The organism is Bradyrhizobium sp. CCBAU 45389, from assembly GCF_028128625.1.
Lineage (GTDB): Bacteria > Pseudomonadota > Alphaproteobacteria > Rhizobiales > Xanthobacteraceae > Bradyrhizobium > Bradyrhizobium liaoningense_B.
Genome location: NZ_LBIY01000087.1, coordinates 112311 through 210114 on the forward strand (window position 1 = coordinate 112311; position 97804 = coordinate 210114).

Annotated in this window: 92 protein-coding genes and 1 other RNA gene (1 of these 93 running past the window's edge); 33 read left to right on the plus strand and 60 right to left on the minus strand. The window is 65.5% G+C overall.

The window, feature by feature from the left end:
• Both XH79_RS17420 and XH79_RS17425 read right to left on the minus strand, forming a co-directional pair.
• A protein-coding gene (locus XH79_RS17420; RefSeq protein WP_271582399.1) for a YciI family protein crosses the window boundary here: on the minus strand, window positions 1–216 show its 5' portion. It extends 189 nt beyond the left edge of the window; only the first 216 of its 405 coding nucleotides appear in the window; its start codon is at window positions 214–216; the stop codon falls past the left edge of the window.
• Between the two features lie 118 nt (window positions 217–334).
• Entirely contained in the window at window positions 335–700 is a 366-nt protein-coding gene (locus XH79_RS17425) for a nuclear transport factor 2 family protein (protein ID WP_271582400.1), read from the minus strand.
• A gap of 314 nt (window positions 701–1014) precedes the next feature.
• Between XH79_RS17425 and XH79_RS17430 the strand changes: the two genes are divergently transcribed.
• The 5 genes from XH79_RS17430 to XH79_RS17450 all read left to right on the plus strand — a co-directional run bounded on the left by XH79_RS17430 (window position 1015) and on the right by XH79_RS17450 (window position 5657).
• Entirely contained in the window at window positions 1015–2679 is a 1665-nt protein-coding gene (locus XH79_RS17430) for a methyl-accepting chemotaxis protein (protein WP_271582401.1), read from the plus strand.
• A 226-nt stretch (window positions 2680–2905) separates the two neighbouring features.
• On the plus strand, window positions 2906–3694 hold the full coding sequence (locus XH79_RS17435; protein WP_271582402.1) for an SDR family NAD(P)-dependent oxidoreductase: 789 nt from the start codon (window positions 2906–2908) through the stop codon (window positions 3692–3694).
• A 129-nt stretch (window positions 3695–3823) separates the two neighbouring features.
• Entirely contained in the window at window positions 3824–4261 is a 438-nt protein-coding gene (locus tag XH79_RS17440) for a hypothetical protein (protein ID WP_271582403.1), read from the plus strand.
• A gap of 266 nt (window positions 4262–4527) precedes the next feature.
• Window positions 4528–4878, plus strand: coding sequence for a hypothetical protein (locus tag XH79_RS17445; protein ID WP_271582404.1), 351 nt, complete (start codon window positions 4528–4530; stop codon window positions 4876–4878).
• A 428-nt stretch (window positions 4879–5306) separates the two neighbouring features.
• Window positions 5307–5657 carry a hypothetical protein gene (locus XH79_RS17450; RefSeq protein WP_271582405.1) on the plus strand — a complete coding sequence of 117 codons (351 nt, stop codon included), beginning with the start codon at window positions 5307–5309 and terminating at the stop codon, window positions 5655–5657.
• Between the two features lie 104 nt (window positions 5658–5761).
• On the opposite strand, the gene XH79_RS17455 is transcribed toward XH79_RS17450, so the two are convergent.
• From XH79_RS17455 to XH79_RS17470, 4 genes are all read right to left on the minus strand, one after another.
• Window positions 5762–6175: a VOC family protein gene (locus XH79_RS17455; protein ID WP_212344993.1), complete on the minus strand. Its 414-nt coding sequence runs from the start codon at window positions 6173–6175 to the stop codon at window positions 5762–5764.
• Window positions 6176–6209: 34 nt separating this feature from the next.
• Complete coding sequence (locus tag XH79_RS17460) at window positions 6210–6749, minus strand: SRPBCC family protein (protein ID WP_212344991.1); 540 nt, start codon at window positions 6747–6749, stop codon at window positions 6210–6212.
• 187 nt (window positions 6750–6936) lie between these two features.
• On the minus strand, window positions 6937–8223 hold the full coding sequence (locus tag XH79_RS17465) for an RNA polymerase sigma factor (RefSeq protein ID WP_271582406.1): 1287 nt from the start codon (window positions 8221–8223) through the stop codon (window positions 6937–6939).
• Entirely contained in the window at window positions 8220–8588 is a 369-nt protein-coding gene (locus tag XH79_RS17470; RefSeq protein ID WP_271582407.1) for a YciI family protein, read from the minus strand. The genes XH79_RS17465 and XH79_RS17470 overlap by 4 nt, the downstream gene beginning before the upstream one ends.
• Before the next feature lie 144 nt (window positions 8589–8732).
• Between XH79_RS17470 and XH79_RS17475 the strand changes: the two genes are divergently transcribed.
• Complete coding sequence (locus XH79_RS17475) at window positions 8733–9698, plus strand: 2-hydroxyacid dehydrogenase (RefSeq protein WP_271582408.1); 966 nt, start codon at window positions 8733–8735, stop codon at window positions 9696–9698.
• Between the two features lie 555 nt (window positions 9699–10253).
• Here the strand turns inward: XH79_RS17475 and XH79_RS17480 are convergent.
• A complete protein-coding gene (locus tag XH79_RS17480) occupies window positions 10254–10940 on the minus strand; it encodes a TetR/AcrR family transcriptional regulator (protein WP_271582409.1) in 687 nt (228 codons plus the stop codon).
• A 105-nt stretch (window positions 10941–11045) separates the two neighbouring features.
• On the opposite strand from XH79_RS17480, the gene XH79_RS17485 reads away from it, so the two are divergent.
• The gene (locus XH79_RS17485) at window positions 11046–11690 is read left to right on the plus strand and encodes a glutathione binding-like protein (protein WP_271582410.1); all 645 of its coding nucleotides are present in this window, start codon (window positions 11046–11048) and stop codon (window positions 11688–11690) included.
• Window positions 11691–11767: 77 nt separating this feature from the next.
• Here XH79_RS17485 and XH79_RS17490 read toward each other — a convergent pair whose 3' ends face one another.
• The 11 genes from XH79_RS17490 to XH79_RS17540 form a co-directional block, all read right to left on the minus strand.
• The gene (locus XH79_RS17490; RefSeq protein WP_271582411.1) at window positions 11768–12535 is read right to left on the minus strand and encodes a substrate-binding periplasmic protein; all 768 of its coding nucleotides are present in this window, start codon (window positions 12533–12535) and stop codon (window positions 11768–11770) included.
• 35 nt (window positions 12536–12570) lie between these two features.
• Window positions 12571–12981, minus strand: coding sequence for a c-type cytochrome (locus tag XH79_RS17495; protein ID WP_271582412.1), 411 nt, complete (start codon window positions 12979–12981; stop codon window positions 12571–12573).
• A gap of 18 nt (window positions 12982–12999) precedes the next feature.
• Window positions 13000–14718 carry a pyrroloquinoline quinone-dependent dehydrogenase gene (locus tag XH79_RS17500; RefSeq protein ID WP_212344979.1) on the minus strand — a complete coding sequence of 573 codons (1719 nt, stop codon included), beginning with the start codon at window positions 14716–14718 and terminating at the stop codon, window positions 13000–13002.
• A 296-nt stretch (window positions 14719–15014) separates the two neighbouring features.
• Window positions 15015–16319: a TRAP transporter large permease gene (locus tag XH79_RS17505; protein ID WP_212344976.1), complete on the minus strand. Its 1305-nt coding sequence runs from the start codon at window positions 16317–16319 to the stop codon at window positions 15015–15017.
• 31 nt (window positions 16320–16350) lie between these two features.
• The gene (locus tag XH79_RS17510; protein WP_212344973.1) at window positions 16351–16944 is read right to left on the minus strand and encodes a TRAP transporter small permease subunit; all 594 of its coding nucleotides are present in this window, start codon (window positions 16942–16944) and stop codon (window positions 16351–16353) included.
• A gap of 10 nt (window positions 16945–16954) precedes the next feature.
• Window positions 16955–17956, minus strand: a complete 1002-nt coding sequence (locus XH79_RS17515) for a TRAP transporter substrate-binding protein (protein ID WP_212344970.1) — start codon at window positions 17954–17956, stop codon at window positions 16955–16957.
• A gap of 33 nt (window positions 17957–17989) precedes the next feature.
• Complete coding sequence (locus XH79_RS17520; RefSeq protein WP_212344967.1) at window positions 17990–19648, minus strand: hydantoinase B/oxoprolinase family protein; 1659 nt, start codon at window positions 19646–19648, stop codon at window positions 17990–17992.
• 2 nt (window positions 19649–19650) lie between these two features.
• Complete coding sequence (locus XH79_RS17525) at window positions 19651–21735, minus strand: hydantoinase/oxoprolinase family protein (RefSeq protein ID WP_271582413.1); 2085 nt, start codon at window positions 21733–21735, stop codon at window positions 19651–19653.
• A 141-nt stretch (window positions 21736–21876) separates the two neighbouring features.
• Window positions 21877–22683, minus strand: coding sequence for an NAD-dependent protein deacetylase (locus XH79_RS17530; protein ID WP_271582414.1), 807 nt, complete (start codon window positions 22681–22683; stop codon window positions 21877–21879).
• Window positions 22684–22744: 61 nt separating this feature from the next.
• Window positions 22745–23581 carry an SDR family oxidoreductase gene (locus XH79_RS17535; RefSeq protein ID WP_271582415.1) on the minus strand — a complete coding sequence of 279 codons (837 nt, stop codon included), beginning with the start codon at window positions 23579–23581 and terminating at the stop codon, window positions 22745–22747.
• Window positions 23582–23654: 73 nt separating this feature from the next.
• A complete protein-coding gene (locus tag XH79_RS17540) occupies window positions 23655–24974 on the minus strand; it encodes a solute carrier family 23 protein (protein ID WP_271582416.1) in 1320 nt (439 codons plus the stop codon).
• A 125-nt stretch (window positions 24975–25099) separates the two neighbouring features.
• Here XH79_RS17540 and XH79_RS17545 point away from each other — a divergent pair, with 125 nt between their 5' ends.
• Window positions 25100–26428, plus strand: a complete 1329-nt coding sequence (locus tag XH79_RS17545; protein WP_271582417.1) for a dicarboxylate/amino acid:cation symporter — start codon at window positions 25100–25102, stop codon at window positions 26426–26428.
• Window positions 26429–26567: 139 nt separating this feature from the next.
• Here the strand turns inward: XH79_RS17545 and XH79_RS17550 are convergent, their stop codons facing one another.
• From XH79_RS17550 to XH79_RS17595, 10 genes are all read right to left on the minus strand, one after another.
• The gene (locus XH79_RS17550; protein ID WP_271582418.1) at window positions 26568–28184 is read right to left on the minus strand and encodes an ABC-F family ATP-binding cassette domain-containing protein; all 1617 of its coding nucleotides are present in this window, start codon (window positions 28182–28184) and stop codon (window positions 26568–26570) included.
• Between the two features lie 172 nt (window positions 28185–28356).
• Window positions 28357–28704, minus strand: coding sequence for a RidA family protein (locus XH79_RS17555; protein ID WP_271582419.1), 348 nt, complete (start codon window positions 28702–28704; stop codon window positions 28357–28359).
• A 12-nt stretch (window positions 28705–28716) separates the two neighbouring features.
• Window positions 28717–29838 carry an NAD(P)/FAD-dependent oxidoreductase gene (locus tag XH79_RS17560; RefSeq protein ID WP_271582420.1) on the minus strand — a complete coding sequence of 374 codons (1122 nt, stop codon included), beginning with the start codon at window positions 29836–29838 and terminating at the stop codon, window positions 28717–28719.
• On the minus strand, window positions 29835–31253 hold the full coding sequence (locus XH79_RS17565) for an FAD/NAD(P)-dependent oxidoreductase (protein ID WP_271582421.1): 1419 nt from the start codon (window positions 31251–31253) through the stop codon (window positions 29835–29837). Before XH79_RS17565 ends, XH79_RS17560 begins: the two co-directional genes overlap by 4 nt.
• Window positions 31250–31546: a (2Fe-2S)-binding protein gene (locus XH79_RS17570; RefSeq protein WP_018641635.1), complete on the minus strand. Its 297-nt coding sequence runs from the start codon at window positions 31544–31546 to the stop codon at window positions 31250–31252. The genes XH79_RS17565 and XH79_RS17570 overlap by 4 nt, the downstream gene beginning before the upstream one ends.
• 27 nt (window positions 31547–31573) lie before the next feature.
• Entirely contained in the window at window positions 31574–32770 is a 1197-nt protein-coding gene (locus XH79_RS17575) for an NAD(P)/FAD-dependent oxidoreductase (RefSeq protein WP_271582422.1), read from the minus strand.
• A gap of 8 nt (window positions 32771–32778) precedes the next feature.
• Entirely contained in the window at window positions 32779–33585 is an 807-nt protein-coding gene (locus XH79_RS17580) for an ABC transporter permease (RefSeq protein WP_100234899.1), read from the minus strand.
• Entirely contained in the window at window positions 33582–34457 is an 876-nt protein-coding gene (locus tag XH79_RS17585) for an ABC transporter permease (RefSeq protein ID WP_271582423.1), read from the minus strand. Before XH79_RS17585 ends, XH79_RS17580 begins: the two co-directional genes overlap by 4 nt.
• Window positions 34454–35494: an ABC transporter ATP-binding protein gene (locus XH79_RS17590; RefSeq protein ID WP_271582424.1), complete on the minus strand. Its 1041-nt coding sequence runs from the start codon at window positions 35492–35494 to the stop codon at window positions 34454–34456. Before XH79_RS17590 ends, XH79_RS17585 begins: the two co-directional genes overlap by 4 nt.
• A 23-nt stretch (window positions 35495–35517) precedes the next feature.
• Window positions 35518–36552, minus strand: a complete 1035-nt coding sequence (locus XH79_RS17595) for an ABC transporter substrate-binding protein (protein ID WP_271582425.1) — start codon at window positions 36550–36552, stop codon at window positions 35518–35520.
• A gap of 275 nt (window positions 36553–36827) precedes the next feature.
• On the opposite strand from XH79_RS17595, the gene XH79_RS17600 reads away from it, so the two are divergent.
• Window positions 36828–37739: a LysR substrate-binding domain-containing protein gene (locus XH79_RS17600; protein WP_271582426.1), complete on the plus strand. Its 912-nt coding sequence runs from the start codon at window positions 36828–36830 to the stop codon at window positions 37737–37739.
• A gap of 180 nt (window positions 37740–37919) precedes the next feature.
• On the opposite strand, the gene XH79_RS17605 is transcribed toward XH79_RS17600, so the two are convergent.
• The 9 genes from XH79_RS17605 to XH79_RS17645 are packed head-to-tail and all read right to left on the minus strand — an operon-like array spanning window position 37920 to window position 46732.
• Entirely contained in the window at window positions 37920–39293 is a 1374-nt protein-coding gene (locus XH79_RS17605; protein WP_271582427.1) for an amidohydrolase family protein, read from the minus strand.
• A complete protein-coding gene (locus XH79_RS17610; protein ID WP_212344934.1) occupies window positions 39290–40873 on the minus strand; it encodes an ABC transporter substrate-binding protein in 1584 nt (527 codons plus the stop codon). The genes XH79_RS17605 and XH79_RS17610 overlap by 4 nt, the downstream gene beginning before the upstream one ends.
• A 41-nt stretch (window positions 40874–40914) precedes the next feature.
• Window positions 40915–41571 (minus strand): aspartate/glutamate racemase family protein, encoded by a 657-nt coding sequence (locus tag XH79_RS17615; protein ID WP_271582428.1) that lies wholly within the window; start codon window positions 41569–41571, stop codon window positions 40915–40917.
• A gap of 8 nt (window positions 41572–41579) precedes the next feature.
• Window positions 41580–42464 (minus strand): polysaccharide deacetylase family protein, encoded by an 885-nt coding sequence (locus tag XH79_RS17620; protein WP_271582429.1) that lies wholly within the window; start codon window positions 42462–42464, stop codon window positions 41580–41582.
• Window positions 42451–43266, minus strand: a complete 816-nt coding sequence (locus XH79_RS17625) for an ABC transporter substrate-binding protein (protein ID WP_271582430.1) — start codon at window positions 43264–43266, stop codon at window positions 42451–42453. Before XH79_RS17625 ends, XH79_RS17620 begins: the two co-directional genes overlap by 14 nt.
• 16 nt (window positions 43267–43282) lie before the next feature.
• Complete coding sequence (locus XH79_RS17630; protein ID WP_271582431.1) at window positions 43283–44047, minus strand: amino acid ABC transporter ATP-binding protein; 765 nt, start codon at window positions 44045–44047, stop codon at window positions 43283–43285.
• The gene (locus XH79_RS17635) at window positions 44044–44901 is read right to left on the minus strand and encodes an amino acid ABC transporter permease (RefSeq protein ID WP_211413757.1); all 858 of its coding nucleotides are present in this window, start codon (window positions 44899–44901) and stop codon (window positions 44044–44046) included. Before XH79_RS17635 ends, XH79_RS17630 begins: the two co-directional genes overlap by 4 nt.
• Window positions 44898–45725, minus strand: a complete 828-nt coding sequence (locus XH79_RS17640) for an ABC transporter substrate-binding protein (RefSeq protein ID WP_271582432.1) — start codon at window positions 45723–45725, stop codon at window positions 44898–44900. The genes XH79_RS17635 and XH79_RS17640 overlap by 4 nt, the downstream gene beginning before the upstream one ends.
• Before the next feature lie 50 nt (window positions 45726–45775).
• A complete protein-coding gene (locus tag XH79_RS17645; protein WP_212344921.1) occupies window positions 45776–46732 on the minus strand; it encodes an N-carbamoyl-D-amino-acid hydrolase in 957 nt (318 codons plus the stop codon).
• Window positions 46733–46883: 151 nt separating this feature from the next.
• Between XH79_RS17645 and XH79_RS17650 the strand changes: the two genes are divergently transcribed.
• The 3 genes from XH79_RS17650 to XH79_RS17660 all read left to right on the plus strand — a co-directional run bounded on the left by XH79_RS17650 (window position 46884) and on the right by XH79_RS17660 (window position 48844).
• Window positions 46884–47810 (plus strand): LysR family transcriptional regulator, encoded by a 927-nt coding sequence (locus XH79_RS17650; protein ID WP_212344918.1) that lies wholly within the window; start codon window positions 46884–46886, stop codon window positions 47808–47810.
• Between the two features lie 29 nt (window positions 47811–47839).
• The gene (locus XH79_RS17655) at window positions 47840–48553 is read left to right on the plus strand and encodes a type 1 glutamine amidotransferase (protein ID WP_271582433.1); all 714 of its coding nucleotides are present in this window, start codon (window positions 47840–47842) and stop codon (window positions 48551–48553) included.
• Window positions 48554–48667: 114 nt separating this feature from the next.
• Complete coding sequence (locus tag XH79_RS17660; protein ID WP_271582434.1) at window positions 48668–48844, plus strand: hypothetical protein; 177 nt, start codon at window positions 48668–48670, stop codon at window positions 48842–48844.
• Between the two features lie 4 nt (window positions 48845–48848).
• On the opposite strand, the gene XH79_RS17665 is transcribed toward XH79_RS17660, so the two are convergent.
• The 8 genes from XH79_RS17665 to XH79_RS17700 all read right to left on the minus strand — a co-directional run bounded on the left by XH79_RS17665 (window position 48849) and on the right by XH79_RS17700 (window position 55054).
• Window positions 48849–49316: a nuclear transport factor 2 family protein gene (locus XH79_RS17665; RefSeq protein WP_212344890.1), complete on the minus strand. Its 468-nt coding sequence runs from the start codon at window positions 49314–49316 to the stop codon at window positions 48849–48851.
• A gap of 78 nt (window positions 49317–49394) precedes the next feature.
• On the minus strand, window positions 49395–49844 hold the full coding sequence (ybgC, locus tag XH79_RS17670) for a tol-pal system-associated acyl-CoA thioesterase (RefSeq protein ID WP_271582435.1): 450 nt from the start codon (window positions 49842–49844) through the stop codon (window positions 49395–49397).
• Window positions 49845–49911: 67 nt separating this feature from the next.
• The gene (locus XH79_RS17675) at window positions 49912–50832 is read right to left on the minus strand and encodes a metallophosphoesterase (RefSeq protein WP_271582436.1); all 921 of its coding nucleotides are present in this window, start codon (window positions 50830–50832) and stop codon (window positions 49912–49914) included.
• Between the two features lie 105 nt (window positions 50833–50937).
• The gene (locus XH79_RS17680) at window positions 50938–51807 is read right to left on the minus strand and encodes a DUF6869 domain-containing protein (RefSeq protein ID WP_271582437.1); all 870 of its coding nucleotides are present in this window, start codon (window positions 51805–51807) and stop codon (window positions 50938–50940) included.
• A 93-nt stretch (window positions 51808–51900) separates the two neighbouring features.
• Window positions 51901–52932 carry a Holliday junction branch migration DNA helicase RuvB gene (ruvB, locus tag XH79_RS17685; RefSeq protein ID WP_207233021.1) on the minus strand — a complete coding sequence of 344 codons (1032 nt, stop codon included), beginning with the start codon at window positions 52930–52932 and terminating at the stop codon, window positions 51901–51903.
• Window positions 52933–52952: 20 nt separating this feature from the next.
• Entirely contained in the window at window positions 52953–53570 is a 618-nt protein-coding gene (gene ruvA, locus XH79_RS17690) for a Holliday junction branch migration protein RuvA (protein ID WP_212344874.1), read from the minus strand.
• Window positions 53567–54094, minus strand: a complete 528-nt coding sequence (gene ruvC, locus XH79_RS17695; protein ID WP_271582439.1) for a crossover junction endodeoxyribonuclease RuvC — start codon at window positions 54092–54094, stop codon at window positions 53567–53569. Before ruvC ends, ruvA begins: the two co-directional genes overlap by 4 nt.
• A gap of 213 nt (window positions 54095–54307) precedes the next feature.
• Complete coding sequence (locus XH79_RS17700) at window positions 54308–55054, minus strand: YebC/PmpR family DNA-binding transcriptional regulator (RefSeq protein ID WP_018646706.1); 747 nt, start codon at window positions 55052–55054, stop codon at window positions 54308–54310.
• Window positions 55055–55272: 218 nt separating this feature from the next.
• On the opposite strand from XH79_RS17700, the gene XH79_RS17705 reads away from it, so the two are divergent.
• Window positions 55273–57021 carry a methyl-accepting chemotaxis protein gene (locus XH79_RS17705; RefSeq protein WP_271582440.1) on the plus strand — a complete coding sequence of 583 codons (1749 nt, stop codon included), beginning with the start codon at window positions 55273–55275 and terminating at the stop codon, window positions 57019–57021.
• 119 nt (window positions 57022–57140) lie between these two features.
• Window positions 57141–58565: a methyl-accepting chemotaxis protein gene (locus XH79_RS17710; protein WP_271582441.1), complete on the plus strand. Its 1425-nt coding sequence runs from the start codon at window positions 57141–57143 to the stop codon at window positions 58563–58565.
• A gap of 338 nt (window positions 58566–58903) precedes the next feature.
• Here XH79_RS17710 and XH79_RS17715 read toward each other — a convergent pair whose 3' ends face one another.
• Window positions 58904–59107, minus strand: a complete 204-nt coding sequence (locus tag XH79_RS17715) for a hypothetical protein (RefSeq protein WP_271582442.1) — start codon at window positions 59105–59107, stop codon at window positions 58904–58906.
• Window positions 59108–59333: 226 nt separating this feature from the next.
• Here XH79_RS17715 and XH79_RS17720 point away from each other — a divergent pair, with 226 nt between their 5' ends.
• The 3 genes from XH79_RS17720 to XH79_RS17730 are packed head-to-tail and all read left to right on the plus strand — an operon-like array spanning window position 59334 to window position 63312.
• Window positions 59334–59798 carry a (2Fe-2S)-binding protein gene (locus XH79_RS17720; protein WP_212344866.1) on the plus strand — a complete coding sequence of 155 codons (465 nt, stop codon included), beginning with the start codon at window positions 59334–59336 and terminating at the stop codon, window positions 59796–59798.
• An 8-nt stretch (window positions 59799–59806) separates the two neighbouring features.
• Window positions 59807–61972 carry a xanthine dehydrogenase family protein molybdopterin-binding subunit gene (locus XH79_RS17725; protein ID WP_271582443.1) on the plus strand — a complete coding sequence of 722 codons (2166 nt, stop codon included), beginning with the start codon at window positions 59807–59809 and terminating at the stop codon, window positions 61970–61972.
• Complete coding sequence (locus tag XH79_RS17730) at window positions 61969–63312, plus strand: c-type cytochrome (RefSeq protein WP_271582444.1); 1344 nt, start codon at window positions 61969–61971, stop codon at window positions 63310–63312. Before XH79_RS17725 ends, XH79_RS17730 begins: the two co-directional genes overlap by 4 nt.
• A 413-nt stretch (window positions 63313–63725) precedes the next feature.
• On the opposite strand, the gene XH79_RS17735 is transcribed toward XH79_RS17730, so the two are convergent.
• The 5 genes from XH79_RS17735 to XH79_RS17755 form a co-directional block, all read right to left on the minus strand.
• A complete protein-coding gene (locus tag XH79_RS17735; RefSeq protein WP_271582445.1) occupies window positions 63726–64550 on the minus strand; it encodes a TIGR00282 family metallophosphoesterase in 825 nt (274 codons plus the stop codon).
• A complete protein-coding gene (locus XH79_RS17740; RefSeq protein WP_271582446.1) occupies window positions 64528–65124 on the minus strand; it encodes a 5-formyltetrahydrofolate cyclo-ligase in 597 nt (198 codons plus the stop codon). Before XH79_RS17740 ends, XH79_RS17735 begins: the two co-directional genes overlap by 23 nt.
• A 196-nt stretch (window positions 65125–65320) precedes the next feature.
• A non-coding RNA gene (ssrS, locus tag XH79_RS17745) (6S RNA) lies at window positions 65321–65481 on the minus strand.
• A gap of 275 nt (window positions 65482–65756) precedes the next feature.
• Entirely contained in the window at window positions 65757–66140 is a 384-nt protein-coding gene (locus XH79_RS17750; RefSeq protein ID WP_061025095.1) for a cell division protein ZapA, read from the minus strand.
• Window positions 66137–66457 carry a DUF4164 domain-containing protein gene (locus XH79_RS17755; RefSeq protein ID WP_020608063.1) on the minus strand — a complete coding sequence of 107 codons (321 nt, stop codon included), beginning with the start codon at window positions 66455–66457 and terminating at the stop codon, window positions 66137–66139. The genes XH79_RS17750 and XH79_RS17755 overlap by 4 nt, the downstream gene beginning before the upstream one ends.
• Before the next feature lie 370 nt (window positions 66458–66827).
• Between XH79_RS17755 and tkt the strand changes: the two genes are divergently transcribed.
• The 8 genes from tkt (at window position 66828) to XH79_RS17795 (ending at window position 76414) form a co-directional block, all read left to right on the plus strand.
• A complete protein-coding gene (gene tkt / locus XH79_RS17760) occupies window positions 66828–68813 on the plus strand; it encodes a transketolase (RefSeq protein ID WP_271582447.1) in 1986 nt (661 codons plus the stop codon).
• 147 nt (window positions 68814–68960) lie between these two features.
• Complete coding sequence (gene gap, locus XH79_RS17765) at window positions 68961–69968, plus strand: type I glyceraldehyde-3-phosphate dehydrogenase (RefSeq protein WP_212344850.1); 1008 nt, start codon at window positions 68961–68963, stop codon at window positions 69966–69968.
• A 144-nt stretch (window positions 69969–70112) separates the two neighbouring features.
• Entirely contained in the window at window positions 70113–71309 is a 1197-nt protein-coding gene (locus XH79_RS17770) for a phosphoglycerate kinase (protein WP_271582448.1), read from the plus strand.
• 52 nt (window positions 71310–71361) lie between these two features.
• A complete protein-coding gene (fba, locus tag XH79_RS17775; RefSeq protein ID WP_212344844.1) occupies window positions 71362–72429 on the plus strand; it encodes a class II fructose-bisphosphate aldolase in 1068 nt (355 codons plus the stop codon).
• A gap of 298 nt (window positions 72430–72727) precedes the next feature.
• Complete coding sequence (locus XH79_RS17780; protein WP_271582449.1) at window positions 72728–73753, plus strand: class I fructose-bisphosphate aldolase; 1026 nt, start codon at window positions 72728–72730, stop codon at window positions 73751–73753.
• 3 nt (window positions 73754–73756) lie between these two features.
• Window positions 73757–74446 carry a thiamine phosphate synthase gene (locus XH79_RS17785; RefSeq protein ID WP_271582450.1) on the plus strand — a complete coding sequence of 230 codons (690 nt, stop codon included), beginning with the start codon at window positions 73757–73759 and terminating at the stop codon, window positions 74444–74446.
• 8 nt (window positions 74447–74454) lie between these two features.
• Window positions 74455–75537 (plus strand): tetratricopeptide repeat protein, encoded by a 1083-nt coding sequence (locus XH79_RS17790; RefSeq protein ID WP_271582451.1) that lies wholly within the window; start codon window positions 74455–74457, stop codon window positions 75535–75537.
• Window positions 75538–75622: 85 nt separating this feature from the next.
• On the plus strand, window positions 75623–76414 hold the full coding sequence (locus XH79_RS17795) for an inositol monophosphatase family protein (protein ID WP_212344818.1): 792 nt from the start codon (window positions 75623–75625) through the stop codon (window positions 76412–76414).
• Window positions 76415–76851: 437 nt separating this feature from the next.
• Here the strand turns inward: XH79_RS17795 and XH79_RS17800 are convergent, their stop codons facing one another.
• The 4 genes from XH79_RS17800 to XH79_RS17815 all read right to left on the minus strand — a co-directional run bounded on the left by XH79_RS17800 (window position 76852) and on the right by XH79_RS17815 (window position 83706).
• The gene (locus XH79_RS17800; protein WP_212344802.1) at window positions 76852–77979 is read right to left on the minus strand and encodes an AAA family ATPase; all 1128 of its coding nucleotides are present in this window, start codon (window positions 77977–77979) and stop codon (window positions 76852–76854) included.
• A gap of 122 nt (window positions 77980–78101) precedes the next feature.
• A complete protein-coding gene (locus XH79_RS17805) occupies window positions 78102–81263 on the minus strand; it encodes a multidrug efflux RND transporter permease subunit (protein ID WP_271582452.1) in 3162 nt (1053 codons plus the stop codon).
• 6 nt (window positions 81264–81269) lie between these two features.
• Window positions 81270–82463: an efflux RND transporter periplasmic adaptor subunit gene (locus XH79_RS17810; RefSeq protein ID WP_212344792.1), complete on the minus strand. Its 1194-nt coding sequence runs from the start codon at window positions 82461–82463 to the stop codon at window positions 81270–81272.
• Between the two features lie 229 nt (window positions 82464–82692).
• Window positions 82693–83706 (minus strand): SAM-dependent methyltransferase, encoded by a 1014-nt coding sequence (locus XH79_RS17815; RefSeq protein WP_271582453.1) that lies wholly within the window; start codon window positions 83704–83706, stop codon window positions 82693–82695.
• Between the two features lie 247 nt (window positions 83707–83953).
• Here XH79_RS17815 and XH79_RS17820 point away from each other — a divergent pair, with 247 nt between their 5' ends.
• The 4 genes from XH79_RS17820 to XH79_RS17835 all read left to right on the plus strand — a co-directional run bounded on the left by XH79_RS17820 (window position 83954) and on the right by XH79_RS17835 (window position 86743).
• Window positions 83954–84973 carry a flagellar motor protein MotA gene (locus XH79_RS17820; RefSeq protein WP_212344786.1) on the plus strand — a complete coding sequence of 340 codons (1020 nt, stop codon included), beginning with the start codon at window positions 83954–83956 and terminating at the stop codon, window positions 84971–84973.
• A 4-nt stretch (window positions 84974–84977) separates the two neighbouring features.
• A complete protein-coding gene (locus XH79_RS17825; protein WP_271582454.1) occupies window positions 84978–86006 on the plus strand; it encodes a peptidoglycan -binding protein in 1029 nt (342 codons plus the stop codon).
• Entirely contained in the window at window positions 86006–86455 is a 450-nt protein-coding gene (locus XH79_RS17830) for a GNAT family N-acetyltransferase (RefSeq protein ID WP_271582455.1), read from the plus strand. Before XH79_RS17825 ends, XH79_RS17830 begins: the two co-directional genes overlap by 1 nt.
• Window positions 86456–86524: 69 nt before the next feature.
• Window positions 86525–86743 (plus strand): hypothetical protein, encoded by a 219-nt coding sequence (locus XH79_RS17835; RefSeq protein ID WP_271582456.1) that lies wholly within the window; start codon window positions 86525–86527, stop codon window positions 86741–86743.
• A 19-nt stretch (window positions 86744–86762) separates the two neighbouring features.
• Here XH79_RS17835 and XH79_RS17840 read toward each other — a convergent pair whose 3' ends face one another.
• The gene (locus XH79_RS17840) at window positions 86763–88613 is read right to left on the minus strand and encodes an ABC transporter ATP-binding protein/permease (protein ID WP_271582457.1); all 1851 of its coding nucleotides are present in this window, start codon (window positions 88611–88613) and stop codon (window positions 86763–86765) included.
• A gap of 198 nt (window positions 88614–88811) precedes the next feature.
• Between XH79_RS17840 and rpmE the strand changes: the two genes are divergently transcribed.
• On the plus strand, window positions 88812–89039 hold the full coding sequence (gene rpmE / locus XH79_RS17845) for a 50S ribosomal protein L31 (protein ID WP_018646677.1): 228 nt from the start codon (window positions 88812–88814) through the stop codon (window positions 89037–89039).
• 195 nt (window positions 89040–89234) lie between these two features.
• On the opposite strand, the gene rcdA is transcribed toward rpmE, so the two are convergent.
• Together rcdA and XH79_RS17855 are read right to left on the minus strand one after the other, a co-directional pair.
• Window positions 89235–89744: a protease adaptor protein RcdA gene (rcdA, locus tag XH79_RS17850; protein WP_271582458.1), complete on the minus strand. Its 510-nt coding sequence runs from the start codon at window positions 89742–89744 to the stop codon at window positions 89235–89237.
• Between the two features lie 580 nt (window positions 89745–90324).
• Window positions 90325–90516 (minus strand): DUF1192 domain-containing protein, encoded by a 192-nt coding sequence (locus XH79_RS17855; protein WP_271582459.1) that lies wholly within the window; start codon window positions 90514–90516, stop codon window positions 90325–90327.
• A 112-nt stretch (window positions 90517–90628) separates the two neighbouring features.
• Between XH79_RS17855 and XH79_RS17860 the strand changes: the two genes are divergently transcribed.
• Both XH79_RS17860 and XH79_RS17865 read left to right on the plus strand, forming a co-directional pair.
• Entirely contained in the window at window positions 90629–91627 is a 999-nt protein-coding gene (locus tag XH79_RS17860) for an NAD(P)H-quinone oxidoreductase (protein ID WP_212344769.1), read from the plus strand.
• Window positions 91628–91766: 139 nt separating this feature from the next.
• Entirely contained in the window at window positions 91767–94643 is a 2877-nt protein-coding gene (locus XH79_RS17865; RefSeq protein ID WP_212344766.1) for an EAL domain-containing protein, read from the plus strand.
• 854 nt (window positions 94644–95497) lie between these two features.
• Here the strand turns inward: XH79_RS17865 and XH79_RS17870 are convergent.
• Both XH79_RS17870 and XH79_RS17875 read right to left on the minus strand, forming a co-directional pair.
• Window positions 95498–95746, minus strand: coding sequence for a hypothetical protein (locus XH79_RS17870; RefSeq protein ID WP_271582460.1), 249 nt, complete (start codon window positions 95744–95746; stop codon window positions 95498–95500).
• Window positions 95747–95757: 11 nt separating this feature from the next.
• On the minus strand, window positions 95758–96018 hold the full coding sequence (locus XH79_RS17875) for a DUF7662 domain-containing protein (protein ID WP_212344757.1): 261 nt from the start codon (window positions 96016–96018) through the stop codon (window positions 95758–95760).
• A 155-nt stretch (window positions 96019–96173) separates the two neighbouring features.
• Here XH79_RS17875 and XH79_RS17880 point away from each other — a divergent pair, with 155 nt between their 5' ends.
• Window positions 96174–97670: a sensor domain-containing diguanylate cyclase gene (locus XH79_RS17880; protein WP_212344754.1), complete on the plus strand. Its 1497-nt coding sequence runs from the start codon at window positions 96174–96176 to the stop codon at window positions 97668–97670.
• The last annotated feature ends 134 nt before the right edge of the window (window positions 97671–97804 follow it).

Consider the following 97804-nt stretch of genomic DNA (forward strand, 5'->3'; position numbering starts at 1 on the left):
CGCGAAGGGACCGTCGGTCACGATGGGCTCGCCGGTCGCGAACGACACGCGCGCGCCCATCGACGGCGGATGCAGGCCGTCCAGCGTGATCAGCACGCCGGCATCCTTCAAGGCCTCGTTGTAGCGCATCATCGCGGCGACGCGCTCGGGATCGAGTTGGACGTCCGCCGGCGCGCTCTCGTAGCCGAGCGGGATCATCAGCATCATGAATCGCATGTGTTCCCTACTTTCACTGTCGGGAGAGCGGCGGCAGAGCCGCCCGCCTTCACCTCCAAGACGAATGAACTCCCGGGGAACCGACATGGTGACGAAAATTATTCGGGGAGGCGCCGCGCTAGCGCGACTGCGGCAGGAAACGGCCGTCCTTCCGGCTGGCGCCGAAATAGACCTCGATGCGCCGGACCTTGCCGCCGGCGAAGGTGAAGAACTCGGTGTTGCGAAAGCTCTTGCCGTCGGTTGCCACGCAGCAATAGGTAACAAAGGCCTCATCGCCCCGGACGAAGATCCGCTCGATGTCATGCCGCGCGATCCAGCCGGTGTCCCTCCAGCAGCGTTCGAAATAGGCCGCCTTGTCGAGGTCGTCGTCGAACGGACTGGTGAAGCGGAAGTCGTCGGCAAGCGCATCGCTCACCCGTTGCCGGTCATTGGCAAGATAGGCGGCAAACAGGTTCCGGATCACGCGCTCATGGTCATCAACCATCGATCGTCTCCGCGGCAAGCATCCCCTAATGCAAGACGATTCCCGAGCGGCCGCACCGACAACGCACGCGGACTGCGGCAACACGACGCGGCCATGCATCCCGTACAAATACGGGACGCTCTATGAACCTCGTCGTGCATATGAATCTGGAACGCCTGCCGGTTGAAAGACATGGCTTCCGCACGTGAAATCGCAGGACCGAGACGGCTTCTGCGACGGTTTACAGATGCTCAAGAAGACCATGCAACTTTTTCCCAGAGGGGAAACGATACGACGATCCTCCCAATTGCCATCGGGAACATTGCGGAGCTCACGTGTTCAATTTTCAAAGCAAGAAAGTCAGACATGCGGTCGCAGAGGTCGAGGCGCTCGACCGGTCGCAGGCGGTCATCGAATTCGGTCTCGACGGCACCATCCTCGATGCCAATGAGAACCTGCTCAAGATGAGCGGCTACACGCTCGCCGAGATCAAGGGCAAGCACCACAGCATCTTCGTCAGTCCGGCGGAGCGCGACAGCGCCCGCTATCGCGACTTCTGGGCCAGCCTGAACCGCGGCGAGTTCCAGACCACGCAGTACAAGCGTTTCGGCAAGGGCGGCAAGGAAGTCTGGGTCCACGCCTCCTACGCGCCGCTGCGCGACGAGAACGGCAAGGTGGTCAGCTTCATCAAGTTCGCCACGGACATCACGGCGTACAAGATCAAGACCATGGAGGATTCCGGCAAGATAGCCGCGATCAATCGCGCGCAGGCCGTGATCGAGTTCAACATGGACGGCACGATCGTCACCGCCAACGAGAATTTCCTGGGCGCGATGGGTTATTCGCTCGACGAGATCAAGGGCAAGCACCACTCCATGTTCGTGACGCCCGAGGACCGCGCCAGCCCGGCCTATGCTGCGTTCTGGGCCAAGCTGAACCGCGGCGAGTTCGAGGCCGCCGAATACAAGCGGCTCGGCAAGGGCGCCAGGGAGATCTGGATTCTTGCGACCTACAACCCGATCCTCGACGAGAACGGCAAGCCGTTCAAGGTGGTGAAGTTCGCGACCGACGTCACCGCGCAGAAGATGAAGGCGGCCGACAATGACGGCCAGCTCGCCGCGATCCAGAAGTCGCAGGCGGTGATCGAGTTCAACATGGACGGCACCATCCGCACCGCCAACGAGAATTTCCTGAAGGCGATGGGCTATTCGCTGGCCGAGATCAAGGGCCAGCACCACTCGATGTTCGTCGAGCCGGACGAGAAGAACTCGGCCGCCTACCGCCAGTTCTGGGAGACGCTCAACCGCGGTCAGTACCAGGCCGCCGAATACAAGCGTATCGCCAAGAGCGGCCGCGAGATCTGGATCCAGGCCTCCTACAATCCGATCTTCGACCTCAACGGCAAGCCGTACAAGGTGGTGAAATACGCCACCGACATCACCGCGCAGGCGATCGGCCGCAAGAAGGCCGACAATGCGCGCGGGCTGATCGAGGCGGTTGCCGCCGGCAGCGAAGAGATGAGCGCCTCGATCCGCGAGATCTCCCAGACCATGGCGAAGTCGCGCGAGACCTCCAAGGTCGCGACCACCAAGGTCGAATCCGCCGACCTCCAGGCCCAGAAGCTGACCGCGGCCGCACAGGCCATGAGCGGCATCGTCGAGATGATCTCAGGCATCACCAGCCAGATCAATCTGCTCGCGCTCAACGCCACGATCGAATCGGCGCGCGCGGGCGAAGCCGGCCGCGGCTTCGCCGTGGTCGCCTCCGAGGTGAAGAGCCTCGCCAATCAGGCCAAGCAGGCAACCGATACGATCACGACCGAAATCGACGCGCTGAACACCATCTCCGGCGACGTCGCGACCTCCCTGACCGCGATCAAGATCGCGATCGCTTCCGTCAACGAGTTCATCGCCTCGACCGCCGCCGCGGTCGAGGAGCAGAGCATCGTGACGGAGGACATGTCGACCAACATGCAGCGCGCCTCGGCGGAGCTGGCGTAGGTCGTCAGCCTTACTCTGTCCCCGTCATCCTGAGGTGCTCGCCGTGCAAAGCACGGCGAGCCTCGAAGGATGAATCGGCCCGGCCTGTGGCCGTCGCCCTTCGAGGGCCGCTGAAGAAGCGGCCACCTCAGGGTGACGGAAATCTATTCTTGCCGGAACGAAAGCGAAGTAAAAGGCGCTGGCCGCCCGTGCGACTTCCGTTTCCGCCAGAAGGACAGACCAGCCCATGCCGCAAGACCCGCAAAAAGTCGCCCTCGTCACCGGAGCCGCGCGCGGCATCGGGCTTGCGACCGCGAAGAAGTTCCTTGGCGAGGGCTGGCGCGTGGCGCTGCTCGACATCGAGGGCGAGCTGCTCGGCCGTGCGGTCGCCGAGATCGGCCAGGACGAGGCGACGCTGGCGCTGACCTGCGACGTCTCCGACGCGGCCGCGGTCGGCGCCGCGATGACGGCGATCGAGCGGCGGTTCGGCCGGCTGGACGCGCTCGTCAACAATGCCGGCATCGCCGTGTTCGCGCCGCTGATGGAGACGTCGGACGCCGACTGGCGCCGCGTGCTCGAGGTCAACCTCACCGGCCCGTTCCTCTGCACCAAGGCCGCCGTGCCCCTGATGCGCGACAGCGATGGCGGCGCCATCGTCAATATCACCTCGATCTCGGCGGTGCGCGCCTCGACGCTGCGCTCGGCCTACGGCACCAGCAAGGCCGGTCTTGCCCATTTGACGAAGCAGCTCGCGGTCGAGCTCGCTTCGCTCAACATCCGCGTCAACGCGGTCGCGCCCGGGCCGGTCGACACGGCGATGGCCAAGCAGGTGCATACAAAGGAGATCCGCGCCGATTATCACGACGCCATTCCGCTCAACCGTTACGGTCTCGAAGAGGAACTCGCGGAAGCGATCTACTTCCTGTGCTCGGAACGATCGAGCTACATCACCGGCCAAATTTTGGCCGTTGACGGCGGCTTCGATGCGGCCGGCATCGGTCTGCCGACGCTGCGCGGGCAAAGGCGGAACGGGTAGGCACAGTATCTGTAGGGTGGGCAAAGGCGCTCTTGCGCCGTGCCCACCACCTTCTTCCGGATTTGCGGTGCCGATGGTGGGCACGCTACGCTTTGCCCACCCTACGACGTCGAATGTGCGGAGAGTACGATGCAAAGCGTTCCTTTTATCCGGGCCGTAATCCTCGCCTCCGCGCTCGTCGCCGCCACGCCCGCTGGCGCCGAAATCCGCATCATCCAGTCGCCGGGCGGACAAGTCGGGCCGTTCCTCGATCTGTTCGAGAAGGTGCGCGCAAGCGGCGAGCGCGTGGTGATCGACGGTCCCTGCCTGTCCGCCTGCACGCTGGTGCTGAGCATCGTGCCGGGCGAGCGCATCTGCGTCACGGGGCGCGCCGTGCTCGGCTTCCACGCCGCACGTTCGATCGACCAGCGCGGACGCATCTATGCCGAGCCGGAAGCTTCCGAAGCGGTGCTGGCCGCCTATCCCGGCCCGGTGCGCGACTGGATCAGCCGCCGCGGCGGTCTCAGCTCGCGGCTACTGCTGCTGAAAGGGCGCGACCTCGCCGCAATCTACCCGCGCTGCCGGTGACGCCTGGGCGCGGGCGCCGTGACTGCGATCAGCCCGCCACTGTGCGGCGATTAGGCAGTTCAGCCAAATTTCCCCTCCGCGGCCCCTGAATCCGCTCAAGCGCTTTGCAATGGCTGCACAATTTACGCGGTTTGCAGCGTTTCCCTGCGGTTTATGATTGAATTTGGCCAGACTGAGGCCGCGGCGGCGTCACATCTCAGCAGTGGTCACAGAGTAGTATGGTTTTGCCTTTTCAGGATTGCTCATTTTCAAGCGGGTCGCACGCTATGCAACCCATCGATTTCCACTACCGCCTGTCGGACCAGGGACGGATCGTCCTCGGTCAACTGAGCTCCGCGGAAACCGTCGAGTTCGAATTGCTGTCGCGACGCGACCGCGAGGGCCTGATGGACCTCGCGTCCGAGCTGCGGCTGCTCGAGCTCTATTTGAAATATGTAGGCTCGGGCTCGGGCACAGACGCCGCGCTCGCGCCGTCGCAACCCGACCGGCACGGCGTCGAGCCGCCGCGACCGAGGAGGCCGGCACCCTTCCGGACGGCGCAGCCGCGCAACTACATCGTCTCGATGCTTGTCATCGCAAGTGTCAGCTTCACGCTCATCGCGTTGCTCGTGAGCTGACGGGCAAGCGCGCCGGCGACATTGCGCCGATCACACGCTTCGTCGGTTCTAGAAGAACCTCGGGATCATCTGCGCCAGTTCCATGCTCGCGCAGATGAGCATACCCCACAGTGCAAAGTTGATCTGTAGCGCCGCTGCCATCGGTCGCTCCCCTTCCAAGTCACGCCCATCCCAGTTTGTAGAATTTATGAAGAAATGATTAGCGATTTTGACGCTGAGTTCACAGCCTATTATTGCGCCAGTTATTGTGCGATGCGGGCCGCACCTCTCCACGAAGCGGCCTCACTGCTTTCGCAAAGTGATGCGAGATCATGATTCCTTATTCAGCCATGCCGGCCACGTCGTTTCCCTTAAGTTCCATTTAACTGGCGCGATGCGATACTTCCCAAGCGGAATTTGCGTGTCGCGTACCGCTCCAAAGGCCCGGCATGATGCGACACGGCTTATTCTTGCTCACTTTTTGCGCAGCGCTCATGGGGTGCGCGGTTGCGCCGGCGCAGGAGCGTCGTCCGATCGCATGGGACGGCCTCGGCCAGAACCCGAATCGCTCTCACGTCACAAAGCGGCGCGCCGCCAGTCCTGCACCCGCGCAGGACAATCCCAATCAGGAGCGCGAAAGGGTGCTCGCCACCTTGCGTCCGTATTCCGAAGCGTGGTGGGCGGTCCACGACGAGATCGAAGCGGAGAACGACAAGCAGCTCGGCACCAAGCTCGTGATCTGCCCTCGCTGCGTCCAGTCTCCGTCCTCCGGCGAAGACGTGACCGGATCAATCCGGTGAGAGGCATACGCCGATCGGCGCATGACGTGACCGGCCTGGGCGCGCCCCTCACCGGCAATCGTCGAGAGAGGTGCGCCCGCCGGCATTTCAGCTGATCGTGCCTGTCACATTCCCTCTGCGGGGCAGTTCACCATCCAGGGGATGCCGAACTTGTCGATGCACATGCCGAAGCCTTTGGCCCAGAAAGTCTTGCTGAAAGGCATCGTGACAGTGCCGCCATCGGCGAGCGCGTTGAACTTGCGCTCGGCGTCCGCGACATCGGCGATCGTCAGCGAGATCGAAAAGCCTTGCGGTTTGTGAAAGTGCTCGGGCGGCGCGTCGGAGGCCATCAGTACGGCGCCACCGGGCAGCGTCATCCGCGCGTGCATGATCATCTTTTCGCGGCCGGGCGCGGCGGGCATGTCCGGCGGCGCATCCGAGGAACGCAGCATCGCGTCGATCTTGCCGCCGAGCACCTTGGCGTAATAGGTGAATGCCGCTTCGCAGGTGTCCTGATAGAACAGATAGGGATTGAGCATCGTTTCTCTCCTCTTTCTTCCCTGGCAGTGGGGCTCATTGTTTTTCGGTGAGCTTCTTCAGGCTCGCAAGGCCGGCCTCGAAATCCTTGCCGATCATGCTGTCCATGTTGATGAAGACTTGCATCAGCTTGGACAGGAACGGGGCCGGACCGTACATCGCCCATGTGACCAGAGTAGTCTCGCCTTGCGGCACAAAGGTGAACTCGGCGGTGTTGTGGCCCTCGAAGGGGCGCTCGAAATCGAGCTTGATGCGGAGCTTCGACGGCGAGCTCGCCTCAAGGATCTCCATGTGGCCGGCGCCGACATTGTTGTTGCCGTCCCAGGCATAGGTCGCGCCCTTGCCTGTCGCGGTTCCACCGAAGGTCCGCTTCATCGCGGGATCGCGGTTCTCATAGGGCGACCAGGTCGTCCAGAAGCGGAAATCGGCAACCTGCGGATAGATCGCGGCGGCCGGCGCCTTCATGGCGAGGCTGCGCTCGACGCGGAACGTGTCGGGTTTTGTGAGGGCAAAGACGAGGACTCCGGCGATGCCGACGGCGAGAACGATCGCGATGATGGAAAGGGCTTTCAGCATGAATGGCTCCCTGGATATGGGATTAAGACGAAGGGGGATGGTCGGGGCCGACAATTGATGGAATGTTTTTTGATCGTCATTCCGGGATGGTCCGAAGGACCAGACCCGGAATCTCGAGATTCTCAGGTGCGCAATTGCGCACCATAGTTCGGTCCTGCGGACCGCCCCGGAATGACGAGAAGCGCCGTCACTTCACCTTCGCGCTTTCCTTTGCCTTCGGCTGGCTATCCCGGATCAGCCGGTCGAGATGCATGCGGATATGGGCGGCTTCGGCGGAGGTGTTGGCCAGCGCGATGGCGCGGTCGAAGGCGACGCGGGCTTCGTCATTGCGACCGAGCTGCATCAGGAAGGCGCCGCGCACGCCGTAGAAATGGAAGTAGTTGGCGAGTTTCGACGCCAGCGGCTCGATCAGGTCGAGCGCGGCCTGCGGCCCACGCACCTTGGAGACCGCGACGGCGCGGTTGAGCGTCACCACGGGCGAAGGCTGCATCACCTCGAGCGCGCCATAGAGCAGGTCGATCTGGGCCCAGTCGGTCTCCTCCGGCATCGACGCGCGCGCATGCAGCGCGGCGATCGCGGCCTGGATCTGGTACGGCCCGCTGCGGCGATGGCGCATCGCCTTGTCGATCAGCGCGAGCCCCTCCGCGATCATGGTGCCGTTCCATAGCGAGCGGTCCTGGTCGTCCAGCAGGATCAGCGAGCCGTCCGCGGCAAAGCGCGCGGCGCTGCGTGCGTGCTGCAACAGGATGAGCGCGGTGAGCCCCATGATTTCAGGCTCGCTGGGGAACAGCCGCAGCAGCAGCCGCGCCAGACGGATCGCTTCCTCGCACAGCGGTGTGCGGATCGCCGCGGTGTCACCGCTCGCGGAATAACCCTCGTTGAAGATCAGGTAGATCATCGCCGCGACGCCGGCGAGCCGCTCGGAGCGCTCGATTGCGCCCGGCGTCTCGAACGGCGTCCCCGCCTCCGCCACCTTCGCCTTGGCGCGCGTGATGCGCTGCTCCATCGCTGCGTCCGAGACCAGGAACGCGCGGGCGATCTGCTTCACGGTGAGGCCCGAGACGATGCGCAAGGCCAGCGCGATCTGCTGCGTCGCCGGCAGCTGCGGATGGCAGCAGATGAACATCAGCCGCAGGATGTCGTCGCGATAATGCGAGCCGTCGAGCCGTTCGGCGAGCGCGCCCTCGGCGTCGTCGAGGTCGGAGATCGCCTGGTCGTCCTCGGGCAGCGGCTGCTGCTTGCGGGTCCGGCGCACCTCGTCGATCGCAACGTTGCGGCCGACCATGATCAGCCAGGCCGCGGGATCGCGCGGCGGCCCGTTCTGCGGCCAGGTTTTCAGCGCGCGCAGGCAGGCGTTCTGGAAGGCTTCCTCGGCGGTGTCGAGATCGCGGAAATAGCGCAGCAGCGCGCCAACCGCCTGGGGGCGCGCCGAGGTCAGCGCGGTCTCGATCCAGGCGGTTTCGGTATCGCTCACGCCGAAATTCCTCCGGGCCTGAACACGCCCACCGGGCGCACCTCATAAGCGCCGCCGGGATTGGCCGCGCCGAGGTCGCGCGCAACGTCGAGTGCGTCGTCGAGGTTCTTGCAATCCACGATGTAGAAACCGAGCAGCTGCTCCTTGGTCTCGGCATAGGGGCCGTCGAGCACCAGCGGCGGATCCTCTTTCCGCAGCGTCGCCGCCGCGGTGGTCGGCAGCAGCCGCGCCACCGGCCCAAGCCGGCCCTGGCTCGTGAGCTTCTCCTGCACCACGGCAAGCTTCTTCATCACGGCCTCGTCCTGCTCCTTGCTCCAGGAGCCGACGAAGTCTTCATCGTGATAGCAAAGAATCGCATAAAGCATGGGCAGTACCTTCCCCGACCTCTTGTTCTGAAGACGATCCACTATGCCCCGCCCCGACAGGGCTGCGGAAAAATTTTGCAAGAAAAATCCGGCAGATCGTGCCAAGGAGGGCCTTCAAAAGCGGAACCCGACGAGGCACTTCGAATGACCAAAGGTACACTGGCCGTCCTGATCAACAGCACGCAGCAGAACTGGCTGCCGGAGCGCTGGAAGGCCCGGTTCGACTCGGTCTGCGGCGGCCGCCGCGTGGTGCTGCTGCCCAATGCCTCCCTCGATCCGGCCGAGGTGCACTATGCCGCGGTGTGGAAGCCGGTGCCGGGCGATCTCGGCTCCTTCCCGAACCTCCGGGCCATCTTCAATCTCGGCGCGGGCGTCGATGCGCTGATGGCCGACAAGAGCCTGCCCGACGTGCCGCTGGTCCGCGTCGCCGTCCCCGACCTCACCAACCGCATGACCGAATATGTCGTGCTGCACGTGCTGATGCACCACCGCCAGGAGCTGTACCTGCGGGACTCGCAGCGCGAAAAGCGCTGGGAGCCGAAATATCAGTGGCCGGCGAGCGCCGTCACGGTCGGCATGATGGGCCTGGGTACACTCGGCGCCGATGCGGCCGACGTGCTGCGACGGTTCGGCTTCCGTGTCGCCGGCTGGAGCCGCAGCCCGCGCACGATCGAGGGCGTCGAATGCTTCCATGGCGCCGCCGGGATGGACGCGTTCCTGCGCAAGACCGACATTCTGGTGTCCTTGTTGCCGCTGACGCCGGACACCCACGGCATCCTCAACCGCGACGTCTTCACAAAGCTCAACCGCTCGGGACCGTTCGGAGCGCCCGTGGTCATCAATGCCGGCCGCGGCGGCCTGCAGAACGAAGCCGACATTCTCGCATGCCTCGACGACGGCACGCTCGGCGCCGCCTCGCTCGACGTCTTCGTGCAGGAGCCGCAGCCGAAGGACAGCCGGTTCTGGACCCATCCCAAGGTGCTGCTGACCCCGCACAACGCCGCCGACACCGACGCGGAAGCGATCTCGGCCTATGTCGCCGAGCAGATCGCGAAGTTCGAGGCGGGCGGTTCGCTGGAGAACGTGGTGGACCGGGTCAGGGGGTATTAGGCCCCGCTAGCTCAACACACCCGGTGTCGTCCTGGCGAAAGCCAGGACCTCCGCGCGAGCGCTTGCGCTCGTCGCGATTACCCCAGGGAGGAGTTGCGGCGCGACGGCGGCAATTCCGAGTCTTCGCCAATCCCAATTCGGTGGCTATGGGTCCTGGCTTTCGCCAGGACGACACCGGAGTTTTTGGCACGCGCCCACCGTTTCACTCGCGCCGCCCCCACAACCACCGCGCACCGCCGGTATCCCGTTCACCCTCTCTTAGCGAGAAGTTGATAGGCGTTCTTAACCAACGCTCAAAGAACGAGTCGGACATGCGGGCGAGCCTCGGCCTCAGGATGCGGATCACGGTTGCGCTGGCGGTGACGGCGGCGGCAACCGCGCTGAGTGTTGCACTTCGTTTGTGAACTCAGGGGACCCATACCCCCAGGGAGCAGTTTTGGTGCGACGCTGGTAACCGCGAGTCTTCGCCAAACCAAATCCTGTGGCTATGGGTCCTGGCTTTCGCCAGGACGACGTCGGGGGAGTTCGCGCCACAAACTCGGTGTTGTCCCCGGCTCAAGCCTTAGCGCCCGTCCCCACCATCACATCGATCGCCCCCTTCACGATCGCCTCGAGCTCCTTGCGCGGAACGCGGGCGCGCGCGCGGATGGCGATGGTGTGGACGGTGGCGGAGGCAATCTGCGCCAGCGCGAACGAATCGGCGCTCTCCGGCAACTCGCCTTTCTCCTTGGCGCGGCGGAAGCAACTTGCAAACGCCTTGTCGAGGCCGGTGAGACCGTCGAGCACCATGGCGCGGATCTCGGGATCGCCCACGGCCTCGGACGCCGCGGTGACGACCGTGAAGCAGCCGCGCGGGCCGGTGTCGCCGGACAGATAGATGTCCAGCGCCGCAGCGTAGATGCGCTCCAGCCGCTGGCGCAGCGGCATCTCCGCGCGAAAGATCGCGACCATGGAAGCAGCAGCCTCCTCGCGATAGCGCTGATAGCTCTTGATGTAGAGCTCGCGCTTGTCGCCGAAGGCACCGTAAAGGCTCGGCCGGTTCATGCCGGTCGCTTCGCTGAGATCGTCGAGCGAGGTGGCGGCAAAGCCTTGCTTGCGGAACAGGTCGAGCGCCTTGCCGAGCGCGACATCGGGCTCGTAGGCGCGGGGACGACCGCGGCGCTTGGGTTCGCCGCGGCGCTCGGGTTCGCCGCGGCGCTCGGGCTGATTGGCAGCAGCTGGCGGCTTCGATTTTTGTACCATTTCGCAAAATAATCCTTGACCACGGATATATTATGCAAGATGGTACAAAAATCAATCTGGCCAGGTTGAGCGACACCCAAGAGGAATTGCCCAAGGAGGCTACAGATGGATCTCTATTTCTCGCCGCTCGCCTGCTCGATGGCGACGCGCGTCGCATTGTATGAAGCCGGCGCCGAGGCGAATTATCTCGAAGTCGATCCGCCGACCAAGACCGTGCTGAACGACGGCTCCGATTTCCGCACCGTCAATCCGATCGGCCTGGTGCCGACGCTGCGCACCGACGAGGGCGTGGTGCTGACCGAGAACGCCGCGATCCTGCAATATGTCGCGGACCGGTTTCCGCAATCGGGCCTCGGCGCCACGGCCGGTATCGAGCGCACCCGGTTGCATCAATGGCTCTGCTTCATCGGCACCGAATTGCACAAGGGCCTGTTCATCCCCGTGCTGGATCGCAAGGCGCCGCAGGAAGCCAAAGCCTATGTGCTGGAGAAGAACCTGTCGCGGCTCGACTATCTCGATGACTACCTGAAGGGCCGCGAGTTCCTGCTCGACCATTTCAGCGTGGCCGATGCCTATCTCGTCACGGTCATCAACTGGACCATGGCGACGCCGCCGATCGAGCTCGCGAAATGGCCGAACGTGAAGGCGTATTACGAACGCCTGCGTCAGCGGCCGTCGGTCGCAAAGGCCGTTGCGGAGGAGTTCGAGCTGTACAAGGCCGAGCTCGCGCGGAAGAAGGCCGCGGCGTAAGGCCATCTCCGTAGTTCGCGCGGCAGCGACGCCGTCCCGGCTCGGTCGGGACGGCGTCGTTCCGTCGTGCAGCTCGACTATCTCGGCGCCTGCAGCACGATGCCATAGCGGCCGTAGATCCGGTCGATCGTGCCGTCGCTTCGCAGCCGCTCCACCGCTCCGTCGATGGCCTCGCGCAACGCATCATCCGGACGGATCATGCCGACGGCGACGTTCCAGTTGAGATCGACCACGCTCTCGTCGCGATCCAGGATCCGGAGCCTCTTGTCCGGATGCGTCAGATTGAAATAGCTCGCCGCGGTGGGCGTGACGGCGGCGGCATCGATCTCATGGTTCGACACCGCCTCCAGACTGTCGCTCTCGAAGCCGAAGGTCGAGGTCGGCACCCGTCGTTGACCGATGATCATGGCTGCGATCGATCCGACCTGCACGCCCACCTTGGTCTTCTCGTTGAGGCTCCCGAACGAGGTGAGCGTGCTGGATAACGGCACCGCGAGCGCGACGCCCGTGCGATAATAGGGTTTCGAGATCCTCAGGCGGGTTTCGCCCTGCGCTTCGCGGTCGGCGATGACGTCCAGAAGAATATCGCAGCCCGCGCTGCGCATCTGATACTGCGTGATGATCCAATCGAGCCTGAGCGAGACACCGAGCTCGCGTGCCAGCGCCCGGCCGAACTCGACCTGAAAGCCGGGCGGATCGCCGGCCTTATGCGCGAAGGGAAGCGAATTGGGATGCGCGCACAGCCCGATCACGCCGCTCGAACGGATCGCGTCCAGGGTTCGCGCCTGCGACGATCCCGACAGAACGATGGCGGCGGCGGCGACGAGCGGGGCAAATGCCTTCATTCCGTTCTCATCTGGATGGATCGGGCCTTTGCGATTCAGCCCTCGCGCGGTTTCAAGGCGCGGATGTATTTGACGATCCGGTCGATCTGGGCGTCGGTGAACGCGCCGTCGAATGCCGGCATCGCCCCCTGCTTGCCGTGCTTGATGCGGTCGCGAATAAAGTCGTCGTCGCGCGGCGAGTTCATCAGTTGCGGCCCCTTGCCGGCTGCCCGGCCACCGTCGGAGTGACAGAAGCCGCACGTCCCCGCGAACACCTGCTCGACCTCGAGCGTCCCATTCTCGGGCGCGGGCGTGGCGGATTGTGCTTGCGCCATCACGGCGCACAGCAGCGAGGCGCCCAGCGCCGCTGGAATCGTCTTCAGATGCAGTCTCGACACGTCCGCTCCATTCCTAAAATCGCGCGCGCCGCTTCGACCGGTCATGGAGGGGCCCAGCGCCCGCTCCATGACAATGTTTGCGGCAGGCTATTTCAGGCTGAAGACGATGAGCGCGCCGTCGTCACGTGGCATGCTCTTGTAGACGCCGCCGAAGTTCGGCGCATATTCGTCGGCCAGCATGCCGCCGAAGCCCGCTGTCACCGCGATATATTGCTTGCCGCCCGCGGAGTAGCTGACGATGCCGCCTTGATGGCCGGTGCCGTTGTTGTGCTTCCACAGCTCGGCCCCGGTTTCGGCATCGTAGGCGTGAAGGACGCCGCGGGAATCAGGCACGAACACGAGATTGCCGGCGGTCGACAGCACGCTCCCGAGCGGCGGCTCGGGGTAGCGAACCTCCCATTTCTTTGCCCCCGTGATGGGGTCGCGCGCATCGAGATGTCCATAGATCTCACCGCCAGGGGGCGGCGCCATCTTGAAATCGGCGCCGATGTTGAGCTGAACCTGCGGCGCAGTGACCGGCGTCGTCTTCTGGATATCGAGCGTCATGCACCATTCCTGGCCGATCTTGTAGTAGAGACCGGTCTTCGGGCTGTACGAGCCGGCGTTCCAGCTGATGCCGCCGCCGATGAACGGACACAGCGGCGGTTCGGTGACCTTCCCGACCGCGAAATCGCGACGGCCGATCAACGCGCCGGTCTTGGGATCGATATCCTTGACGAAGTTGATGTTCTCGACCAGCCGCCAGACGTTCTTCACGCCGAGATTGCGGTCGTAGACGAAGACGAAGCCGCCCTTGTTCGGATGGACTACGTATTTCTGGCCGTCTCGCTCGAGCATCACGAACTCGCCGACGGCACTATCGAAGTCCCAGGCATCGTGCGGCAACTCCTGATGGTAGGACTTCAGCTTGCCGGTATCGATATCGAGAGCGATCACCGAGCTCGTATAGAGGTTGTCGCCGGGACGCGCCCCTTGCGTCTTGTAGTCGGCGCCCGACCAGTCGTAGAGCGGCGCCGGGTTGGCGGTGCCCCACAGGATGGTGTTGGTCTCGGAATCGTAGGTGCCCGGCATCCAGCCACCGCCGCCGCCGGTGCGCCAGGAATCGTTGCCCCAGGTCTTCATGGCCTCGTCGGTGCCCGCGACCGTCAGGAACTCCCACTTCTTCTTTCCGGTGGTGGCATCGACCGCGAAGATCGGGCCGCGGCCCGGCCATTCGCCGCCTTGCGAGCCGATGATCACGCTCCCCTTCGCGTAGAGCGGCGCGCCGGTGAAGCCGACCGTGAGCTTCTGCGAGTCGATCAGCCTGGTCTCCCAGAGGACCTTGCCGGTTTTCGCATCGAGCCCGAAGAGACGACCATCCATCGTGCCGACGAAGACCTTGCCTTCGCCGAGGGCTACGCCGCGGTTGTAGGGCGAGTGGGTCTGCCTGCTGATGAGCGCCTCATCCAGCTCCGGAAAGAACGACCAGAGAACCTCGCCCGTCGCGCCGTTCAGCGCGAAGACGCGGCTGTAGGAACCCGAGTAGTACAGCACGCCGTCGGCCGCGAGCGGCATCGACTGCAGGCCGCGCGTCGATCGTCCTGGAATGTGCATCCAGGCGACGCCCAGATTGCCGACATTGTTCGCGTTGATCTGCGCGAGCGGGCTGTAGTGATGGGACTTGTACGAACCGTGATAGGTGAGCCAGTCGTTCTGGCCGGCGCCGTCGATCCGGGCCGTATCCACGGTTTGGGCCAGCGCCGCCGACGCCGCGAATGCCGCAACGGCGAGAACAGGCAAGCCCGAGTTGAGCCACTGCTTCCTCATATGCACTTCCTCCCGCTTGGTGTTTATTGATTGCGTCTCGTGAACGCCGCTGCGAGGAATGTTTGCAGTTCGGTACGCGTCGATTGTCCTCCATCGGACATGAGCTGCCAACAGATGTCCCCTCTCTGGGCGGATGTCGCCAAGGGAGCCACGTTCACTGCCGTGATTGCTGTCGCACGTCTGCTTGCACAGCGTACGCCGGATCACAGAGCGTGCAAAGACGGAATGCGCGCAAGGGGCGAATTGGCGCGGGCGAATTGAAACGACAGCGGCCCTGACCGTTCGATCTCTTGCGGCTATCCGTACAGTACCCGCGGCAGGATCGTGACGATGCCCGGCCAGAGCGTCAGCAGCAGCACGAAGCCGACCATGATGACGAGATACGGCAACGTAACGCGCGCGATATAGCCGAGGCCGTCCTCGGTGAGGCCCTGGATGACGAAGAGGTTGAAGCCGACGGGCGGCGTGATCTGCGCCATCTCGACGGCGAGCACGAGGAAGATGCCGAACCAGATCTCGTCGAAGCCGGCGCCCTTCACGATCGGCAGCACGATCGGCAGCGTCATCACGATCATCGAGAAGCCGTCGAGGAAGCAGCCGAGGATCAGATAGAAGATGACCAGCACCACGATCAGCATGAAGGGCGACAGGCCGAGCCCCTTCACGAAGGCCGCGACGGCCTGAGGAATGCCAAGGAACGCCGCGGCGTTGCCGAGGATCGAGGCCCCCAACACGATCAGCGCGATCATCGAGCAGGTGACGACCGAACCGATCAGCACGTCGCGCATCACCTGCTGCGACATCGAGCCCTGCGCCCAGGCGACGAGCCCCGCGCCGAGCACGCCGACGGCGGCGGCCTCCGAGGGCGTTGCGAGCCCGCCATACATCGAGCCGAGCACACAGGCGATCAGGAACAGCGCCGGCGCGAGATCCTTCAGCGCGGCGAAGCGTTCGCCCCACGGCACCTGCGAAAGCTTTGCTTCCGTCTCCGGCACCATCGCGGGCTTGAGGCTGGTGTGCAGCATCACCCAGCCCATGAAGGTCGCGGCTAGCAGGAGTCCCGGCAGCACGCCTGCGGTGAAGAGCTTGAGGATGGAGACGTCACCGAGCACGCCGTAGATGATCATGATGTTGGACGGCGGGATCAGGAAGCCCAGCGTGCCGGCGCCGGCGAGCGACCCGATCGCGATGTCGCGCGAATAGCCGCGGCGCAAGAGCTCGTTGAGCGACATCCGGCCGATCACCTGCGTGGTCGCGGCCGACGAGCCCGAGATCGCCGCGAAGATGGTGCAGCCGATCACGTTCACATGCAGCAGGCGGCCCGGCAGCAGCCCGGCCCAGGGCGCCAGCCCCTGAAACAGCGAGCGCGACAGGCGGGTGCGGAACAATAGCTCGCCCATCAGGATGAACAGCGGCAGCGCCAGCAGCTCCTGCGTGGTCAGGATATTCCAGGCGTATTGCGGCAGCAGCTTGTCGAGCGGGATCGAGCGGAACATCGCGAGCAGCAGCGTCGCGGTGAGCGCAAGCGTGAGGCCGATCCAGACGCCGCAGGCCAGCAGCGCAAACAGGATCGCGAACAGGGCGAGGACTTCGATGGTCATGCGATCTTGAATCCGGGTGCGGGCAAGGCGGTCATTCGACGGGAGAGGCCTTCATGCGGTGATCCTCCAGCGGCAGGCCGAGCACTGCCTGGATCGCGCGCGCCAGGAACTGGAGCGTGAGCAGCAGCATGCCGAAGGTGACCACGGCTTGCGGAAACCACAGCGGCGTGTCGCTCGAGGTCGAGACCTGGCCGCGCACGAAGGCGCTCCAGGCGAACTTCGCCATGGCCGAGGTCAGGAACGCCATGAAGGCGAAGCCTGCAGCCGCCGAGAGGATCTCGAGCGCGCGCTGCACCGGCACTGGTGCGTTCTTCAGGAGCAGCACGACGCGGATGTGGCCCCCGACGCGCAGGGTCATGGCGGCGCCGAAGGTGAAGGACGCCGCCATCAGGTAGGAGGAATATTCCCACGCGATCGAGATGCTCGGCGGGAAGAACGGCAGGAAGTTCGAGAGGAAGCGGGTGGCAACCTCGCAGAGCATCAACAGCGTGAGCGTGAGCAGACAACCGCCGCCGATCCAGCCGTCGAGCCGACCGAGGCGATCGATGCCGTCGAGGACGATGCGCAGCGGCGCGGGCGCCGCTGCATTGAGACTCTGCGGTGCTTCGGACGAAACGCTCACCACGATCCCGCCCTCAGCCGCGCTTCATTTCGGCGAGATAGGCGCGCACCGGCTTGTCGGCCGCCGGCACGCGCTTGAGGAAGGCATCTAGCTGCGGCGCGGTCTTGCCGCGGATGACCGTCATCATCGCATCCGAGACCGGCACCACCTCCATGCCGCCTTCCTTGAGGCGGCTGAGGCTGTCGGCGTCGGCCTTGAGCGAGTTCGCCCAGAAGCCGGGCTCCATCTTCGCCGCGATATCCGCGACGAGCTTCTGCTGGTCGGCGCTGAGCGCCTTCCAGGAGTCGAGATTGACGGTGAGCATCTGCGACGACCAGACATGGTTGGTCGGATAGATGTATTTGAGGAATTCCCAGAACTTGCCGTCGACGCCCGACACCGCCGAGGTGGAGACGCCCGAGACGGCGCCCGATGCCAGCGCCGGGATCGTCTCGCCCCAGGGGATCATCACCGGCGCCATGCCGACCACGGCCAGCATGTCGACCGCGTTCTTGTCGGGTACGCGGATCTTGATGTTCTTGAGGCCGTCCACGTCGGCGACCTTGACCTTGAGATGCAGATATTGCGTCGGCCACGGCACGATGTAGAGGATCTTCTGGTTGTTGCGCGCGGCGACCTTCTCGTATTCGGGCCGCACATATTTGTGCAGCACCTTCAATTCGTCCATCGAGCCGCACAGGAAGGGGATGCTCTCGACGCCCATGAAGGGCTCGTCGCCGACCTGCTGGATGTTGAGGACGTCGGCGAGCGGCACGAGGCCGTCGCGCACGGCGCGCAAATGCTCGGGCCCCTTGAAGCCGAGCTGACCGCCGGCCTTCACGGTGATTGCGACCGAGCCGCCGCTCTGCTTCTTCACTTCTTCCGCGAATGCCATCGCGTTCTGGGTGTGGAAATTGCCGTCGGGCCAGACCGTCGACATGTCCCAGCTTGTCGTCGCCGCCCGCGCGCGGGTCGAGATGTGGCCTGCAGCCAGCAGCGTCGCTGCGCCCGCGGTGAAATTACGTCGCGTGATCATGACCCCCCTCCGTTTATCAAGCGCGCTGATGCATCAACGCGCGTACCCATAAACCTTGACTGCGTTGTCCGACGACACCAGACCGCTCGCGATGTCGTCCTTGACCGCCGCACGATCGCGCTCGGTCGGCGCACCGATGCCGGCACCGCCGGGCGTCATCACCACCAGCCGGTCGTCCGGCGGCACCTGCTGAAAGCCTTTTCCACGCAGCTTCTTGCCCGATTTCAGGCCGACATAGCCGGCCTCGCCGTTCTGGCCGCCATCGCGGCCGCGCGGCGGATGATCGATGCGGTCGAACGCCGCGAGAATGTCGAACGGGGCATCGACGCCGCTGCCGACCTCGATGATCTGGCCGAGGCCGCCGCGGGTGCGCCCTGCTCCGCCGGAATCCGGACGCAGCTCCTTGCGCCAGAAGATCAGCGGCGTCTGCGTCTCCGCAATCTCCACCGGTGTGCCGCGCACGCCGCTTGGGTAAGCGGTCGCGGACAGGCCGTCCTTGCCGAAGCGCGCGCCGGTGCCGCCATTGGAGGTCACCGCCATCGAGAACCCGTAATTGCCGCCGGCGCCCGAGCGGGTCTGGCCGCGCACGTTGAGATTCCACAGGCAGGAGGTGCCTTCCGCCGGAACGCGCTCCGGAATGATCTGGCGCAGGCAGCCGAACACGACGTCGGGCAGCATCTGGCCGATGATGTGGCGCGACGCCACCGGCGCCGGCTTCGGGGCATTGAGGATGGCACCAGCCGGCGCCGACACCGTCAGCGGCGAGAGCGAGCCGGCATTGTTGGGGATCTGCGAGGCGACGACGCAGCCGAGGCCGAACACGGTGTAGGCCGTGGTGTAGGACAGGGGCACGTTGATGCCGAACTTCGAGGCGACCGACGTGCCGTCGAAATCGACGTGAATGCCCTGCTCCGAGATCGTCAGCGTCGCCGCCAGCGTCACCGGCGCATCATAGCCGTCGACCACCATGGTGTTGCGCCAGCTGCCCTTCGGCAGCTTGGCGATCTCGGCGAGCACCGCCTCGCGCGAGCGGTCGCAGATGTAGTCGCCGAGCTCATCGAGCGTGTCGATGCCGAACTCGGTCATCATCTCGACCAGCCGCTCGCAGCCGACGTCGTTGCAGCCGGCGAGCGAATAGGTGTCGCCCTCGGTGTCGATCGGCAGGCGCGTGTTGGTGCGGATCATCGCCATCAGCGTCTCGTTGACGACGCCCTGGTCGATCAGCTTCAGCATGGGGATGTAGAGCCCCTCCATGAACACGTCGGTGGCATCCGGCCCGAAGCCGATGCCGCCGATGTCCATCAGATGGCTGGTGCAGGAGAATAGCGCGACGACCTTGCCGTCCTTGAAGCAGGGCGTGGTGACGACGAAGTCGTTGAGATGGCCGGTGCCCATCCAGGGATCGTTGGTGATGTAGGCGTCGCCCTCTTTCATCGTCTCGATCGGAAACTGGGCGATGAAGTGCTTGACCGATTCCGCCATCGAGTTGACGTGACCGGGCGTACCGGTCACCGCCTGCGCCAGCATCCTCCCCCTGAGGTCGAACACGCCGGCCGAGAGATCGCCGCATTCGCGCACGATCGGGCTGAAAGCGGTGCGCAAGAGCACTTGCGCCTGCTCCTCGACCACGGCGATCAGCCGGTGCCACATGATCTGGAGGTCGATCAGGCTCGCGCCTTTTGCCTTGCTCATGATCAGGCCGCCTTTCGTTCCATGACGATGCTGCCGGCACCGTCGATATGCGCGTCGAAACTGGTCGAGACAAAAGTGGAGGTCTCGTCTTCCGCGATCACGGCGGGGCCCGCGATGGTCGCGCCCGGCGCCATGTCCTCACGGCGATAGAGCGGGATCTCGATCACTTCCCCGGCCCGGCCGTCGAAGAATTTTCGGCTTCCGGACGCCTTGGCCGCGGGCTTGCGCGCGACGGACGCGACGGCAGGCGGATTGCGCGCCTCGGTGGTGGCGAGCACCGACCAGCTCAACACCTCGATCGCAGCACCCGGGATCGGACGCTCGAACATCGCCGAATAGTCAGTCTCGAACTTCTGGCGCAAGCCGGCGAGATCGGCTGAAGTCAGCGGCCGGTTCGGCAGTTCGACGGTGATCTCGTGGCCCTGGCCGACATAGCGCATGAAGGCGGCGCGGCGCTCGCGCACGGGCGCACCGGCTGCACCGGGCTCGACCAGCGCACGCGCCTCACTCGCCATCTCCTGAAGCAAGTCGGAGACGGCCTTGGTGTCGAAATCGTCGAGCCGGACGTGACGGCTGCGCACCAGCTCGTAGGCGATGGGCGCCGCCAAAAATCCGACCGCCGAGCCGACGCCGGCATTCGACGGCACGATCACGCGGGAGACGCCGATCTTCTCGGCAACGCGCGCCGCGTGCAGCGGCGCGGCACCGCCAAAGGCGATCAGCGTGTGCTGGCCGACGATGGCGCCGCGCTCGACCGCATGCACGCGCGCCGCGCTCGCCATGTTCTCGCAGACGACCTCATGCACGGCATAGGCGGCAGTCTCCGCCGACAGGCCGAGTGCCTCACCGACATCGCGCAGCAGCGCCTGCTTCGACAGCTCCGGATCGAGCTTGATCGTGCCGCCTGCAAAGGCATCAGGATCGATCATGCCGAGCGCGACGTCCGCATCCGTCACGGCTGGACGCTGGCCGCCGCGACCGTAACAGGCGGGTCCCGGCTCCGACGAAGCGCTCTCCGGGCCGACAGTGACGCGCTTCATCGCGTCGACATGGGCGATCGAGCCGCCGCCCGCGCCGATCTCGACCATCTCGATCACGGGAATGCGCACCGGCAGGCCGGAGCCTTTCAGGAAGCGCGCGGCGCGGTCGACCTCGAACACGCGCGAGGTCTCGGGCTGGTATTTTTCGATCAGGCAGATTTTTGCCGTGGTGCCGCCCATGTCGAAGGAGAGCACCTTGCTCTCACCTAACCGCGCCGCGATCTGTGCCGCGAAGATCGCGCCGCCCGCAGGACCGGATTCGACGAGACGCACCGGAAAACGCCGCGCCGTCTCGATCGAGGTGACGCCGCCGCCTGACGTGACGAGGTAGATCGCACCGCGAAACTGCTCGACCTGCAGGGCATCGGCCATGCGGGCGAGATAACCGTCGATCAACGGCTGCACATAGGCGTTGGCGACCGCTGTGGAGGTGCGCTCATATTCGCGGATCTCCGGGCACACCGCCGATGACACCGTCACCGAAATGCCGGGCATCTCTTCGGCAATGATCGCGGCCGCCCGCCGCTCGTGCTCCGGATTCGCATAGGAGTGCAGGAAGGCGATCGCGACGCTCTCGACGCCAAGCTCGCGCAATTTCGGCGCGAGTGCGCGCACCGCCGCCTCGTCCAGCGGGAGGCGGACGGCGCCGTGAGCGTCGATGCGCTCGGGTACGGTAAAGCGGAGGCTGCGCGGCGCCAGCGGCTTCGGCTTGTCGATCGAGAGATCGTACTGGTCGTAGCGGCTCTCGGTGCCGATATCGAGCACGTCGCGAAAGCCGTCGGTCGCGATCAGCGCCGTCTTGGCGCCGCGCCGCTCGATGATCGCGTTGGTCGCGAGCGTCGTGCCGTGAATAAACACGTCGATGTCGCTGATATGGGCGCGCGCATCGGCAAGAATGAGGCGCATGCCGTCCAGTACGGCCTGTTCGGGGCGCTGCGGCGTGGTCAACACCTTGCGCGTCTTGCGCGCCTCGCCCACGTTCAGCACGATGTCGGTGAACGTGCCACCAATATCCACGGCAAGCCGCACCTCGGCTCCCTCAAGCATTCCAAATTCTCCGTGCTGATCGTCAAGACAGGGTCCAAAAACGCAGCAATTTCCGTGCCATGAGGCATGCGGACAACGCTGCGCCCGGCCATTCTGCGCGGCACCTATGCAATAGGCAAGGCGTGTTCGCCGCCTTCGCGATCAGAGCAGGAATGCAAGCGCCGCTTCGCAGCGCTCCTCGACCTTGAGCGTCAGGAGATCGTCGGCGCGGGTGCGTCCGAGATTGACCGCGGCGATCGGAATCTGCCGTTTCGCGGCCGCCTGCACGAAGCGGAATCCGGAATAGACCATCAATGACGAGCCGACGATCAGCATGGCGTCGGCCTGCGACAGATGGTCCTGCGCCGTGGCGACCACGTCGCGCGGCACGTTCTCGCCGAAGAACACCACGTCGGGCTTGAGAATGCCGCCGCAGGCTGCGCAAGCTGGTACCTTGAACGACGAGAACTCCGCGTGCTCCAGATCGGCGTCGCCATCAGGCGCATCGGCGGCATCGAGCGTCAGCCACTCCGCGTTCGCGCGGCCGAGCGTGTCCTGGAATTCGCTCCGCGGCGTCTTCGCCCCGCAGCCCATGCAGCGGACGAGATCGAGCCGGCCGTGCAAATCGATCACCTGCCGGTGGCCGGCGGATTGATGCAGCCGGTCGACATTCTGGGTCAGCAGCATCTCGCAGCGCCCGTTCGCCTCCAGACGAGCGAGCGCGCGGTGCGCGTCGTTCGGCTTCGCCTGGCCGAACCGCCGCCAGCCGACCAGGCTGCGCGCCCAATAGCGCTGGCGCGTGTGCTCCTCGGTCATGAAGGCCTGGAAATTGACCGGCTGGGTCCGCTTCCAATTGCCGTGACTATCGCGGTAGTCGGGAATGCCCGAATTGGTGCTGCAGCCGGCGCCGGTCAGCACGAACAGGCTTTCGTGCCGGCCGACGAAATCCTGAAGTGGGGAATCTGCCATGGCGCATCATGTAGTCTGCGCCGGCGGATTCTGCCAGATGCCCCGCCCGCGGCGGCCCGAGTCAGCTCGCCCAGTTCTCGCGAAACTCGGGAAACAGCGTCACGCCTCCGCAGGCGTAGATGGTCTGCCCGGTGATGTAGCTCGCGTCGTCGGAGGCAAGGAAGGCGAACACGGCGGCGATCTCCTCCGGCGTGCCGACACGGCCGAGTGGAATGTGGCTGGTGACGACGCCGCGCTTTTCGGGATCACCGGTCCAGGCTGCGTTGATCGGCGTGTCGATCGCGCCGGGACCGACCGCATTGACGCGGATGCCGCGACCGGCGAATTCCAGCGCCAGCGTCCGCGTCAGACCGGCCATGCCGCTCTTGCTGATGGAATAAGCGAGATAGCCGGGTTTTGGGATGATCTGATGGACGCTGGAGCAGTTGATGATGCTGCCGCCTCCGCCGCGCGCGACGAAGTGCGCCAGCGCCTTCTGCGCGCAGAGCACGGCGCCATTCAGATTGACGTCGATGATGCGGCGATAGGTTTCGACGTCGAGCGCATCGCTCGGCGATTCCCGCTGGAAGCCGGCATTGTTGACGAGACAATCGAGGCGCTTGAAGCGCGCCAATACCGTCTCGAACATCGCGGCGATGTCCTGCTCGTTGCCGACGTCGGCCTTGACGATGACATGGTCGAGCCTGCCGTGCCCGCGATCGCTCGACGCCGTCTGCGCCAGGGCGAGCGTCTCCTCGGCCCTTCCGGGATGATCAAAATAGTTGATGGCGACGGTCGCGCCTTCCTGCGCCAGGCGGATGGCGACGGCGCGGCCGATGCCTTGCGAGGCGCCGGTCACCAGCGCGTATTGACCGACGAGGCGCGAGGGAAAGGAGGTTGAGCGTTCGGTTTGCGGCATGTGTTCTCTCCGGGATGCGTCATCATGGATGGAACCGGCTTTTTGTTCCATCCCTTCCGCGCATTGCTGGGATTCACTCCGCGCGCCGCGCCAGCGGCGAGGTCAGGATCTGGTAGAGGATGATGGCGCCGAAGGTTGCGGTGCCGATGCCGCCGATCGTGAACGCACCGAATTTGAGCGTGAGATCGCCCGCGCCCGCGGTCAGCGCCACGGCGACGGTGATGAGGTTCGCAGGATTTGCGAAGTCGACCTTGTTCTCGACCCAGATCCTGCCTGCCATTGCCGCGATCAAGCCGAACAGCACGATCGAGAGGCCGCCGATGACGGGACCCGGGATCGACAGGATCAGCGCGCCGAATTTCGGCGAGAAGCCGAGCAGGACCGACACCGTGGCCGCGAAGGCAAACAGCAGGGTCGAATAGACCTTCGTCGCTGCCATGACGCCGATGTTCTCGGCATAGGTGGTGACGCCGGTACCGCCGCCGCAGGCCGCCACGATGGTCGCGAGGCTGTCGGCGAACAAAGCGCGGCCGAGATAGGCGTCGAGGCTGCGGCCGGTCATGGCGCCGACGGCCTTGATGTGCCCGAGGTTCTCGGCCACGAGAATGACCGCGACCGGCGCAATCAGAAAGATTGCATCAGCCTGAAAGGTCGGCGTGGTGAAATTCGGCAGGCCGAACCACGGCGCAGCCGAGAGCTGGGCGAAGTCGACCGGCTTGCCAAAGCCGAGGCCGTTCGCGAACAGCAGGTACAGGAGATATCCGCCGATCGCGCCGAGGATGATCGGCAGGCGGCGCCACAGGCCCGGCGCTGCAACGGCGACCACGCCGATCATCAGCACGGTCGCGAGCCCGATCCAGGTGTCGAACGCATTGGCGCTCACCGCCTTGACCGCCACGGGCGCGAGATTGAGGCCGATCGCGGCGACCACAGCACCGGTGACGGCCGGCGGCAGCAGCCTCTCGATCCAGCCGACACCGGACCACATCACGATCAGCGAAATCAGGCCGTACAGCACGCCGGCGCCGACGATGCCGCCGAGCGCGACGGAGAGATTCGGGTTCGGCCCCTGTCCGGCATAGCCGGTCGCAGCGATGACGACGGCAATGAAGGCGAAGCTCGAACCGAGATAGCTCGGCACGCGCCCCGCGACGATGACGAAGAAGATCAGCGTGCCGATGCCGGAGAAAAGGACCGCAACATTGGGATCGAATCCCATCAGCAGCGGCGCGATGATCGTCGAGCCGGACATCGCGACGCAATGCTGCAGACCTGAGACGATGGTCTGGCCCCATGACAGCCGCTCCTCCGGCATGATCACGCCCGAGGTCTTGAGCTTCCAACGCGGAAAATAGCCCTGTGCCTGCTCGTCCGAGCCTGATGCGATCGTCATGTTCCCCCCAGTTGCGGTGCAGCGATCGATGTTCGTGCGATCCGACAAAAATGTGATTGTCGCTTCTGCGGCGCCCATCACATGATGCAAATCATGCAAGATCGATACGTTCCAGGGCTCACTTTATGACACAGATTGCGATCCAGCCAGCCGTCCACCGCCGGCACCAGCCCTGGTACAAGATCCTTTACGTCCAGGTGCTGATCGCGATCGTGCTCGGCGTGCTCATCGGCTATTTCTATCCCAATCTCGGCAAGGCCTTGAAGCCGCTCGGCGACGGCTTCATCGCGCTGATCAAGATGATGATCGCGCCGGTCATCTTCTGCACCGTTGTGCACGGCATCTCCTCGATGGGCGACCTCAAGCGTGTCGGCCGGGTCGGGCTGAAGTCGCTGATCTATTTCGAGACGGTCTCGACTGTCGCGCTCGCGGTCGGCCTGCTGGTCGGCGAGATTCTCCAGCCCGGACACGGCTTCAACATCGATCCGGCCACGATCGACCCGAACTCGGTCGCGACCTATGTCACCAAGGCCAAGGAAGAGGGCATCGTCGCCCATCTAATGGCGATCATTCCCGACAGCTATCTCGGCGCGATCGCGCGCGGCGACCTGCTCCAGGTGCTGCTGATCTCGATCCTCTCCGGCTTCGCCATCGCCTTCCTCGGCAAGGCCGGCGAGCCCATTGCGGAGGCGATCGACAAGGCTGCCAAGATGTTCTTCGGCATCATCCGCATCATCGTGCGCGTGGCGCCGATCGGCGCCTTCGGCGCGATGGCGTTCACCGTCGGCGCCTACGGCCTCGGCTCGCTGCTCAACCTCGCCGCCCTGATCGGCACGTTCTATCTGACCAGCATCCTGTTCGTGCTGATCGTGTTAGGTGCGATCGCGCGGCTCGCCGGCTTCTCGATCCTGCGCTTCATCGCCTATATCAAGGACGAGCTCCTGATCGTGCTCGGCACCTCATCGTCGGAGACGGTTCTGCCGCAGATGATCCAGAAGATGGAGCATCTCGGCGCCTCGCGCTCGGTGGTCGGCCTCGTGATTCCGACCGGCTACAGCTTCAACCTCGACGGCACCAACATCTACATGACGCTGGCGACGCTGTTTTTGGCGCAGGCGACCAACACGCATCTGACCATCTGGCAGGAGCTCGGCATTTTGGGCATCGCCATGATCACCTCGAAGGGCGCCTCGGGCGTGACCGGCGCCGGCTTCATCACGCTCGCCGCGACGCTGTCGATCGTGCCTGATATCCCGATCCAGTCCATCGCGATCCTGGTCGGCATCGACAAGTTCATGAGCGAGTGCCGTGCGCTGACCAATCTGATCGGCAATGGCGTCGCCTGCGTCGTCATCAGCATCTCCGAAGGCGAGCTCGACCGCGAGGCGCTGCACGAGACCATGGCGCATCCGCTGGAGATCGGCGAGTCGCTGGAGCCGGGCGGCAGCGCTTGAGCCGCGGCAACCGGGTTCCGACCGCGGTAGTTTCCCGGAGTAGAAAATTGGTGCGATACGCGTCACAAGAGAGGCGTTGGGATCACTGATTGATACTCATTTTTTCTACCCGACGCGCTGGGGGCAGGGCGTCGGGTTTTTATTGTTCGACTGACGCGCCTTTGGAATCACGATCGCCGGTGAGATCGAATCGCCGCGTGATCCCGATCGCCTGCAGGAATGCCTCGTCATGACTGACGACAAGCAACGCGCCGTCATAAGCTCTCAAGCCTGATTCAACGGCTTCGATGGACTCGACGTCAAGATGGTTGGTCGGCTCGTCCAGGATCAGCAGGGACGGCGGCGTTTGCCCGCCCAGCACACAGGCAAGGCCGGCGCGAAACATCTGCCCGCCGCTGAGATGTCCGACGATCTGCAAGGCTGCATCGGCGCGAAACATGAACCGCGCCAGCGCGGCATGGCATTCATTCGCGCCCGCCTTCGGATTGAGACGTCCAAAATTCTCCAGGATCGAGATCGCGGGATCGAGCAGGCTGACCTTCTGGTCGAACAGCGCGAAGTCCGGCCTGACCCTCACCGTGCCCGCGAGCGGACGCAGCTCGCCCGCGACGAGTTTCAAAAGCGTCGTCTTGCCGGAACCATTCGGGCCCACCAGCGCGACCCGTTCCGGTCCGACGATCGCAAGCGAAAGATCGCGCAAGACCGGCCGCTCCGGACGATAGCTGGCGCTGATCCGGTCGAGCGCAAGCACCTCCCTGCCCGCCGGCAGGCCAGTCGCGGGCAGCCTGACCGACAGCGGCTGGAGAATCTCGATGCGCCGGCGCGCCGTATCGACGGCTTCGAGTGCTTCCGCACGCCGCCGCTCGGCGATCTGTGCGTTCCTGCCACCAGTGTCTTCGCTGCGATCCCTCCGCGCGCCGGCGAGGATGCGCGGCATGTCGCCCTTGGCACGTTTCCTCTTCCCACCACTGTCCTTGCGCGCCTTCCTCTCCGCGATCTCCTGCGCTTTGCCGTCGATTTCGGACAGGCGCCTTTCGGCATGCGCGAGGTCGTGCCTCACGGCCGCGAGCTCGAGGGCCTTCTGCGCACGATAGCTGCTCCAGTTGCCGCCGTATCGCGTGGCGCCGAGCGACGTCAGCTCGACGATCGCATCCATCGTGTCGAGCAGATCCCGATCGTGGCTGACGACGATCGCTCCGCGGCGCCAGTCGGCAAGGAGATCGGTCACCGCCGTGCGTCCGTCCCGGTCGAGATTGTTGGTGGGCTCGTCCAGCAGAAGGAAGTCGGGCTCGGCGAACACCAGCGCGGCAAGGCGAACCCGCGTGATCTGGCCGCCGGACAGGCAGGACAGCTCGGTCTCGGGAGCAGGATCGAACCCGAGGCGCGCCAGTGCGGCCTCCAGTCGCGCTTCGAGCGTCCAGTCGATCGCAGCGATGTCGTCGGCGGAGGCATCACCCTGCTCGGCACGGCGCAGCAGCTCCAGCGCTGGCCGCACGCCGAACAGATCGGCCACGGTCGCGCCGTTGAGGACCTGCACGTCCTGGCGCAGCAGGCCGATGGTGCCGTTGACCAGAACGCGCCCGGATTGGGGGACATGTTCGCCTGAGATCGACGCAAGCAACGTCGTTTTCCCGACGCCGTTACGGCCGACGAGACCAATCCGCTCGGCAGCGAATGTCAGATCGATGTTGGAGAGAAGAGAACGGCCGTCAGGCGTGGACAGCGACAGGTTCGACAGGATGATTGAAGCAGGCATGGAATTCCCCGGAGGCAAGGCGGATGAGCGTTGCGGTCGGGGTGAAATCCATGGCTTTCGAATATCCTGGTTGAGGAGCTCCCTAAGTAGTCCCATCGAAGGGCGAGATCAAGGCACGGCGCAAGGAGACGACAGCGCGAGAGGCGCTGTCGTCCTTCGTCGCCGTGCGCGATCAGCCCTTGAGCGCGGTGACCACCACCTCGATCAGCGCGCCGCCGCCGAGATCGGCGACGCCGACGGTGGCACGGGTCGGCAGATTGACGCCGAAGAACTCGGTCCAGGCCGCATCCATCTCCTTCTTTTTGGAGAGATCCGTGACGAAGATCGAGGCGCTTACGACGCGGCTCTTGTCGGTGCCGGCCTCCTTCAGATAGCCGGCGATCTTGCCGAGGATGTTGCGGGTCTGGTCACCCATCGAGACCGAGGTGTCGTCGGCGATGGTGCCGCCGACGAAGACGAAGCCGTTGGCTTCGACCGCGCGGTGCATGATGGGCGTGCGGATGCTGCGGGTAATGCTCATGATGTCCTCTTGTTAGAGCGTGGAGGGATGGAAGCGGTCGATGCCGAGATCGCCGACGCGCGTCTGCGTGCCGCCGTTGACGATCAGCTCGGCCATCACGGCGCCGGCGCCGGGACCAAGCTGAAAGCCGTGCAGCGAGAAGCCGAACTGGTGATAGAGACCCTTGTGACGGGAGCTCGGCCCGAACACGGGGATGTCGTCCTTCATCTTCGCTTCGATGCCGGCCCAGGCGCGAACGATGGTCGCGCTGCGCATCACCGGGAACAGCTCGAAAACGGTCTGCGCACTGGTCGCAAGGCTCTTCCAGTCCAGCACCGTCTCGTTGCGGTCCTGATAAGGCGTCGCAAGGTGACCGCCGCCGATCAGCACCGTGCCGTTCTTGAACTGCTTGAAGGAGAGCTTTCGCCCGCGCAGGATCACGACGGGGTCGATGAAGTGCGGCACGCGCGAGGTGATCATCAGCATCGGCGCCACGGTCTCGACCGGCACCGGCTCGCCGAGATCAGCCGCGATCTTGCCGGCCCAGGCGCCAGCGGCATTCACCAGCACCGGCGCGGCAAAGCTCTCTGAACCCGCATCGACGTGCCAGAGGCCGTCGCTGTAGCGGATGTTGCTGGCGGCCATGCCTTCGCGCACGGTGGCACCTAACTGCTCGGCCTTGCGGCGGAATGCCGTCGTCGTTTGCGCCGGATTGGCCGCGCCGTCGCGGCGCGAGACCACGCCGCCGGGACAGGTCTCGGCCACCGCCGGCACCAGCCGCCGTAGTTCAGCTGCGCCAATCAGCTCCTCATGAGTGAAGCCCAGCGCATTGAGCTCGGCGACGCGTGCGCGGCAGACCGCGAGCTCTTCCTCGTTCTCGGCGACCAGCACCTGGCCGTAGCTCTCGAAGCTGCAATCGTCGTCGAGGAGATCGGTGATCTTCTCCCAGATGCCCATCGAGCGGATCGAGAGCGGAATCTCGGGGATGTGTCGCGCCAGTTGGCGGACGCCGCCGGCGTTGACGCCGGAGGCGTGGCGGCCGGCATAGTCCTTCTCGATCAGCACCGGCTTCAGGCCGGCAAGGCACAGATGCAGCGTGGTCGAGCATCCGTGGATGCCGCCGCCAATGACGATCGCATCCACGTTCCTGCTCATCCGCGCACCACCGCCTTGACGTCGGCCTCGCTCTTCGGAACGGCGGCGAGCTCGGCGAGCGTGATCGGCTTCACCGGCGCGCGCAGCCGGTAATAGCCGATCTCCTGCGGAGTCTTGCCCCGCGCCTGTGCCATCAGCTCGGTAACGGTGAGGCCGCAGAGCCGGCCCTGGCACGGGCCCATGCCGGTGCGGCGATAAGCCTTGAGCTGGTTCGGCCCGGTCGCGCCGATCGCGACGGAGTCGAGAACGTCCTTGGCGGTGACCTCTTCGCAGCGGCAGACGATGGTGTCGCCCGAGGGAATGCGGAACTGCGGCGCCGGGCGGAACAGCGTGTCGAGGAACAGACGGCCGCGCTCGGCCTTGGCGAGATCGGAACGGAGCGTTGCCATTGCGGGAAGTTTTGCGGCAGCCGCTGGGGCCTGTGCTTCGACCGCGGCGCGTGCCGCGATGCGGCCGCGCACCACGGCTGCATTGGCACCACCGATGCCCGCACCATCGCCGGCGATCGCGATGCCGGCGACCGAGGAATTGCCGCTCGCGTCCAGCACCGGCGACCAGCACAATTGCAGATCGTCCCAGCGATGCTCGATGCCGGCCGCCATCGCCAGATTGACGTTGGGCACGACGCCCTGATGCAGCAGCAACAGATCGGCGGGAATAGTCTCACGCTTGCCGCCGGCGACATAGCTCACGCTGGCAAGCTGGCCATCACCGGACGCAGCAAGCTCGGTGACGCCCGAGACGACCTGCACCTTCGCCTTCACCTCGCGCATCATCGACAGGCCCTTGGCGAAATAGGGCGAGGTCAGGAAGGCGAAGGCATGCGGAATGGCCGCGAAGTAATTGCCGCGCTCGGTGGTGTCGAGGATGCGGTCGATGCGGCCGCCAAGCCGCAGGATCTGCGCGGCGAGCAGCCAGAGCAGCGGCCCCTGCCCCGCGATCACGGTGCGTCCGTCCGGCACCAGCGCCGACGACTTCAGCATGGTTTGCGCCGCGCCCGCGGTCATCACGCCCGGCAGCGTCCAGCCGGGAATCGGGAACGGCCGCTCCAGCGCGCCGGTCGCGAGAATCACGCGCTTCGCCCTGACGAAGGCCGAGGCGCCGCCGATCGAGACGGCGATGTCGAGATTGCGATCGAGGCTCCAGACCGTGGCACGCTGGATGACCTCCGCATTGCTCGCGCGCAGCGACTGCACGAGATCGGCGCCGACCCAATAATCCGCGCCAAGCTGATTGCGGTCGGTCACGGGCGTCGAAGCGATGGCGCGAAACACCTGGCCGCCGGGGCCGATATTCTCGTCGAGCAGCAGCGTGGACAGGCCGGCTTCGGCGGAGGTCGCGGCGGCGGCAAGGCCCGCCGGCCCCGCGCCGATCACCACGACATCGTAGTCTTCGCGCTTGGGAGCCACAGTCATCTTCCGATCTCCCGCTTGCCCTTCTGAATCTCGATCTGCATGCCTTCGGCGACGGGCACGAGGCAGCCCTGCCGATTGCCGACGCCGTCAATGGTGACGAGGCAGTCGAAGCACACGCCCATCATGCAATAGGGCAGACGCGGTGCGCCGCTGACTGCAGTGGAGCGACGTGCATCCTGGCCGGAGGCCAGCAGCGCCGCGGAGACGGTGTCGCCCTGGCGCGCCGCGACGGCAACGCCGTCGACGAAGATCTGCACCTGCGGCCGCTTGTCCTGTTCGGATCGTCTAAACATGGGATGCCTCTTGGCTCCTTGATATCTCTAGTAGCCGCTGCTGTTCGCTGCGCCCGCGCCGCCAAAACGGCTGGCCGAGAACGCACCGACCAGCTCGGGCTCGAGCGCGCCCTGCGCCACCATGCGCGCGATCTCGAAAGCGTGGTTGGAGGCGAGCGTGACCCCGGAATGGCAGCAGGCGACGAAGGCGCCGGGATGCGTCTCCGACTGGTCGTAGATCGGAAAGCCGTCCTGCGGCATGACGCGGATGCCGGACCAGCTCCTGACCACGTTGAGCCGCGCCAGATGCGGGAACATCCGCTGCGCGCGATCGGCCATGACGCCGCTGATCGAGGGCTTCAGCGTGCGATCGTCAAGCTCGTCTTCCTTGCTGTCGCCGATCATCACCGTGCCCTCGTCGGTCTGGCGGATCGTGGTCAGCGGATGCGGCAGGAACGGCATGGTGCGCTCGGTCACGACGACCTGACCGCGGGTCGGCCCCATCGGCGCGTAGAGGCCGACCATCGGCGCCAGCGTCTGGTTGGCATTGCCGGCGGCGAGCACGATCTTGGCGGCACGCAGCTCGCCCTTGGGCGTGGTCAGGCGGAATTCGCCGCCGCTCTTGCTGATCGCCGAGACCGGACGCTCCGGAAAATAGTCGATGCCGAACGCCTTGAAACCGGTGTGAAACGCGCGGAACGTCCGAAGCGAATTGACGTGGCCGTCGAGCGGGCAATAGCTGCCGCCGGAGACCTCGGGCCCGATCAGCGGCAGCGCCTTCTTCACCTCGGAGGGCCGCAGCATCTCCATCTTGTAGTCGGCCGCACCGGCCTGATTGTGCATGCGCTTGACGAGCTCGGTGCGCTGACCGAATTCGTCCTCGCCGAGCGTCAGGTGAAAGCCGCCGTTCTGCTGCAGGGCGACATCGAGCCCGGTCTGCTGCTTCAGCTCGGAGGCGAGCCGCCCCCACGCCTGCGATGCCTGCACGGTCCACACCGTATAGGCCGGCATGCCCAGACCTTTGCTCTGCACCCACACCAGCGCGAAGTTCGCGCGCGAGGCGCGCTTGGTGATGTCGCCTTCGTCGAGCACGGCGACCTTCTTGCCGAGGCGGCCGAGGCCCCAGGCAATGGCGGAGCCGAGCAGTCCGCCGCCGACGACTGCGACGTCGTAATCTGACTTTTGTTTAGACGCGTTTTCTTCACGCGAACCGGCGTCCACTTCGCTCGAAAACGCTTTAGACATAAGTTCTCCTATCGCCCCGTGTCGCCCTTGCCGGCGAGCACGCGGTCGAGCCCGTAGAAGCGGTCGAGCAGAATGAGGGCGGTCATGGTGATCGCGATCACGCAGGCCGAGACCGACGTCACCAGCGGATCGATGTTGTCCTGGATGTAGAGGAACATGCGCACCGGCAGCGTCTCCGTGCCGGGTGCCGCGAGGAAGACGGTCATGGTGAGATCGTCGAAGGACTGGATGAAGGCGAGCGCCCAGCCGCTGATGACGCCGGGCAGGATCAGCGGCAAGGTCACGCGGCGGAACAGCGTCCAGCCGCCGGCGCCGAGCGAGACCGCCGCCATCTCGACCGTGCGATCCATGCCGGTTGCGGCTGCGAGCGTCAGCCGCAGCGCGAACGGAAACACGATGATGACATGCGCGATGATCAGGGCGGCAAAGCTGCCGCCGAGACCGGCCGAGGTGAAGAAGCGCAGGAAGGCGATGCCGAGCACGACATGCGGGATCATCAGCGGCGACAGGAACAGCGCCGCCAGCGCATCGCGGCCGCGGAAGCGGTAGCGCGCGATGGCGAGCGCCGCGGGCACCGCGAACAGAAGCGCGACGAGGGAGGACAGTGCACCCAGCCCAAGGCTGACCCAGAAGGCATGGATGAATTCGGGATAGTTCGCGATGGTCCTGAACCAGCGCAGCGAAAAGCCGTTGGTCGGCAGCGACAGGAAACCTTCGGGCGTGAAGGCGACGAGGCAGACCACCAGGATCGGCGCCACCATGACGATGACGAAGATGGTGTGGAAGATCAGCGCGAGCGGACCGTTCCGTCTCATCGGAACACCTCGGCATAGCGGCGCTCGATCAGCGCGTTGCTGCCGACGACGATCAGCACCAGCGCGACCAGAAGCAGCGTTGCAACCGCAGCCCCCAGCGGCCAGTTCAGCGTGTTGAGGAATTCGTCATAGGCCAGCGTCGCCGCGACCTTGAGCCGGCGGCCGCCGATGATCGCGGGCGTCGCAAAGGCGCTGGCCGAGAGCGAGAACACGATGATCGCGCCCGACAGCACGCCCGGCATGATCTGCGGCATGATGATGCGGCGGATGATGGTCACGGGCCCCGCGCCGAGCGACATCGCGGCGTTCTCGATCTGCGGATCGAGCCGCTGCAGCGCCGCCCACACCGACAGCACCATGAACGGCATCATCACATGCGCGAGCGCGATGACCATGCCGGTTTCGGTGAACATGAACGGAATCGGCGAGCGGATCGCGCCGAGCGACATCAGGAGCTTGTTGACGAGGCCGTTGTTGCCGCCGAACAGCAGCGCCCAGCCGAGCGTGCGCGCGACCACGGAGATCAGCAGCGGCCCGAGGATGACGAGCAAGAAGAAGCTCTTCCAGCGGCCGCTCATGCGGTTGAGGATGTAGGCCTCCGGCGCGCCGAGCAAGGCGGTGAGCAGCGTGGTCAGGATCGCGATCCGAAACGTCCGCCAGAACATTTCGGCGTAATAGGGATCGGTCGCGATCTCGTGCCAGTTCTTGAGGATGAAGACCGGCTCGATGCCCTTGTACTGCCCCCAGTCGTGGAACGACAGCATCACCGTCATCGCCAGCGGAATCAGCAGCACGCCGACGAACAGCATCAAGGCGGGCGCGGTCAGCGCCCACGGCGCACGCGCGCTGCGCTCCTCGGCGACCGCGCTCATGCGCCAGCCCTCGCGCGGACGCTCATGTCCTCCGGACGCCAAGTGAGGCGAACCGCGTCGCCTTCGGCCGGCTGCGCCTGCCCATCGTTCTGACGGATGACGATCGCCGGGCCGCATTCGCTGTCGCACTGAAACAGCCAGTGATTGCCCTGGAAGATTCGCGTGATGATTTTTGCGCTGAGCCCTGTATCGCCAAAGCCGATTCTTTCGGGGCGAACGCTGACGGTCACGGGCCCGCCGAGCCCGGCCGGCGCCGGCGCGCGCCAGGAGCCCGCCACCAATTGCGGCGGCGCGACGGTCCGGTCGATCGTTCCGGCAAAGTCGTTCGTCTTGCCCAAAAACTGCGAGACGAAGGCCGAGGCCGGCTTCTCATAGGTCTCTTGCGGCGTGCCGATCTGCTCGATCTTGCCCTGGCTCATCACCACGATGCGGTCGGACAGCGACATCGCCTCGTTCTGGTCATGGGTGACGAGGATCGTGGTGGTGCCGATGGTGCGCTGGATCTGGCGCAGCTCGATCTGCATCTCCTCACGCAGCTTGGCGTCGAGATTGGACAGCGGCTCGTCGAGCAGCAGCACGCTCGGCTTGATCACCAATGCGCGCGCCAGCGCCACGCGCTGCTGCTGGCCGCCGGACATGCGGCGCGGATGGCGGTCCTCGTAACCGGCGAGCCCCACCATCGCGAGTGCGGCGCGGACGCGCTCGGCCCGCTCGCTGCGCGGCACGCCACGCATCTCGAGGCCGAACGCAACGTTCTCCGCCGCGGTCATGTGCGGAAACAGCGCGTAGCTCTGGAACACGATGCCGAGGCCACGCTTGGCCGGATGGATCGCGGTGAGGTCCTTGCCCTCCAGGCGGATCGCGCCGCGCGTGGGATCGAGGAAGCCCGCGATCATCTGCAACGTCGTGGTCTTGCCGCAGCCGGACGGGCCGAGGAAGGAGATGAACTCCCCCTTCCCCACCGACAGGCTGAAGTCCTCGACCACAGTCTGCGCGCCGAACTGTTTTGCGACTCGATCGAGCTCGAGATAGGCCATGACGCTGTCTCCGCTGCGACCGATCAGCGTTCGACCTCGCGATTCCAGCGCTTGGTCCACTCCTCGCGCTTCTCGTTGATCACGGTCCAGTCCGGATTGTAGAGCTTGGCCGCGCGCTCGCCGATCGGCGCCATCTTGCCGAGCTCCGGCGGGATCACCAGCGACTTCAGCACCGGGCCGTAGCCGTAGTCCTTGAGCATCACCAGCTGGATCTTGGGATCGAGCAGCATCTTGACGAAGCTCACAGCGAGCGGCGAGGCATTCGGCTTGGTGATCGGGCAGGCAGTGGTGAGCAGCGTCGCCGCGCCTTCCTTCGGGTAGACGAAGTCGACGGGGAAGCCGGTGTTGGCGAAGCTCTGCACGCGGCCGGTGCCCCACACCGCGATCACGGCCTGGCCGGACTGGAACAGCTCGGTCATCTTGCCCGGCGACGGCTCATAGGCCAGCACGTTCGGATTGATCTGCTCCTTGAAGATCTTGAAGCCGGAATCGACATTGGTTTCGCCGCCGCCATTCATCTTCGACAGCATCACCAGCGCTTCGAGGCCGTAGGTGTTGTTGATCGGAGGGATCACGAGCTGCTTGGCGTATTTCGTGTCCTTCAGGTCGTTCCAAGAGGTCGGCGGCGCCCAGCCTTTCTCCTTGAACACCTTGGTGTTGTACATCAGGCCGGTCGCGACGATGCCGATCGCAACGGCGCGATCGTCCTTGAAACGCGCGGTGTCGTAGAGATCGGCGGGCAGGCCGTCGAGCTTGCCGCAGAAGCCGAGCTGGATCGCCTGGTACATCGGACCGTCGTCGACGATGGCGACGTCGATCTGCTGGTTGCCCTTCTGTGCCTGCAGCTTGGCCAGCGTGTCGGTGGAGTTGCCGGCGACGTATTCGACCTTGACACCGTTCTCCTTCTCAAAGGTCGGGATCACCTCGTCGCGGATGGTCTTCTCGAACGAGCCGCCGTAGCCGGCGACATAAAGCGTTTTCTGCTGGGCCGAGGCGACCGAGGGGGCGGCAATGAGCGCCGCGATGCTGACCGCTGTCAGAAGGCGAAGAGTCTTCATATGGACCGATCTCCAATACCGGAATGAGGTGACGTGCCGACGAGTCTCGCTGGCTGAAGCGCCTTCCGCATCTCCTTCCGCGCAAGCCCTCTCCAATCAGGGCTCCGGCCCCTGTTCGGCGGGTTTTGGCGCGATCTGGAGGTTTGAACCCCTCCAATCTGCCGAAAAAGCGGGCTGTCTCCAGTCCTGATGAAAAAGATCGCAGACCTATACTTCCATCGTCCAATGAATAATGGCATCCTCTGCATGCCTAAATGTTATGAACGGAATTGGGCATGGCCCGGATCAATTCGCGGCAGGTCGAGGCCTTCCGCGCGACAATGCTCACGGGCAGCGTGACCGAGGCGGCGGCGTTGATGAAGGTGACGCAGCCGGCGGTCAGCCGTTTGCTGCGCGACCTCCAGGCCCTGCTGAAAATGGAGCTGTTCGAGCGGCGCGGCACCGGGCTGGTCCCGACCGCCGCGGCGATGGCGCTCTACACCGAGGTCGAGCGCTCCTTTGTCGGCCTCGAGCGCATCACGGCGGCCGCCGAGGAAATCCGGGGACGCCGCACCGGCTCGTTGCGCATCGCTGCGCTGCCGGCGCTGGCAAACGGATATCTACCACGCCTTGCCGGACATTTCCTGATGGAGCGGCCCAATCTCAACCTCGCTTTCTTCGGCGTGATCTCGCCGATCGTGGTCGACTGGGTGCTGAACAATCAATGCGACGTCGGCTTTGCCGAGGTGCCGATCGCGCATTCCGACCTGCCGAGCCAGAGGCTGCCGGCGCCGGCGCGCGTCGCGGTACTGCCGACCGGTCATCGCCTGGCCGAGAAGGACGTGCTGGAGCCGCGCGATTTCGAGGGCGAGACGTTCATCTCGCTGTCGGCGGGATCGTCGAGCCGGCATCTCGTCGACCAGGTCTTCCACCGCCACGATGTCCGCCGCGTGCTCAGGGTCGAGACCACGCTGTCGGAGATCATGTGCGGCATGGTGTCGTCAGGATTGGGCGTCGCAATCTGCGATCCCTTTACCGCGCGGGAATTTGCGACGCGCGGCGTCGTCGTGCGCCGCTTCCTGCCGCGCATCGACTTCGAATTCTCCGCGGTGTTTCCAGCACAGCGCAGCCCGTCGCCGGTGGCGCTGGACCTGGTCGAGACCATGCGCAAGGCGTTGGCGGAGTTCGAGGAGAGCGGAGCAGCGTAAGCTTAGATCGGTGCAAGCCGCGGGCGCTCAACCTCTCCCGCTTGCGGGAGAGGTCGGCGCGCAGCGCCGGGAGAGGGTTCTCTCCACACCGGGAGTGTCTCTGTGTAGAGAGAGCCCTCTCCCCTGCCCTCTCCCGCAAGCGGGAGAGGGAGCGCACCGTCTTCGTGGCACCGGCAACACTCAGCCGTTGAACGCGGCCTGCGCCTCCGGCAGGTCCCAGATCTTGCCGATCGCGGCGGTGCCGGCGGCGGTGATCGCGGCTTCATCGGCGCCGAGATAGCGTCCCTCATCGACCAGCACGCGGCCGTCGACCATGACCTGATCGATATTGGCGCGGTTGGCGAGCGCGATCAGCGCACGGCGCGGATCGAACAGCGGCTGAAGATGCGGATGGGTGAGATCGACCACGGTGAGGTCGGCGGTCGCACCGGGCTCGATGCGGCCGAGATCTGGACGCTTGATGACGTCGGCGGCGACCGCCGTGTTCGCCTCGATCAGCTCCGGCGAGTTGGCGACATCGGCGCGCGCCGAGGTGACCTTCGAGATCAGCGACGCCGCATTGAGCTCGCCGAGCAGGTCCATGTTGTAGCCGTCGGTGCCGACCACGGTGCGCACGCCATGCTCGGCGAAGCGGCTGAACGCCGCGGTGATGCCGGCGCGCGCGAACACGCGCGGGCAGTTCAGCACGGTCATGCCGCGCGCGGCCATCAGCTTGAGATCGTCGTCGCTCGAGAACATGCAATGCGCCGCCATGAGATCGGGCGCCAGCAGGCCGAGCCAGTCCAGATATTCCGCAGGCGTACGCCCGCCATAGCGCTTGCCGATGGTCTCGACCTCGCCGCGGCTCTGCGCCATGTGCGTCGTGATGGGCACGCCGAGCTCGCGCGCCCGCACTGCGCAGGCTTTCAGCAGATCGGGGCCGCAGGTGTCGGTGGCGTGCGGGCTCATCGCCAGGCTGATGCGGCCGTCGCCGCGGTTGTTCCAGCGCTGGTAGAGCGCATCCCATGTCGCCATGTCGGCGGCGCCGTCATCACCGGAATAGCGGACCACGCCGTCGGCGCCCGCTTTGGCGTCCGACGTCGAGAACAGATAGGGCGCGCCGTAGAAGCGGATGCCCATCTCCTCGGCCGCGTCGAACATTTCGGGGATCGAGTTGCGGAACGGCTCCATCACCGTGGTGGCGCCGCCCTTGAGGAGCTGGAGGATGCCGAGCCGCGCCACCGCGAGCCGCTCTTCCGCCGACAGGATCTCGGCGCCGCGCTTGGTCAGCGGCAGCAGCACCGTATAGACGATGCTCTGGTTGTTCTTGCGGCCGTTGCCGTCCTCGCTGTGGCTACGCGCCACAGCTTCGGAGAAGCAGTGATTGTGCAGGTTGAGCAGGCCAGGCAGCACCAAGCGGCCAGGGCGATCGTAGACCTGATCCGCGCTCGGCCTGTCGCGGGTAATTGCCGCGATCTTCTTGCCTTCGACCAGAACCCAGTGATCGCGCAAGACATCCTGCGCGCCGTCTTTCCGTGACAGCACATAGCTGCCGAAGATTGCTGTGGTGCTCATGCGGGGCGTACGTTCCAGAACACGGCGGTGCCGTCGAGAATGCCGGTGATGGCTTTGCGATAGGCGGTCGGCTGCTTGTAGAGGCCGATCGGAATATAGGGGATTTCCTCGAACGCGACCGCCTGGACCTCGCGGCAGATGCGCTGCTGCTCGGCGAGCTCGGACGCCGCCAGCCACTGGCTGCGCAACTCGCCCATCTTCGTGCTCGCATACCAGCCGGCGACCTTGCCTTCGCCACGGATGTTGGTGTTGCCGGCCGGGTTGAGCCAGTCGATGCCCTGCCAGTTGCCGACCGCCGCGCTCCAGCCGCCCTGCGGAAGCGGATCCTTCTTGAGCTGGCGCTGAAGCACGACGGCGAAATCGAGCCCGGCATATTCGACGTTCATGCCGGCCTTGCGCAACGAGTCCACCGCGATCTCGCCGAGCGGCTTCTGTGCCAGCGAGTTGGTGGGGACGAGCAGCACGATCTTCTCGCCGTTGTAGCCGGCGGCCTTCAGGTCAGCCTTGACCTTGTCGTAGTTGCGCGGGCCGCGGAAGACGTCGAGACCGACGTCGCTTGCCATCGGCGTGCCTGGAGCGAAATAGCCGATCGGCGACACCTGGAAGGCTGGATCGACGCCGGCGACCGCCGTCATGAACGCGGACTGGTCGATCGCCCCTAACAGCGCGCGGCGGATGGCGGGGTTGTCGAACGGCGGCTGCAGATGGTTGAGGCGCAGCATGCAGGCGTAGCCTCTGGGGTCGAGGACGCGGGTCTCGATATCGCCGGCGGCCTTGATCACCGGGAGCAGATCATGCGGCGTGGTCTCCTGCCAATCCTGCTCGCCGGTCTGGAGCGCGGCGACGCCGGTGCCGGCATCGGGCGTGGTGGTCCAGACCACGCGATCGTAGTGCACGATCTTCGGCCCGGCGGTCCAATCCGGCTTGCCGTCCGTGCGCGGCTGGTAGCGCTCGAATTTGGCATAGGCGTTGCGCGCGCCCTGCACGCGCTCGTCGGCGAGATAGCGGAACGGGCCGCTGCCGATCACCTCGGTGAGCGGCTTGAACGGATCCTGACTCGCCAGCCGCTCCGGCATCATGAAGCAGGCATTGATCGCGGCCTTGCCGAGCGCCTGCGGCAGCAGCGGGAACGGACGCTTGAGACGGAAGCGGATGGTACGGTCGTCGGCGGCCGACAGCTCCGCGGTTGCCTCCAGCAGCTCGCCGCCAAAGCCGTCGCGCGCTGCCCAGCGGCGGATGCTGGCGACGCAGTCGCGGGCCAGCACGCGTTCGCCGTCGTGCCAGAACAAGCCGTCGCGCAAGCTGAGGTCCCACTGCAGCCCGTCGGCGGAGATGACGTGGCCCGACAGCATCTGCGGCGAGACCTGCAGCGACGAGCTCATGCCGTAGAGCGTGTCGTAGACCATGAAGCCGTGGTTTCGCGACACCTGCGCGGTCGAATAGATGGGATCGACGAAGGCGAGATCGATGACGGGGATGAAGCGCAGCGTGGACTGGGATTCAGCGCGGACGATGCCGGGCAGCGACAACGCCGGCACGGCGGCGGCGGCCTTGAGGAGCGAGCGGCGGGAGATGGACATTACGAGAGGCTCCTGACGAAATCGAACTGCATCGTTTCTTCTTACGTATTCAACAAGACCGCGCCGATCGCAGCGGACACCGCCTGCTGCGCCGGCTCGATCACGGGCACGCCGATCGCCTCCGCAATCGCCGCGCGATGCGAGGCCATGCCGGCGCAGCCCATCACCACGACATCGGCGCGGCATTGGGTGACCAGCGCGCGGCCAGCGTCGATCAGGCGGCCGCGGATATCCGCGCCCGCCGTCTCCGCCGCGCTCGCGCCGACCGACCAGCTTCCGGCATAGCGGCCATCGACGCCCATCACGCGGACCATGCGCTGCTGGCGGCGGATGCTCGACGGCGACAACGCGATGATGCCAAAGCGTTCGCCCAGCATCAGCGCGCGGAAGATGCCGCATTCGGCGATGCCTATGACCGGGCGTCCACCGGCCGCCTCGCGCACCGCATGCAGGCCGGGATCGCTGAAGCAGGCGAGCACGAACGCATCCGCATTGTCGCGCGACACGCGGTTGACCAGCGGCATGACCACGCTGTCGGCATCGCGCTGCGAGCTGATGCCGGGCGGGCCCTCGGCAAGGCCGACCACCTCGATGTCAGGCCCGCCGGCGATGCGCAGCGGCGCGACCGCGTCATCGATCGCCGCCGTCACCGACGCCGAGGAGTTGGGGTTGATGACGAGGATGCGGCGACGGGTCATTGCTTGGCTCAGCGGTTGGCCGCTTCGTGGCGCAGGAAGTTTTCCGCGATCTTCTCGCCGGTCGTGATCCAGACATCCGGGCACGACTTTGCGTAAGTGAGAAACTCGCGCAACAGGCGCAGCCGCATCGGACGGCCGCTGCATTGCGGATGCAGCACCGTCGTCACCATCGCGCCCCAGTCGCGGACCTCATCCAGTTCGTCCTTCCAGATCGAGAGCACGTGCTCCTTGGGGAAGATCGAGCGCGGGCTGAAGCGGGCGGAGAGGCCGTGCATCCAGTCGTCATAGCTCGCAGTGACCGGCAGCTCGATCGTGCCGGGCTTGCCGTCGGCGAGGCGATGGCGATAGGGCCTGACGTCGTCGCGGAACGAGGACGTGTAGACGATGCCGTGACGCACCAGCGCGACGCGCAGCTCCTCGGTGAATTCACCGTAAGGCGCGCGGTACCCGGTCGGCTTGACGCCGAGCCGCCGCTTCAGCGCCTCGAAGCCGCGCTCCAGCTCCTCCTCGATCCAGGGATCGCCGGGATCGGGCAGGAGATGGTGATAGCCGTGATGACCGATCTCGTGGCCGGCCTTGAGGATGGATTCGGCCATCGCCGGATGCGCATCGACCGACCAGCCCGTGACGAAGAACGTCGCCTTGAGATCGAGCTGGTCGAGCAGCTCCAGCAGCTTCGGCGTGCCGACGCGCGCCTCGTAACCGCCATAGCTCATGGTGATGAGCCGCTGCGCATGCAACGCGTCCTTGCTGGTCCAGGCGCTCTCCGCGTCCACGTCGAACGACAGGAACATCGCCGACTTGTACGGCTTCGGCCAGGGATATTCCGGCGCGGGATCCGCGGTGTTGGCTGGGGTGAGCGGGATGCTCTTGAGTGCCTTACTGTCCAGCATTGATGGTCGCCTTCTCTAGTCCGTTGTCGTTGAGTTTCCACTTGGCAAGCAAAGTACGATACGTGCCGTCGGCGATCAGCGCATCGACGGCTTCGAGAATGGCCTGCTGAAGTGCCTTTTCCTTGACCGGCAGGGCGATGCCCGTGAACTGCGTCGCGAAGGGATCACCGATCGGCGCATATGTGCCCGGCTCGAGATCCATCAGATAGGGCAGCGTCTCGTTGCCCTGCACGGCTGCGTCGATACGGCCCTGCCTGAGCTGGTTACGCGCATCGGCCGAGCCGTCCGTACCGACGAACTGGATCGGATTGCTGCCGCAGTTCTTCTGGCTCCACTTTTCGATCTCGGCCGGGAACATGGTGCGTCGACTGGCGCCGACCTTCTTGCCGCAGAGCGCAGCCATGTCCTTGAACTCGGACGCACGGGACTGCTGCACGAAGAATTTCGGGCCGCTGCGCAGATAATCGACGAAGGAGGCAACCTCGTGCCGGCTTGCATAGTCGGTGAAGCCGGACAGGATAGCATCCACCCGACCCGTCGAAATCGACGGCATGAACTCGGCAAAGCTGGTCTCGGTCCATTCGATCTTGACGCCGAGCTTGCGGCCGATCGCCTCGCCGAGATCGATGTCGAATCCGGACAGCGCGTTGGTGGCGGGATCGCGGAACTCCATCGGCGGATAGTTCGGCACCAGCGCCACCTTGAGGCTGCCGCGCTTGACGATGTCAGGCGGCAGCTCGATCGCCATCACCGATGCGCTCATGGCGCCCAGGAACGCCGCCGCAACCAAAAGCCTCTTCATCACCATACCCCCAATATCAGATCACAGCCGAAAGAAATGCCTTGGTGCGCTCCTCGCGCGGCGCGCCCAACACGTCCGAGGCGCGCCCCTGCTCGACGATCGCGCCCTGGTCCATGTAGACGACGCGGTCGGCGACCTCGCGCGCGAAGCCGAGCTCGTGCGTCACCACCATCATGGTCATGCCGCTTCGCGCCAGTTCCTTCATCACCGCAAGCACCTCACCGACGAGCTCGGGATCGAGCGCGCTGGTGGGCTCGTCGAACAGCATCAGCATCGGCTTCATGGCGAGCGCCCGCGCGATCGCCACGCGCTGCTGCTGGCCGCCGGAAAGCTGCGCCGGATAGGCGTCCGCTTTGGCCGCAAGTCCGACGCGACGGAGCAGCTCGAGTGCCTCGGCGCGCACCTCATCAGCTTTACGCCCCTGCACCTGGGTCGGGCCTTCCGTGATGTTCTCCAGCGCGGTCTTGTGCGGAAACAGGTTGAAGCGCTGGAACACCATGCCGGTCTTCAGCCGTTGCCGTCCGATCTCCCGCTCGCTCAGGCGATGGAGCTTGCCGCCCTGCTCGCGCACGCCCAAAAGCTCGCCGTCGAGCCAGATGCCGCCGGCATCGATCATGGCGAGCTGGTTGATGCAGCGGAGCAGCGTGGTCTTGCCCGAGCCGGAGGCGCCGATCAGGCACATCACCTCGCCGGGCCAGACGTCGAGCGAGACGCCTCTGAGAGCCTGGAACTCTCCAAAATTCTTGCTGACGGAGCGGATCGCGACGAGGGGTTTTGTCATCGCGCCAGCCGCAATGTGCCGCGTGCAAAACGGCGTTCGAGCAGCATCTGCAGCGGGGTCAGGATCGAGACCACGAGCAGGTACCAGAGCCCGGCGACGATCAGGAGCTCGATGACGCGGGAGTTGGCGTAGTAGATGTTTTCGGCGTTGTGCAGCAGCTCCGGATACTGGATGACGCTGGCGAGCGAGGTCGCCTTCACCATGCCGATGAACTCGTTGCCGAGCGGCGGGATCACCACCCGCATCGCCTGCGGCAGCACGATCCGGCGCAGCGCACGCAGCCGTCCCATGCCGATCGCCTGCGCCGCCTCATACTGCCCGATATCGACCGACAGCATGCCGGCGCGCATCACTTCGGAGGTGTAGGCGCCCTGGTTGATGCCGAGCCCGAGCAGTGCAGCGAGGAACGGCGTCATGACGTCGACGGCCCGCGCGCTCCACAGCCCGGGAATGCCGATGGTCGGAAACACCAGCGCCAGATTGAACCACAGCAGCAGTTGCAGGATCAGCGGCGTGCCGCGGAACAGCCAGGTGTAGCCGGCCGCCACCGACTTCAGCACCGGATTGGGCGACAGCCGCATGATCGCCACGACGATGCCGAGAAAGATGCCGAGCATCATCGCCAGCACCGCCATCACCATGGTGTTGACGATGCCTTCGAGGATGACCTTCACGGTCAGGAAGCGGCTGACATAGGACCACTCGATCTGGCCGTTCGCAAACGCGCGCACGATCGCCGCCAGCACGAGGACGATCAGGGCCGCGCTGATCCAGCGAAACCAGTGCGGCTCGCGCGCGATCCGCATGCCCGACAGATCGGGAAATCCCTCCGCGAGTGCCGGCGCCGGCTTCATTGCGGCGCCGCGTTCAGCATGGGCTGCGCGACCGCGTTGGCGCCGAGGCCCCATTTGTCGAGGATCGCCTTGTACGAGCCATCGGCGATCATCGCGGCAAGCTTCTCGGTCACGACCTCGCGCATGGCCGCATCATCCTTGCGGAACATGATGCCCTGATAGCCTTTCGCAAAGGCCTCGCCGACGATGCGGTATTTGCCGGGCTCCTGCGTCTGCGCATAAGGCAGCGTCTCGCTGCCTTGCACGGCAGCATCGATGCGGCCCTGCTTGAGCTGGTTGCGGACGTCGATCGAGTTCTCGCCCGGAACGTACTGGATCGCGGGCTTGCCGGCCGGCTCACAATTCTGCTTGCTCCACTTCTCGATCTCGACCGGGAAGCTGGTGCTGCGGGTGGTGCCGACCTTCTTGCCGCAGAGATCGGTCGCGTCCTTGGCGGCGTTGTCCGCCATCACGAAGAACTGCGGGCCGGTCGCGAGGTAGTCCACGAAATCGGCGGTCTCGCGCCGCGAGGCGCGGTCCGAGATGCCGGAGATGATGAAATCGGCGCGCTTGGTCTGGAGCGAGGGGATCAGCTCGGCAAACGGCGTCTCGCTCCACACGATCTTGAGGCCGCCGAGCCGCTTGGCGAGCTCGTTGGCCAGATCGATGTCGAGCCCGACCAGCTCGTTGGTCGCGGGATCGCGATATTCCATCGGCGCGTAGGTGGAGTTGACCGTGAGCTTCAGCGTGCCGGCCTGCTTGATCTCCGCCGGAAGCTCGGCGGCGCGCGCGGAGGTCACCGCAGCCAGCGCGGCAACAGCGAGAGAAAACGAGAGGCGTGTCATGTCAGCTCCTTTGCCCATGTCAGCTCCTTTGCCAGCGCCGTGCCATTTGCTCAGTCGGCGTCGAGAACGGCCGGCTCGATGACGCCGGCGCGTTCGGTGATGACCCTGTATTGCTCGGGCCGCCGGTGGGCGGCGAAGTTGAACATCTTGTCCTTGCCCTGGCGGCAGAGATCGAGATCGATGTCGGCCACGATAACCTCGTCGGCCAGCGTCTGCGCCTGCGCGACGATGCGGCCGTTGGGATCGACGATGCAGGAGCCGCCGATCAGGCCGGAGCCGTCCTCCTCGCCCGCCTTCGCCACCGAGATCGCCCAGGTCGCGTTCATGTAGGCGTTGGCCTGCGTCACCAGCGTCGAGTGGAAGGTGCGCAAGGCGCCGTCTTCCGTCGTGCCGCCATTGGGATCATAGGCCGCCGAATTGTAGCCGATGCAGACCAGCTCGACGCCTTGCAGGCCGAGCACGCGCCAGGACTCCGGCCAGCGGCGATCGTTGCAGATCATCATGCCCATGATGGCGTGAGCCCAGGCCGAGCCGGCGCGGAACGCGGGAAAGCCGAGGTCGCCATATTCGAAATAGCGCTTCTCGAGCTGCTGGTAGCGCGCGCCTTCGCGAGGCTCGACCGAACCCGGCAGATGCACCTTGCGATAGCGGCCGAGAATCTCGCCGTCGCGGTCGACCAGGATGGCGCAATTGTAGCGGCGGCCGTCCGGCGTCAGCTCGGCATAGCCGACATAGAAGCCGACACGCAGCGCACGCGCGCGGTCGAACAGCTTGGCCACGGCCGGGTTCGGCATGCCGCGCTCGAAATAATGGTTGAGTTCGTCGCCCTCCAGCAGCCAGCGCGGGAAGAAAGTGGTGAAGGCGAGCTCGGGAAACACCACGAGGCTGGCGCCGCGGCCGGCGGCCTCCTCCAGCAATGCGAGCATCCGCGCCAGCGTATGCTCGCGCGAATCTGCTTTTTGCGTCGGCCCCATCTGGGCGGCGGCGGCGCGAAGGACACGAACCAAGATTGCCTCCAATCTGTGCGCAGTGCTGCCTCAATGGGCGAATGAACCCTTTGATGCGACGCGCAAATCCGCCGCCATTACGGAGAAGCGGGGCTGCAAAATCAATTCGTTCTGCTATGATGTTTTGGCCCAGAGTATAATCGGCAGTGATATGAACCTGCGCCAGCTCGAGATCCTCCGTGCCGTCATCCGCCACCGCACCACGGTGGCGGCGGCGGACGAGCTGGCGCTGTCGCAGCCCGCGGTCAGCAACGCCTTGAAGACGATGGAGGCGCAGGCGGGCTTTGCGCTGTTCGAGCGCGTCAACAACCGGTTGTTTCCGACCGCCGAAGCGATGGCGCTCTACAAGGAGAGCGAGGCGATCTTCGCACTGCACGCCAAGCTCGAAAGCCGCGTGCGCGATCTGCGCGAGAACCGCTCGGGGCATCTCGCCATCGTGGCGACCCCGCCGCTCGCCTACAGCATCATTCCTTCCGCGCTGTCGGGCTTTTTGCGCCGCCGTCCCGAGACGCGCGTGTTCTTCGACGTGCGACGCTATGAGGGCATCATCGAGGGCGTGCTCAGCCGTGTCGCCGAGCTCGGCTTCGCGCTCGGGCTGACGCATCATCCCGGCATCGCGCACGAGGTTGTGCACACCGGAGAGATGGTCTGCGTGTTGCCGCCGCAGCACCCGCTCGCAGGCAAGCCGGTGATCTCGGCCGCTGACCTGTCCGGCCTGCCCTTCATCGGGCTCGAGCGCGGCACGCGGCTTGGCGAAGCCGTGCGCGACAGCTTTGCCCGGGCCGGCGCGCCGTTCCAGCCGACCGTCGAAGTTCGCTACTGCAACACGGCCTGCGTGCTCGCCGCCGCCGGCGTCGGCGCCGCGGTGGTCGACCCGTTCTCGCCGCGGCAGAACGGCGGCAGCGGCCTCGTCGTCCGGCCGTTCACGCCGACGACCCACGCGGTCGCCTATATGCTGTGGTCGGAGGCCGAGCCGCTGTCGCGCCTCGCCAAGGCCTTTCTCAACGAAGTGCGCAAGGAAAGCGCGCTGCTGGAGCGCACAGCGCCACACCAGCAACATGGGGCAGAAAGCGACTGAGCTTCGCAACCTTTTTATCCGGGGGGCACATGGCACGCATCACCATCATCGAGACCGGACAGGTCCCGCCAAAATATCGCGAGCAGCACGGCTCGTTTCCGGACATGTTCGAACGGATGATCCGCACCGAGGATCCGTCGGCGACGGTCGAGGTCGTCAGCATCCCCAACGGCGATGCGCTTCCCGATCCCGGCAAGCTCGAAGCGGTGCTGATCACAGGCGCTGCCGCCGGCGTCTATGACGGGCTCGACTGGATCGCGCCGCTGGAGGACTTCGTCCGCAAGGCCTACACCAACAAGACACCGATGGTGGGCGTCTGCTTCGGCCATCAGCTGATCGCGCAGGCGCTCGGCGGCACCGTGCGCAAGTCCGAGAAGGGCTGGGGCATCGGCCGCCACGTCTATCAGGTGCTGCCGGAAAACGGCGTCGTCGACGGCGAAGCGGTCGCCATCGCCGCCTCGCATCAGGACCAGGTGATCGAGCCGCCGAACGATGCGCTGACGATCCTCTCCTCCGAGTTCACCCCGCATGCCGGCCTGCTCTATGCCAACGGCGCAACGCTGACCGTGCAGCCGCATCCGGAGTTCGACGTGGGATTTGCCGAGGTGTGCTGCGACCTGCGCGACGGCAAGGCGCCGGAGGACGTCGTGGCCACGGCACGGGCATCGCTGGTGCAGCCGATGGACAGCGCGAAGCTCGGTGGGGCGATTACGCGGTTTTTGGCAAGGCGCGCGGCGCCTTAGTTGCACACTTCTTAGCTCTCTCCCCTTGAGTGTCCCCATAGATGGGGCATAATTGTCCTCTGGACGCTTAAGGCTGGATGGGGAATGAGCCCAATTCGTCGCACGATAAGCCTGATGTTTGCACTTGCCTTGATCGTCGTAGGGCTGGTGGCTCTAATATATCTTCTGTTGTTCGCGCTCGCGTGGAAGGGCTGGATGGTAATGGCCGCCGGTTTCGTGACGGCGCTAGGCTGCATGTGGTTCTGGGAGGACTTCCCAAAAGCGACAGCCAAGAGCAGTGAGGGCGGTTAAATAATCAGAACGGATCAGTCCCCAACCCCGGCACATCCGCCGGCCGCGGCCCCGGCGCGGCCCAATGAAAGCGGCGGTCCTTCTCCGCAATCGCGATGTCGTTGATCGACGCCTCGCGGCGTTTCATCAGGCCGTGCTCGTCGAACTCCCACTGCTCGTTGCCGTAGGAGCGGTACCACTGGCCGTTTGCATCGTGCCATTCGTACTGGAAGCGCACCGCAATGCGGTTGCCATCGAAGGCCCAGAGATCCTTGATCAGGCGGTAGTCCTGTTCCTTCTCCCATTTGCGGGTGAGGAAGGCGACGATGGCTTCGCGGCCCTGAAACACTTCGGATCGATTACGCCAGCGGCTGTCCTCGGTATAGGCGAGCGAGACCCGCACCGGATCGCGTGAATTCCAGGCATCCTCGGCCATGCGGGCCTTCTGCGCGGCGGTCTCTCGGGTAAAGGGCGGAAGCGGCGGGCGCGACATGATGGCCTCATCGGTTGGCGGGAGCGGCAATCTACGCCGGCATGCCGCGGAGTCGAGAGGCCATCGCCTATCGAGCGATCACGAAACCAGATCGGCCTTCATCAAGGTGCGGATCGATTTCGGGATCGGCTGGGCGCGGCCACCGCTGATGAAGGCGACGCGCACCTCGGCTTTCACCAGCACGTCATCGCCGCGCCGCACTTCCTGCGCCAGCATGATCGAAGCGCCCTTCACCGCGATCGGCCACGTCACGACGTCAAGCACGTCGTCCATCCGCGCGGGCTTGAGGAAGTCGAGGTGCATCGAGCGCACGACGAAGGCAAAGCCCGCGCCTTCCGTCTCCACCTGCTCGAACAGCGCCTGCTGCTCGGCGCCCATCAGCCGGAGATGATTGGTCCGGCCGCGCTCCATGTAGCGCAGATAATTGGCGTGATAGACGATGCCGGAAAAATCCGTGTCCTCGTAATAGACGCGGACCTGCATATGGTGGCGGCCGTCGCGGATCTCGCCGTCGAGATGGGCAGTCACGTCGCGAGCCTCTTCGCTTGTCGCTGTCGGCCCGTTTTGCGCAAAAACCGCGGTCCGCGCAAGCGTATTAGGACACAACCGGCGCGGCCCGCCCCAGCGTCACCTCAACGATCTCCGGCGGCACCCCGACGCGGACCGGCATGATGCTGCAGCCGAGGCCGCCAGAGATGATGACGTCGCATTTCAGCCTGACATGACCATAGGCAAGCCGCAGCCCCTGCTGCTTCGGAACGGCCGGCGACCAGCCGAGCAGGCGGACCTGGCCGCCATGGGTGTGGCCGGACAGTTGCAGCGCGACGCGCGCGGGCACGCGCGGTGCGACGTTGGGCTCGTGTGCGAGCAGGATGACGGGCGCATCGTCGGTGACCTTGGCGAGCGTTGCCGTGAGATCGTCGGCGCCGAAGCGCCCCGTGCTGCGGAAACGCCGCGCCGGCAGGAAGGCGAGCTGATCGCCGAGCCCGGCGAGCCAGAAGGAGCGGCCGTCCTTGCTGAGGCGCACGGCGTCGTTCTCGTAGACGGGAATGCCGGCCGCCTCCAGCGCGCGGTGCGCGACCGTCGGTCCTTGCCCGGCCTGCTGCACGACCCTGTCGACCCAATAGTCGTGATTGCCCATGACGGCGTGAACGCCGAGCGGCGCTTTCAGGCCGGCGAGCACCCTCGCCCATTCGCTCGACGGAATGAAGCGCGTGACCTGGTGAAGGCCGGCGACATAATCGCCGAGCAGCACGATGAGGTCGGGCTTGAGCGCGTTGGTGCGATCGACGATGCCTTCTATGCGCTCCAGCGACATCCAGGGATCGCAGGCATGGATGTCGGCGATCGCGGCAATCTTCAGCGGAAAATCCGCGGGCCATTGCCGCGGGGTCGGATGATAGCGGGTGACACGGAGCCGCAGCATCGGTTCGACGCCGACGCCGTAGGCCGCGCTAGAGACGCCGAGGGCTGACAAGGCCCCGATGGACCGGATAAAACGACGCCGTGTGATCATGGAAGCCCGATGGTGATGCAGCTTCTTGATGCGGTCCGATTGGAGCGGAATTGGGGTGCGCTCGTGCAGACCGTCTGCATCTGCGTGCAGAAGCCTGCACAAAACTTACCAGCGGCTCTCGCCGACCAGTGCATCCAGCCGCGTCTTCAGCTCGTCGGACGCCCGATAGTACCAGACACCGCCGAGCAGGTCACGAAAACGTTGGTTGATCCGCGCCTCGTGCTCGATGCGGTCGATCGTGCCGGAGCTGATTACGTCCTCGAGAGGCCCCGCGGCCAGCAGTGCCAGCAGCACCGGATTGGACTCGATGTTCAGGATTTCGAGGATGAGGTCGATCATCCCATCGGGATCTTCCTCGCGCAGGTCGCGCTCGAAATCCATGATCGTGAACAGATTGTCATCCTGGTCGCGCTCGGATTTCGAATATTGCTCGACCCATGCGCGGGCAAGCTCGGCAACCGACATGCTGGCGCAATCGAGCGGCTTGCGCGGCGTGCGCTGCGCCAGATGATCGGTCTGCCAGCCCTCGCTGTCGGCAACGCGCGCAATGCGGGGCATCAGCGGGTCGTCGGGATCACCATGCACGCCGCCGAGCAGCCAGCGCAGGCGGCCATTGTGCGCGGCTTCGCGCTCGATCTGTGCGATCACATCCGGGCCGTGCGCATAGAGCAGCGCCAGCAGGAACTTGTCGTTGAGCTGCATCACCGTCGGCTTGTCGGCCTCCGTCTTCAGCACTTCCAGCACGAGATCGAGCGCAGCCTGCGGCAGGCGATGCGGCAGATGGTCGAAATAGAGTTTGATGGCCCAGATGCTGCCGGCCTGGTCGCGCCGGCTGACGCGCTGGAGCGCGCACCACATCGACGCCAGCTCACTGACCGGCAGGGAATCGAGGAATGCCTCGGTCCTGTCGGGCGTGCGCAGCTCAGGCGCCGCCGCGACGGTCTCGAGCAATCCGGTCTTGTCCGCTGGCGCCATTCCTTCCCACTCCGATCCAACAGCGGCGATGCCGTTCGCCGCGCGTTCGGATTAGTGATCGAATGAAACCGGCGGGTTCATCGGCTGCGGCGATCAGTCGTCGCTCTCGTCTGTCCCGAACAGGCCGAACTGCGCCGCATCGCGATTGGGCTCGGCGAGGCCGAGATGGCGGAAGGCATGCGAGGTGAGGAGCCGGCCGCGCGGAGTGCGCTGGAGATAGCCGCACTGGATCAGATAGGGCTCGATGATGTCCTCGATCGCATCGCGCGGCTCGGAGAGCGCCGCGGCCATGGTCTCGACACCGACCGGGCCGCCGCCATAGTTGAGAGCGATAGTCGAGAGATAGCGGCGGTCCATGGCATCGAGACCCGCGGCGTCGACCTCGAGCGCGCTCAGCGCGTGATCGGCGATCTTGCGATCGATCGTGTCGGCATTCGCCGCCGAGGCAAAATCGCGCACGCGGCGCAGCAGGCGCCCGGCGATGCGCGGCGTGCCGCGGGCGCGGCGCGCGATCTCGTTGGCGCCATCCGCGCTCATGCCGACATTGAGCACGCGCGCGCCGCGGCTGACGATGCTCTCGAGCTCCTCGATGGTGTAGAAGTTGAGCCGCACCGGAATGCCGAAGCGGTCGCGCAAGGGATTGGTGAGCAGGCCTGCACGCGTGGTGGCGCCGACGAGGGTGAATTTCGACAGCTCGATCTTGACCGAGCGCGCCGCCGGGCCTTCGCCGATGATGAGGTCGAGCTGGAAGTCCTCCATCGCGGGATAGAGCACCTCTTCCACTGCCGGGCTGAGGCGATGGATCTCGTCGATGAAGAGCACGTCGCGCTCTTCGAGATTGGTGAGGAGCGCTGCGAGATCGCCGGCCTTGGCGATCACAGGACCCGAGGTGGCACGAAAGCCGACGCCGAGTTCTTTCGCCACGATCTGCGCCAGCGTGGTCTTGCCGAGGCCGGGGGGACCGACGAACAGCACGTGGTCCAGCGCCTCGCCGCGCTTGCGCGCCGCCTCGATGAAGATCGAGAGGTTCTTGCGCGCCTGCTGCTGGCCGACGAAATCGGACAGCGATTGCGGACGCAGCGCGGTGTCGCCGACATCGTCGCTGCGGCGCTCGGGCGACACCATGCGGTTGGCCTTGGGATCGCTCACTTCGCCAGCTCCTTCAGGCCGAGGCGAATGAGCTGCGCCGTTTCGGCGCCTTCACCCGCACTGCGCGAGGCCGATGCAATCGCAGCGGCGGCCTGCGGCTGGCCGTAGCCGAGATTGACCAGTGCGGAGATCGCGTCCGCCACCGGGCGCGGCGCGCGCTGGTCGTCGACGGCGCCGGCGAGATGCACGACGGCCGGATCGACATTGGCGAAGGCCGGTGCCTTGTCCTTCAATTCGGTGACGATGCGCTCGGCGACCTTGGGACCAACCCCGGGCGTGCGCGACACTGCGGCCTTGTCGCGTAGCGCAATGGCGTTGGCGAGATCGGAAGGCTGCAGCGTGCCGAGCACCGCGAGCGCGACCTTGGCACCGACGCCCTGCACGGTCTGGAGCAGGCGAAACCATTCGCGCTCCTGATCGGTGCGGAAGCCGAACAGTTTTATTTGATCCTCGCGGACATAGGTCTCGATCGACAGCACGGCGGCTTCGCCGGGCGAAGGCAGGTGCTGCAAGGTGCGTGACGAGCAATGCACCTGATAGCCGACGCCGCCGACGTCGAGGATGACGAAATCCTCGCCGTAGGTGTCGATCAGGCCCTTGAGCTTGCCGATCATAACCCCGCCACCTTCAGCCTGAGCGCCGTGCTCTGGCGGTGATGGGCGTGGGTGATGGCGATGGCGAGCGCGTCGGCAGCATCCGCGGACGGCGGCTCGGCTTTCGGCAGCAATATCTTCAGCATCATCGCGATCTGTTGCTTGTCGGCGTGGCCGGCACCGACCACCGTCTTCTTGACCTGGTTCGGCGCATATTCGGCAACCGCAATGCCGAACATTGCAGGCGCCAGCATGGCGACGCCGCGGGCCTGGCCGAGCTTCAGCGTCGCAACGCCGTCCTTGTTCACAAAGGTCTGCTCGACCGCGGCTTCCATCGGCTGGTGGCTGGACAGGACCGAAGCGAGCCCCTCGTGGATCGCGAGCAGCCTGCTCGACAGCGGCAGATCGTCCGGCGGCTCCACTGAGCCGCAGGCGACGTAGATCAGGCGATTGCCCTCAGCCTCGATCACGCCCCAACCGGTGCGGCGCAGGCCGGGGTCGATGCCGATGATGCGAACGGGGCCACGAATCGGGAGCGCAGTCATGGGCCAGTGATAGCGGCTGGCCGCGGCGGGGGAAACAGAAACAGAACGGAAGTAACAGGGGAAGTGGGAGCTACCCACCACAGGTACGCCGTCATACCCCGCGAAGGCGGGGTATCCAGTACGCCGCAGCTTATCCGTATTTCCTCTGGCGTCTCTGGAATACTGGGTCGCCCGGTCAAGCCGGGCGACGACAGCGGAATTCGGAACTGACTGTCAGCCGCCCATCTTCGCAACAAGCGCGTCCGACACCTCGAAATTGGCGTAGACGTTCTGGACGTCGTCGTGCTCGTTGAGCAGGTCCATCAGCTTCAAGAGCTTCTCGCCGGTCTCGTCGTCGACCGCCACCGTGTTCTGCGGCTTCCAGATCAGCGCGGCCTTGCGCGGCTCGCCGAACTTGGCTTCCAGCGCCTTGGCGACGTCGCGATAGCTTTCGGTCGAGGCGTAGATCTCGTGGCCGCCTTCGCCGGAGACGACGTCGTCGGCGCCGGCCTCGATCGCGGCATCGAGCACCGCATCGTCATCGGCGACGCTGCGGTCGTATTCGATGATGCCGGTGCGGTCGAACATGAAGGAGACCGAGCCGGTTTCGCCGAGATTGCCGCCGGATTTGGTGAAGAAGGAGCGGATGTCGGAGGCGGCGCGGTTGCGGTTGTCGGTCAGCGCCTCGACGATGACGGCGACGCCGCCGGGGCCATAGCCCTCGTAGCGGATCTCGTCATAGTTCTCGCCGTCGCTGCCGAGCGCCTTCTTGATGGCGCGTTCGATATTGTCCTTCGGCATGTTCTCCTGGCGCGCGGCGATCACGGCGGCGCGCAGGCGGGGGTTCATGGCGGGGTCGGGCGTGCCGAGCTTGGCCGCGACGGTGATTTCCCGCGCCAGCTTGCCGAACAGTTTCGACTTCTGCGCATCCTGCCGCCCCTTGCGGTGCATGATGTTCTTGAATTGGGAATGTCCGGCCATGCGTGGTCTCTTGTGGAATAGTCAGCCAAAGGTGAGCGTGGGAAGCGCGGCCTTATAGGCCGCCAACCCACCGGAATCAAAGGGCCGTGAGGCTTCAAGGTAGCACTGTAGAGATAGCCACCCCAACGGTCCGTGCCCAGATGTCGGGCATTGTTAACCCTGATTTCATTCCGGACTGCGAAAATACCGTCCGCCCGCCCCCCGACAAGAGAGACCTGATGGCATTCGGATTGTTTCGGAAGCGTCTGCCTGATGCGGCTGCGCCGGCGGCCACCCCGCAGACTGCGCGGCCGGCGGCCATGTCCGAGCCCGGCCCGGCCCATGAGGGCGATTCGGCCAGGGAAATCCTGGAACTGCTGGAACTCGAGCTCGGGGCCATGATCCGCCAGCTCGAGCGCGCCGCCAATTCGGTGGCCGGCGGCGCCGAAGCGACCGCCGCGACACTTTCCGCCATTCGCGACCGCACCGACGCCCTGACCGGCCGCACCAACGCCGCCCAATCGACCGCATCGACCTTCGCCCATGCCGCCGACAAGTTCACCCAGTCCGCGCAAGGCATCGGGGCGCAGGTCCGGGAGGCCGGCAAGCTCGCCGACGAGGCCAGCGCCGCAGCGCAAGAGGCGCGCGCCAATGTCGACCGCCTGCGCGAGTCCTCCGCCGCCATCGGCAACGTTGTCAACCTGATCGCGCAGATTGCGCGGCAGACCACGCTGCTCGCGCTCAACTCGACCATCGAGGCCGCGCGCGCGGGCGCCGCGGGCAAGGGATTTGCGGTGGTCGCGACCGAAGTGAAGGCGCTCGCGGTGCAGACGCAAGGCGCGACGGAAGAGATCACAAAAAAGATCGACGCCCTGCAGCGCGATGCCGCCGGCTCGGCGGAGGCCGTGCACCGCATCTCGCAGGCGATCGAGGCGATCCGCCCGGTGTTCGAGACCGTCAATGGCGCGGTGGCCGAGCAGAACGCCACCACGAGCGAAGTCTCGGGCAATGCCGCGAGCGCCTCGGACTTCATCATCTCGGTCGGCGAAAGCGCGGCCGAGATCGACGCCGCGACCAAGGCGGCCGAGACCCATGGCGAGAGCGTCGCCAGCGCCGGCAAGGCGGTCACCACCTTCGCCCGGAAGCTGAAATCGCGCTGCGCGGTGCTGCTGCGCCAGAGCGAGCATGACGACCGCCGCAAGACCGAGCGGCTGCCCTGCCATCTCAAGCTCGAGAGCCTGCGCGGCGTGATGCCGGTCTATGAAATTTCGATGGAGGGCGTGCTGATCGGCGGCGCAGACGCTGGCCGGCTGGCGCCGCAGGCGATCATCGAAGGCACGCTCGAACAGGTCGGTGCCTGCCGCCTGCGCGTGACGGAGCAATCCAAGGCCGGCGCCCGCGCGCAATTCGTCAACCCCAATGCCGAGCTCTGCGAGAAGATCGAGGACAAGCTCTGGTCGATCCACGAGGAGAACACCGAGTTCGTCACCCGCGCGATGGAGGCAGGCAATGCGCTGACCGCGATCTTCGAGCAGGCGGTCGCGCGCGGCGAGATCAAGGTCGACGACCTCTTCGACACCGACTATGTCGAAATCGCCGGCACCAATCCGCAGCAATTCCGCACCCGCTATCTGGACTGGGCCGATCGCGCGCTGGCGGCGTTCCAGGAAGCCTTCCTCGCCAAGGACCCGCGCATGGCGTTCTGCGCCATGGTCGACCGCAACGGCTTCCTGCCGGTGCACAACAAGATCTATTCGCATCCGCAGCGGCCGGGCGATGTCGCCTGGAACACGGCCAACTGCCGCAACCGGCGCATCTTCAACGATCCGGCGGGGCTCGCCGCCGCACACAACCAGCGCTCGTACCTGGTCCAGAGCTATGCCCGCGACATGGGCAACGGGAACACGGTGATGATGCGCGAGATCGACGTGCCGATCCGCGTCAAGGGCCGGCACTGGGGCGGATTCCGCACCGCTTACAAGCTGTAATGCCCTCTCTCGTGCACTCCTGGGCAAGACGCCGTCCGCGAATCATCCTCTAAAGTCGAATCTGGAATGGGAATGCCGCGGAGAGCCGCTTCTCGGCTCTGACTGGAGAAAGCCCGTACATGTCCCTTGCACAACTTGCAGTACTGGACACCGGATCCAACCGGACGCTTGCCGAACGGCTGATCGACCAGCTCGCCGACCGCATCGGCGGTCTCGGCGTCGAGCTCGCCGACATTGCCGGCAACGTCCAGGAAGTCGCCAACCGCGTCGCCAACCAGTCGGAACGGTTCCATCACCTGCAGAAGACGGCGGAGACGATGGTCTCGGCCAATCACGACATCGCCAACGCATCGCAGGCGGTGCAGACGACGACGTCCGCGGCGGTCGGCGAGATCGCGCAGTCGCGCAGCGCTGTCGATACCGCCGTCAGCCACATCTCCGAACTGGTCGCGGCCGTGGAGCGGATCGAGGCGCGCCTCAGCGCGGTGGGCTCGGCGCTGGCGCAGGTGGCAAAGGTGTCCGGCTCGATCGAGGCGATCGCGAAGCAGACCAACCTGCTCGCGCTCAACGCAACCATCGAAGCCGCGCGCGCCGGCAATGCCGGCCGCGGTTTTGCGGTGGTCGCGAGCGAAGTGAAGAATCTCGCGGAAGCGACCCGCCAGGCCACGCATCAGATCTCCGACACCGTGCGCGATCTCGACGGCCAGATCGAAGGCCTGATCGGCGAAAGCAGCGACGCCTCGCAGCGCGCCAAGACCGCCGGCGAGGGTGCGCAGCAGATTTCCGGCATCATCTCGCGCGTCCAGCAGGGCTTCGCCTCCGTGGAAGCGGAGATTGACAGCGTCACGCGCGCGGCGACCTCCAATCTCGGGCACTGCGACACCGTCATCAGCGAGCTCAACGAGCTCGCCAAGGGCGTCGACCTGTCCTCGCGCGATCTTAGGAACGCCGACCAGCGGGTGGCCAAGCTGCTCGACGCCTCCGAAGGCCTGATCGCGCTGATCGCCGACAGCGGCGTGGAGACGTCGGACGCGCCGCTGATCCGTGTCGTGGTCGAGACCGCCAAGCGGATCTCGGCCGAGTTCGAGGCCGCGATCGACCGCGGCGAGATCACGCTCGACCAGCTCATGGACGAGAAATACCGCGAGATCCCCGGGACCGATCCAAAGCAGTACAACACGGCCTATGTCGAGTTCACCGACCGCGTGCTGCCCGCGATCCAGGACCCGATCCAGAAGTCCGATCCGCGCATCGTGTTCTGCGTCGCCTGGGCCAAGGGCGGTTACCTGCCGACCCACAATCCGAACTACCGCCTGCCGCAGGGCAAGGACCCGGTCTGGAACAACGCCAACTGCCGCAACCGCCGCCTGTTCACCGATCGCGCGGTGAAGAAGGTCGCGGCCAACACCAAACCCTTCCTGCTCCAGACCTATCGCCGCGACATGGGCGGCGGGCAGTTCGTGCTGATGAAGGACCTGTCCTCGCCGATCGTGATCCGCGGCAGGCACTGGGGCGCCTTCCGGATGGGCTTTCGCCAGAGCTGACGGCCGCCGCGACGGCGTTGCGCCGTCCCTGAATAAAAAAGCTCGAAAACAACCCCATGCACAGTAGCCGGGGTGTGCGGAATCAATGGCTTGGAGCAGGATGAAGAGACTCAGCTAGCGCCCCGACGGAGGTGCGTTCCCTCCCCCCTTGCGGGGGAGGGCTAGGGAGAGGGGTAGCCCAGCAACAGGTGCCCGTTGTTGATGACGCACCAAGGGCGAATGCGCGACGGAACGAGTCCCCGTGTGGCACCCCTCTCCCTGCCCCTCCCCCGCAAGGGGGGAGGGAACGGAGAGAGTTGTGCCATGCCGTCAGCCGAGCCAGATCGGACTTCGACTCATCAAACTGCACGCGCCTTGCGAGTCCGTTGCTCCGTCGGGCAAAACAGGAGCATGATGTCATCATCGCGCACGTCGGCTATCCGGCAAATCGGCCATTGCGATTGATCCGTCGAACGACCGTGCTCGCCGTCCGACTTTTCCAATCGCACGACTTTCGTCATTGCACGGCTTTGCGCTTTCGCACGATCGTCTGCGGCGACCATCGACGCTCGCGACGAAAATGCGTCAAAACATGACGATTATCATATCACTTAGCTCATAACCGTTGCAGCGATCGCCGCACAAATTCGTGAACGTCATGGTCTGACGCGCTAAGCGCGCAAATATGCATTGCTGCGAATTTGGAAGCTTCATCGTTGCGCATCGATATGATTATGGTCGCGCGCAAATCGCCGACGCCGCAAGCGCTCGTCGAGCAAGGGGATGCACATGGCAACAACTCTCACCATCAACGGCGAAACGAAATCGTTCGACGCGCCACCTGAAATGCCCTTGCTGTGGGTGCTGCGCGACATCCTCGGCATGACCGGCACCAAGTTCGGCTGCGGCATCGCCCAATGCGGCGCCTGCACGGTGCATGTCGACGGCAAGGCGGTACGCTCCTGCGTGCTGCCGGTCAGTGCCGTCGCGAACCGCACTGTGACCACCATCGAGCATGTCGGCAGCACGCCTGCGGGCGCGAAGGTGCAGAAGGCCTGGCTCGAGGCCGAAGTGATCCAGTGCGGCTATTGCCAGTCCGGCCAGATCATGGCGGCCGCGGCGCTGCTGGCGGCAACGCCCAACCCTGACGATGCCGACATCGATGCCGCGATGGCCGGCAACATCTGCCGCTGCGGCACCTATGTGCGCATCCGCGAGGCGATCAAGCACGCGGCCAACGGCCGGCAGTCGTGAGGTCCGCCATGAATGCACACAACAACCTCTCCCGCCGCGCGCTTCTCACCGGCGGTCTCGCCACCGGCTTCCTGCTCGCCTTCCATCTGCCGCTGCGCGCCGCCGCCAACGAGCCGGCGCAACGCGACGTGACCGACGGCAAGTTCGCGCCCAACGCCTTCATCCGCATCGACGAGACCGGCCGCACCGTGCTGATGATGCCGCAGGTCGAGATGGGCCAGGGCACCTACACCTCGATCTCCGCCGTGCTCGCCGAAGAGCTCGATGCCGACTGGAGCAAGGTCGAGGTCCAGCACGCCCCGCCCAACGACAAGCTCTACGGCAACCCGACCTTCGGCCTGCAGGTCACCGGCAACTCCAACTCGATCCGCGCCTGGTGGCTGCCGCTGCGCAAGGCCGGCGCCACCGCGCGCGCGATGCTGGTGCAGGCCGCAGCCGCCCAATGGGGCGTCGAGCCCGCCAGCTGCACGGCAACGAAGGGCGAGGTCGCGCATGCCGCGAGCAGCCGCAAGCTCGCTTACGGCGCGCTGGCGCTCGCCGCGCAAGGCCAGACGCCGCCGAAGGATGTCGCGCTGAAGGACCCCAAGGACTTCGTCATCATCGGCCAGCCGCTGAAGCGGCTCGACACGCCTGACAAGGTCAACGGCAAGGCCGTCTACGGCATCGATGCGATCCTGCCCGGCATGAAGTTCGCGACCGTGGCCGCCTGCCCCGTGTTCGGCGGCAAGGTCGGCAAGGTCGACGACAGCGCCGCGTTAAAACTCCCCGGCGTGCGCAAGGTCGTGGTGCTCGACGACATGGTCGCCGTGATCGGCGATCACATGTGGGCGGCCAAGAAGGGCCTCGAAGCGCTCAAGATCGAGTGGAACGAGGGACCGAACGCGGAGATCACCACGAAAGACATCTGGGACGATCTGCGCAAGGCCAGCCAGAAGGACGGCGCGATCGCCAAGTCGGACGGTGACATCGCCAAGGCGCTGGCCAGCGGCGACAGGTTCGAGGCGGCTTACGAGCTGCCGTTTCTGGCGCATGCGTCGATGGAGCCGATCAACGCTACCGTCCACGTCAGGCCGGATGCCTGCGAGATCTGGACCGGCACGCAGATCATGACGCGCGTGCAGTCGGAGGCGGCGAAGGCCGCGGGCCTGCCGGTCGACAAGGTGATCGTCAACAACCATCTGCTCGGCGGCGGTTTCGGCCGCAAGCTCGAGCCCGACATGGTGATCGCGGCGGTGAAGATCGCAAAACAGGTCGACTACCCCGTGAAGGTGGTGTGGACCCGCGAGGAGGACATCCAGCACGACGTCTATCGTCCGGTCTATCGCGACCAGATCACGGCGTCGCTGGTCGACGGCAAGATCGCGGGCTGGAAGTACAAGGTCGCCGGCTCCGCCGTGCTGGCACGCTGGCTGCCGCCGGCGTTCCAGAAGGGCATCGACATCGACGCAATCGATGCCGCGGTCGATGCGCCCTACGACTTCGCCAACTTCCACGTCGAATATGTCCGCGCCGAGCCGCCGGCGGTGCCGACGGGCTTCTGGCGCGGCGTCGGCCCCAACAACAACGTGTTCGCGGTCGAATGCGCGATGGACGAGCTCGCGCGCAAGGCCGGCAAGGACCCGATCGAGTTCCGCAAGTCCATGCTGACCAAGAACCCGCGCATGCTCGCGGTGCTCAATCAGGTCGCGGAGAAATCCGGCTGGGGCCAGCCCCTGCCCGCACGCGTCGGCCGTGGCGTCTGCGTGCAGCCGTCATTCGCCAGCTTCATCGCGACGGTGGTCGAGGCCGAGATCGACGACATCGGCGAGATCGTGCTCCGCCGGATCACCTCGGTGGTCGACACCGGCATCGCGGTCAACCCTGATACGGTGAAGGCGCAGATCGAGGGCGGCCTGATCTTCGGCCTCACCGCCGCACTCTATGGCGAGATCACCATCGACAAGGGCCGCGTGCAGCAGTCGAACTTCCACGACTACCGCATGATGCGCATCAACGAGACGCCGAAGATCGAGGTGATCGTCGTGAAGAGCGGCGAGGCCCCCGGCGGCATCGGCGAGGCCGGCGTCAATGCCGGACCGCCGGCGCTGCGTAACGCGATTTACGCGGCAACAGGCGTGGCGCTGCGGCGCCTGCCAATCGATCGGAAACTGCTGGCTGCGGGGAAGAAGGCATGAGCGGCAGGATGCGTATCCTCACGAGCCTCATTGTGATCGCCATCGTCGCGGTGGCGCTCGGAGTCTGGATCATCCGCGGGCCCGGCCCGCTCGACTTTGCCGGCGGCAGCAAGGTGGCGCTGGCGGACTATCGCGCCGGCAAGCCCACGGGCGTACCGGCCAGGCTGGAGAAAGCGAGCCTGGTCGAGCGCGGTGAGTATCTCGCCAAGGCCGCCGACTGCATGGTCTGCCACACCAAGCCGGGCGAGAAGGACTATTCCGGCGGCCTCGCCTTCAAGCTGCCGTTCGGCACGCTCTATTCGACCAACATCACGCCGGACAAGGACACCGGCATCGGCAATTACAGCGACCAGGATTTTCTGAACGCGGTCCAGCACGGCCAGCGCCGTGACGGCGCGCGGCTCTATCCGGCGATGCCCTACGCGTCCTACACCTTCATGACGGACGAGGACGTGCTGGCGGTGAAGGCCTATCTGTTCAGCCAGCCGGCGGTGCGGGCCAAGGCGCCTGATAACACGCTGTCGTTCCCGTTCAACCAGCGCTGGGCGATGATGGTCTGGTCGGCGGTGTTCAATCCGGACACGCGCTTCACGCCGGATACCTCGAAGAGCCCGGAGTGGAACAGAGGTGCGTATCTTGCGGAGGCGCTGGCGCATTGCGGCGAGTGCCACACGCCGCGCAATCTCGGCTTCGCGCTCGACAACCGCAAGAAATTCGCCGGCGCGATCACCGCGGGCTGGCGCGCCTTCAACATCTCCTCGGATAAGGCCACTGGTCTCGGCAACTGGAGCGACCAGGATCTGATCTCGTACCTGTCACTCGGCCATGCACCGGGGCATGGCTCGGCCTCGGGGCCAATGGGTGAAGCGGTCGATCACAGTTTTAGCCAGTTCGCGCCCGAAGACATCAGCAGCATCGTTGCCTACCTGCGCAGCGTGCCGCCGCAGCCCTCGCCCGACCTGCCCGCCACCACGGCACCCGTCGCCCCCGCCTCGCATCGCGACGGCGTCACGGCGGACGCGCGCGGCAAAAAAGTGTTCGCCAGTGCCTGCGCCAGCTGCCATGGCTGGAGCGGCGAGAGCCCGGTCTCGCCGATGGCAACGCTGACCGGCACCTGGGCCGTCAACGACCCCGCCGCCACCAACGTCGCGCAGATCGTGATCTCGGGCACCAAGCGGCATACGCCGGATGGCGCGCTGTCGATGCCCGCGTTCGGCAATGCCTATACCGACGACGAGATCGCGGCGGTGGCGAACTACGTCACGGCGCGGTTCGGTGCGAAGGGCTCGAAGCTGACGGCGAAGGACGTGGCGGAGCTGCGGGGGCAGACGGCGGAGTAGCGTAAGGCGAGATTGACGAGTGATCGCACGTCAATCTCCGCCGTCGTCCCGGACTAGCGCAGCGAAGCGAAGCGCAGATCCGGGACCCATACCCACAGGGAGTGGTTTGGCGAAGACTCGGAGTGGGAGCTGTGCCCCACACTACTCCCTTGGGTTATGGGTCCCCGCGTTCGCGGGGACGACACTGAATTTGACGCGCCGCCGTCGTTAGCTCAACCAGTATCGTAGGGTGGGCAAAGCGAAGCGTGCCCACGCACTGTTGAAGATGGAGAGAGATCGTGGGCACGGCGCAAGTGCGCCTTTGCCCACCCTACGATACTGCCCGTGTTGAGAGATCACCCCACCCCGCTCGCGCTGCGCGCGATCGACCCTCCCCCTCCAGGGGAGGGTGGCAGTGGTGTTCGCCGCGCGAGCTAACTCAACCAGAACTTCGGCGTCGCCGGCTCCAGCCGGCCGCCGACGCGCACCGGTGCGATCTTCAGCGCGAGGCCCGTTGCGTCGTCCGTCTCCACGGCGACGCCGCTGAGCGTCGCGGCGCCCGCGGCCGGCTCGAAGCGGCTCGACGGAATCCCTGATGTGAACCGGCGCAGCGGCTCTTCCTTCTGCATGCCGATGATGGAGTCGTAGTCGCCGGTCATGCCGGCATCGGTCATGTAGGCGGTGCCGCCCGAGAGGATCTGGTGGTCGGCGGTCGGCACATGCGTATGGGTGCCGACGACGAGGCTGGCGCGGCCGTCGCAGAAGAAGCCGATGCCCTGTTTCTCGCTGGTTGCCTCGCAATGGAAATCGACGACGATGGCATCCGCGGCAACGCCGAGCGGGCAGGCGCCGAGCTCGCGCTCGAGCGCGGCGAAGGGATCGTCGAACGGGGTCATGAAGACGCGGCCAAGTGCGTTGACGACGAGGGCGTGCTTGCCGTTCTTGGTCTCGACCAGAGCGGCGCCGCGGCCGGGCGTGCCGCGCGGATAGTTCGCCGGACGCACCAGGCGGTCGGCGCGCTCGATGAACACCAGGGCTTCACGCTGGTCCCAAGAGTGATTGCCGAGCGTCACCGCATCGGCGCCGGCCTCGATAAACTCCTGGTAGATCGCTTCCGTGATGCCGAAGCCTCCGGCTGAATTCTCGCCGTTGACCACGACGAAATCGAGCGACCAGTCCTTGACCATGCCGGGCAGATATTCGGCGACGGCCTCGCGCCCGCTACGGCCGACGACGTCACCCACGAAGAGAATGCGCAACTTCAGAACTCCGGAAATCGAACACGTCCGATTCCGTTAGCACATAATCCAGCGCCACGTCGTGGGATAGTGCCGGAACCGCCTCGATCTCCTGCGCTGCAAACGCAAGGCCGATACCGACGATGTGCTTGGTCTTGCGCAAATGCGCGAAGGTGAAATCGTAATGCCCCGCGCCATAGCCGATGCGATGGCCGAGGCGGTCGAAGGCGGCGAGCGGCGTCAGCATGATGTCGGGGATGACTTCCGCGGCTGCAGGCGACGGCTCGGGAATGCCGAGCGGGCCGAGCATCAGGCGGTCGTTCGGATGGAAGATACGGAAGATCAGCGACTGGCCGCGCGCGGTGACGCAAGGCAGCGCCAGCCTGGCGCCATGCTCCGCAAGCGTCTTCAACAGCGGCATCGGATCGATCTCGCTGCGGATCGGCGAATAGCCGGAGACGATGCTGCCCGGCAGCAGCTCGAACGGCAGTCCGCGCTTGGCGAGCTTTGCGGCCGCTGCCGTGCGCTTCTTTTCGCTCAGCGCATCGCGCTTGGCGAGGGCCTTGGCACGGAGTTCGGCTTTCGTATTTGACATGCGCGTTTTCCCCCGAAGCGGAGCCCTGCTCCGCCGCCATCACCCGCCTCGTGCGCAATCGCGCACCAGGCGAGCGATCCGATATTGCAGAAACGCCAGTGCAAGAACCTCGACGCCGCGGCATGACACCGAGCCTCAATTGAACCGCAAGCGTGTCGGGGACGCAATTCGACAGGCACGAACCAGAAGAAAACAGTGCGAAGCCGCGTACGCCGTTGAAGCACTCGATCCCGGAGTTCCCTACGAAAGTAGGTGGGCACCATATGTCCGGGCCCACGGGCCCGGCCAGGGACAGTTCCCTAAAGGATCGATAAGGCCCCGGGGATATATGGCTCCTGACGCACGTCGCAGCCTCGCCCGCGCAATGTAACAACGATACTGACGAATCGCCAGCCCGGCGAGCGCGTCGCTTTCGCGGCCCTCACGGTGTGCCCACCCTCCCCTGGAGGGGGAGGGTCGATCGCGCGTAGCGCGAGCGGGGTGGGGTGATCTCTCCACACGGACAGCGCCCGAGTGGAGAGATCACCCCACCCCGCATCGCATTCCGCTGCGCTCCATGCGTTGCGACCCTCCCCCTCCAGGGGAGGGTAAGGCTCGGACACATCGAGAAAACCAAATGCGATCCGCAGTCCCTACCCGATCGCGATCCCGTTGCCGACGGTCCGGTTCAGGACCTGGGTCGACTTCTCGATGCGCTCGGCGGCGGCGTTCAGGGCGTTCACCACCGCGGTCTGGGTCATGCGGGCGCGCTCGACCGCGGCATTGCGGAAATCCCGGAGCTCGGTCAATTCCTGCTCGAGGGTGCGGACACGGTTGCTGGTGTCGATCAGCTCGTCGCAGACGGTCAGCGCAGCCATCACGGTGAGCCGCGCATCGCCGATCTCGCCGAATTTTCCGCGCAGCGACTGAATGCGCGTCTCCAGGGTTTCGGCGAGCTTGAGCAGCCGCACCTCCTGGCCCTCCTCGCAGGCCATGCGGTATTGCCGGCCGTTGATGGTGACGTTGATGTGGCTCATCCATCCTCTCCGGTATCGAGCACCGAGCGTATCGTGACGATCGCGGAATCCAGCCGGTCGGAGATCTCGCGATTGGTGCGCTCGAGCTTGCGCGCCTTCACCAGCGCGCCGTCGAGCTCGTCGGCAAGCCGCGAGCGGTCCGCACCCAAGGCCTGGATTCGCGCCGCAAGCTCGTTCTCGTCGCGATCAGCATCGCGCCGCCGCTCGACCGCGCTTTCGAGCGCATCGAGCGCCGCCATGAGTCTGCGGGTCGCGATCTCGATCTCGACGGCGGACGACTCCGTCATGGCAGAGCTGTTGGACACGCGATCGTTCATGCAGTCAGCGGCGGAACCTGGCGGCCTTTGCCCAGTGGCCTTTCCCTGGAGCTTGCCGCCCGGCAAAAGACTCGGTTCGGCAAGCGGTTAGAAGCAGAAATTTACGTGGCAAGCTAGCCAAGCGCAACGCCGCCCCGAAATTGTGCACCGATAGATCGGAAGGCATCGTCCGGATCCGTCAATTCCTCCCGGTGCAATCCCGGGGGAAAACCGGGCTCCACAGAGGCAACTTTTACGGTCAAACGGGCGTTTGATTGCCTTGGACTCCCGGAACTGAGGTGCTATCCCAGCCCCGACCTCCAGCAGCCGAAAGGCTCCCTCCCCGCGCGGGCGTGCACGCCAAGCGCCTCATTTCAGACGGATTTCAGACATGACGCAGGTCGACCACACCCGTATGGCCAACGCCATCCGCGGCCTTTCGATGGACGCTGTCGAGAAGGCGAAATCGGGTCATCCCGGCCTGCCGATGGGCGCCGCCGACATCGCCACGGTGCTGTTCACGCAGTTCCTGAAATTCGACGCCACCGCACCCGCCTGGCCGGACCGCGACCGCTTCGTGCTGTCGGCCGGCCACGGCTCGATGATGCTCTATTCGCTGCTGTATCTGACCGGCAATGCCGAGATGACGCTGGACCAGATCAAGCAGTTCCGGCAGGTCGATTCGCTGACCCCCGGACATCCCGAGAATTTCCGCACCAAGGGCATCGAGACCACGACCGGCCCGCTCGGCCAGGGCATCTCGACCGCGGTCGGCATGGCGCTCGCCGAGAAGATGCTCGCCGCCGAGTTCGGCAAGAAGATCGTCGACCACCACACCTATGTGCTCGCTTCCGACGGCGACCTGATGGAAGGCGTCTCGCAGGAAGCGATCGCGATGGCCGGGCACTGGAAGCTCGCCAAGCTGATCGTGCTCTATGACGACAACGGCATCTCGATCGACGGCCCGACCTCGCTCGCCGATTCCGTCGACCAGGTGAAGCGCTTCAAGTCCGCCGGCTGGGCCGCCGAGAAGATCGACGGCCAGGATCAGGCCGCGATCGCCGCTGCGATCACCCGCGCGAAAAAATCCAACAAGCCGACGCTGATCGCCTGCCGCACCACCATCGGCTTCGGCGCGCCGAACAAGGCCGGCACCTCGAAGGTGCACGGCGAGGCGCTCGGCGTCGACGAGCTCAAGGCGGCAAAAGAAAATCTCGGCATCTCGCTCGAGCCGTTCGCGGTCGCCGACGACGTGCTGAAGGCCTGGCGCGCGGCCGGCAGCCGCGGCGCTACGGCGCGTCAGGAATGGGAAGCACGGCTCGGTGAGCTCGGCAGCCGCAAGCGCGCCGAGTTCGAGCGCCGCCTGCGCCATGAGCGTCCGGCCTCGCTGGCAAAGGCGCTGCGCGCGCACAAGAAGGAGCTGCTGGAGAAGCCGCTCGTTGCCGCCACGCGCAAATCGTCGGAAGCGGCGATCGAGGCGATCGCAGCCGCAATGCCGATGGAATTTTTGGCGGGCTCGGCCGATCTCACCGGCTCCAACAACAACAAGGCGAAGTCGGCGACCGCCTTCTCCGCCAAGACGCCGAAGGGCCGCTTCATCCATTACGGCATCCGCGAGCACGGCATGGCCGCCGCGATGAACGGCATCTTCCTGCACGGCGGCTTTGCGCCGAACGGCGCGACCTTCCTCGTCTTCACCGATTATGCGCGTCCTGCGATGCGCCTTGCCGCGCTGATGGGCGCCGGCGTCGTCTACGTGATGACGCACGACTCCATCGGCCTCGGCGAAGACGGCCCGACCCATCAGCCGGTCGAGCATCTCGCCGCGCTTCGCGCCATGCCCAACATGCGCGTGTTCCGCCCCTGCGATTCCATCGAGGTGGCCGAGTGCTGGGAACTGGCGCTCAACCGCGTCGACGGTCCGACCGTGCTGGCGCTGACGCGGCAGAACCTGCCGCAGCTCCGCACCACCGCACCGAACGACAATCCATGCGCGGCCGGCGCCTATGAACTGGTTCCGGCGCAGGGCGAAGCCAAGGTGTCTCTGTTCGCGTCGGGCTCCGAGGTCGAGATCGCCGTTGCCGCGCAGAAGCAGCTCGCCGAACGCGGCATCGCGTCACGGGTGGTGTCGGTGCCCTCGCTCGAGCTTTTGTTAGCGCAACCAGAAGCCAAGCGCGCCGCCATCATCGGCAATGCGCCGGTGAAGATCGCAATCGAGGCCGCAGTACGCTGGGGCTGGGATGCCGTGATCGGCCAGGATGGCGAATTCATCGGCATGCATTCGTTCGGCGAAAGCGGTCCGGCGAAGGAGCTTTACAAGCATTTCGGCATCACCGCCGAGGCTGCGGTTAACGCTGTGCTGAAGCGCGTTAGCTGAGAGTTGAGCTTGTCAAAAAAAAGGACTACGTAACGTCTCATATGATCAAGCCCCCGCCCGGCCGAACCGGGCGTCCGCCCTAAAAAACCCACGCAGGCGCGCGAAGCGCGTTGTGCGGGACGACAACGGCATTGAAGGAGACGAAACATGGCAGTCCGCGTCGGAATCAACGGTTTTGGCCGCATCGGCCGCAACGTGCTGCGCGCCATCGCCGAGTCAGGCCGCAAGGACATCGAGGTCGTCGGCATCAACGATCTCGGCCCGGTCGAGACCAATGCCCATCTGCTGCGTTTCGACAGCGTCCATGGCCGCTTCCCCGGCACCGTGACCGTCGATGGTGACTCGATCAACCTCGGCGGCGGCAAGATCAAGGTGACCGCCGAGCGCGATCCCTCGAAGCTGCCCTGGAAGGATCTCGGCGTCGACATCGCGCTCGAGTGCACCGGCATCTTCACCTCGAAGGACAAGGCCTCCGCGCACCTGACCGCCGGCGCCAAGCGCGTGCTGGTCTCCGCGCCCGCCGACGGCGCCGACGCCACCATCGTCTACGGCGTCAACCACGACACGCTGACTAGGGATCATCTGGTCGTCTCCAACGGAAGCTGCACCACCAACTGCCTCGCGCCGGTCGCCAAGGTGCTGAACGATCTCGTCGGCATCGAGACCGGCTTCATGACCACGATCCACGCCTATACCGGCGACCAGCCGACGCTGGACACGCTGCACAAGGATCTCTACCGCGGCCGCGCGGCTGCGATGTCGATGATCCCGACCTCGACCGGCGCCGCCAAGGCGATCGGCCTCGTGCTGCCGGAACTGAAGGGCAAGCTCGACGGCGTCGCGATCCGCGTGCCGACCCCGAACGTCTCGGTGGTCGACCTCAAGATCGTCGCCAAGCGCGCGACCGATGCGAAGGAAATCAACGCGGCGATGAAGCGTGCCAGCGAGCAGCAGCTCAAGGGCATCCTCGGCTACACCAGCGCGCCGAACGTCTCGATCGACTTCAACCATGACCCGCACTCCTCGACCTTCCACGAGGACCAGACCAAGGTGCAGAACGGCACGCTGGTGCGCGTGATGTCCTGGTACGACAACGAGTGGGGCTTCTCGAACCGCATGGCCGACACCGCCGTCGCGCTGGCGAAGGTGATCTGAGCGTTACTCTCGTGTCCCGGACGCGGCGCAGCGTGTCTTCACGGCGCGCCGCTGAGCCGGGACCCATGTCCCCCGCGTAGGTCCCGGTTCTGCAGCGCACCGCTTTGCGGCCAGCGCAGCGCCCGGGACAAGAGAGAGTGTCCCATGGCGAACAAATTCCGCACCCTCGACGACGTCGACGTGAAGGGCAAGCGCGTGCTGCTGCGCGTCGACCTCAACGTGCCCATGGACAACGGGCGCGTCACCGACGCGACCCGGCTCGAGCGCGTCGCGCCGACCATCACCGAAATCTCGGACAAGGGCGGCAAGGTCATCCTGCTCGCGCATTTCGGCCGCCCGAAGGGGCGCGATGCCAAGGACTCGCTGAAGCCGGTCGCCGAGGCGCTGTCGAAGGTCGTGAAGAAGCCCGTCGCCTTTGCCGATGACTGCATCGGCGAGCCTGCGGCCACCGCCGTGGCAGCTCTTGGGGATGGCGACATCCTGTGCCTGGAGAACACCCGCTTCCACAAAGAAGAAGAGAAGAACGATCCCGCCTTCGTCGCTGAGCTCGCAAAACTCGGCGACATCTGGGTCAGCGACGCGTTCTCGGCCGCACACCGCGCGCACGCCTCGACCGAAGGCCTCGGCCACAAGCTGCCGGCCTATGCCGGCCGCACCATGCAGGCCGAGCTCGATGCGCTGGAGAAGGCGCTGGGCTCGCCGACCAAGCCGGTCATCGCCATCATCGGCGGCGCAAAGGTCTCGACCAAGATCGACCTGCTCGAAAACCTCGTCACCAAGGTCGACGCGCTGGTGATCGGCGGCGGCATGGCCAACACCTTCCTGCACGCCCAGGGCGTCGCGGTCGGCAAGTCGCTGGCCGAGAAGGACCTCGCGCCGACCGCGCTGCGCATCATGGAGAAGGCGGAAGCCGCCAACTGCGCGATCATCCTGCCGGTGGACGCCACCGTCGCCTATCATTTCGCGGCGAACGCGCCCTCACACGCCTATGGCCTCGATGCGATCCCGGCCGACGGCATGATCCTCGACGTCGGCCCGCAATCGGTTGTGCGCGTCCAGGCTGCGATCGACGACGCGGCAACCCTGGTCTGGAACGGCCCGCTGGGAGCCTTCGAGCTGCAGCCGTTCGACCGCGGCACCATGGCGGCCGCCAAGCATGCCGCCGAACGCACGAAGGCCAAGAAGCTGATCTCGATCGCGGGCGGCGGCGACACGGTTGCAGCCCTCAACCAGGCCCATGTGGCCGGTGATTTCACCTATGTCTCGACCGCCGGTGGCGCATTTCTTGAATGGATGGAAGGCAAGCCCCTGCCCGGCGTCGAAGTCCTGCGCACCAAGTAATTCGTCGGCAAGAAACAAGCGGCCCTGTAGGCCCAAACGGAGAAAAACACACATGGCTCGGATCACGTTGCGTCAATTGCTCGACCATGCTGCGGAGAACGATTACGGCGTACCGGCCTTCAACATCAACAACATGGAGCAGGCGCTGGCGATCATGGACGCGGCCAACCAGGTCGACGCGCCCGTCATCATCCAGGCCTCGCGCGGTGCGCGCTCCTACGCCAACGACATCATGCTCAAGCACATGATGGACGCGGTCACCGAGATCTATCCGCACATCCCGGTCTGCGTGCATCTCGACCACGGCAACGAGGCCGCGACCTGCATGACCGCGATCCAGGCCGGCTTCACCTCGGTGATGATGGACGGCTCGCTCAAGGCCGACGGCAAGACGCCGGGCGACTGGGGCTACAATGTCGGCGTCACCAAGACCGTGACCGACATGGCCCATCTCGGCGGCATCTCTGTCGAGGGTGAGCTCGGCGTGCTCGGCTCGCTCGAAACTGGCATGGGCGACAAGGAAGACGGCCACGGCGCCGAGGGCAAGCTCAGCCACGACCAGCTGTTGACCAATCCGGACGAGGCCGTGAAGTTCGTGCAGGAGACCAAGGTCGACGCACTCGCGATCGCGATGGGCACCTCGCATGGCGCCTACAAGTTCACCCGCAAGCCCGACGGCGACATCCTCGCCATGAACGTGATCGAGGAGATCCACCGCAAGCTGCCGAACACGCACCTTGTCATGCACGGCTCCTCCTCGGTGCCCCAGGACCTGCAGGACATCATCAACGCCTATGGCGGCAAGATGAAGCCGACCTGGGGCGTGCCGGTGGCCGAGATCCAGCGCGGCATCAAGCACGGCGTGCGCAAGATCAACATCGACACCGACAACCGCATGGCGATGACCGGCCAGATCCGCAAAGTCCTGAAGGACAATCCGGAAGAGTTCGATCCGCGCAAGTACCTGAAGCCGGCGATGGAGGCGATGACCAAGCTGTGCAAGCAGCGCCTGCAGGAGTTCAATACGGCGGGCCAGGCCTCCAAGATCAAGAAGGTGCTGACCACCGCCGAGATGGCCAAGCGCTACGCCAAGGGCGAGCTCGATCCCCGCGTCGCGTAGCGATCGCGTGGTGGCTTTGAGCCTATCTGGCACGGCCGATCCTTTCCCCTCGCCCCGCTTGCGGGGAGAGGGTCAGGGTGAGGAGGAGTCTCCCCGGGGGCGGTAGCAGACGGACTCGCGGAGAGTCCCCCTCACCCGGATTTTACGCTACGCGCAAAATCCGGCCTCTCCCCGCAAGCGGGGAGAAGCGAAGAACCCAGCCTCCCCCCTTACCCTGCGACGAACGTTAACTCGGAATTTGCCCGAGAACGGTCTATTTTCACAGGCAAGGGCAGAATCGTTTTGGGAGGACCTCTCGATGAATCTGACTGAGCTCAACAGGATCGCGGCCGCCATGGTCGCGCCAGGCAAGGGCATCCTTGCCGCCGACGAATCCTCCGGCACCATCAAGAAGCGCTTTGACGCGATCGGCGTGGAATCGACTGAGGCCAACCGCCGCGACTATCGCGAGATGCTGTTCCGCTCCAACGAAGCCATGAGCCAGTATATTTCCGGCGTGATCCTCTATGACGAGACGATCTGGCAGACGGCCGCGGACGGCACGCCGCTGGTGAAGCTCATCGAGCAGAGCGGCGCCATTCCCGGCATCAAGGTCGACGAGGGCACGCAAGGCTTACCGATGTGCCCCGGCGAGCTGGTCACCGTCGGGCTCGACAAGCTCGCCGAGCGGCTGAAGAAATATTACGAGCGCGGCGCGCGCTTCGCCAAATGGCGCGCGGTGATCGACATCGGCAACGGCATCCCCTCGATGACCGCGATCAGCGTCAACGCCCATGCGCTGGCCCGCTATGCCGCGCTATGCCAGGCCGCACAGATCGTGCCGATCGTCGAGCCTGAGGTGCTGATGGACGGCGACCACGATATCGATCGCTGCTATGACGTCACCCAGCGCGTGCTCAACAAGACGTTCCAGGAATTGCGCGTGCAGCGCGTCGCGCTCGAAGGCATGGTGCTGAAACCGAACATGGCGATCTCAGGCAAGAAGTCACCGAAGCAGGCCTCCGTCGAGGAGGTCGCGGAGAAGACGATCCGGCTGCTGAAGGCCTGCGTGCCGGCGGCGGTGCCGGGCATCGCCTTCCTTTCCGGCGGCCAGTCGGACGAGGAGGCAACCGCGCATCTCAACGCCATGCACAAGCTCGGTCCGCTGCCCTGGGGCCTGACCTTCTCCTACGGCCGCGCGCTGCAGGCCGCGCCGCAGAAGGCTTGGTCCGGCAAGGCCGAGAATGTCGCGGCCGGCCAGCGCGCCTTCAGTCATCGCGCCCGGATGAACGGCCTCGCCTCCAAGGGCGAATGGCAAAGCAGCCTGGAAAAGAAGGCAGCCTAGATCTTGTCGAACAAACCGCCTCCGCCGCGCCCGGCGCCGCGCCTCTATCTTGCGACGCCCGTCGTCGATGATCCCGCTGCGCTCGTCGCTGAATTGCCGGGCCTGCTCGCCGCCGCCGACGTTGCGGCCGTGCTGCTGCGGCTGAAGGAGACCGACCAGCGCGGCATGATCTCGCGCATCAAGGCGCTGGCGCCGCCGGTGCAGAAGGCGGGCGCCGCGCTGCTCGTCGACGGCCATCCCGAGCTCGTCGCACGTGGCGGCGCCGACGGCGCACACCTGCCCGGCATCGCCGCGCTGAAGGAGGCGCTGCCATCGCTCAAGCCCGATCGCATCGCCGGCGTCGGCGGGCTGACGACGCGGCACCATTCCATGGATGCGGGCGAGATCGGCGCCGACTATTTGCTGTTCGGCGAGCCCGACGCGAAGGGCCAGCGGCCATCGTCGCAGGCGATTGCCGAGCGGCTGGACTGGTGGGCAGAGCTGTTCGAGCCGCCCTGCGTCGGCTATGCGACGTCGCTGGAAGAGGCCTACGACTTCGCCGCCAGCGGCGCCGATTTCGTGCTGGTCGGCGAGTTCATCTGGGCCGATCCGCGCGGGCCCAAGGCTGCGCTGATCGAGGTCGATGCTGCGATCAAGAAGGCCCATGCGGCGGCGCTTGACGGCCAGGATACCGCCGGTCAGGAGCACGGCTAGCGCCCGACATGAAGTTCCCGCGCATCACCATTTTGGCCACGCTGCTGCTCACGGCGCCCGCGGCTGCACAGCTCCAGATCACGCCACCGGCCACGACACCGAGCCCTGCGGCCGAGAAGCAAAAGCCCAAAGCGCCTCCGCCCGCCAAGAAGAAGGAAGCCGCGCCGGCGCCAAAGCCTTCGGCCTCGCCCAAGCCGGCCGCTTCGCCGAAGCCGGCCCTGCCCGCGACCGTGATCCCGGCGCCGCCGACCGACACGCCAGGTGTCGACCTGGTGTTCGGCGCCTACCAGCGCGGCCAGTACAAGACAGCGTTCGAGCTCGCCACCGCCCGCGCCGCAGCCGGCGATCCCAAGGCGATGACCATGCTGGGCGAACTCTATTCCAACGCCATGGGCATCCGACGCGACTACGCCAAGGCGCTGGAATGGTACAAGCGCGCCTCCGACGCCGGCGACCGCGAGGCGATGTTCGCGCTCGCCATGCTGCGCATCTCCGGCCGCGGCGGCCCGGTCGACAAGGGCGAGGCGGTCAAGCTGATGGCCTCCGCCGCCAAGCTCGGCGAGCCCAAGGCGGCCTATAACCTCGCTTTGCTCTATCTCGACGGCCAGACCCTGCCGCAGGACGTCAAGCGTTCCGCCGAGCTGTTGCGCCAGGCCGCCGACGCCGGCCTGCCCGAGGCGCAATACGCGCTCGCGACCTTCTACAAGGAAGGCACCGGCGTGCCGAAGGACCCCGAGCGCGCGGTACGCCTGCTGCAGGCGGCCTCGCTCGCCGACAATGTCGATGCCGAGGTCGAATATGCCATTGCCATGTTCAACGGCACCGGCACGCCGAAGAACCAGCCGGCGGCTGTCGCGTTGCTCCGCAAGGCCTCCCGCCAGGGCAGCGCCATCGCGCAGAACCGCCTCGCCTGGGTGCTGACCAACGGCATGGGCGCGTCCGCGGACAAGATCGAGGGCTTCAAGTGGCATCTGGTGGCCAAGACCGGCGGCAAGGGCGACCCGGAGCTCGACAAGCAATTGTCCGATCTGCCGGCCGACGACCGGGCCAAGGCGGAGGCCGCCGCCAAGAAATGGCTCGGGACCAAATGACTTGACGCGGGGCCCCTCACGGGGCACCCAGTCCCTCAAACAGGCGCGATTTCGCGCCATTTCCCCCGATCAAGACCCAGAGCTCATGCTGTACTCCGCCACTATCAACGTCATGGTCAAGGCGGCGCGCCGCGCCGGCCGCAGCCTCAAGCGCGATCTCGGCGAGATCGAGCATCTCCAGGTCTCGCTGAAGGGGCCGGCCAATTTCGTCTCGCTCGCCGACAAGCGCGCCGAGGAGATCCTGTACCAGGACCTCGCCAAGGCCCGGCCCGGCTACGGCTTCATCGGCGAGGAAGGTGGCACCCGCGAGGGCACCGACAAGAGCCACACCTGGATCGTCGATCCCTTGGACGGCACCACCAACTTCCTGCACGGCATCCCGCAATTCGCGATCTCGATCGGCCTCGCCCGCGAGGGCACGGTGATCGCGGGCGTGATCTACAACCCCGCCAATGACGAGCTCTACATCTCAGAGCGCGGCAAGGGCGCGTTCCTCAACGACCAGCGCCTGCGCGTCGCCGGCCGCCGCCAGCTCAACGAATGCGTGGTGGCCTGCGGCCTGCCCCATATCGGCCGCGGCGACCACGAGGAATTCCGCCGCGAGATGACCGCGATCCAGGACCGCGTCGCGGGCCTGCGCCGCTTCGGCGCCGCCTCCCTCGATCTCGCCTTCGTCGCCGCCGGCCGCCTCGACGGCTACTGGGAGCGCAATCTGCAATCCTGGGACATCGCCGCCGGCATGCTGATGGTGCGCGAAGCCGGCGGCACCGTGAGCGATATCGCGACCCCGGGCGACCCGCTGGTGACAGGGCATGTGGTGTGCGGGAATGAGTTCGTGCACGGGGAATTGGTGAAGATTTTGAGGAAGCCTGCGTAAGGTAAGAGCCAAGCCTCACGCTGTGATCATCCGCGAAGGCGGATGATCCAGTATTTCAGAGATGTCAGTTGGATACGGAACGGCCGTGGCGTACTGGATGCTCCGCCTGCGGCGAGCTATATATTTGAGAAGTAAAGCCCCGCGACGGTGAGGGCAGCAAAGATTACCCATGGAACGGCTAAGTCTCGCAAGACGCCGCCCCGACAGGCCGCAGACAGCGTTCCGGGGAGCCAGTAGAGAACGATAAACAGTGTGACCCCTATGCCGCCCCACTTGACATAGCTGGGTTGCTCATCGATCGGCTTTCGGAAATCACACCAAACGTAGAGAGCGCCCGTAAGTATGTAAGCGATCGCAATGGCAGCCACGCTTCTCATGGATCACTTGCTCCTTCCGAAACCGTTGGGTCGGCAGCGCGGCGGCTCGATCTGCAACCACTAAGCGTCGTCATCGTCGGATTCCTCGTCGCGATATTCACCGCCAATGGTCAGGCCCTCGATGGTCGTGGCGCCTTTCTGCTTGATCACCCGGCGAAGCGGGACCGAACTCTCGCTTCGCAATGCCTCCATCAGTTGTTCCGAATGCGTGACAATCCAGATGTCCGCACGGCGTGATGCCCTGGCGATCAGCCGCGCCAACGGCGCCAGCAGCGACGGATGCAGGCTGCTCTCCGGTTCGTTGAGCGCAATGAAGGGCGGCAGCCGATAGCCCATGAACACTGCGAGCAGGCAGATGTATTTCAGCGTCCCATCGGACAATTCGTAGGCCTTGAACGGCCGCGGCATATCTGCCAGCTGCAAATCAAATTCACATAAGCCGTTTTCTGCCCATGCGCGGAGCTCGGCGCCCGGGAATGCATCCTGGATCGCGTCCTGCAGGTCGGTGGCGTCCTCCCGAATGGAATAGAGGGTCGCAAGAGCGGCAGCCAGATCGCTTCCATCGGCACTGAGCGAGGGCGTCGTGATCGCCAGACACGGCTTTCGTATCGGCGACGCCGGGTCGGTGCGAAAGTCATGATAGAACCGCCAGCCCAGCATCGCGTTTCTGATCAGGTCGATTTCAGGGCATTCCTTGCCGTCGGGAAAACCCGCAAGCGCCGTCTCTGACGGCAGCACCGCATCCTTGTGGCTATTCCAGGCACCGCTCTCGCCGCGGACGCTGACGAGCGAATTTTTCCGCTCCATGAGTCGAACCGTTCGCTTGCCTTGCGTCGCCTCGATACTTTCAGCCTTGATCATCGGCTCGCCGGAAAATGCCGCCTCAACCGGGCCGGGAAATCCGAGCTCAATGGAATATCTGAGACGATCGAATCTGGCCGACAAACGCAGTCGCCCATCTTCGCCTTTCTTGCGAAGGCCGGACCAGCAGACGGAATTCAATCCGCCTTCCTCGGCGATCGTGCGCGTTATTCGACCTGCCGCCGCGTCGCGCAACAGCGACAAGGACTTGTAGAGATTGGATTTGCCGACACCATTCTCACCCACGAACACGGACAAGGGGTGAATGGGTATCGAGAGCTGTCGAATGGAGCGATAGTTGGAGATCGCAACGTCGGTCGGACGCATCACACGCTCTCAATCGGCGGGTTGGCTATGCATTCGCACTGCGGTGCGAATGCATGCTCATTCAATCCAGAGGTGCAGTCTGGATTGAGGCCCCCGAGAAAGCAAGCTGGCCGATCCGCTGTTCAGTGGCCGGCTCTTGCCGGCGCCGGTGGCCCATAGGCCTCGCCTTCCCTCACAGCCTCCGTCTCCCGATCCCCGGCCAGCACGCGCTGCACGGAGACGAAGAACACCGGCACCATCAGGAGCGCCAGGATCACCACGGCGATCATGCCGCCCATCACGACGCTGCCGAGCGCCTGCTGGCTGGCGCCGCCGGCACCATGCGCGATCGCCATCGGCAGCACGCCGCAGATGAAGGCGAGGCCCGTCATCAGGATCGGGCGGAAGCGCAGGCGGCAGGCTTCGATGGTGGCTTCGACCAGCGGCTTGCCTTCTTTCCGCAGATCCTTGGCAAACTCGATGATGAGGATCGCGTCCTTTGCGGCGAGGCCGATGATCGTGATCAGCCCGACGGTGAAGTAGACGTCGTTGGGCAGGCCGCGCAGCATCGCCGCGGCCACGGCACCGACGATGCCGAGCGGCACGGTGAGCAGCACCGCGAGCGGAATGGTCCAGCTCTCGTAGAGTGCGGCGAGGCACAGGAACACCACGAATACCGAGAGCGCGAGCAGGAACGGCGCCTGCGAGCCCGACAGCTTTTCCTGCAGCGACTGGCCGGTCCATTCATAGCCGAAGCCGCGCGGCAATCTGCCGGCGAGCCGCTCCATCTCGGCGATGGCATCGCCCGAGGTGAAGCCGGGCCTGGCTTCGCCGGAGATGCGCACCGCCGGATAATAGTTGAAGCCGGCGATCTGCGTCGGGCCGCGCGCCCATTCGACCGTCGCGAAGGACGAGAACGGCACCAGTTGGCCGCGGCTGTTCTTGACGTTGTAGTTGAGGATGTCCTCGGTCCGCATGCGGTCTCTCGCATCCGCCTGCACCACGACGCGCTGCATGCGGCCGCGGTTCGGGAAGTCGTTGATGTAGTTCGAGCCGAGATTGGTCGAGATGGTGTTGTTGATGTCCTCGAAGGTGACGCCGAAGGCGCCGGCCTTCTCGCGGTCAATCACGAGATTGACCACGCCGGCCTCCGGCAGGCCCTCGATATAGACCTTCTGCAGCACCGGGCTGGCATTGGCCTCCGCGATCAGCTGGTCGGCCGCGCGCATCAGGGCCGGATAGCCCTTCTGGCCGCGGTCCTGCAGACGGAATGAGAAGCCGGAGGAGTTGCCGAGATTGTCGATCGGCGGCGGCTGCAGCGCGGAGATTTTTGCGTCGCGGATCGATGATCCCAGATCGCGGTTGATGTCGTTGACGATCGCCGCGGCGGAATCCTTCGGACCGCGTTCCGACCAGTCCTTCAAGGTGATGAAGGCTTGCGCGGTATTCATGCCCTGGCCGGAGAAGCTGAAGCCGGTGAGGAAGGTGACGTTGTCGACGCCCGGCCGCTGCGCCAGATATTTCTCGACCTTCTCGATCACGGCCTCGGTGCGGCCGTAGGACGAGTCCGACGGCGTCTGCACGTCGGTGGTGATGAAGCCCTGGTCGTCGATCGGCAGGAAGCCGCCGGGCAGGTTGACGAAGGTCCAGGACAGGCCAACCAGCAGCGCGACGTAGACCAGCATCAGGCGGCCGGTGCGCTTGAGCGAGAAGCCGACGGTGCGGGAATAGGTTTCCTTGCTGCCTTCGAGCATGCGGTTGAACCAGCCGAACACGCCCCGCTTCGCGTGGCCATGACCGGCGGTGACCGGCTTGAGCAGCGTCGCGCACAGCGCCGGCGTCAGCGACAGCGCCAGGAAGGCGGAGAAGCCGATCGCGGCGACCATGGTCACCGAGAACTGGCGGTAGATGATGCCGACGGAGCCCGGGAAGAATGCCATCGGCACGAACACCGCCATCAGCACCAGCGTGATGCCGATGATGGCACCCGAGATCTGCGACATCGCCTTGCGTGTCGCCTCCTTCGGCGGCAGGCCTTCCTCGCTCATGATGCGCTCGACGTTCTCGACCACGACGATGGCGTCGTCGACGAGGATGCCGACCGCGAGCACCATGCCGAACATCGAGAGCATGTTGATGGAGTAGCCGGCGAGCAGCAGCGTGCTGCAGGCGCCGAGCAGCGCCACCGGCACCACGATGGTCGGGATGATGGTGTAGCGGATGTTCTGCAGGAATAAGAACATCACCACGAACACCAGCACCACGGCCTCTAACAGCGTCGTCAGCACCTTCTTGATCGAGGCCTCGACCACCGGCGTGATGTTGTAGGGAATCTCGTAGGAGATGTTGGCCGGGAAGAAGCGCGACAGCTCCTTCATCTTGGCTTCGACCGCGCTCGCGGTCGCCAGCGCATTGCCGGTCGGCGACATCAGCACGGAGAGACCGGCGGTCGGCTTGCCGTCGAGGCGGGTGTTGAACTGATAGCTGAGGCCGCCGACCTCGATGCGCGCGACGTCGCGCAGGCGCACGGTCGAACCGTCGGCATTGGCGCGCAGGATGATGGCGCCGAATTCATCGGGCGAGGAGAGCTGGCCCTTGACCAGCACGAGGGCCGAGGTGCGCTGGCTCGAGGTCGACGGCTCGGCGCCGATGCTGCCTGAGGCGACCTGCGCGTTCTGTGCGGCGATGGCCTTGTTGACGTCATCGGCGGTCAGCCCGTAGCCGACCAGTTTTGCGGGATCGACCCACACACGAAGACTGCGCTCGGTCGAATAGAGCGTGGCGCGGCCGACGCCGGGGATACGGCGAACTTCGCCGAGCACGTTGCGGATCATGAAGTCGCCGAGGCCGACCTCATCCAGGCTGCCGTCGGTCGAGTTCAGCGTGATGATCTGGAGCACCGCGCTGGAGGCTTCCTCGATCAAAATGCCCTGCTGGATCACCGCGCGCGGCAGGCGCGCCTCGACGCGCTTGATGCGGTTCTGCACCTCGACCGAGGCCGCGCTGGTGTCGGTGCCCGGCACGAAATTGGCGATGATCTCGACTTGGCCGAGCGAGTCGCTGGTCGATTCGAAGTTGAGGATGCCGGAGGCGCCGTTGAGCTCCTCCTCGATCAGCCGCGTGACGCTGTTGTAAAGGTTTTCCGGCGAGGCGCCGGGATAGCTGGTCGAGATCGAGATCGAGGGCGGCGCGATGATCGGATATTGCGCGATCGGCAGCAGCGGCACCGAGATCGCGCCGATCAGACAGATGAACAGCGCGACCACCCAGGCGAAGATCGGCCTGTCGATGAAGAAACTCGCCATGGCGCGTTACCGCGTGAGCTTCTGGGCGTGCCGGTTGTCCGCGGTCGCGTCCGCTTCCGACCAGGATTGCGGCTTGACCCTGTCGCCCGCCGCGAACTTCTGGAAGCCCTCGACCACGACCTTGTCGCCCGCCTTCAGGCCTTCGGTGACGAACCAGAGTCCGTCCTGCACCGAGCCCGTACGCACCGGCTGCACCGCGATGTGGTTGTCGTCCTTGACGACGAACACCTCGCTGCCGCCGCCGCCATTGCGCTGGATCGCCTGCTGCGGCACCGCGATCGCGTCACTGTCGAGACCCTGGTCGATGCGGACGCGGACATACATGCCCGGCAAGAGCTCGCGCTTGGGATTGCGGAATTCGCCGCGCAGCGTCACCTGGCCGGTATGGGCGTCGACCTTGGCATCCGAGAACAGCAGCTTGCCGTCGAGCGAATAGAGCGTGTTGTCGTCGAGCACGAGCCGCACCTTGGCGGCATCCGCCGCAATGCGCTCCAGATCGCCGCTCTCGAAGGCGCGGCGAAGCTGGTTGAGCTCGGTCACCGACTGGGTGAAGTCGGCATAGATCGGATCGAGCTGCTGGATGGTGGCAAGATTGGTCTCGTTCTGCACCGCGAGCGCGCCCTCGCTGACGAGGGCCGCGCCGACGACGCCATCGATCGGCGCGCGTACGGTGGCATAGTCGAGGTTGAGCTTGGCGCGGGCGAGATCGGCCTTGCGTCCCTCGACCTCGGCATGAGCCTGGCGTTCGGCAGCGATCGCCTTCTCGTTCTCGGCCTCCGGCGCCGCGCGATCCCTGGTGAGGGTGGCGATGCGGTGCGCCTGCTGCTTGGCCTGCATCAGCGCAGCCTCGGACTTGGCGACCGCCGCCTCGTTGGCCATCACCTCGACCTCGAACGGACGCGGATCGATGCGGTAGAGCGGATCGCCGGCCTTCACCTCGCTGCCCTGGCGGAACAGGCGTTCGACCACGATGCCGGAGACGCGCGGCCGCACGTCGGAGACGCGGGTCGGCGCGATGCGACCCGGCAGCTCGCGCACCACGGCGCGCGGTTGCGGCTTGACGACGACGATGCTGACGTCAGGATCGGTGGGCGGAGCGGCGGAGACGGCCGAGCTCGATTCGTCGCAACCTGCGAGCAGCGGCGCAAGGGCCGCGAGCATCATTGCAACGCATGCCGATCGCGCACGAAGTCCTGACATGAAGTTAAGTGCCCCGATGTTGTTGAACTGGTCACGCGCGCGCCGACCCGTTCTGGGTGATTTGCGCGCAGCTGATGCCGTCAAAATAGAATGGACCTGCTGCGACGCAACGCATGCTGCGGGCGGCTCAATGTCACACGACCTATCTTGCTGACTTTTTGGGGCTTTTCGGGACTCACCGGATTGTGAGTCGGGTTCCATCACCGCGGGCTGCGACAGAAGATCGCAATCACTCGGCGGCCTTCATCCGGTAGTGGCTGACGCCCCATTCGGTTCCGTCGGCATAGCCGAACAGGCCCGAGGTCGCGAGGCAGAACCAGCGCCAGCGCCGCATCCAAAGACCGGTGTCATCGCCATGGACCTCGCGCAAGGCCGCCTCGATCGTCTCGCGACGCGCGTCGAAATTGGCAAGCCAGTCGTTGGCGGTGCGCTGATAATGGGTGCCGCTCCAGCACCATTCCTTCTCGACCGTGAAGATGTCGTCGAACTGCCTGACGAGGTGATGGCTCGGCATCAGCCCGCCGGTGAAGACGTGCTGGGCGATCCAGTCCTCGCGATCGGTCCGGTCGAACAGGTGGGAGCCGGTGCGATGCGCGGCGATCTGCATGAAGAAGCGCGCCTCGGGCGCGAGCCATGAGTGCAGGCGCGTCATCAGCTTGCGCCAGTTCGTCATGCGCTCGAACGCCTCGACCGCGACGATGCGGTCGAACTGGCTGTCGGGCGCGAAAACGTTCATGTCGGCGGTGACCGCGCGGAGGTTGGACAGCCCGCGCAGCCGCGCCTCCTCCTCGATCAAGGCGCGCTGCGCCTGCGAGTTCGAGACCGCGGTCACCGTCGCGTGTGGAAACTGCCGCGCCATCCACAGCGACAGCGCGCCCCAGCCGCAACCGAGCTCGAGGATGGCCTGGCCGTCGGCGAGACCGGCATGCTCGACGGTCTGGCGCAGCGCCTCCTCCTCCGCCTCCTGCAGGGTGGTCGCGTCGGTCTTGTAGAAGCAGCACGAGTATTTGCGGTTGGGGCCAAGCACCTCCGCGAAGAAGGACGCAGGCACCTCGTCGCGCCCGGCGTCCCCGGCAATCGGCCGCAGCAGCATCCGTCCGGCGATGGCGGCATCGCCGGCCGCATCAGGCGCGGCAAGACGGGTTGCTGTGCGGGAGCAGAGGCGCTGGATCGCAGCCCGGATCACGACATCAGGCAGCGGCACACGTTCGGCAGTCCCGATGATCGCGGAAACGACGCTCATGCGACCACTCCCTTGGTCAGGTCTCGTGGGGCGGCGGAGGAAGAACGGGCAGGTGCCGGCAACAAGCCGGGGCAGCCACAGGGCAGCGGCGGCCTGCGGTGTCTTGCAATTGACACGTTATCAAAGCGCGGTTTCCGCTTCGGGTTCCGGGCGCTCTCCACGAAATCGGCGCATCCGGCGCTTTTTTTGGGCCGGGCCTGTGCCATAGTGCGCCCCGCAATCACGTTCGTAACGGATGATACCGGCCATGCCGTCTGGCGCCCCGCCCCGCTCCTCCATCGACATCGAATATACCAAGCTGTCCTCGCCCAGCGTCTTCCTGGTGCGGATGCTGGTCTTCCTGGTGCTGTGCACCCTGGTCGGCGTGGTGCTCTACAAGCAGATCATCCAGGCCTTTTTCGCCAATCCCGGGCTGAACGCCCTGATCGGCGGCGTCCTGTTCATCGGCATCATCCTGGCTTTCCGCCAGGTCATCCGGCTCTACCCTGAAGTGTCCTGGGTCAACAATTTCCGCATCGCCGATCCCGGCCTTGCCCCCGCCCGGCACCCGAAACTGCTGGCGCCGATGGCGATGATCCTGGGCGGCGAGCGCACCGGGCGGATGACCATCACCCAGACCACCATGCGGCATTTGCTCGATTCGATCGCGACCCGCCTGGACGAGGCCCGCGACATCTCCCGCTACATGACCGGCCTGCTCGTCTTCCTTGGCCTGCTCGGTACCTTCTGGGGCCTGATCGAGACGGTCGGCTCGGTCGGCAAGGTGATCGACGGGCTCAAGGTCGGCGGCGATTCCGGGGCACTGTTCGACACGCTGAAGGAGGGCCTCGCCGCCCCGCTCGGCGGCATGGGCATCTCGTTCTCGAGCTCCCTGTTCGGCCTCGCCGGCTCGCTGATCCTCGGCTTCCTCGATCTGCAATCGAGCCAGGCGCAAAACCGCTTCTACACCGACCTCGAGGACTGGCTCGCCACCACCGTGCGCGAATATGGCCGCGGCGAGGTGCCTGTCGCCGCCGCCGGCGGCGGGGTTGCCAGCGGCGAGCTTCAGGCCGCTGTCGAGCGCTTGCGCTCCGTGCTCGAGGAAGGCAGCACCAGCCGCGGCACCACGGCGGCGATGGCGAGCCTTGCCGAAGCCATCCAGGCGCTGGTCTCGCACATGCGCACCGAGCAGCAGATGATCCGCGAATGGGCCGACGGCCAGGGCGAGCAGAACCGCGAGATCCGGCGCCTGCTCGAGCGCATCGCGCGTCAGCCCGAGAAGGGTTAGCGACATGGCACTCGCGCGCGGCCGCCGCAGCGAAGGCGCCTTCAATTACTGGCCCGGCTTCGTCGACGCACTGTCGACGCTGGTGCTGTCGATCGTGTTCCTGCTGTCGGTGTTTCTCGTCGTGCAGTTCTTCCTGTCTCAGGAGGTGACCGGCAAGGACAAGGCGCTGGAGCAGCTCAACGCCAAGATCGCTCAGCTCAACGAGCTGCTGTCGCTGGAGAAGCTCGGCAAGCTCACGCTCGACGATCAGGTCTCGCAGCTGAGGGCCGGCCTGGCCTCGGCCGAGTCCGAGCGCGACCGCGTCAAGGGCCTCTATGAGGGCCTCGCGGCCGCCGGCAATGACGCGCAGGGCAAGACTACCGAGCTCGGCAAGGCGCTGGACTCGGAGAAAGCAGTCTCGGCGCGGGCGCTGGCGCAAATCGAGGTGCTGAACCAGCAGATCAGCGCGCTACGCCGGCAATTGGCGGCGCTGGAAGAGGCGCTGGATGCATCCGAGAAGCGCGACAAGGAATCGCAGAACCGGATCGCCGATCTCGGCTCCCGCCTGAACGTCGCGCTGGCGCAGCGCGTGCAGGAATTGTCGCGCTACCGCTCGGAATTCTTCGGCCGCCTGCGCGCCATCCTCGGCAACCGCCCCGACATCCGAATCGTCGGCGACCGCTTCGTGTTCCAGTCCGAAGTGTTCTTCGACACCGGCCAGGCGGTGCTGCTGCCCGAGGGCCGCGCCGAGCTCGACACCCTGGCAGCCGCGCTGATCGAGCTCGACAAGAAGATCCCGAGCGATATCCCCTGGGTGCTGCGCGTCGACGGCCACACCGATGTGCGGCCGGTGAGCGGCGCGAACTTCAAGTCGAACTGGGACCTCTCAGCCGCCCGCTCCATCTCGGTGGTGCAATATCTGATCTCGCTCGGCGTGCCCGCCCAGCGCCTCGTCGCCGCCGGCTTCGGCGAATTCCAGCCGCTCGACACCGGCAACACGGAAGAGGCCTACAAGCGCAACCGCCGCATCGAGCTGAAGCTGACGGAGCGGTAGTGAGCGGCGCCATCCACCTCCGCCCCTACCGCCCCGAGGACGAGGCCGCCTCGATCGACCTCTGGCATCGCACCTGGCAGCAGGCCTACCCGCAGATCGATTTCGCCGCGCGGCTGGAATGGTGGCGCGAGCGCTGGCGCAAGGATCTGGTGCCGAAGGCCCAAATCGTGGTCGCCGAACAGGACGGCGTGCTGACCGGCTTCGTCACCATCGACGGCGAGGGTTATCTCGACCAGCTCGTGGTCGATCCCGCGCATTGGGGCTCGGACGCGGCACGGCTGCTGGTGGATGAAGCCAAGCGGCTGTCGCCATCGGGCGTCACGCTGCTCGTCAACAAGGACAACGCCCGCGCCATCCGCTTCTACGAGCGCAACGGCTTTGCCCATGCCGGCGACGACGTGAACCCGACCTCGGGCCGGCCGGTGCTGAAGATGGTATGGCGGGCGTGAGGCCTGTCACGGTTGGATCCCGCAGCGCCGGTTAATCGTTGTCTCAGGCAGGGCCGATGGAGACGATCGATGAAGCTGAGCGAGCTGGCCAAGGGATCCTCGGTGATGCTGGGCGTCATCGTCGCCGGATATGTGTCGACGAGCTATGTCGACCAGCGCTTCGCGACATCAAGCGCCCCTGCGCAGACGAACGGCCCCGGACCATCGGCCTGCGTGGACGCGGACGGAAGCTGGAAGAACTGGCCGTGGCCGAACGTTCCGGCGCTCTCGCCGAAGTGCGAGCGATGAAACTGTAGAAGGCTCCGCCTCACGCCCCCTCGAACTGCAGCCTCGCCAGCCGTGCATAAAGCCCGTTCGCGGCCACGAGCTCGGCATGCGTGCCCTGCTCGACGATCTTGCCGTGGTCCATCACCAGGATGCGGTCGCAGGACAGGACGGTCGCGAGGCGATGGGCGATCACCAGCGTGGTGCGGTGGCGCATCAATTCTTCCAGTGCGGTCTGCACCAGCGTCTCGCTTTCGGCATCGAGCGCGGAGGTGGCTTCATCGAGCAGCAAAAGCGGCGCGTCGCGCAGGATCGCGCGGGCGATCGCGATGCGCTGGCGCTGGCCGCCTGACAGCGTCACGCCGCGCTCGCCGAGCGGAGTGTCGAAGCCTTCGGGCAGGCGGCGGATGAATTCGGCGGCGTGTGCGAGCTCGGCGGCGCGCTCGACCTCGGCATCACCAGCATCGGGCCGGCCGAAGCGGATGTTCTCGCGGGCGCTCGCGGCGAACACGTTGGATTCCTGCGGCACCAGCGCAATGCGGGAGCGGAAGTCGCGGGGATCGGCGGACTTCACCGGCACGCCGTCGAGCGAGATCACGCCACCACGCGGATCGTAGAAGCGCAGCAGCAGATGGAAGATCGTGCTCTTGCCGGCGCCGGAGGGACCGACGATCGCGACCTTTTCGCCGGGCCGCACCGTGAACGACACGGCGTCGAGCACGTTGACCTCGGGCCGCGCGGGATAGGCGAAGCTGACGCGGTCGAACCCGACCTCGCCGCGCGCCGGCACCGGCAGCGCGCGTGGAGAAGCAGGTGCCGCGATCTCGGGCTGCACGTGCAAGATCTCGAACAGGCGCTCGGCGGCGCCGGAGGCAGCCGAGACCTCGCCCCAGACCTCGCTGAGCTGGCCGAGGCCGGCGGCGGCAAAGGCGGCATAGAGCACGAACTGGCCGAGCCGGCCCGGCGTGATGGCGCCGGTGAGCACGTCATGCGAGCCGATCCAGAGGATCGCCACCACGCTGGCGAACACGATGAAGATGATGATGGCGGTGAGCACGGCGCGAGCCTGGGTCGAGGTGCGTGCGGCCTCATAGGCCTGCTCGACCTCGCCGCCGAAACGCTTCTCGGCAAAGTTCTCGCTGGTATAGGCCTGCACGGTGCGGATCGCGCCGACCAGCTCGCCCGCATAGGCGGAGGCATCGGCGAGCGTGTCCTGCGCATTGCGCGACAGCCGGCGCACCCAGCGCCCGAACGCGACCAGCGGCAGCACGATCAGGGGTATCGCCAGCAGCACGAAGCCCGACAGCTTCGGGCTGGTGATCACCATCATCGCCGCCGCGCCGAAGAACATCATCAGATTGCGCAGCGCGATCGACACCGAGGCGCCGACGGCGGACTTGATCTGGGTGGTGTCGGCGGTGAGGCGCGAGATCAGCTCGCCGCTCCGCGCGGAATCGAAGAAGGACGGCGACAGCGACAACAGATGCGCGAACACGTCACGGCGCAAATCGGCGACGATGCGCTCGCCGATCGTCATCACGAGGTAGTAGCGCGCAGCGCTCGCCAGCGCGAGCACGGCGACGACAGCGATCATCACCGAGAAGTAGCTGTTGATCAGCTCGATGCCCTCGGGCGTCAGGCCGAAATCGATCATCCGGCGCACCGCGACCGGCACCAGCAGCGTGGTCAAGGCCGCGATCGTGAGCGCGACGAAGGCGAGCGCGGCCCGGCCGCGATAGCGGCTCACATAGGGCGCGAGCGCCAGCAGCGGCCGCAGCTTCGCCCGCCCTTTGGCGGGCTGCTCGATCAGCTCGGCCTCGATCGACGGGGCTTCCGGCGGCGCGGTGTCGCGCTCGTCGCGGTACTGGTCATCAAGCCGTTCCACTGCGCTCATGAGATCGGACCCAAGCAGACAATGCCCCCACATAGGCCGGTGCAGGGGGAGTGGCAAATCCGGGATGTCCCTTAGGGAACGGCCCGGTTCTCAAGTCCCCACAATGGCTTGTTTTAAGGGGGCCTGTGGGGTATAGAGCCGCCCAAATCCGTCATTCGCTAGCCACCCAGATAGGCGCCGGCGCGCCGAGGAATTGCCATGAAAGCCGAAATTCACCCGAATTATCATACGATTACGGTCGTGATGACCGACGGTTCCGAGTACCAGACCCGCTCCACCTGGGGCAAGGAAGGCGACAAGCTGCACCTCGACATCGACCCGAAGTCGCACCCGGCCTGGACCGGCGGCTCCCAGCAGCTGATGGACCGCGGCGGCCGCGTCTCGCGCTTCCAGAAGAAGTTTTCGGGCTTTCTCAAAAAGGATTGATCCGGCCCGCAAGGCTGGAGACGAAAAACGCCCCCGGGAAACCGGGGGCGTTTTTGTTTGTGGGAGTTCTCGACCAAGGCCGAGGAATCGTAGGGTGGGCAAAGCGAAGCGTGCCCACGAATTCTTGCTACGATCCCGAAAGGCTGATGGTGGGCACGGCGCTGCGCGCCTTTGCCCACCCTACGGCACCTGTGATTACCGCTCGAACGCGGCCTTCAGGGCGTTGAGGTGCGGCACCAGCGGATTACCGATGGCGACGTGTTCGGCCGGCGGGGTGTGGATGGTGGTGTCGAGCCGGCGCACGCGGGTCTGCAGGCTCATCGAGCGATGGATCAGCTCCTGGAGCTGCGAGGGCAGCTTCTCGATGGTGTCGGACGGGCCGGGATCGGCGGCGGTGAGCTTGACCTTGGTCTTCTCGCGGTTGGCCTGCATCAAAGTCATCTCGCCTTCCTTCACCGCGCGGTGCAGCAGCAGCCACGAGGCGAGCTGCATCAGGCGGGTGGTGAGACGCATGCTTTCGGTGGCGTAAGTGAGGCTGACGGCGCGGTCGAGCGCCTTGGCCTCGACGCGGCCGGCGCCGTCGAGATAGGCGGCGGTCTCTTCGACGAGGTCCATGCCCTCGCGGAACAGCGCGCCGAACGCCGCAGAATTGGTGAAACGCTCGCTGAGTTGAACGAGAGCACCTTCAGCTTGCAAACGTTCCATGGTTAACGCCCCTTACGCAACTGTTTACCCGTCCGGCTTTGGCGCCGGATTATGATGAACAAATCATTGCGCGGGCGAGGCGCGGAGTCCAGCGACAAGCTCGGATATGGTTTCCGCGGGTCTTTCCTCGGAATTCAACCGGGAAGAGACTCTTGTGAGGCGCTTTCTTGACGCGAACCGGTACCCACCTCGCTCGAAGGCGCTTTGGCGCAAAAAAAGAGCCGCCGGAGACCGGCGGCTTTGAAAGTTGATAACAGGGAGGCGTCAAACAGAGTGGACAGGAGCCACTCGGTGTCCAAACGAGGACAGGTCCAGTCATAAACCCGAAAGCTTAATCGACCGTAAACGAGCTAATTTTTTGAGAGTTCGTTAGCCATGTCGGCCAGTGGCCGAGTGCGGTGCGGAACAAAACTCTCTCGTCGTCCGGGCCTAGTGCGCAATTGCGCACGGGGGCCGGGACCCGTAACCACAGGGTGGAGTTGTCGCGCGAGTTGGTAACTCCGAGTCATCGCCAAATGACTTGCACGGAGTATAGGTCCCGGCCTTCGCCGGGACGAACGGCGGTTGGTGTGGCGGCGACTTACGACTTGAAGAAACTGTTCGCCGCATCGCGCGAGGCGCGCTTCTTGGTGGCGGCTTCTTCCAGCCTGGCGATCTCGGTCTTAAGGAGAGCGACGCGCTCGGTCAGTTCCTCCACTGACAAGAGTGAGAGATCCTGTCCGATTTCGTGCGTGACCTTCTTGCGCGGGCGGTCGTCGTCTTCCATCGGCATGTCGTTCCTCCTGCGTTCGCGCCTGTCACACCGCTGAGGCGGTTGCCAGCCTGGGCCGCGCTGGCTAAGCAATGGCCTCGTTTCCTCCTGCACCTTTGCTCAAGGACACATCATGGACAAGCTGCCTGCGCAAATGACCGTGGTCGCCATCTCCAAGCCCGGCGGACCGGAGGTGCTGGTTCCTGAACAGCGCGCGCTGCCGCAGCCCGGTCCCGACGAGATCCTGGTCAAGGTCGAGGCTGCCGGCGTCAACCGGCCCGACGTGGCGCAGCGCTCCGGCGCCTATCCGCCGCCGCCCGGCGCCAGCGACCTGCCCGGCCTCGAGATCGCCGGTGAAGTGGTCGCCGTCGGCAGCAACGCCAAGCGGCACAAGATCGGCGACAAGGTGATGTCGCTGGTCGCCGGCGGCGGCTATGCGCAGTACTGCATCGCCCAGGACGCCCAGGCCATGAGCGTGCCGCCGGCACTGTCGATCAAGGAAGCCGGCGCGCTGCCGGAGACCCTGATGACGGTCTGGCACAACGTGTTCGAGCGCGGCGGGCTGAAGGCCGGCGAGACGCTGCTGATCCATGGCGGCTCCTCCGGCATCGGCACCATGGCGATCCAGCTTGCCAAGGCGTTCGGCGCAAAGGTGTTCGTCACCGTGGGATCGCAGGACAAGATCGATGCCTGCCTCAAGCTGGGTGCCGATCGCGCCATCAACTACAAGACGGAAGACTTCGTCACTGTCGTCAAGGAAGAGACTGGCAAGGCCGGCGTCAATCTGATCCTCGACATGGTCGCCGGCGACTATGTCGACCGCAACTATGATGCCGCCGCCGTCGACGGCCGCATCGTCCAGATCGCGACCCTCAACGGCCCCAAGGTCAGCGTCAACATCGCCAAGGTCATGGTCAAGCGCCTGACCCATACCGGCTCGACGCTGCGCCCCCGTAGTAATGCGGACAAGGCGGCGATGGTGGCCGCGATCGAACAGAAAGTGATGCCGCTCTTACGCGAAGGCCGCATCAAACCGGTGATGGACAGCACTTTCCCGCTGGAAAAGGCGGCGGACGCCCACCGGCGCATGGAGACGAGCGCACATATTGGCAAAATTGTGTTGGAAGCCTAGGCCGCTGGCCCACAGGGCCAGCCGGAAACCCTTTGATTTTCCTCGCTTTCGTGGCATCTATCGCGACGCACCGAACCAATTCCGTCCGGTGTGAAATCGTCTTCCACCGAAGAGTTGCGTCGAACGCGGAGAACTGGCCTTGCGTCTGATCAGGTGCCTCGCGCCCATCGCGCTGGGCCTCATGATTCTTGTCGCCGCGTACCCTGCGCGCGCGCTCGACGCCGTCAGCGTCCGCAGTGACGCGCCCGCGATCGACCTCACCGGCGTGCTCGAGCATCAGCGCAGCGATGCCGACCGTATCCAGGTCTCGACCGCGCCCGGCACTGACGGCATCGTCCGCCGCATCGAGGTGCGCGCCCGCGAGGGCGGACAGAACTGGGTGGTGTTCGCGCTCGCCAACAACACCGACGACCAGCTCGACCGCCTGATCGTCGCGCCGCACTACCGCATCGTCTCGTCGGGATTGCTCTGGCCCGACCTCGGGCTGTCGCGCATCGCGACCATCACGCCGTCGATCGGCGACCGGCCCGAACGTCAGGAGAGCGCAACCGCGGACGTGTTCCGCATCACGCTCGATCCCGGCGCCGTCGTCACCTTCGTCGCGGAGCTGCGCACGGACAAGCTGCCGCAGCTCTATCTGTGGGAGCCCGAGTCCTACAAGGACAAGGTCAACTCTTTCACGCTGTACCAGGGCATCGTGATCGGCATCTCCGGCCTGCTGGCGCTGGTGCTGACGATCCTGTTCGTGGTGAAGGGCAGCATCATGTTCCCGGCCGCCGCGGCGCTGGCCTGGGCGGTGCTGGTCTATATCGGCGTCGATTTCGGCTTCTGGGGCAAGGTGCTCGACATGTCGAACAACGCCGAGCGCATCTGGCGCGCGGCGGGTGAAGCGATATTGGCGGCGACCCTGCTGGTGTTCCTGTTCGCCTATCTCAATCTCAGTCGATGGCATGTGCGCTATTCGCACATCACGGTGGGCTGGCTGGCGTTCCTCGGCTCCCTCGTCGCGCTCGCTTTGTTCGATCCGGCCGTCGCCTCCGGCATCGCGCGCATCTCGCTGGTGCTGATCGCTTTCGCCGGTTTCGCGCTGATCGTCTATCTCTCCACCCACGGCTTCGACCGCGCGGTGCTCTTGATCCCGACCTGGTTCCTCCTCGTGGTCTGGGTGGTCGCGGCCGGCATGACGGTGGCGGGCTCCGTCACCAACGACATCGTCGGCCCTGCCCTGCTCGGCGGCCTCGTGCTGATCGTGATGCTGATCGGCTTCACCGTGATGCAGCACGCCTTTGCCGGCGGCGGCGCCACCACCGGCGTCGTCTCCGACATCGAGCGGCGGGCCTTGGCGCTGGCAGGCTCCGGTGATCTGATCTGGGACTGGGACGTCTCCGCCGACAAGGTCTTCACCAGCCCCGAGACGGAAGCCCTGCTCGGCCTCAAGCGCGGCACGCTCGAAGGGCCCGCGGCCTCCTGGTTAGAGGTGCTGCATCCGCTCGACCAGGACCGTTTCCGCGCCGCGCTCGACAGCGTGCTCGACCAGCGCCGCGGCCGTCTGGTGCAGGATTTCCGCCTGCGCACCCCCGACGGTCACTTCATGTGGTTCGCGCTGAAGGCGCGCCCGGTGGTCGGCTCCGACGGCGAGGTCTCCCGCGTGGTCGGCACGCTCACCGACGTCACCGAGTTGCGCAACGCCGAGGAGCGCCTGCTGCACGATTCCGTGCATGACAACCTCACCGGCCTGCCCAATCGCAAGCTGTTCATGGACCGGCTCGGCGGGGTCGCAAACTTCGCCAAGACCATGCCGACGCTCCGTCCGACGCTGATGGTGATCGACCTCGACCGCTTCAAGCAGGTCAACGATTCCGTCGGGATTGCGGTCGGCGATTCCATCCTGCTGACGCTCGCCCGCCGCCTGACCCGCATCCTGAAGCCGCAGGACACGCTGGCGCGGCTCGCCGGCGACCAGTTCGGCCTGATCCTGCTGTCGGAGCAGGATCCGGCGCGGATCACCAATTTCGCCGAGACCATCCGCAAGACCATCCGCGCGCCGATCGCCTTCAACGATCGCGAGATCTTCCTGACGGCTTCGATCGGCCTTGCGCTCTCTGACCCGCAGACGCAGCTGACCGACGAGATCATCAAGGACGCCGAGCTTGCGATGTATCATTCCAAGCGCATCGGCGGCGACCGCATCGACGTCTACAAGCCGGCGATGCGTGCGCGAAAGACCGACCGCCTGACGCTGGAGAGCGAACTGCGCCGCGCCATCGAGCGGCAGGAGATCACGATCCTGTACCAGCCGATCGTGCGGCTGGAGGATCGCTCGGTCGCCGGCTTCGAAGCGCTGGCGCGCTGGGATCATCCGAAGCTCGGGCGCATGGCGCCCTCGGAGTTCATCGGCATTGCGGAAGAGACCGGCCTGATCGTCGACCTCGGCATGTTCGTGCTTGACCAGACCGCAAAGCAGCTTTCGGTGTGGCAGCGCGCGATGCGCTCGCGCGAGCCGATCTTCGCAAGCGTCAACGTCTCGTCGCGGCAGCTGCTGCGCCACGACCTCATCCACGACATCCGCACCGTGCTGTCGCGCTCCTCGGTGGCGCGCGGCACGCTCAAGCTGGAGCTGACGGAATCGCTGGTGATGGAGAACCCTGAGCACGCAGCTCAGATGCTGACGCGCATCCGCGAGCTCGGCACCGGCCTGTCGCTCGACGATTTCGGCACCGGCCATTCGTCGCTGGCCTATCTGCAGCGCTTCCCGTTCGACACCATCAAGATCGACCAGTCGTTCGTGCGCACCACCAACCGCGGCACCCGCCCGGTGATCCTGAAGTCGATCATCGCGCTGGCGCACGATCTCGGCATGGACGTCGTGGCCGAAGGCGCCGAGACCGATTCCGATGCGGTCGAGCTCTACCAGATGGGCTGCGAATACGCGCAAGGCTTTGCCTTCGGCGAGCCGATGGACGCGGATGCGGCGATGCGCCTTCTGACGGAAGTGCGGCTGGAAGCGGCGAGCTGATCGCTCCCGCGAGTCCGGTATCGTAGGGTGGGCAAAGGCGCACTTGCGCCGTGCCCACCATCTCTCCACACATGCCGCGCCAAATGGTGGGCACGCTTCCGCCTTCGCTCTTCGAGCTACGGCGGACAAGTCGCTTTGCCCACCCTACGATTCTAACCGCCTCCCTCTCCCCTCCTTGAGGGGGCGCCCGCGAAGCCACGGGGTGAGGTGCCGACGAGGCCGTGCTTGATCCAGATCAATGGACCGCTGCTCAACCGCCGCGAAAAATGGCGCGCAGCATTCGATCCAGAACGGTTTCGTCATCGAGGTCGTTGGGCTCGCCACTGTCGTTCTCGACGTGCCCACACACGTCAAGCGCAACGGCTGGAATGAGCGGACCAAGCGCCTCCTTCTCAGGAGTTACGGATGACCCGGCACCTTTTCTACGCGATCACCCTCATAGGCACCGGAATGTTCCTCGCCTCCTCGGCCGAAGCAGTGACGGCGGCACGATGCGAGGATCGAGGCGCAAACTGCATCGGCACATGTGCCGACTACACCGGCGGGGCCGGTGACGTTCGGGGCCGCCAGAACGTGTGCATGCGAGCCTGCGACCGGCAGACAACCAGATGTCTGATACGAGCACACGCCGACAACGAACGCTGGCTCCGTGAGCGCCAATGAAGGCCTTGGCTCGACACCCCGGCTAGCGGCGACCGTTCTCACGTTCGCGGTGGACCGCGCGTCCGCCTGATCTGGTACCGTAGGGTGGGCAAAGGCGCACTTGCGCCGTGCCCACCATCCAACCCTACGACGGAGGTGGTGGGCACGCTCCGCTTTGCCCACCCTACGATACTGTCTCCGTAGCTCGTGCTTTAGCTCGGCTTGCGCCGCAGACTCGCGATCAACCAAATCCCAGCCGGTAACGAAATCGCCGCCAGACCGCCCCAGACCATTCCCGCCTGCTCGAGATAGACGTCCTGCGAGACCGGGTCGTAGCAGCGGCCGAGTTCGTTAAAACAGTCGCGCCAGCGCCAGTAGCGGGCCTCGAAGGCGAGCGCAAAGAGCACGCCCAGACCGATCAGAGCTGCGCCAAGAACACCCCTCAGCCAGCGCAGGATCATGCGGCGCGGCCTCACCTGCGCTGGGATTTCTGCTTCCTGAACCGCACGCTCGCTCCGTCCGGCATCCGTGTCGCCACGAATCCGGCGGCGAGGCAGGCCTCGCGTTGCGGCATCTGGATGTCGGGGCTGCGCAAACTGTCCCACCATGAGGCACGATTGGCCGCGCGCGGCAGCGCCGCACCGATGATCTCCTCGATCTGCTCGAAGGTCAGCACGAATTCCGCCTGCTTCTGCCGCAGCAGATAATCGCGCAACGCGTCGTAGTCGTTCACACTCGTCCTCTCGTCCGAAGCCCGGATCTCTTCACATGAGGCCTGCCGAAAATCGTTAGCCGCATCAACCGATTCTTAACTCATTGCGGCAGCGCCGTACCAGCTTAAACACTGCTCAAGGTTTAGGGCGCATCCATCAGGGTCGGGAGCAAACGATGCTGTCTGGATGGCGCGAAGTCATGGCCCGCCGGCCGTGGCGGATTTCGGCGAAGCTGCTGATCATCTCGTCCGTGGTGACGGTGATCGGCTTTTCCGCCATTTGCGTCAACGTCATGCTGGACATGCGCCGCGGCGAAGAGGCGCTGGCCCGCCAGACGCTGGAAAACCTTGCCACCACCATCGAATCCGACATCAGCCGCAACATCGAGATCTACGATCTGTCGCTGAAGGCGGTCGCCAGCAACATGCTGCTGCCGGAGCTCGCCACGGTCTCGACGCCGGTCCGGCACCTGATCCTGTTCGATCATGCGACGACGGCACGGCATTTCGGCGCCATCCAGGTCTATGACGCGGAGGGCAGGCTGACGATCGATGCATCCACGCTCGATCCGCCCTCCGAAAATCGCGCCGACGAGGACTATTTCACGGTCCACCGCGACAATCCCGGCGCCGGTCTCTTCATCAGCCGCCCGATGCTGTTCCGCGGCGCCTATTCGATCGTGCTGAGCCGGCGCATCAGCGACACCGACGGCGGCTTCATGGGCGTCGTCACCGGCTCGATCCGATTCAGCTATTTCCACGAATTGTTCGAGCGCCTGAGCCTCGATCCCGAAGACACGATCACCGTGCTCAAGCGCGACCGCACCATCATGATGCGGCGGCCGTTCGACCTCGACGTGATCGGCAGGAACCTGAACGAGCGTCAGAGCTGGAAGGCGGACAATCTGCGCGCCGGCAGCTCCTATTCCGGCCAGGGCCCGGTCGATCCGACGCCGAGGCTCTATGCGCGCAGCGGCGACGGCGGACCGCTGTTTGTGGTGGCCGGCAAGCCTCTGAGCGCGGTGTTCGAGCTGTGGCGGAAGGAGGCCTATCGCATCGGCGCCGTGGTGCTGGCGCTGATCGTGTTCATGCTGGCATCGACGCTCGTGCTCGCGCGCGAGATCGGCCGGCGCGCCGAGGCCGAGCGCAAGCTCGAGGAGCTGGCGACGACGGATGCGCTCACTGGCCTGAAGAACCGCCGCAAGTTCGACACCGTCATCGACGTCGAATGGCGGCGCGCCATGCGCCAGAAGACGCCGGTCGCGCTGCTGATGATCGATGCCGATCACTTCAAGGCCTACAACGACACCTTCGGTCATCAGGCCGGCGACCAGGTGCTGGTCGGCATCGCCATCTGCATTTCCGACTCGGTGCGGCGTGCCGGCGACTGCGCCGCGCGCTATGGCGGCGAGGAATTCGCGGTGCTGCTGCCGGACACCTCGGCCACTGAGGCCTTCAAGATCGCCGAGACGATCCGCCTCAAGGTGCAGGGCTGGTCCGACGACCAGGCGACATCGACGGTGTCCTGCGGCATCGCCAGCCTCGTCCCCGCCGCCGGCATGGACTGGACCATCCTGGTCGCCGCCGCCGACAAGGCGCTCTACGCCGCCAAAGCCGGCGGCCGCAACCAGTCCGTGGTCGCGAGCCTACCGAAGCTGTCGCTGGTGGCGTGAGGGACGGTCGCAGCTCGTTGTAGGCGGAGGCGCACACCACACCCACGGTGTCGTCCCGGCGAAGGCCGGGACCCATAATCACAGGGAAGAGTTTGGCGAAGACTCGCGGTTCGGTACTGCTACCGACTGCAATT

What these genes read in the sequence shown, in the direction of transcription:
- XH79_RS17720 (WP_212344866.1), top strand. Translation starts at nt 59,334, where the DNA reads ATGGCAACAACTCTCACCATCAACGGCGAAACGAAATCGTTCGACGCG.
- XH79_RS17820 (WP_212344786.1), top strand. Translation starts at nt 83,954, where the DNA reads ATGCCGTCTGGCGCCCCGCCCCGCTCCTCCATCGACATCGAATATACC.
- XH79_RS17750 (WP_061025095.1), bottom strand. Translation starts at nt 66,140, where the DNA reads ATGAGCCACATCAACGTCACCATCAACGGCCGGCAATACCGCATGGCC.
- XH79_RS17530 (WP_271582414.1), bottom strand. Translation starts at nt 22,683, where the DNA reads ATGGCAGATTCCCCACTTCAGGATTTCGTCGGCCGGCACGAAAGCCTG.
- XH79_RS17540 (WP_271582416.1), bottom strand. Translation starts at nt 24,974, where the DNA reads ATGACGATCGCATCAGGCTCGGACGAGCAGGCACAGGGCTATTTTCCG.
- XH79_RS17445 (WP_271582404.1), top strand. Translation starts at nt 4,528, where the DNA reads ATGCAACCCATCGATTTCCACTACCGCCTGTCGGACCAGGGACGGATC.
- XH79_RS17525 (WP_271582413.1), bottom strand. Translation starts at nt 21,735, where the DNA reads ATGCTTGAGGGAGCCGAGGTGCGGCTTGCCGTGGATATTGGTGGCACG.
- XH79_RS17470 (WP_271582407.1), bottom strand. Translation starts at nt 8,588, where the DNA reads ATGCTTTATGCGATTCTTTGCTATCACGATGAAGACTTCGTCGGCTCC.
- XH79_RS17795 (WP_212344818.1), top strand. Translation starts at nt 75,623, where the DNA reads ATGCTGTACTCCGCCACTATCAACGTCATGGTCAAGGCGGCGCGCCGC.
- XH79_RS17635 (WP_211413757.1), bottom strand. Translation starts at nt 44,901, where the DNA reads ATGAAGCCGGCGCCGGCACTCGCGGAGGGATTTCCCGATCTGTCGGGC.
- XH79_RS17815 (WP_271582453.1), bottom strand. Translation starts at nt 83,706, where the DNA reads ATGAGCGTCGTTTCCGCGATCATCGGGACTGCCGAACGTGTGCCGCTG.
- rpmE (WP_018646677.1), top strand. Translation starts at nt 88,812, where the DNA reads ATGAAAGCCGAAATTCACCCGAATTATCATACGATTACGGTCGTGATG.
- XH79_RS17840 (WP_271582457.1), bottom strand. Translation starts at nt 88,613, where the DNA reads ATGAGCGCAGTGGAACGGCTTGATGACCAGTACCGCGACGAGCGCGAC.
- XH79_RS17425 (WP_271582400.1), bottom strand. Translation starts at nt 700, where the DNA reads ATGGTTGATGACCATGAGCGCGTGATCCGGAACCTGTTTGCCGCCTAT.
- XH79_RS17660 (WP_271582434.1), top strand. Translation starts at nt 48,668, where the DNA reads ATGTTTGCACTTGCCTTGATCGTCGTAGGGCTGGTGGCTCTAATATAT.
- XH79_RS17585 (WP_271582423.1), bottom strand. Translation starts at nt 34,457, where the DNA reads ATGAGCGCGGTCGCCGAGGAGCGCAGCGCGCGTGCGCCGTGGGCGCTG.
- fba (WP_212344844.1), top strand. Translation starts at nt 71,362, where the DNA reads ATGGCTCGGATCACGTTGCGTCAATTGCTCGACCATGCTGCGGAGAAC.
- XH79_RS17655 (WP_271582433.1), top strand. Translation starts at nt 47,840, where the DNA reads ATGGCACGCATCACCATCATCGAGACCGGACAGGTCCCGCCAAAATAT.
- XH79_RS17500 (WP_212344979.1), bottom strand. Translation starts at nt 14,718, where the DNA reads ATGAGGAAGCAGTGGCTCAACTCGGGCTTGCCTGTTCTCGCCGTTGCG.
- XH79_RS17805 (WP_271582452.1), bottom strand. Translation starts at nt 81,263, where the DNA reads ATGGCGAGTTTCTTCATCGACAGGCCGATCTTCGCCTGGGTGGTCGCG.
- gap (WP_212344850.1), top strand. Translation starts at nt 68,961, where the DNA reads ATGGCAGTCCGCGTCGGAATCAACGGTTTTGGCCGCATCGGCCGCAAC.
- XH79_RS17605 (WP_271582427.1), bottom strand. Translation starts at nt 39,293, where the DNA reads ATGAGCACCACAGCAATCTTCGGCAGCTATGTGCTGTCACGGAAAGAC.
- ruvB (WP_207233021.1), bottom strand. Translation starts at nt 52,932, where the DNA reads ATGGTGTCGCCCGAGCGCCGCAGCGACGATGTCGGCGACACCGCGCTG.
- XH79_RS17575 (WP_271582422.1), bottom strand. Translation starts at nt 32,770, where the DNA reads ATGTCTAAAGCGTTTTCGAGCGAAGTGGACGCCGGTTCGCGTGAAGAA.
- XH79_RS17440 (WP_271582403.1), top strand. Translation starts at nt 3,824, where the DNA reads ATGCAAAGCGTTCCTTTTATCCGGGCCGTAATCCTCGCCTCCGCGCTC.
- XH79_RS17870 (WP_271582460.1), bottom strand. Translation starts at nt 95,746, where the DNA reads ATGATCCTGCGCTGGCTGAGGGGTGTTCTTGGCGCAGCTCTGATCGGT.
- XH79_RS17790 (WP_271582451.1), top strand. Translation starts at nt 74,455, where the DNA reads ATGAAGTTCCCGCGCATCACCATTTTGGCCACGCTGCTGCTCACGGCG.
- XH79_RS17755 (WP_020608063.1), bottom strand. Translation starts at nt 66,457, where the DNA reads ATGAACGATCGCGTGTCCAACAGCTCTGCCATGACGGAGTCGTCCGCC.
- rcdA (WP_271582458.1), bottom strand. Translation starts at nt 89,744, where the DNA reads ATGGAACGTTTGCAAGCTGAAGGTGCTCTCGTTCAACTCAGCGAGCGT.
- XH79_RS17630 (WP_271582431.1), bottom strand. Translation starts at nt 44,047, where the DNA reads ATGACAAAACCCCTCGTCGCGATCCGCTCCGTCAGCAAGAATTTTGGA.
- XH79_RS17550 (WP_271582418.1), bottom strand. Translation starts at nt 28,184, where the DNA reads ATGCCTGCTTCAATCATCCTGTCGAACCTGTCGCTGTCCACGCCTGAC.
- XH79_RS17625 (WP_271582430.1), bottom strand. Translation starts at nt 43,266, where the DNA reads ATGAAGAGGCTTTTGGTTGCGGCGGCGTTCCTGGGCGCCATGAGCGCA.
- XH79_RS17810 (WP_212344792.1), bottom strand. Translation starts at nt 82,463, where the DNA reads ATGTCAGGACTTCGTGCGCGATCGGCATGCGTTGCAATGATGCTCGCG.
- XH79_RS17495 (WP_271582412.1), bottom strand. Translation starts at nt 12,981, where the DNA reads ATGGAGCGGGCGCTGGGCCCCTCCATGACCGGTCGAAGCGGCGCGCGC.
- XH79_RS17725 (WP_271582443.1), top strand. Translation starts at nt 59,807, where the DNA reads ATGAATGCACACAACAACCTCTCCCGCCGCGCGCTTCTCACCGGCGGT.
- XH79_RS17455 (WP_212344993.1), bottom strand. Translation starts at nt 6,175, where the DNA reads ATGCTCAATCCCTATCTGTTCTATCAGGACACCTGCGAAGCGGCATTC.
- XH79_RS17435 (WP_271582402.1), top strand. Translation starts at nt 2,906, where the DNA reads ATGCCGCAAGACCCGCAAAAAGTCGCCCTCGTCACCGGAGCCGCGCGC.
- XH79_RS17490 (WP_271582411.1), bottom strand. Translation starts at nt 12,535, where the DNA reads ATGAAGGCATTTGCCCCGCTCGTCGCCGCCGCCGCCATCGTTCTGTCG.
- XH79_RS17590 (WP_271582424.1), bottom strand. Translation starts at nt 35,494, where the DNA reads ATGGCCTATCTCGAGCTCGATCGAGTCGCAAAACAGTTCGGCGCGCAG.
- XH79_RS17825 (WP_271582454.1), top strand. Translation starts at nt 84,978, where the DNA reads ATGGCACTCGCGCGCGGCCGCCGCAGCGAAGGCGCCTTCAATTACTGG.
- XH79_RS17545 (WP_271582417.1), top strand. Translation starts at nt 25,100, where the DNA reads ATGACACAGATTGCGATCCAGCCAGCCGTCCACCGCCGGCACCAGCCC.
- XH79_RS17880 (WP_212344754.1), top strand. Translation starts at nt 96,174, where the DNA reads ATGCTGTCTGGATGGCGCGAAGTCATGGCCCGCCGGCCGTGGCGGATT.
- XH79_RS17485 (WP_271582410.1), top strand. Translation starts at nt 11,046, where the DNA reads ATGGATCTCTATTTCTCGCCGCTCGCCTGCTCGATGGCGACGCGCGTC.
- XH79_RS17835 (WP_271582456.1), top strand. Translation starts at nt 86,525, where the DNA reads ATGAAGCTGAGCGAGCTGGCCAAGGGATCCTCGGTGATGCTGGGCGTC.
- XH79_RS17505 (WP_212344976.1), bottom strand. Translation starts at nt 16,319, where the DNA reads ATGACCATCGAAGTCCTCGCCCTGTTCGCGATCCTGTTTGCGCTGCTG.
- tkt (WP_271582447.1), top strand. Translation starts at nt 66,828, where the DNA reads ATGACGCAGGTCGACCACACCCGTATGGCCAACGCCATCCGCGGCCTT.
- XH79_RS17560 (WP_271582420.1), bottom strand. Translation starts at nt 29,838, where the DNA reads ATGAGCAGGAACGTGGATGCGATCGTCATTGGCGGCGGCATCCACGGA.
- XH79_RS17595 (WP_271582425.1), bottom strand. Translation starts at nt 36,552, where the DNA reads ATGAAGACTCTTCGCCTTCTGACAGCGGTCAGCATCGCGGCGCTCATT.
- XH79_RS17650 (WP_212344918.1), top strand. Translation starts at nt 46,884, where the DNA reads ATGAACCTGCGCCAGCTCGAGATCCTCCGTGCCGTCATCCGCCACCGC.
- XH79_RS17855 (WP_271582459.1), bottom strand. Translation starts at nt 90,516, where the DNA reads ATGCCGATGGAAGACGACGACCGCCCGCGCAAGAAGGTCACGCACGAA.
- XH79_RS17615 (WP_271582428.1), bottom strand. Translation starts at nt 41,571, where the DNA reads ATGACCCGTCGCCGCATCCTCGTCATCAACCCCAACTCCTCGGCGTCG.
- XH79_RS17705 (WP_271582440.1), top strand. Translation starts at nt 55,273, where the DNA reads ATGGCATTCGGATTGTTTCGGAAGCGTCTGCCTGATGCGGCTGCGCCG.
- XH79_RS17730 (WP_271582444.1), top strand. Translation starts at nt 61,969, where the DNA reads ATGAGCGGCAGGATGCGTATCCTCACGAGCCTCATTGTGATCGCCATC.
- XH79_RS17555 (WP_271582419.1), bottom strand. Translation starts at nt 28,704, where the DNA reads ATGAGCATTACCCGCAGCATCCGCACGCCCATCATGCACCGCGCGGTC.
- XH79_RS17715 (WP_271582442.1), bottom strand. Translation starts at nt 59,107, where the DNA reads ATGGTCGCCGCAGACGATCGTGCGAAAGCGCAAAGCCGTGCAATGACG.
- XH79_RS17665 (WP_212344890.1), bottom strand. Translation starts at nt 49,316, where the DNA reads ATGTCGCGCCCGCCGCTTCCGCCCTTTACCCGAGAGACCGCCGCGCAG.
- XH79_RS17475 (WP_271582408.1), top strand. Translation starts at nt 8,733, where the DNA reads ATGACCAAAGGTACACTGGCCGTCCTGATCAACAGCACGCAGCAGAAC.
- XH79_RS17700 (WP_018646706.1), bottom strand. Translation starts at nt 55,054, where the DNA reads ATGGCCGGACATTCCCAATTCAAGAACATCATGCACCGCAAGGGGCGG.
- XH79_RS17860 (WP_212344769.1), top strand. Translation starts at nt 90,629, where the DNA reads ATGGACAAGCTGCCTGCGCAAATGACCGTGGTCGCCATCTCCAAGCCC.
- XH79_RS17770 (WP_271582448.1), top strand. Translation starts at nt 70,113, where the DNA reads ATGGCGAACAAATTCCGCACCCTCGACGACGTCGACGTGAAGGGCAAG.
- XH79_RS17680 (WP_271582437.1), bottom strand. Translation starts at nt 51,807, where the DNA reads ATGGCGCCAGCGGACAAGACCGGATTGCTCGAGACCGTCGCGGCGGCG.
- XH79_RS17600 (WP_271582426.1), top strand. Translation starts at nt 36,828, where the DNA reads ATGGCCCGGATCAATTCGCGGCAGGTCGAGGCCTTCCGCGCGACAATG.
- XH79_RS17620 (WP_271582429.1), bottom strand. Translation starts at nt 42,464, where the DNA reads ATGCTGGACAGTAAGGCACTCAAGAGCATCCCGCTCACCCCAGCCAAC.
- XH79_RS17610 (WP_212344934.1), bottom strand. Translation starts at nt 40,873, where the DNA reads ATGTCCATCTCCCGCCGCTCGCTCCTCAAGGCCGCCGCCGCCGTGCCG.
- XH79_RS17460 (WP_212344991.1), bottom strand. Translation starts at nt 6,749, where the DNA reads ATGCTGAAAGCCCTTTCCATCATCGCGATCGTTCTCGCCGTCGGCATC.
- XH79_RS17740 (WP_271582446.1), bottom strand. Translation starts at nt 65,124, where the DNA reads ATGTCAAATACGAAAGCCGAACTCCGTGCCAAGGCCCTCGCCAAGCGC.
- XH79_RS17565 (WP_271582421.1), bottom strand. Translation starts at nt 31,253, where the DNA reads ATGACTGTGGCTCCCAAGCGCGAAGACTACGATGTCGTGGTGATCGGC.
- XH79_RS17535 (WP_271582415.1), bottom strand. Translation starts at nt 23,581, where the DNA reads ATGCCGCAAACCGAACGCTCAACCTCCTTTCCCTCGCGCCTCGTCGGT.
- ruvA (WP_212344874.1), bottom strand. Translation starts at nt 53,570, where the DNA reads ATGATCGGCAAGCTCAAGGGCCTGATCGACACCTACGGCGAGGATTTC.
- XH79_RS17640 (WP_271582432.1), bottom strand. Translation starts at nt 45,725, where the DNA reads ATGACACGCCTCTCGTTTTCTCTCGCTGTTGCCGCGCTGGCTGCGGTG.
- XH79_RS17710 (WP_271582441.1), top strand. Translation starts at nt 57,141, where the DNA reads ATGTCCCTTGCACAACTTGCAGTACTGGACACCGGATCCAACCGGACG.
- XH79_RS17515 (WP_212344970.1), bottom strand. Translation starts at nt 17,956, where the DNA reads ATGATCACGCGACGTAATTTCACCGCGGGCGCAGCGACGCTGCTGGCT.
- XH79_RS17675 (WP_271582436.1), bottom strand. Translation starts at nt 50,832, where the DNA reads ATGATCACACGGCGTCGTTTTATCCGGTCCATCGGGGCCTTGTCAGCC.
- XH79_RS17780 (WP_271582449.1), top strand. Translation starts at nt 72,728, where the DNA reads ATGAATCTGACTGAGCTCAACAGGATCGCGGCCGCCATGGTCGCGCCA.
- XH79_RS17480 (WP_271582409.1), bottom strand. Translation starts at nt 10,940, where the DNA reads ATGGTACAAAAATCGAAGCCGCCAGCTGCTGCCAATCAGCCCGAGCGC.
- XH79_RS17520 (WP_212344967.1), bottom strand. Translation starts at nt 19,648, where the DNA reads ATGAGCAAGGCAAAAGGCGCGAGCCTGATCGACCTCCAGATCATGTGG.
- ruvC (WP_271582439.1), bottom strand. Translation starts at nt 54,094, where the DNA reads ATGACTGCGCTCCCGATTCGTGGCCCCGTTCGCATCATCGGCATCGAC.
- XH79_RS17580 (WP_100234899.1), bottom strand. Translation starts at nt 33,585, where the DNA reads ATGAGACGGAACGGTCCGCTCGCGCTGATCTTCCACACCATCTTCGTC.
- XH79_RS17450 (WP_271582405.1), top strand. Translation starts at nt 5,307, where the DNA reads ATGATGCGACACGGCTTATTCTTGCTCACTTTTTGCGCAGCGCTCATG.
- XH79_RS17570 (WP_018641635.1), bottom strand. Translation starts at nt 31,546, where the DNA reads ATGTTTAGACGATCCGAACAGGACAAGCGGCCGCAGGTGCAGATCTTC.
- XH79_RS17800 (WP_212344802.1), bottom strand. Translation starts at nt 77,979, where the DNA reads ATGCGTCCGACCGACGTTGCGATCTCCAACTATCGCTCCATTCGACAG.